We start from the raw sequence: 81,245 nt of genomic DNA, 5'->3' as shown, positions 1-81,245 counted from the left end.
CTCTTGCGCCAGCCCCGGCCAGCTGACAGGCGGACGCCCCCCGGGGCCCCCCCGCGGGTGGGGGGCGGCCCCGCGCAGCGCGGGGCAGCCCACGGTACTGGGTCAGCCGACCACCGGGAAGTCGCCCGCCTGGACACCTGACACAAACGCGCGCCAAGCCTCCGTGGTGAAGGCAAGGGCAGGGCCGTTGGGATCCTTGCTGTCGCGGACGGGGATGGTACTGGCGAGGCCGTCGGCTATCTCGATGCAGTTACCCTGGCCGTTGCTATACGTGCTTCTGCGCCACGTGATGGCACTGGAATCCCGCTTCACGGGGAATACTCCTCTGCAACCTTCTTCAACCATGCGATGGACTTCTCCGGCTGGACCGACGACGCCATAAGACGGTGGAACACATCCTCATGACGAGCGATTTCCTGCGGTCGCTCCGAGTAGATGCTGCTGGTGGTGGTCTCGGAGTAGGCCACGCTGCCGGGGATGTCATCGAAGGAGAGGACCGAGAACGAGGCGCCCATGGCCGCGTGTGCGCTAGCAGAGAACGGCAGGACCTGGATTGTGATGTTGGGCCGCCCATCCGCCATCACGGCAAGGTGGTGCAACTGCTCCGCCATGGTCGGACTGCCACCGACCGGCCGCCTTATGACCGCCTCCCCGATGATCGCCCATAGTTGTGGCGGTTCATGGCGATCGAGAATCAGCTGGCGCTCCATCCGCAATGCGACTCGCCGCTCGACTTCTTCGGCTGATTCGGTTGGATTCATGGCCCGGATAACGTGCCGCGCATACGACTCGGTCTGCAGAAGGCCTGGGACCAACTCGCACTCGTAGGTTGTGATCCTTGCGGCGTCCGACTCAAAGCCCACGTAGGCGCGGAACCAGTCCGGCAGGGCATCGCCGTATGCATGCCACCATCCCTGCTGACGGCTTTGGCGCGTAAGCCCGAGGAAGTGCTTCACCTCATCGGGTGAAGTAATGCCATAGTGCGCCAGGAGTTTCGCAGCATCGCGCTCCTGCAGTGGCACCAGGCCACTCTCAATGCGGCTCAGCTTCGAAGCGGACCAACCCAGCGCGGCGGCCACGTCCTTGGCGTTCAGGTCGCGCGATGCGCGCAACTTGCCAAGCTCGCCACCGAGCCTACGTCGCAGCACGGTCGGACTGCCCATGCGTCACACTCCCTGGCTGTTCGCTTCCTTGCATAGTTTGCCACCCCTCCCGGGGGCCCAGTCCCGGCCCATGATCATGCAATTGCATGGGTGAAGCAGTTGCATGCAAATGCCTCACTAGGGCAATCTACAGGGAGTAGTGATTCAGGTCTCCTAAGTGACCATGACTGACCTACCGCCGGGCATCCCTATGCCTCCGCCCGACTTCCGCATGGCTTCAAACTCCGCGTCTGGAAGGTGGATTCGCCATGTCCTGCCACTCCTCCACCACCTGGCTGCCGCGCAGCCGCCGCTCCCCCGGCAAGGGGCGCTCCCTCCTCGCCTCGCTCCTCGCCTCCACCCCCGCCGGTGAGTCGTACCGCGACTCCGGGCTCCTGATCGTCTCGGAGCTCGTCACCAACGCCCTCGTCCACGGGACGCCGCCCGGCCACCGCATCTACCTCGCCCTCGACCTCGACCCCGCCCGCCTCCGCATCGAGGTGCACGACGCCCGGCGGAACCGCGAACCGGTCCTGCGCGCCCTCACCCTCGACGGCGAGGCCGGACGCGGCCTCCACCTCGTCAAGTGCCTGTCGACCCGCACGGGTTGCTCCCCGCGCGAGCACACCGGCAAGATCGTCTGGTCGGAGGTGGCCGCGTGAGGGCCGATCACGACGTCCTCGTGGAGATCCCGGACCACCAGCCGCCCGCCGTCCACACCCTCAGCGACGACCTCCTGCGCCGGCTCTGGGACTCGGTCCGCTACCGCCCGATGTCCCGCTTCCAGCACTACGCCCTGGAGCGCCGCCTCACCGGCCCCTGTGCCCTGCGCGACATCATCCGCGACCTCGCCGACGAACCCGTCCTCGTCATCCCCGCCGGCGACCGCGAGATCCGCATCAGCTGGGCCAACCCCGCCCAGCAGCCCACGTGATCGGCCACGTCCGGCGCTGAGACCCGGCCGGCCCCCAGCCCGGACCGCCGCCTCAGCACCGACCCGTCCACTCCCCGCTCCACTTCGACGACGGCCGCGTCGCCGCCCACCGCGAGAAGTCGGCCGATCCGACTTCTCGCGCCCCTCCCCGCCGACGCGCCGCGTCAGACGTCAGGCCGACGCCCCGCCTACAGCCACCCCCTCCACGCGGCCCGCACCAGAAGTCGGCCGATCCGACTTCCCACTCCCTCCCCTCCACACCAACGCACCGCACCAGGAAGCCGCCCCCGCCTACAGCCACCCCCTCCGCGCGGCCTGCACCCCCGCCTGAAAACGGGTGGTGGCCCCGAGGTGCGCCAGCAGGGTGGAGACCCGCCGCACCACCGTGCGCCGCCCCAGCCCCAGCCGGCGGGCGATCGCGTCGTCCGTCGCGCCGCCGGCCATCAACGTCAGGATCCGCCGGTCGCGTTCGTCGATGCGCGGGTCGACGCCGGCCATGGAGGCGGGTACGGCCAGGCGCCACAGCGTCTCGAAGACCGCGCTCAGCGCGTTCAGCAGCCCGGACGGCCGGATCAGCAGCGAGACGACGCCCGGCCCGTCGTCGGCGCGCAGCGTGACGATGGCCAGATCGTCGTCCCCGATGGCGAGTTTGAGCGGCGGCTCGTCCAGTGTCCGCGCCTGCTCGCCCGCCTCGATCATCCGGGCCATGTTGGGCCCGGCCACCGGGTCCTGGAACGCGCACCCCTGGTAGATGGCGCGGTAGACGACGCCCGCGGCCATCCGGCGGCGCTGCAGCACCTCCTGGTCGAGGTAGTGGGCGCGGCTGCCGGAGTACGGCGGCACGTCGATGACCCGCACCTGGTGACGGGCGGCGAGTTGGAGGCGGTGGCTGGCGGCCAGCACCTCGGTCGGGTCGTCGACGACCTCCAGCGCGCCGTAGCTGCCGGTGTCGCGGCGGGCGAAGCGGTAGAGCCGTTCCAGTTCGGCGCCGGCCCGGCGGGCGGCGGCCTGGCGCAGCGCGTCGTGCTGCAACACGGCCTCGACCACCCGGGCGGGCGGCAGCGCCTCCCAGGCGTGGTCGCGGTCGTCGGCGCTGTCGGTGGTGTCGAAGGCCACCGCGACGCCCTCGTCGGCGAGGTCGCGGAGCACGGCGAGGACGGCCTCCTCGTCCAGGCCCGCCTCCCGTGCCAGTTCGGGTACGCGGGCGCGCGGTCGGCCGACCAGGCAGTGGTAGACGCGGCCGCGTTCGGAGTCCGGTTCCAGTACGTCGTGCACGACACCCCCCAATGTCACGGTGTGCTCCGCCCTCCGTACCCGCCCCGGGCGGAGCCGGGGGAGCCTACCCGCAGCGGCGGCGCACATGCGCCGGTGGCCCAGGTGCGCCACCGGGGGCTCTGGCGTCCGGGCGGGGCCCCTGGCAAGAGTTGACGGCGATCAGTCACACGACGGAAGACACGACGGAAGGCCGAGGACGCCCATGCCCCCTGCCCGGCTCCGGCGCGCCCGCGCGGTTCTCGCCGCCCTGGCCGCCTGCCTGCTCCCGCTCGCCGCACCCGCCGCACCCGCGTCCGCCTCGGCAACCGCCTCCGTACGGGCCGGGGCAGGGGCCGACGCGCCGCCCCCGCTGACCGACGGCTTCGGCCTCACGCAGGTCGGCGCCGCCACCGGCACCGCCACCAACTTCGTCATCACCGTCACCACCCCGCAGGTCGCCGGGCCGCACACCATCCGCATCCTGCTGCCCGCCGACTACGCGTCCCGGCCGGACAAGCGCTACCCGGTGCTGTACTTCCTGCACGGCGCCTCGGACAACCCGAGCGACCCGGCGCTGGCCTACCCCGCACTGACCGCCGCCCAGTCGATGATCACCGTCATCCCGGACGGCGGCCTGCGCGGCTGGTACGCCGACTGGCTCGACCAGGGCACCGCCGCCGGCGCGCAGAACTGGGAGACCTTCCACCTCACCCAGGTCCTCCCGTTCGTCGACGCCAACCTGCGCACCCGCACCGACCGCGCCCACCGGGCCGTCGGCGGGCTGTCCATGGGCGGTTTCGGCGCCCTGCACTACGCCCAGGACCGCCCCGACCTGTTCGGCCAGGTCCTCACCATGTCCGGCGCCAACGACCTGTCCACCGACGAGATGATCATCCGCGGTGCCGTGGTCGCCACCCTGGTCAACGCCGGCACCGTGCTCTGCGGCCCCAGCGACGGCCACCCCTGCGGCCTGGACTTCGGCCCCACCGTCTCCAGCGACGCGATCTTCGGCAGCCCGTACCCGGTGTTCAACGCCGACTGGCGCTGGAACGCCGCCGACCCCGTCGCACGCGCCGCCGTGCTCGACCACACCGGCATCGCCATCTACACCGGCAACGGCAACAACAGCCCCGGCGACATGGAGTTCTGGGCCGAGGGCACCGCCAAGCGCCTCAAGCAGCGCCTGGACGCGCTCGGCCTGCCGTACCGCTTCACCGACTACGGCGACGGCACCGGCTGGGGCGCCGACTGCCACGGCGGCCACACCGCGGGCTGCTGGGCGCAGGACCTCGTGGACTACGTCCCGCGCCTGGAGGCGGCCTTCGCCGCCGCCTCCTGACCTCTGGCCTCCTCTCCCCACCCTCTCCCCCGACGAAAGGACACCCCTTGCCCACCCTGCCCCTCGGACGCACCGCGCCCTGGCTGCGCCTGCTCGCGGCCCTCCTGGTGACCTGTTGCGCCGCCCTGGGCCTGGCCGCCGCCCCCGCCCGCGCCGCCGCGCCCGCGCCGTCCGCCGCGCTCGCCGCCTGCGCCTCGCCGCAGCAGTGCCTGACCATCAAGTCGCTCAGCAACGGGCGCCAACTCGACGTCCAGAACGGCAACATGGGCGACGGCGCCTACATCGTCACCAACTCCGCCCCCGGCTACCACCAGTCCTGGCGGCTGAACGTCGACCCCTCGGACTACACCTTCACCATCGTCAACAACGACACCGGCAAGTGCATCGACCTGGCCTTCCTCACCCCGGCCCTGCGCCAGCAGACCTGCGCCGGACAGGCCAGCCAGCGCTGGTTCCTCCAGCCCGCGCCCGGCGGCGGCGACGCGTTCATGATCCGCCACGCCGGCGACAACACCTGCCTGGACCTGCTGCTCGGCGGCAACTACGACGACGCCTGGACCGACCAGTACGCCTGCAACGGCACCGCCAACCAGCAGTGGGCCACCGGCTTCGCGCAGGCCGCCCGCAACCTGGCCGTCGACCACGCCGCCAAGCAGTGCCAGAAGAACATCTCCGCCTGCTCCTGGGCCACGAAGAGCGAGGCCCCCGCCGCACCGCTGCCGCGGGTGTGCGCCTCCGCGATCTGGTTCAACAACACCAGCAGCACCGTCCAGCAGTCCTTCGCGGTCACCGACACCAGCGGCTGGTCCAACACCATCGGCACCGAGCTGGGCAGCGACATCGGCGGCGGCGCCGAAGGAGTGTTCAAGGCCTCGGTCAAGACCGGCATCAGCTTCCAGAACGTCTGGAGCGGCTCGCGCAGCGTCAACAACTCCGTCACCGTCACCGTCCCGCAGCAGCAGTACGGCTGGGTGACGCTCGCCGAGCTCGCCCGCAAGGTCACCGGCACCTGGACCTTCGACGCCCAGGGCTTCCCGTGGACCGCCGACGACACCATCACCATCCCGGTCACCTCCGACCCCAACGGCGGCGCCACCCTCTACATCGCCAACACCAGCGCGACGTTCAACAGCTGCTCCTGACACCGCGCCCGCTCCACGGCCGCCGCCCGCGCACCGCGCCGGGCGGCGGCTTCGCGTTTCCGCCGACCGGACGGGAGGGCCGGACGCCCCCGGACGTGCGGCGCCGCTCCCCCGCCCGTGTCCCGGGCGGGGGCAGGAGGAGTACCGGGCGGGCGGCGGGTCAGGACTGCTCGATCTCCACGGAGGTGATCACCACGTCCTCGACCGGGCGCTCGTCCTCGGTCGGGGCGGCGGCGATCGCGTCGACCACGGCCTTGGAGGCGGCGTCGGCGACCTGGCCGAAGATGGTGTGCTTGCGGTTGAGGTGGGCGGGGGTGCCCACCGTGATGAAGAACTGCGAGCCATTGGTGCCCGGGCCGGCGTTGGCCATCGCGAGCAGGTACGGCTTGGTGAAGAACAGCTCCGGGTGGAACTCGTCCGCGAAGGCGTAGCCCGGGCCGCCGGTGCCGGTGCCGGTCGGGTCGCCGCCCTGGATCATGAAGCCCTTGATCACCCGGTGGAACAGCGTGCCGTCGTAGTACGGGCCCTGGCCCGGCTCGCCGGTGCGCGGGTCGGTGTACTCCCGGGTGCCCTCGGCGAGTTCGGCGAAGTTGCGGACCGTCTTCGGCGCGTGGAACGGGAACAGCTCCAGGCGGATCGGGCCCGCCGTGGTGTGCAGGGTGGCGAACCGGGCAGTGGCCACGGTGACTCCTCGGGGTACGGCTGACGGGTGGGTGGCGGGTGGTGCTGGTCGGTACGGTTCCCGTACGACCGGTACGGTGACCTGGGCCGTTCGGCACCCGCATCCTGGCACAGCGTCCGGCCTCGTGGCCGAACCGGGTGGGACGGTCCGCACGTCCTACCAGGCAGTAGGGCGTCAAGGGAAAGGCGGGTGGCCGTGATGGTCGGTGCGGTTCTGGTGGGGATTCTGGTCCTGGTGGTCGCGGGGTGCGGCTGCGTGGTGTGGGCCGATCGCGGCGGGCCGCGTTGGACCCGGGTGGCCGCCGCCCTCACCCTCGGTGCCGGCAACGCGCTGCGTAGCGCACAGCGCCGCCGGCGCCGTCAGGTGGGCAACAACGGCGGGGGCAGCTACATGGACGGTGGCGGGGGCGGCAACTGAGCCGTCGGCGTCCGGGCGGGACCCGGCGCCGGGCCGTTTTCGAGGCGGCGCGCCAGCCGCCGCGTCGGCCGGGGGCGGGGTGCCAGGGTGTCTGCGGGTTTGACAGGGCGGCCCGGCGCCGCCTTCACGGGGCGATCGGACGGCCCGGGCCCCTGAGCGCGACCGCGTCCCCTGCCGCCGCCCGGGTGGGCGGCGGCAGGGGACGCGAGGGGGTGTCAGCCCCCGGGTTCTGCTTCCGGATTCAGCTCCCGGGTTCTGCTCCCGGGTGTCAGCTCTCGGTGGAGCGGCGGCGGGCGGCCGCGACCAGCGCCGCGCCCGCGGCGAGGGCCGCGGCGGCGCCGCCGGCCTCCCAGCCGAGCCCGTCGGTGCCGGTGGCGGCGAGCGCGCCGGAACCGGTGGTGCCGGTGGTGCCGGTGGTGCCGCCGCCCGTACGGGTGCCGGTCCCGGTGCCGGTGGTGAGGCCGGCCGGCTGCACGGTCTGCGGCTGCTGCCCGGTGCCACCGGTGCCCGCGCCCGTCCCCGTACCGTTGCCCGCGCCGTTGCCCTGCTTGGCCGCCGCGGCCTGGTCCTCGGCCTGGGCCTTGGCCCAGCCGTCCTTGAGGAAGGCCAGGAGGTCCGCGTAGCTGCCCTCGTAGGCGGCCATGGCGGCCTTCTTCACCGCGGGGCCGCCGGTCTCGATGATCTGGGAGACCTTCAGCCGGTTGTCGCTGAAGCGCAGGTTCGGCAGCTCGACGGTCAGGAAGCGCCGCACGTCCTCGGCGTTGCCGTCCATGGCCTTCTGGGCGGCCGCGGCGGTGTGCGGGCCGGTCTCCTTGTCGGCGATGACGCGCAGCACCTCGACCCGGTCGTCCTCGAACTGGGCCTTGGCGAAGCCCTCGTTGAGGAAGGCGTCGACGGCCGCGTCGGTGCCGGCGTCCAGCGCCTTGCTGGCCGCCTCGCGCACGGCCGGGCCGCCCTGGTCCATGAGCTGGCTGAGCTTGACCCGGTTGTCGTCGCTGCGCAGCCTGGGCAGCTTGGTCGTCAGGAAGGTCCGCAGGTCGGCCGCGCCGCCCTTGAGGGCCTGCTCGGCGCCCTCGCGCACGCCGGGGCCGGTCTTGGGGTCGGCCACCAGGGCCTCGACCTTGGCGCGGTCCTCGTCCTCGGCCCGGGCGGCGTACTGGCCGGTCGCCAGGAAGTCGAGGACGTCCTGGTAGCTGCCGTTCAGCGCCACGGCGGCGGCGAGGCGCAGCGCGGGGCCGGCCCCTTCGGCACCGTCGGCGATCCGGGTGAGGCGCAGCAGGTTGTCGGGCTGCTGCTTCTCGGCGAGTTCGACCTCGAGGAAGTGGCGCAGCTCGGCGGCGCCGCCCTTGAGGGCCTTCTCGGCGGCCTCGCGGACCTTGGGGCCGGTGAGCGGGTCGGCGATGATGGCCGCGACCTTGGCGCGGTCCTCGTCCTCGGCGCGGGCGACGTACTGGCCGGTGGTCAGGAACGCGGTGATGTCCTCGTCGGTGCCGCGGAGGGCGGCCTTGGCGGCCGCCTTCACGGCCGGGCCGCCGACGGCGTAGATCTGGGAGACCCGGACCTGGTTGTCGATCCTGGTCTGCTCGTCGAACTCGACGTCCAGGAAGTGGCGCAGTTCGGCGGCGCCGCCCTTGAGGGCCTTCTCGGCCGCCTCGCGCACGCCGACGCCGCTCTTCGGGTCGGCGAGGATGCGCTTGACCTCGGCGCGGTCGCGCTGCTCCTGGCCGTCGGCCTGGGGCGCGGTGTCCTTGGCGGAGTCGGAGCCGGTGTCGGGGCCGGAGACGCCGGTCGGCTTGGGGGTGTCGGTGGCCGAGGCCGTGGTGGGGAAGAGGACGGCGGGGGCCAGAACGGCGGCCGCGACGACGGCGGACACCCGGGGCAGCTTCATCTTGCGCAAGACCTGCTTTGTACGAAGGATCATGAAACGCCAACAGCATAGATCTACTTTTACGACTGCCATACCAATTATTTGCTGAATCTCCCATTCCCCCCACCCGGCTACATATCGCACCGCGCCCCGCCCGTCCGGGGCCACCACTAGGGTGTGGCGGATGAGCTTCCACCTGGTCGTCGGACACGGGCCCGCCGGGGCCGCCACCGCCCGCCTGCTGGCCGAACAGGGCCACGAGGTCCGGGTCGCCACCCGTACCGGACGCCCCGCCGGGCCGGCCGCCGCCGGCGTCGAGCACCTCGCCCTGGACGCGAGCGACCCCGCGGCGCTGGCGCGGGCCGCCCGCGGTGCCGTCGCCGTCCACGGCTGCGCCGCGCCGCCGCTGCCGCAGTGGGCGCGGCTCTGGCCGGCGCTGAGCGCCTCGCTGTGCGCGGCGGCCGAGGAGAGCGGCGCGGTGCTGGTCATGCTCGGCAACCTGTACGGCTACGGGCCGGTGGCGGGGCCGATGACCGAGGACCTGCCGCTCGCCGCGACCGGCCCCAAGGGGCGGGTGCGGGCGGCGGCCTGGGAGCGGGCGCGGGCGCTGCACGAGGCCGGGCGGATCCGGGCGGTGGAGGTGCGGGCATCGGACTTCTTCGGCCCCGGCGTCACCGACGGCGGCCACCTGGCCGCGCGGGTGATGCCCAACCTGCTCAAGGGCCGCCCGGTCGCGACGCTCGGCGACCCGGACGCCCCGCACAGCTGGACCTACCTGCCGGACGTGGCCCGGGCGATGGCCGAACTCGCGGGCGAGGAGCGGGCCTGGGGCCGGGCCTGGCACGTGCCCACCGCCCCTCCCCTGTCGGTGCGCGCGATGGTCGAGCGGCTGGCCGCCGAGGCCGGCGGCGGCCCGGTCCCGGTGCGCCGCCTGCCCGCGGCGGCGCTGGCCGTGGCGGGGCTGCTCTCCCCGCTGCTGCGCGAACTGCGGGAGACGCGCTACCAGTTCGACCGGCCGTTCACGGTGGACTGCTCCGCCTACGAGGCCGCGTTCACGGTGCGCGCCACGCCACTGGAGGAGCAGCTGCGGGCCACGGTCGCCTGGTGGCGCGAGCGCGACGGCCGGTGACGGACGGGAACGCCGGTCACCGGCGGGGGCGGGCGCCTCGCCCCCATCGCTCCGTACCCGTCCTTCCTCGTCCGTTCACCGGACACGGAGACCCTGCTTCCGTAGGATTCCGTCCGTGGCCAAACGACGTGAGGTTGAGCGGGAAGTCCTGGGTTCCATAGGCGAGTTGGCGTCCTCCGGGTTACCCGCGGCCGCGCTGTTCCGCGAGCTGCACACCCTGCTGCTGAAACCGCTCGGCTTCGACGGCGGCTGCTGGCACGGCAACGACCCGGTCACCGGGTTCCCCACCTCCACCGTCGCCGACGGCCTGGACCCCGCCCAGTTCGAGCAGGCCGTGCACCTGGAGCTCCAGGGCGAGGACTCCACCACCTTCACCGCGATCCGCACCGCCGGCCACCGGGCGCAGACCGTCGACCGGGCCACCGACGGCCGCCCCGAACGCAGCGTCCGCTACCGGGAGTTGCTCAACCCCTGCGGATACGGCGACGAGCTGCGGATCAACTTCGATGTGGGCGGCGGCCGTTGGGGCTCCGCGGCGTTCATGCGCGAACGCGCCCGCGGCCGCTACGACCTGCCCGACCTGCGCCTGGCCGAACGCGTCGCCGCCCCGATCGGCGCCGCCCTGCGCGACACCCACCTCGCCGCCCTGCGCGGCGCCCGCCCCCTGCCGCCCGCCCCCGCCCCGGCCGTCGCCATCCTGGACCGGTACGGGCGGCTGCGCTCGGCGGACGCGGCGGCCCGCGACCTGATCGGACGGATGGCCGAACCCACCGCCCACACCGGCGGGGTGCCCAGCGGCTTCCTCACCGTCGCCCGCCAGGCCGCCCGCCGCGGCGGCCCCGCCGAGGTGCGGGTGTGCACCCCCGACGGCCAGTGGCTGTCCCTGCACGCCTCCCCGCTGGACGGCCGGCGCGGCGGCGTCGCCGTCGTCGCCTCCCCGGCCTCCCCCGTCCAGCGCCTGCCGCTGGCGATCCTCGCCCACGGCCTGTCCCCGCGCGAACAGCAGGTCGCCCTGCACGCGGTGCGCGGCGCCAGTACGAAGGACATCGCCGCGCTGCTCCACCTGACCGTGCCCACCGTCCAGCAGCACGTCACCGCCATCCTCCACAAGACCGGCGTCCGCTCCCGCCGCGAACTCGTCGCCCTCCTGATGGCCGACCACCTCCCCGCCCTCGGCCTGCCGCCGCGGTAGCGGGCGCACGGCACACGACGCACGACTCCGCTCCGGGCCGGCCGCCACCGCGCGCGCGTTGTCGCAGGTGGGGCCTAGGGTTCGGCCCGTGAACGTTCCCAAGGTCATCCCAATCGGCTACCAGCCCGACTACCGCACCCGCACCATCGGGAAGTGCGAGGGCGGCCAGTTCTACGCGACCGTCGTCGCGGCCTACCGCGAGGGCTGGAGCGGCGACGACTGGCAGCCGCAGAAGCGCTGGCACGCCGTCCTCCACCGCTTCGACGAGGCCGGCCGCCACCTGGGCTCGCGCATCGAGTTCACCGGCACGACGGCGGACGGCGAGCAGCAGGCGATCGCCGCGGCCCGGCGGCTGCTGGAGCAGTGGCTGGACGCCCTGCCGGGGCGGCACTACCAGGACATCGCCATCGCGCCCTTCGACGTCCGCTTCGAGGGCGCCCTGTTCGGCCTGGTCCTGGAGGTGGACGAGGAAGAGGAGGACGAGGAGGACGGCGTCTGGATGGAGCTCCACCCGGACGGCCTGGCCTTCTCCGCCCCCTGGAACGGCTGCTACGACACCTGAGCACCGACGGACCGCGCGGCCAGATCCTCGCTAGGCTCGGCGGTGCCGGGTCTCCGGGGCCTCCGGGGCCCGCGGGGGTGTCCTGCGGGAAGGCGGGGTGTGCGCATGCTCGGGTACGACGCGGACGGGTTCGTGCGGGACGGGGTGCCGCACCGGGTGGTGGCCGGGGCGGTGCACTACTTCCGGGTGCACCCGCGGCTGTGGGAGGACCGGCTGCGGCGGGTGCGGGCGCTGGGCGTGAACACGGTGGACACCTACGTCCCGTGGAACTTCCACGAACTGCCCGACGGGACGGTGGACTTCACCGGCTGGCGGGACGTGGCCCGGTTCGTGCGGCTGGCCGGCGGCCTGGGCCTGGACGTGATCCTGCGCCCCGGCCCGTACATCTGCGCGGAGTGGGAGTTCGGCGGGCTGCCCGCCCGGCTGCTGGCGGTGGACGGGCTGCGGCTGCGCTGCGCGGACCCGGCGTACCTGGCCGAGGTGGACGGCTGGTTCGACGCGCTGGCGCCCGAGTTGCTGCCGCTGCTGGCGAGCCGGGGCGGGCCGGTGGTGGCGGTGCAGGTGGAGAACGAGTACGGCAGCTACGGCGACGACGCCGCCTACCTCGCCCACCTGCGCGACGGCCTGGTGCGGCGCGGCGTGGACTGCCTGCTGTTCACCGCCGACGGCGCCCACGACACCATGCAGCAGGGCGGCGCCATCCCCGGCCACCTCGCCACCGCCACCTTCGGCTCCCGCGCGCCCGAGCGCCTCGCGGTGCTCCGCCGCCACCAGGGCGAAGGCCCGCTGACCGCCATGGAGTTCTGGATCGGCTGGTTCGACCAGTGGGGCCTGCCGCACCACGTCCGCGACCCCGAGGAGACCGCCGCCTCGCTCGACGAACTCCTCGCCACCGGCGCCTCCGTGAGCCTCTACATGGCGCACGGCGGCACCAGCTTCGGCCTGTGGTCCGGCGCCAACCACTCCGGCGCCCACCCGCTGGACGCCGGCTACGAGCCGACCGTCACCAGCTACGACTACGACGCGCCGATCGGCGAGGCCGGCGAACTGACCGAGAAGTTCCACGCCCTGCGCGAGGTCATCGGCCGCTACCTGCCCCTGCCGGACGGCGAACTGCCCGCCCCCGTACCCCGGGTGGCGCCGCGGCGGCTGGAGCGCGCGCACGGGCGGGCGCCCCTGGCCGAGGCCCTGGACGCGCTGTCGCGGCCGCGACGGCACGCCGCACCGCTGCCGATGGAACAGGTCGGGCAGGACCGCGGCCTGATCCACTACCGCACCCGCGTGCCCGGGCCGCGCCCCGAACTGCCGCTGCGCATCGACGGGTTGGCCGACCGGGCGCAGGTCTTCGCGGACGGCCGCCCGCTCGGGACGCTGGAGCGCAACTCCCCCGGCGCGACCCTGCCGCTGGCCACCGGGCCCGACGGCGTCGTGCTGGACATCCTGGTCGAGGCACTGGGCCGGGTGAACTACGGCCCGCAGATGGACGACCGCAAGGGCATCACCCGCGGCGTCTCGCACGGCCACCAGCGGCTCTTCGACTGGCAGATCCGCCCCCTGCCGCTGACCGACCTGTCCGCGCTGCGCTTCACCGACGACGCCGGGGTACGCGACGGGGAACCGGTCTTCCACCGCTTCACTGCCGAACTCCCCTCCCCCGCCGACGCGTTCGTCGCCCTGCCCCACTGGGGCCGCGGACTGCTCTGGCTCAACGGTTTCCTGCTCGGCCGCCACTGCGCCGCCGGCCCCCAGCGCACCCTCTACGCCCCCGCCCCGCTGTGGCGGGCCGGCGCCAACGAACTGGTCGTCCTGGAACTCGAACGCCACGGCGCAGCGGTGGAGTTGCGCGACGTACCGGACCTCGGCCCGGTCACACCGGCCCCCAGCTCCGAGTACTGACCGGCCCGGGCCCGCCGGCCACTCCCCGACGCGGGACGTCGGACCCGCCGACTTCCTGCTCCGCCGCGGCACGGCGGCGCGAGGCTTGCTATGGGCACCGACGACCATGGTGCCTCGGGGCTCGCCGGCTGCACGAAGCCCTGGCGGGGATCGATCCCGTCCTGCGCCCCGCGTAGGACCGGCGCGGTCACAGCACTCCGGCACCCGTCAGGCCCCCGGTCAGACCCCGATCAGGCGCAGCGAGGCCCACAGGGCCAGGACCGCGGCGGTGAGGGTGGCGGGGACGGCGAGCAGGCCGAGGCGGGTGAACTCGCGCAGGTCCACCGGTACGCCGCGGTCGCGGACGATGCCGCGCCACAGCAGGGTGGCCAGCGAGCCGGCGTAGCTGAGGTTGGGGCCGATGTTCACCCCGAGCAGGACCGCGAGGACGGCGCCGGGCCCGACGGGGGCGGCCAGTGGCACCAGGGCGAGGGTGGCGGGCAGGTTGTTGATGACGTTGGCGAGGACGGCGGCCAGGGCGGCGGTGGCGAGCAGGGCGGGCAGCGCGGTGCCGGACGGGACGAGGTGGGCGAGGCCGGCGGCCAGGCCGTTGTCGACGACCGCGCGCACCACGATGCCCAGGGCGAGGACGAACGCCAGGAACGGCAGGGCGGCCGAGCGCACCACCGTCGCGGGGGTGGCGTGGCCGCGGGCCAGGGCGCGGGCGGCCAGGACGGTGGCGCCGGCGGCCGCCGCCCAGGCCGGGTTGACGTCCAGCGCGGAGGTGAGGACGAACCCGGCGAGCGTGCAGCCGACGGTGGCCAGGGCGAAGACCGGCATGGCGGGGGCCGGTCCGGTCTCGGGGGTCTCGGCCGGGGCGGCGTCCAGGTCGGCGGCGAAGCAGCGGCGCAGCACCAGGTACTCGACGCCGACCGCCGCCAGCCAGGGCAGTGTCATGAGGGCGGCGAAGCGGCCGAAGCTCAGGCCGCTGGCGGTGAAGGCGAGCAGGTTGGTCAGGTTGGAGACGGGCAGCAGCAGCGAGGCCGTGTTCGACAGGTGGGCGCAGGCGTACAGGTGCGGTGCGGGCCGGGCGCCGAGGCGGGCGGCGGTGGCCAGGACGACGGGGGTGAGCAGGACGACGGTGGCGTCCAGGCTGAGCACGGCGGTGACGACCGAGGCGACGGTGAACACCTGGACCAGCAGGCGGCGCGGGCGTCCGGCGGCGCTGCGCGCCATCCAGGCCCCGCAGGCGCGGAACAGTCCCTCGTCGTCGCAGAGCTTGGCCAGGACCAGGACGGCGGCCAGGAAGCCGATCACCGGTCCGAGGCGGGCGGCCTCGGCGGTGGCGTGCTCCAGCGGGACGGCGCCGGTCGCCACCAGCAGGGCGGCGGCCGGCACGGCGACGACGGCCTCCGGCCAGCCCCAGGGGCGGGCGACGGCGCAGACCAGGACGAGCACCAGGAGTCCTGCGGACAGGGCTTCGGCGCAGGCGGTGTTCAGGGCGCGCTCCTCGGGGGGGGGGTGGTGCGGTCGGTGCTCGCGCTCGGTTCGCGGCCCGGCGCAGCATGCCACACCGGCGGCGCGCGGCCGCCGGGCGGGTCCGGGGGGGCGGGGGCGGCGGGCCCCCCCGCCCCCCCCCCCCCCCCCCCCCCCCGGGCGGGCCGGGCCCCCCCCCCGGCCCCCGGGGGGGGGCCCCCCCCCGGACCCGGGGGGGGGGGGGGGGGGGCGGGGGGGGGGGGGGGGGGCCGGGCCGGCGCCCCCCCCCCCCCGCGGGGGGGGGGGGGGCGGGGGGGGGGGGGGGGGGGGGGGGGGCCGCCCCCCCCCCCCCCCCCCGGCCCCGTACCCCCCGAGGTCAGGTCAGTCCCACCAGAAGGACCACTGGTGGGCGCCCACCAGCTGCTCGGCGTAGGCGGTGAGGGTGCCGGTGCCCTGGAAGACGAGGTCGGGGCAGAAGGCGGTGTGCTCGGCGGCCAGCGGGAGCGCCTCGGCGAGCGTGGCGGGCGGCACGGGGACGCTCAACTCCAGGGTGGCGAAGCCGACTTCGACCACCTGGGCACCGAATCGGCGTTCCCAGTCGGCGAGCACGGCGGCGATCCTGCCGGTGCCGGCGTGGTTCGCCGGGCCGCCCCAGCCGCAGACCGTCAGCGCCTCGGCGCCGCTGCCGGCCCGCACCAGGCCGAGGCGGACGTCCTTGACGGAGCCCAGCACCTCGGCCAGCTCCCGGGCCTCGGTGCCGGCGGCGCCGTCGGGCACGGTGGCGGCGGGGGCGAGGCCGGGCCAGGTGCGGCCGTAGGGAGCCAGGGCCTCGTCCAGGATCCCGGCGTCCTCGCTCACGTCCTCGCTCGCGTCCCCGTCCTCGTCCTCGTCGACCTGCCTCCACCAGCCGCGCAGCAGCGCCTGCGGGTCGTAGCGGGAGGACTCGGAGGCCTCGGCCGGGTACAGCTCGCCGGACAGCCAGGGCCGGTAGTCGTCGTCGTCGCGGTCCAGCGGGCTGAGCAGCAGCGGCCACAGGCCGGTCTGCGGGTGGGCGCGGTGCAGCTGCCGCCACAGCCCGGCGGGCGCCGGGTCGTCGCTGATCCACAGCAGCGGCTCCCGCCCGTCCTCCTCGGTGACCAGCCGGCCGGGCGGCAGGTCGACGGGCAGGGCGGCGAGGGCGGCGGCGAGGTCCGGGTGCTCGGTCATGCGGCCCACCGTAGGGGCGGGCACCGACAGCGCCCGGCGGCGGGCGCCCCGTCAGGACCAGGGCAGTGCGGCCCGGGTGCGCCAGTACGCCTCGGCGGGCTCGGCCATGGGCGCGAGGGCGGCGAGGTCCTCGGGGGTGGGGCGCAGGTGGGTGGCGGCGAGGTTGGAGGTGAGCTGGTCGGGGGTGGCGGCGCCGGAGAGGACGGTGTCGGCCCAGGGCTGGGCGGCGGCCGCGGCCAGGGCGAGGGCGTCGGCGGTCGCGCCGGTGTGCTGTGCGAGGGTGCGCAGGGCGGTGGTGTCGGGGCCGGTGGCGTTGCGGCCGGCCAGGCGGCCGTTGGCCATGGCCTCCTTGACGACGACGAGCCAGCCGGCCGCGTGGGCCTCGGCGAGGGCGGGGGCGGCGGAGGTCTCCAGCAGGTTCCAGGTGGCCTGGACGGCGGTGAACAGCGGGCGGCCGTCGGCGGTGACGGCGAGGGCCCGGCGGATGGTGTCGGCCTGGGCGGGGCCGCTGGTGGACAGGCCGACCCGCACGCCTTCGGCGGCGAGGGCGGCGAGGCGCCGGTGCAGGGCGGGGTCGGTGAGGGCGGGGCTGTCGGGGGTGACGGAGTGGACGAGGTAGACGTCCAAGTGGTCGCCGAGCAGGGCGCGGGTCTCGCGGATCTGGCGGTCGTAGACGGCCGTCGAGTGCTCCTTGACCTCGTGTGCGGCGACTCCGCTGGTCCGCCAGTCGGCGGTGTAGGTGTAGCCCCACTTGCTGCCGACCGTCACCTCGGCGGCGGCCCGGGGGTGTTCGGCGAGCCACTGGCCGAGGAACTCCTCGGCGCGGCCGTAGGAGCGGGCGGTGTCGAGGTAGCGGACGCCGGCGGCGTACGCGGCGTCGAGCAGGGTGTGGGTGCGGGCGCGCAGGGCGTCGACGGTGCGGTCGGCGGGCAGGTCGGTGTCGCGCCCGAGGTTGATGTAGCCGGGCCGGCCGACGGCCGCCGTGCCCAGGCCGAGGCGCGCGGGGTGCGGGCGCGCGGCGGGGGCGGGGGTTGCGGTGGCGGCGGGGTCGGTCGGCATGGCGGGCTCTCCTCGGGCGCGACGGTTCTCACCTGGGACTTTAGCCGCGTGGTGGTGCCGGGCCGTCAGCCGGCGGCGATGGTGGCGCGGATCCAGGGGGCGTAGGCGGGCACGTCGGTGTACAGGCCGGGGCCGCCCGCGCAGGGCACGCCGGGGGCGCCGGGGCCGGAGGTGGTGCCGACCAGTTCCCAGCGGCCGCCGCGGCCGCGCTGGATCTGGGGGCCGCCGGAGTCGCCGAAGCAGGCCATGGCCTGCGGGACGCGGCTGAGCGTGCACAGGCGGGTGGGGTCGGCGTAGCCGGGGGCGCAGTCGGCCGGTGCGCCGATGCGGCTGGGCAGTTCCTGGAGGCGGTCGGGGAAGACCATCTGCTGGTAGTCCTGGGTGTCGACGACGGTGCCGAAGCCGAGCAGCCGGGTGGGGGTGCCGGGGGTGCCGGGGTGGTCGGCGATGCGGATGGGCTGCCCGGCGGCGGGGCGGTCCAGGCGGACGAGGGCGAGGTCGTCGTGGTTGGGGCGGGTGGCGCCGTCGCCGAAGCCGAAGCCGGGGTGGACGACGACGCGCTCGACGTTCCGTACGCTGCCGCCGGTGTCGCGGTGGGCGCTGCCGATGCGCACGGTGCCCTTGAGGGTGACGCCGGTGTCCTCGGTGCCCACCACGCAGTGGGCGGCGGTCAGCACCCACTGGCGGTCGATCAGGGTGCCGCCGCAGGCGCCGTCGGCTAGCTGCTTCGCGCTCAGCGGGAGGGTGGCCATGAAGGGGTAACGCTCGGTGGAGTCACGGCCGTTGACGATCGCGGAGGCGCTGCCGCTCATGGCGGTGGCACCCAGCGCGGCGGCCAGGGCGGCGACGGCGGCGATCCGGGCGCCACGGCGGCGGGAGGCGGGCTCGCCGGCGGTCGTACGGGCGGCGGTGGTACGGGTGGCGGTGGTACGGGTGGCGGTGCGGACGGTCGTGCGGAACGACACGGGTGACGGCCTTTCGGTCGGTCGGCTGGTGCGGATACGACCAGTCAACTCGGCGCCCGCCCGCCGCAACACCCGGCCAGCGGGCCGCTCCGGCCTGGGGGTAGCCCCCGGACCCGCCGTCGGGCTACCGGGTGGCCCGCCCGTACTCCCCCGGCGACGGCGACGGCAGCGGGGGGACGACGCCGGTCGGGGCGACGCTCTGCTCCAGGCGCAGCACGAAGTTGACGTAGCCGAGCGGCTTGCCCGGCCAGTGGCGGTCGTTGCTGGTGAGCAACTGGCTGCGCAGGCCGTCGTGTTCGGTGACCGGTCCGGGGGTGGTGCGCAGGTTGGGCTGCCAGGTGCGGCCCAACGGGTGGTGTTCCAGGGACAGCGTCCAGCTCTCCTCGTCGACCGCGATCGTGGCGCCGACCCGCCCCGGCAGCACCCGCAGTCCGTACGCGCCGCGCACGACCGCCCGCTGGTCGAAGTCGGCGCTCGTGCCGACCACGGTGATCCGCCATGCGCCGTGGAACCTGAGCACGCCTGCCTCCTCGCGCCGCGGCGCCCGCTCCGGCAGCGGGCGCCCCGTCCACGTCTACGGTCCCGGTCCGCCGCCGGGCTCACCCCGGGGCGGGCGCGACCGCCGGCTTCTGCACGGGACGGTCGGCGGAGGGCGGGAGGGCGTGGACCGGTTCGCGTCGGCGGGTCCGGCTCGTACGGCGGGTCCGGCGCGCGGGCGGATTCCCTCATGCCCGTTTTATTCCGGTTCGCGGATAAGGAAAACGGTCGGCGACGGCGGGCGGACATGGGCCGGGGCCCGTACCGCCTGTGCGGTACGGGCCCCGGTTCCCTCTACGATTCGAGAATCGTGCGGCGGGAAATGTCAGAGAGCGACGGGGCGGATGTTCTCCGCCTGGAGGCCCTTCTGGCCCTGCGTGACGTCGTACTCGACCTTCTGGCCCTCGAGCAGCTCACGGAAGCCCGAGGCGTTGATGTTCGAGTAGTGGGCGAACACGTCCGGGCCGCCGTCTTCCTGCTGGATGAAGCCGAAGCCCTTTTCCCCGTTGAACCACTTCACGGTGCCGAAAGCCATGGGAAATTCTCCTTCTAAGGCGCTGTAGACCGCACTGCGCGGGCTACTCGTCGCCGCACTGATGACCCGCCGGGATCTCAGAAAAAAAATACGCCTGCGATGGGAATCAGCAGGCGCACACAGAGTTCATGGGAACCAAAACTGCAACTCCTACGACCGTAACAGGCCTCGGGCCGAAACGGGAATTCTCACGGCGCTCTTCTTCGGCGCACCGGTGACCTCCGGGTGCGCCGCCGGCCGTACGGGCCGGCCCGGCCCGGCCCCGGGCGCCGCACGGCGGGGCACCCCGGGCGGGGCCGCTCAGCGGCGGGCGGCCGCCAGGGAGCGGAGCTGGACGTGGACGGCGGCGGGCTCGGTGCCGGTGAGGGCGGCGATCTCGGCGGCGGACAGGTCGAGGACCAGGTGCAGCAGCAGGACGTCCTGCTGGGCGGCGGTGAGGTGGGCGACCGGGCCGAGCGGCCGGGGGCCGGCCAGGGCGCAGACGCGGCGGCGCACCGCCTGCCAGGCGCAGGCGGCCGGGCTGGCGGTGGCCAGGGCGTCGAGCCAGTGGCCGCCGAGCTCCTCGAAGGCGGCGCGGACGGCCAGGGGCGCGTCGGCGGGCGACAGGAGCAGTGCGGCGTAGTTCAGGTAGTGGCGCAGGTGGAGGTCGTGCAGCGCCCACAGGCCCAGGGCGGGCCCGGGGGCGGCCGGGCGGCGTGGTGGTGTCGGCATGGTGGTGTCCCGAGTTTCCCGAGGTGTCCCGAGGTTTCCCGCAGGTGGCGCGGGCGGGCGCCGGCCCGCGGGCGGATGCCGGCCCGCGACGGGGACGCGGGCGGGTGCCCGTCCGTGGGTGGCTGGGGCCCGCGGCCGGGACGCGGGTGGCGCGTCCCGGCCGCGGACCGGGTCACACGAGCACCGGCGGGTTGTCGTCGGTGCCTCCGCGGCCCGCCGCGCCGGAGTGGCCGGGGCCGTCGTCGCGGTCGGCGGCCAGGTTGGTGCGCAGGGTCATCCAGAGCCGGAACAGGATGTCCGTCGACGTCCCGGCACTGGAGGACTGCATGGCCCGGGTGAACTCGCTCTGGTACGTGCGCGAGTTGACCGGGAACGGGGTGCGGGCGTTGTTCGTCCGGTCCCAGGCCGCCGCCCACAGAGCGCGGCGGGCCTCCCGGACCCCGCAGACCTCCATGTAGGCGAGGAAGACGGGTTTGCGCAGCGGGGCCTCGCCCTTGAGGACCAGGGCCAGCGTGCTGGAGGGCAGGCGCCCTCCCCGGTCGCGGGCCCGGCGGTCCAGTTCCCGCAGGGAGGGCCAGTCGGCCTTGCGGCGCATCTCGTGCATCGCCCGGCGCAAGTCGGCGAAGGAGTCGACCTGTTGGGGGTCGACCCGCCTCGGTGCGCGCAGCCGCCGGCTCCCCGAGGGGCGGGGCACGTGGGCCCAGTAGTTGGCGTGGACCCACTTGCGCCGGGCCGTCTTGAGGTCGCCGCCGCATTCGCCGGTGACGGCCTCGACGACCTTCCAGCTCGGCAGGGAGCGTCCGCTGGCGGCCCGTTGCAGGGTGGTGGCGTGGTAGTTGGTCCGAACGGCGAGCTGACTGTACGTCAACCCGGCCTGCTCGCGCTGCTCCCGCAGCCAGGCGGCCAGTCGGCTCAGCGCCGGCTCGGTCGTCTCGATCGGGTTCTCTCGGCGTCCCATCGCAGGCAGGCGCTCTCCCCTAGGCCCGTCCCCTTTGCAGCCTGGAGGCCAACAGCCAGCCCCCGGTGGTCAGTTCGAGCGCCACTCCGGCGGACATGCCGGTCACCACCAGGGCGGCGGTGAGCGCGACCGTCAGGACGACCACGACGATCACCACGGCCACCTGGCCGGCGGTCACGGCCGTCACGGACGACTGTCCGGCCACGAACGGCCAGGGCAGGGCCGGGCGGCGCGCGGGCCTCGGGACGCCGTCCGCGCAGGGGATGGGGACGCGCTTGTTCCGCTTCCTCGTCATCGAGGGAACCCTCCTATATCACTGTCCACTCCAACGGGTGGGCACTTGTGCGGTTGGCGTCGCACGGGGTGCCCGTTGGATGACACTCTGTCAGGCATATGGGTGAATCCCAATCGGTTCGGCGAACATCGCGCGGATTGATGCGCGACAGTCCCGGCCCCTACCTGAAATCTTGCGAACGTCGTACCAGAAAGCCGCAGTTCAACGAATCGAAACCGGATTTTGATGCGCCTTTGTGCAGCGCGCCCTTGTAAGCCGTCCTGGCCGGGTGTGACGATTGACAGCGGCGTCACCCGGACCTGCGGGTCCGGAACCCGGGGGGCGCTGTTCACTCCAACATCTCGGGAACATCGGCAGCGGGCCGTGTTGGCGCATGGGCCCGCCCGAACAGCAGAGACCGCCCGGCCCCGGTGGCCCGAGGCGGTCTCTCTGCACTCCGGCGGTGGCGCGGGCTCCACTTGTGACGGGCCCCGCCACCGCCCCTCCCCCCGGCCCTCGCATCCCCCGCCGCCACCCGGGTCGGAGGGAAGCCCCTAGCGAACCCAGCTCTCGCAGCCGAGCAGGCGGGCCTCCCTCCGCAGGACGGCGAGCGCGGCCCGGAGCCCGTCCGCGGCCTCCTGGAACGCCCGGGTCGTCTCCGGGCCCAGCTCCGGCGAGGGCGCGGTGTCCGCACCGTTCGGGTAGTCGTTGCCGACCACCGAGGCGAACCGCGCCCAGGCGCCTCTGTAGAGGCTCACGCACCGGTCGAGCTCGTCGGCGCAGTCGAGCCACACCGTCCTTGCCAGCGTTCCCTTGGTGCGCCCCAGGAGGTGGTTCAGCTCGGTGTAGGCGGCGATCGACTCCCCGGTCAGAGCCTGCCGCTGGGCACCCGCGTGGCGGTGGGCCAGCACGTCGATGAACACCTTGTATGGATCCGTGTGTCCGTCCACGACGCCCTGCTCCCTCACTGCCCTCCGCCCGGCCGGCTGGTCGGCGCGGTGCGACCGTAACACCACCGCGGGCGCCGCCCTCCGACCAGCCTCGGACTGCCTCCGATCCGCGTGGCGGCCCTCCCGTTGCGGAGGCCTGTCCTCCTGAAATCATGGGCGTGGTACGGGAGTTCACCGTTTCGCCGTTCATCGGTTGTCTACCCGGGGCGCCGGGCGGGGTGTCCGCGGCCGTGGTGACCAGGGTGTCGACAGGACGTTGACCGCTTGTCTGCGGGAGTCCACGAGCGTGTTCCTGGTCCGGTCACGGACTCGGCGGCCGCCAGGTGGCACCGCCGGCAGACGACCCAGGAGGACTCGCATGTCCCGCATTCCCCATCGCACCCGTGCCGCCGCCGTCGCGGCCCTGGTGACGGCCGTCGCGCTGCCCCTCGCGGGTACGGCCACCGCCTCGGCGGCGGTGCCCGCCGGTGTCCGGAGCGTCCAGGGCGCGCCGAACTCGACGCTGGCGGCGGACGCGCCCACGACCTGGGCCGAGAAGAACGGCGGCTACGTCCAGATCAACTGGACCCCGCCGAACAACGTCGGCAAGTACGACTGGATCGGCCTCTACAAGCGCGACCCGAACGCCATCGGCATCGACAACTACGAGACCTGGCAGTGGGCCTACAACCACGGCACCTCGTACCTGACCAGCGTCCCGGCGGTCAGCGGCGACTACTGGACGGCCTACATCTCCTACGACTACGCCTCCAGCCAGTACCGCATCATCGAGTCCCACCGCTCCCACATCGACTGAGCCGGTGGCCCTGTCGACGAAGGCGGCGGCGCTGGCCCTCGCCCTGCTGGGCGCGCTGCCCGCCCAGGGCGCCGCGGCGGCCCAGTCCGCGCCGGGCACCTGGGCCGCCGCCGTCCACGTGAAGGAGACCCAGGTCGTCACGATCGGCTGGAACTACAACGGCAACCCGGTCGGGAAGTACGACTGGGTCGGGCTGTACAACTACGACCCGGACAAGTGCGGCGTGAACTCCTACGTCTCGGGCGCCTGGCAGTGGGCCTCGTACGGCACCTCGTACACCTTCACCCGGGAGCTCACCGACTCGCTGGTCGGCGCGTACTGGACCGGCTACGTCTCCTACGACTACGCCTCCGGCCAGTACCGGCTGATGTCCTCGCAGATGAACATCCTCGCCTGAGCGGTGGCCCGGCGCCCGCTCGCTCCCCTCTCACCTCAACACGTTCGATCCGCACGAAGGAGAAGACCATGAAGGTCTCCAGGAAGACCCTCGCCAGGGCCGGAGCCGCGCTCCTGCTCGCCGGGGTGACCCTGGCACCGGCCACGGCCCAGAGCCCGGCCGTGGCCTCGGCCACCGGAACCGTCGCCTTGACGCCCCCGGCCGCCCCGGGCGGCGCCGCCCACGCGCTGGCGCAGCAACTCGGGCTCCCCGAGCAGCAGGTGGCGCAGCGCCTCGCCGCGGAGGGCGGGCTGTCGAAGACCGCCCGGGCGTTCCGCGACAGCCAGGGCGCCAGGGCCGCGGGCGTGTGGCTCGACGTGATGGACGGCGAGGTCCACGCCAACGTGCTGGACGACGAGGGGGAGCGCGCGGCCCGGGCCGCCGGCATCATCCCGCAGCGCGCCGCCTACACCACCGCCGAACTCCGGGAGGTGCACGAGCGGCTCGACGCGGCCGCGGAGAAGAAGCTGACGCCGGGCGACAGCTCCTGGTCCCTGGACAGCCGGACCAACCGTGTCGTGCTGGACGTGCCGGCCGGCACGGACGCCGAGGCGATGCTGCGGACGGCCGGCATCACCGACGCCGACCGTGCGAAGGTCAGCGTCACCACCCACCAGGGGACCGCCTACGCCCGGACCGGCCTGGTCGGGGGCGACGGCCTGCGGGACGAGAACAACACCGGCACCTGCTCGGCCGGAATCATGATCAAACAGGCCGGTGTGACCTACCTGGTGACCGCCGGCCACTGCTGGCTGGGGCAGTCGAACCCGGCGGTCCGGCGCGACGACAGCTGGCCGGACAACCAGGGCAACACCCGGATCGGCCACATCGCCGACCGGCAGTTCCCCGCCTCGGACTACGCGCTGATCGCGATGGACAACCCGCGGGGCTGGACCCCCGGCGGGAGCGCGGTCAAGACGTCCAGCGGCTACAACGTCTACAACGACTACATCCGCAGCGCGGACAACCAGATCGTCGATGGCGGGACCATCTGCGCCTCGGGCGTGGCGAGCGGCTGGAGGTGCGGCACATTCGTCGACGGCATCTCCACCTACACCACAACGATAGGCAACGAGACCTATACCTCGACCCGCCAGGTCAAGGTCGCCGGAATGCAGTCGGATTACGGTGACAGCGGAGGTGCGGCCCTCTACGGCACCAGCGCCGTCGGCACCGTGACGGGCGGCTCGACCCCCGGCAGCGCGCCGAGGCCCTACACCTACATCCAGCCGCTCTCCACGATCGCGCGCGATCTCGGCGCCATCTCCACGGTCGACTGGCACCAGTGACCGCCCCACGGCACAGGTGAGGAACGCGAGCACCCTCGGTGCGGGAAGCCGGCCCGGCCGGCTTCCCGCACCCGCCTGTCGGGAACCGGGCCTGTCCCGTCCGAACAGCGGTCGGCGGCAAGGGCGCACGCCGGGGGCGCGCGCCATGACGCTGTGCAAGCAAAAGACCGCATTCCGGTAACAACCCGGAGGATGCCGGGACTACGGTGACGATCACACCGGAGTGCGGAACCCGCAGTACCTGAGGGGATTTGGGATGCCACATCGGCGTCTGGAGAACGGTCTCACGTCGAGCCCGGCGGTGATGTTCGGCGAAGCACTCCGCTTCGCGCGCGATTTGGCGGGCTACACGCAGGAAGGGCTGGGCAAACTCCTGCACTGCCACCGAACGGTGATCACCCGGTACGAGAGCGGCAAGCGCTCGATGCCGAGGGACACCGTCGAACGAGCCGACGAGCTGCTCGGCATGAGGGGCCTGCTGGTGAGGCTCTGGGAGCGGGTGGACTGGCATGCGGACATCGAGCACCCCGACTGGTTCCAGAAGTACGTCGAGCTGGAAGCGGAGGCCGTGGCCGCCCGGGTGCTCCAGTACATGCGGATCAACGGGCTGCTTCAGTGCGAGGAGTACGCCTACGAGATGTTTCGCCTCGGCGATGCCCGGAACAACCCGGAGTGGCTGGCCGAGCGGGTGGAGGCTCGGCTGAGTCGGCAGGACCGCTACCTGGTCGACAACGGGCCGTCAATGATCGTCGTCCTCCATGAGAGCGCGATCCGGAGCGTCATCGGTGGACCGGGCACCATGAGAAGGCAGATGGAGCACCTCCTCTCCGTCGGGGAACGGTCCAACATTCTGATCCAGGTAGCGCCGTTCTCCTGCAGGACGCGGAAGCTGCCGACCACATCGGTGGTGCTGCTGGAGCTGCCCGACGGGAAGGAGTGGGTCTACTCGGAGAGCCTGTACCGAGGGCACTTCAGCGACGCCCCTTCGATCGTGCAGGAGGCCCGCCGGGACTTCGACCTTGTCCGCGGGTCTGTACTCTCGGTCGACGACTCCCATGCCTTCATGACCGAAGTAACGGAGGAATACCGGTATGCGGAACGCCGAGCTGAGCGGGGCGCAGTGGTGCAAGAGCAGCTACAGCGGGGACAACGCGGGCGAGTGCATCGAGGTGGCCCCCGGATTTCCCGGTCTCGTCCCTGTGCGTGACTCCAAGGACCCCCACGGCCCGGCCCTCCTCTTCCCGGCCGCTGCCTGGGACTCCTTCATCACCGCGATCCGGGGGGACGAGTTCCCGGCCGAGAGCTGACCGGACATCAACGACAGGGGGCGGGGCGCCCGATAGCGCCCCGCCCCCTGCTATGCCGGGCCGGCTACTCGCGGTTGCTGCGGCCCAGCAGGGCGGCCGAGTCCGGGTCGCCGATGCGGGTGGCCACCGCGCCCTTGAGCACGGTCAGGGCCGCGGGCAGCGCCGCGACCGCCGCCGCCTTGAGCGAGCCGATCGATGTGAGGTCGAACTTGTCGGCCAGCAGCAGGCCGAGGAACGCCACGGCGTACGTGGCGACGGTGCGCTCGACCAGGTCGACGATGAGCTTCCGCATGGTCAGGACTCCTTCGCGGTGAAGGTGGTGGGGTGCGCGGTTGCGGAGCACCCGGTGGCGGCGCCGTTCTTCGGAGGGCATGCCGTCCTGCGGGACTGCGGTGGGGTGCCGGACGCCCCGGGGCGGGGCCGTCGGAGCCGTCGGGGTCGGAGGGGGTCGACGGGGCCGGAGGGTCGGAGGGCATGCGCCATCGGGGAGTTGCCGCCCCGGTGTACACGTTCAAGCCGCCGGATCCGACGACGCGCCCCGGTACCGATTTCCTTTCCGCGTCCGGCCCCGCGCCCGCCTCACCCCAGCGGGGCGCTCAGCTCCATCGCGCGCAGCGCCGCCGCCAGGGCGGGGGCGTCGCCGACGTCGAGGGCGGTGTCCGCCAGCTTGATCACGTGCTCGTCGCCGTGCGCCAGGGCCCGTTCGAAGACCTCCTCGGGGGTGAGGGTGCCCGGCGGAGTGCAGGCCGCCGGCTCGGTCGGCGCGTACATCGCGGTGACCGCCGCCGACGCCGTCCAGGCCGCCCGCAGGCCGGCCGGCCACAGGTCCGGCGGGAGCGCGGGCAGGGCGCGCAGCACGGCGTTGGGCGCGGTGGCGGCGTGGACGAGCATGGTCTCCTCGCCGTGCCCGTAGGCGGCGTAGCGGTGGGTCGCCGCCCGGACCAGTTCCGCGAGGCGGTCGGCCGCCTCCTGCGGCCGCGTGACCCCGACCGCCCACGCCGGCAGGGCGGTGACGCGGTCGAGCCGGGCGGGGAAGCCGCCGTCCTGGAGGGCGATGGGCGGCACCGCGTCGAGGGCGGCTGCCGCGCCGGACAGCACGCCGGGCAGCGTGGCGAGGGCGGCGACGGGCCGGTGGCGGGCGGCCCAGTAGCCGAGGCCGTGGGCGAGTTCGGCCAGCCGGGGCCCGGTGGCCTCGCCGCCGGACAGCAGGGTGCGCACGGCGTGCCCCACCCGGATCACCGGGTGTGTCGAGCCGCCGTACAGGCCGGGCAGCAGCCGGGGCCACCAGCGGGCGAGCACCTCGCGCCAGGGGTGGTCGGCGAGTTGGCGCTCGAAGTGGTCGATCCAGTCGGCCGCGCGGCTCGGATCGCCGAGCGCCGCACGCCAGTTGGCGGCCGTGACCGGCTCGACGCGCGGCGGGAAGTCCTCCAGCTTGCGCGCGTACTGGTCGAGCCAGCGGTGCACGGACCGTGCCTGTCCGTGGGCGGCGAGGGCCTCGACGGCCATCGGCGCGTGGTTGGTGAGCCGTCCGAGCCGCTCGGGCCCGGAGGCGTGCAGTCGTTGGAGCGCCTCGTCCAGAATGCCTGTCGTGTCCGTCGTATCCACGGCAAGGACCGTAGGCGGGACGCCACCGACGGCGTAACGGGCCGGAGACCTAGGCCCGGCGAAGGGCTCCGGCCTGCCCGTCCGGTCCGGCGGGCGCTGAGGCCCGCCGGGGGACGGACGGGCGGCGGCGCCTCAGGAGCAGTCCCAGTGGTGGTCCACCGGGCGGTCCGGGCAGGACCGGCACTCGAAGACGTACACCCCGCCCGCGTCCCCGATCATCAGCCCGGCGGGGCTGTGCGCCCCGCGGCCGCCGTCGGCGTCCCGGCGCTCCTCGCCGGTCTCGTCGTCCCGGTCCTCCAGCGGGAGCCAGGTGCGGTACGACTGACCGTCGTACTCCCAGCTGCTCACCGTCAGGAGGTGCTCCATCGTCCGCCCGCAGGTCGGGCAGTCCGGCCAGCAGGGCTCCTGGGTCCAGCCCGGGTACCCTCCGAGCTTGATCCCCGGCGCCTCGGCCAGGTGGTAGCCGTACCGCAGGCCGGTGCGGGCCCGCAGTTCCTCCATCCGCACGCTCAGTTCCGGGCCCAGGTCCTCCGGCATGTCCCAGCTCGGGTAGTCGACCACCGGCTCGGGGTGCAGGACGCACGGTGCCGGGATGCTGTCCTTCGGCGCGGTGCCCACGGTCGGCGGCACGGCGGCGAGGGCCGGGCCGACCTCCTCGGAGCTCCGCCAGCGCACCAGGGGCGTCGCGGTCGGGCAGCGGCCGATGATGAACGGGCACCAGAGCACCTGGAGCAGGTCCGTCCCGGCGGGGAAGGCGAGTTGGGGCACGTCCCGGCGGTGGATCTGGACGACGGGGACCAGCGGCACCGGCCCCTCCGCGGCGGGCCCGCCCCACTCCCCCGGGTGGCTGGTGCTCGGGCACAGCGGCCACGGCTCGTCGGCGGGCCACAGCGGCGGCCCGCCGACCGAGCTCTCGGCCGCGGACGGGCTGCCGGCGCGCGGGTGGAGGCGTACGGCGTCGCGGCGCAGCGGCACCAGTTCGGGGAACAGCTGCTCCAAGTCCACGGCGCGCTTCGGGGTGGTGCGGGTCATCGTCGTCTCCATCGGGCGGTGCTCGGGCGGGCACCGCGTACCCGCCGACGGCATCACCGTAGGACACGCCACCGACAGCGGCCTCGCCCGCCGTCCGGCCCGCCCGGCGACGGCGGGCCGGACGGGAGCACCTCCAACTCGGGCGGGCGGGGATGTCAATGCCGTGGACACCGACCATCCGGTCCCCGGCGTCCGTTTTTTGACGTACCGTCAGCTCGCACAGGTGCAGGTGTCCTCCGTAGACACGGCCGCCGGTACCGCGATCGTCGTCACGACCCCTGCCTTCGCCACGGCCCGCGCCGGGCCCCGCACCGCCGAGGAGACGTCATGAGCGAACCACGCCCCCGCACCGCCGAGCCACACCGCACCGAACCAGGCCCCGCCGGGCCGCGCGCCCGGCGCCGCACCCTCGCGGCCGGTCTCGCCCTCGCCGCCCTGACCACGGCCGCCGCGACCGTCCCCGCCCAGGCCGCCACCACCCAGGCGCTCGACCGCTACTACCAGCAGCGCCCCGACTGGCACAGCTGCGTCCAGGGCCCGGACGACCAGGTGGGCACCGACCTGGAGAAGGCCGGCGCCCGCTGCGCGGAGGTCACCGTGCCGCTCGACTACGGCGACCCCGGCGGACGCACCGTCACCCTCGCGCTCTCCCGGATCAAGGCCACCGACACCCGCCACCGGATCGGCACGCTGCTGCTGAACGACGGCGGCCCCGGCAGTCCGACGCTCGGCGCACCGACGAGGGTGCACGCCGCGTTGAAGGACACCGCCGCCCGCTTCGACATCGTCGGGCTGGACCAGCGTTTCGCCGGCCGCAGCGCCCCCCTCGACTGCGACTGGCCGATCGGCTACAACATCACCTCCGCCGGGACCACCCGGGCCTCCTTCGAGCGCCAGGTCGCCTTCCAGCGGGACCTCGCGGCCCGGTGCCGTTCGGCGGCCGGGGACCTGCTGCCGCACGCGAGCACCCGCGACGCGGCCCGGGACATGGACGTGGTGCGGGGCGCGCTCGGCGAGCGGCGGATCTCCTACCTCGGCCTCTCGTACGGCACCTACCTGGGCACGGTGTACTCCCAGATGTTCCCCGGCCGCTTCGACCGGGTGGTCCTGGACGGCGCGCTGGCCCCGGACCACGTCGGGCCGGAGCTGCTCCCCAACATGGTGCGGGCGAACGAGCGGGCGTTCGCCGACTGGGCGGACTGGGCGGCGCGGCGCAACGACACCTACGGGCTGGGCCGCACCCGCGAGGAGGTGGTCGCCGGGGTGCTGCGGACGGTCGGGGCGGCCTCGGCGCGCCCGCTCGTCCTCGGCACCGGCGCGGACGCCTTCGAGCTCGACGACACCCGGGTGCCGCTGCTGGTGTTCGGGAACCTCCAGGGCGACTCCGACCCGGAACGGGCGGGCCTCGCCGAGCTGATGGCGGTGCTCGCCGAGGCCGCGGCGGGCCGGCCGGTCACCCCCTCGGCCGAGACCACCGCCCTGCTGCGCTTCCTGTTCACCCCGCAGGGCTCGCAGGCCGGCAGCGTCTCCCAGGCCATCCTGTGCGCGGACGGTACGGCGCCGCGCGATCCCGAGGAGTACTGGCGCCGGATCGAACGCGACCGCGCCCGGTACCCGCTGTCCGGCCCGCTGCTCGACAACATCTCCCCGTGCGCCTTCCTGGACGCCCCGCGCGAGGCGCCCACCGAGGTGCGCCGCGACGCCCGGGCGCTGATCCTCTCCGCCACCGGCGACCCGCGCGCCCCCTACCGGGACGGCGTCGCGCTGCACGGGCTGCTGCCCAGCTCCCGGCTGCTGACCCTGCGGGGCGCCGACCAGCACGGGCTGTACGGGACGTACGGCAACGCGTGCGTGGACGACACGGTCAACGCCTACCTGGCGGGCGGGCGCCTGCCGGAGGCCGACGTGACCTGCACCAAGTAGCGGCAGCGTCCCGCCGCCGTCCGAACGCGGTCCGGGCGGCGGCGGACGGCGTGCGGTCGCGTTCGCGTTCGCGCTCGTGCCCGTACCCGTGCTCGCGCTCGGCAACGGCTCGGGCACGCTGGGGAGTTGAGTACGGGGGCGGATTGCGGGCCGCGGCGCGGGCGGGCCAGGGTGTGGGCGCGGACGCGCGCGACCCGAGAGGATCCCTGCCGGTGAAGAAGCTGCTGAAGGACGTGGCGACGAGCCTCGTGTACCTCGTCGTCATGCTGGTGAACCCGCTCCTCAACGGCGTGCAGTCGCTGCGGGCGCACCACTGGCCGACCGAGCGGCGCAAGCTCAGGCTGATCGGTTCACCGACGGCACGGGCGGCCCGGGCGGCGGAGCGGGAGCGGATCCGGGCGCTGGTCGAGGCGCTGGGGGCGGTGGAGGGGGTCGAGCACCTGCTGACCCAGGTGCTGGACCAGTCCACCCGCCCGTCCTCCTACGGCCTGGACCACCCCCGGGACACCCTGCTGGTCTGCCGCATCCACGCCCGCGCCTACTTCGTCGTCCGGGAGGACGTCCTCGACGTCCTGCGGCGGATCGAGGCGGCGAACGTGGCCGAGTGGCAGGCCAACGGGCAGGGGCCGGACCCGCACGGGAGCCTGGAGCACGCGCTGCGCTGGTACCGCGACGGCGGCGTCGACGCCAACGGCTGGCGGATGGACCCCCCTTGCCTGTCCAGCCCCGGTGCGAAGCTGACCTGGGACCGGCCCGGCATCCCGCCCCGGGACCCGATCCCGGCGGGCCCGTACCCCGACCGGCTCTTCGTGCTGGAGCAGACCCCGCCGGACGCGGACGCGGCACGGCTGCTGGACGAGGCCCGTGCGGACGGGCGGGGCGTGGTCCTGGAGCTGGCCTTCGGCGCGGACTGGGTCGACCACTGCCAGTACCACAAGGTGGCGCGCGGCGGCTTCGCGGGGCGCGGGCGGCTCTGAGCGGGGGGTGCCCGGTGGGGCCGGGGCGCCCGGACGGCCTCTCCGGGCCCGTCCGGGCGCCCTCACCCGCTCACCGGCTCACCCGTTCAGCCGCGTTTCAGCACTGGGGGCGGCGGCCGTGGTTGGCCCCGTGCTTGGCCCTGGCCTTCTTCTTGCGGCGGCGCTTCGACGACATGGCCACTCCTCTCGCAGCCGGGACTTCCGGTCTTCCACCGTTCCACACCCGGGCGGCCCCGGCCCGTCGAGCGCCCCGGCCCGTCGAGGACCCGGCCCGTCGAGCGGCCCCGCGGGTCTCAGGCGCCGTCGCCCGCCAGGGCCGCGCGCCAGGCGGGGCTGTCGACGTAGTGGTTGTCGAAGCGCTCGGACGAGGCCGCGATCGCCCCCGGCGCGGTCTCGCCGCGCATGACGCTGCCCAGCAGGCGCAGGTAGTCGAAGCGGTCCATGCCGGGCGCGAACACGCACAGCACGTCGGCCTCGGAGCCCGGGGCGGCGGCGAAGGCGTGCGGGGTGTGCGGGGGCACGGCCAGGAAGTCGCCCGCGCCCAGCACGGTGACCTCCTCGCCGACCAGCACCCGCAGCGAGCCGCCGATCACGAAGAACAGCTCCCAGGCCCGGGTGTGGAAGTGCGCGGGCGCCCCGGGGGCGCCGGCGGCGAAGGTGGAGCGGTAGACGGTGAAGCCGCCCTCGCCCGGGGCCGAGTCGGCGAGCAGCGTCATGGTGGAGCTCGGGTCGGCGCAGATCTCGGCCTCGGCGCAGCGGGTCAGCACGGGGGCGGCGGCGGTGGCGGCGGGGGCGGTGTTCTTCGTCGTCGTCATGTGACCAACCTATGGCCGGAAAGACCCACGATCAGGTGGCAATCAGCGACCGTTTCCATGGGTCAATTTCCTCCCGCCGACCCGCCTCCCCCGCATCCTCGGCCTCCCCCGTGCCGCCCGGGCGCCGTCAGTCGGGGAGGTTCCCGTTGCCGCCCAGGTTCGCCACCATCCGGCGCAGCACGTTGATCGTGGTCACGAACTCCTCGGTGCCGATGCCCTCGTGGGCGCGTTCACTGACCGCCAGGTTGCGCTCGCGGGCGCGCAGGCGGCCGGCCTCGCCCTCCTCGGTCAGGGTGAACGCCCCGTCGGCGTCCTCGGTCAGCCAGCCGCGGGCGATCAGGTCGTCGAAGACGGCGTCGAAGGCGGTGCCCTGGTCGTCGTACGGGGCGAGCCGCTCGGCCAGGGTCGTGCGGGTCCACCCGCCGGGCCGGCCGGCGGCGTGGTTGAGCGTCCACCAGTGCGGCTGGGTGAGGCCTTCCACCGCGAGCTGCACGCGCAGGCCGTCCACCACCAGGCGGCGGAAGAGCTCGCCGGTCCACGCCCCGATGGGCTGGGCGGCGATGATCTGCGGTTCGTAGGTCTTGATCGTCATGTCCGGTGCTCCTTCACCTGTCCGTCAGGACACGACCGACCGTAGGACCTCAAGCCGCCTTGAGGTCAAGGCAGTTCCAGGACCCGGGGCCCAGCGATGGTCAACTCCCTTCTAGGGTGGCCCACATGAAGACCGCACCGGCGCTCGCCGCCGCCCTCGCCCTGTCCGCGGCCGCCGTACTCGGCGCGGCCGCCCCCGCCTCCCCCGCGTCCTCGGCCTCCCCCGCCGCCGACCCGCTGGAGCGCTTCCACCGCCAGCCGCTCGCCTGGTCCCCCTGCCAGGAACCGCAGTTGGCCGGCGCCGAGTGCACGGCCCTGACCGTCCCGCTGGACTACCGCGAGCCGCGGGGCCGCACCCTCTCCCTGGCCGTCTCCCGGATCCGCTCCGCCGACCCCGCCAAACGCCGCGGGATACTCCAGACCAACCCCGGCGGGCCCGGCGAGCGCGGGCTGGACATGCCGGCCGCGCTGCGGGAGCAGCTGGCGCCCGGGACGGCGGCGGCCTACGACCTCGTCGGCATGGACCCGCGCGGGGTCGGCGCCGGCGGCCCCAACTGCGGCCTCACCCGCGGCACCTGGCTGCGCTCGACCGGCACCGGCCAGGCCGGCTTCGAGCAGGCCTGGCGCCTGGCCAAGGCCGACGCGGACGCCTGCTGGAGCAAGTACCCGGACCTGCTGCCCCACCTGACCACCCGCAACACCGCCCGGGACGTCGACGTGCTGCGCGCCGCGCTGGGCGAGCAGCGGACCTCCTTCTTCGGGCAGTCCTACGGCGCGATGCTGGGCGCGGTGTACGCGCAGCTGTTCCCCCGGCGCGTCGACCGGCTGGTGCTGGACAGCGCCCTCGACCCGGCGCGGTACGGCATCGGGGTGTTCCAGGACATGGGCGGCGCCAACGAGCGCGCCCTGGACGACTTCGCCGCCTGGGCCGCGCCGCGCGACGCCGCCCACCACCTGGGCGCCACCCCGGCGGCGGTGCGGTCCACCGTCGAGTGCCTGGTCCGCCGGGCCGAGGCGGCGCCGATCGCCGTCGACGGCTACCGGCTCGACGGCGCCCTGCTGCCGGTCCTGCTCGCGGTCTTCCAGAGCGACGACCGCGACAGCGCCGAATACGCGGACGCGCTGCGCCAGTTGCTGGACGCCGCCGACGGCCGGCCGGTACAGGCGGGCCCGGCCCTGCACCAGCTGCTGACCATGCTCCTCGCCCCGGGCCCGGAGGCCGGCGCCGGCCTGTCGTCCACGGTCGCCATCGTGTGTGACGACGTGGCGATGCCCCGCTCGGCCGCGTGGTACCGCGACGCCGTCGAACACTCCCGCGCCACCGAGCCGGTCTTCGGCCCGGTCTACAACGGCCCCGTCCCGTGCGCCTCCTGGCGCGGCGCCCCGCTGGAGCCGCCGGTCGAGGTCCGCAACACCGTCCCCGCCCTCCAACTCCACGCCACCGGCGACACCCACGCCCCCTACCAGGGCGCCCTCGCCCTCCACACCCGCCTGCCCGGCTCCCGCCTGGTCACCGTCCCCGGCCGCGTCCACACCCTCACCCTCAACGGCTACAGCCCGTGCGCGAACGCGGCGGTGGACACCTACCTGTCGACGGGGGCGCTGCCAGCAGCGGACACCGTCTGCTGAGCCAAGGCCTCTCGTAGGGCCTCCAGATGGCTCTGGAGCTCCCTGGTCCAATAGTCGCCGTTGCTCCTCAGAATCACCCGTTTCCTCTCCACCATGGCTTTCTGCAGATCGAAGTCCATGTCCATGTCGCCGTGGTCCACACAGGCCTTGTGGAAACGAACGAGATGCTCGATGGGCGCAGCGATGGCCATCGCTGTAATGAGGCTCAAGCGAGCTTCGCTCTGTCTGTCCTCACGGGAGAGCCACCGGAAGAGGTCGATGGGCCTTCCCTGCCGGGCGAGTTCGTTCTCGACCGTGACGCTCTCGCGGAACCGGGACATGGAGTTGAGCTCATGGGCAAGGCGCACGATGTAGTGCACGGGGTGGCCGAGGACGAACTGCCCGATGAGGCGGTCCGCGGCATCATCCTCGTCGGCATCGCGCAGGTAGGCGATAGTGGCGCAGATGCCCGCCAGATCACCCGTGCCACCGCTCTCCCAGGCCGCCAGTTCGGCCTCTGTGGCATGGGTGATCTGGTCGAGGGCCCCGGCTTCGCGCTCGCGCAGCCTAAGCACGGCCCCCGCCTGCCGGATCTGGTCCTCCAACTGCGCGATGCGCTCCAGCGCGGTGTCCCGCTCCTCCGTCAGTGCGCGGACCTCCTCCCGACTGCGAAAGACCACGTCCTCCAGCGCGTCCTCCGCCTCCTGGCGCCGCTTGCGCTCGTCGTGGAGTTCATGCTGGAGGTCGGCCAGCTCCTGGACTGCCTCGGCGCGGTGGAGGTCGAGGTCCTCACGGGCGGCGGCGAGTTCGAACTCGCGGGCCTGCAGCGGACTGCGCACACGCGCCGCCGCGTACATCAGCGCCCGGATCTCGGCGGCCTCGGCCTGCGAGACCTCCACTCCCTCGCACTCGGCCGCCAGGCGGTGCAGCCGGGTGACGGTCTCCAGGCGGGGCACCTCCCGGCCGTTGAGGAACTTCGACAGCCGGGTCCGGTCGACACCCAGCCGTTCGGCCAGTTCCTCCGAGGTGAGGCCGGTGCGCTCCCGCAGCTCGCGCAGGCGCTCCGCGCAGCGCCGCTCCGGCTCCGCCAGCCGTTCGTCGAGCGGGGCCAGCCCCCTCCGCACGGGCACCCCGTGCCGGTCTCCGTGTTGCGCCGTCGGCAAGTTGCGCTCTCCCACCGCAAGTTCCGGTTGCGACCTGACGCAACCACCGTGCAGACCATTGTGATGGGCGCTGTACCGAGAGTCGTCCCATCCACGGAGATCCCCATGCGCCGACAGCAGCGTTCCCGTCCCCCTCGCCCGTTCCTGGAGTTCCGCGTCGGCGGCTTCCGCCTGACCCTGCAGTCCCGGCCCCGCCACCCGGCCGTGCTGCTCCTCGGCGGCCCCGCGGTCAGCGCCCTGACCGCCGTCCTCGCCGTGCGCCGCTAGGACGTCAGGACGTGTCGCGTCAACGATCACGCGTGTGCCTCCAGGACCTGGTAGAACCGGGGCTGCCCGTGGCATCGGACCACGCGCGTCTGGAGGCATCGTGTCGGGACCGGCAGTCGGGCTGTGGCTCTTCGAACCTTGCGCCTTCGGGGACGTCCTGGCCGGAGTGGTCCCGTGGTTGGAGACCTTCTGCGAGCCGGTCAGGACCGAGGCCGGTGGCGATCTGGCCTTCCGGGTGCGGGAGGCTTCGCCCTTGGGGCTGCGGCACTTTGATCCGGTCGGCGTCGGCGGCTTCGTCCTGTCGGAGGACGAGTACGTGCCGGCGGACGACGAGGACTACTCGGCCTTCCTGACGCCCCCGGTGCAGGGGCTGGTCCTGTGCGCCGACTGCTCGGGGCAGGAGAACCATCTGCTCCTTGGCCACCTCGCCCTCGCCCTGGCCCGCCGTTTCGGCGCGCTGGTCGACTTCGACGGCGTCCTCGGCTTTCCCACTCCGCGTGATGGGACGCGCGGCGACGCGGACCTCGCCAGGGCGAGGGCACTGGTGGCGTCCCTACCGGGGAAGGTGGCAGAGGTCTCCTACGACACGGGCGGCGCCAACCGCTGGTTCCGGCATGTCGGTGACGTGGAGTTCCTGGCCGCCTGGCTTCGGCATCCGGACTTCCACCTGGTCAAATAGCAGGCCCGGCCCCTCTTGGACGTCGGATCAGGTCGTGGAGTCCCGCGGCCGCAGCACCGGTGACGCGATCAGCACGCCGGCCCGGTGGCGGTCGGCCGGCACCGCCGTGCTCCGGCAGCAACGTCGCTGTTCGCGCCCAGGCCGTTGCCGGGCCGGCTCTCCCCGCCCTGTGCCGCTAACCGGCGCCCTCGCGCAGGAGGGCCGCGAAGGCCTCGGCCGCCGGGGGCACCTGCCGGCCGCGCCGCGTGACTGTGTAGACCTGGCGGACCGGGGTGTCGTCGGGGTGCAGGGGGATGAGGGCGATGCCGGGGCGGGTGACGCGGGCGGCGAGGGAGGGGATGAGGGTGGCGCCCAACCCGGCGGCCACCAGGCCGAGTTTGGCGGTCCAGGCGGCGACGGTGTACTCGATGCGGGGCTGGAAGCCGCTGCGGACGCAGGCGGCGAGGAGGGTGGACTCGGCGTGGCGGCGGGCGGCGATCCAGGGTTCGTCGGCGAGTTCGGCCAGGCGCAGGCGGCGGCGCCTGGCGAGGCGGTGGCCGCGCGGGAGGGCGACGAGCACCGGGTCGTCCATGAGCGGCCGGAAGTCGAACTGCTCGCCGGTGTCGGCGGGTTCGGTGTACGAGGCGACCAGGGCGAGGTCGATCGCGCCCTCGGCGAGCAGGTCCAGCAGGTGCGCCGCCAGTCCCTCGGTGAGGCTGATCGCCACGTCCGGGTGCGCGGCGCGGAAGGCGGTGAGGGCGGCGGGGACGAGGGCGGCGTTGGCGCTGTCGAAGGCGCCGACCCGCAGGCGTCCGGCGGTGAGTTCGGTGAGGGCGACCAGGTCACGCCGGGTGCTGTCGAGCCGTTCCAGCATCGCCTCGGCGTGCGGCAGCAGCGCCCGGCCGTGCTCGGTGAGCCGCACCCCGCGTGCCAGCCGGTCGAACAGCGGTGTGCCCAACTCGGATTCCAGGGTGGCGATCTGGCGGGAGATCGCGGACTGGGTGAAGCCCAGCCGCTCGCCGGCGGCGGTGAAGGAGCCCAGGTGGGCGACGGTGCGGAAGACGTCCAGCCAAGCCATGTCCATTCCGCATGACTACCATGCGGGACATTCGCTTGTCGCCTGGCTCGTGGCTGCCTAGCGTGGCGGCCATGGAGAAGATCGCTTTTCTGGGACTGGGCCGGATGGGCCTGCCGATGGCCCGCCGAATCGCCGCCGCCGGTTACCCGTTGACCGTCTGGAACCGCTCCCCCGGCCGCGCCGGGGACCTCACCGAGGCCGGGGCCACCGAGGCCGCCACCCCGGCGGAGGCCGTGCGCGGCGCGGACGTCGTCGTCACCATGCTGTCCGACCCGGCGGCCGTCGCCGAGCTGGCCGGACGGTTCACGGCCGACCTCGCCCCGGGCACCCTGTGGATCGACATGTCCTCGATCGGCCCGCGCGCCACCGCCGCCCTGCGCGCCGAACTGCCGGACGGCGTCGCCCTGGTGGACGCCCCGGTGATGGGCAGCACGGGCCCTGCGGCCACCGGCGACCTGACGGTCTTCGCGGGCGGCGAGGACGCCGACCTGGACCGCGCCCAGCCGGTCCTGAAGCACCTGGGCCGGGTACGGCGCTGCGGCGGCCCGGGCGCGGGCGCGGCGCTGAAGGTGGTGGTGATCGGCGCGATCGTCGCCTCCGTCACCGTCCTGGGCGAAGTCCTGGCGGTGGCCGAGGAGTTGGGCGTGCCGCAGGAGCAGGCGCGGGAGGTGCTGTCGGCCGGGCCGCTCGCGGGGGTGGCGACCCGGGCGTTCGGCACGGGGTCGGACTTCCCGGTCCGCCTGGCCGCCAAGGACCTCGCCCTGGCGGGCGGCGGCCCGGTGCTGGCGGCGGCCCGCGAGGTGCTGCTGGCGCACCCGGAGATCGCCGAGCAGGACCTGTCGGCGGTGCCGGGGGCGCTGCGGCGCGGCCGGTAGGGCGAGGGCGGACGGCGGCCGGGCATCGACCGCCGCCCGGGTGCGCGGCGACGTGCGGCGGTGGCCGGAGCCACCGCCGCACGGCCCGCGTCACCACAAGCGCTTGATGCCGCGCATGAGTTTGGACCCCGAGCGGACGACGGCCTGTGTTCCCCTGTTCACCAGATCCTTCCCGCCTACCGAGAACTTCGCGATCTTGTCGATCGGCATGAAGGGCAGGAGGCTCTTCTCCCCGAACTTGAAGAGGGAAGCCCGGAACTCCTGGCTGGTCCACCCGTACCCGTAGCCGGTCAGCACGACGCTCACCCCGCTGGCGGCCACCGACGCCACGGTGAGGCCCGCCCAGGCGACCCGCCCGTAAGGGCCCGGGATGTACTTGGCCACTCCGGCCGCAATGCTCAGGTAATTGCTGACACTGTTGGCCAGCTTGGCATACTCACGGGCCGTGGCCCTGGAGTCGTCGCCGGAGTCGATGCCCGCCGAGATCGGCCCGATCGTGTCGTAGGCCGGGTTGTCGGCGGGATTGACGTTGTTCGCGGCGTTCTGCCGGGCCTGCTCCGCCGCCCTGGCCGCTTCCGCCGCCTGCTCCTGCTCGCGCTTGCGGGCCGCGATGTTCCCGGCCTCGTTGGCGGCCTGCCCTGCCTCCTCCGAGCTCTTGCCGGCCGCCAGCGCCGAGGCCCTGGCCTCGGCCGCCGACGCGGCGGCGTTGGCCGCCGAGGCCACCGCGCTGTGGGCCGACACGGCGGCCTGGTTCGCGGAGTAGTTGGCCTGCCGGCTCGCCAGCTTCGCCGTGACGGAGGCGGTATTGGCCTGCTGGGCGGAGGCCGCCGCAGCGGTGGCGGAAGCCGCGGCCTCGGCGGCCCGGTTGCGTGCTTCGTCCGCGTAGCCCTTGGCCTGCGAGGCCGACGCCCGGGCCCGGTCGGCCCACTGGCCGGCCTCCGCGGCGGCCGAGCGGGCCTGGGCCGCGACCGTGGACGCCTCGGCCGCGTCCTGATTCGCCTGCGCCGCGATCCGGGCGGCGCTCGCGATCAGCGCGCGGACCGCCGCCACGTGGGTGGCGGTGTCCTGGTCCTTCTGGGCCGCCCGGTACTGGCTCCGCGCGACGAAGTCGCTCTGCATCGAGTCCGGCCCGGCCATCGCGACCTGTCCGAGGGCCGCCACGGTGGGGCCGCCCTTGCCCATGACGGCGAGTACGGACACCCGGTCGTCCTCGGCCTTGGCCTGCCAGTAGGTGGTGGCCAGGAATTCGGTCAGGGCCTTCGAGGAGCCGTCGTTCAGGGCGGCGTTCCCGGCGTCGGTGACCGCCTTGCCCGCGTTGTTCATCAGCTTGAGGGTCCGGATCCGGTTGTCCTCGGCCTGGACGTCGTGGATGCCCTGGGTGAGGAAGGCCTCGATCTGTGCCGGACTGTCGGCGGCCAGCGCCCGCTGCGCCGCCTCCGCCAGGCCGGGGCCGCCGAGGGTGGAGAACACCAGGGTCTTCTCCCGGTCGTCCTGCCTCAGGGCCTTCGGGTACTGCGACACGGCCCAGCCGATCACGTCCTGGTCGGTGCCGGAGAGTGCGCCCTGGGCGGCCCGGCTGGTCCACGCGCCGCTGCTGGCCATCAGGTTGACGGCGGCCCGGCGGCCGGCGGCGGCCGCCGTCGCGGTGTCGACCGCCGGGTCGGCGGCCTTGGCGACGAGCTGCCGGGTGGCCTCGTCGACCGCTGCCGCCTGGGTCATGGCGGTCTCCCGCGACCGCTCCTCCTCCTGCTCGTCCTTGCGGAGCGTCGTGGCCTCCTCGACCCCGACCTTGGCGTCGGCCTCGAGCTCCTCCTGCTCGCTCTCCCGGGCGAGCACCTCGACCTTCTGCGCCACCGCCACGGCGTCGCCCGCCACCTTCGCGGCGGCCACGGCCGCGTTGGCGTGCTCGGTGGCCTTGTTCGCCCAGTCCTGGGCGTTGCCCGCCTGGTCGGCGGCCGCGTCCGCCGCCTTCGCGGCGTTCTCCGCGTGGGTGGCGGCCCCGTTGGCGGCCGCCTGCGCGTCCTTCGCGGCCGAAGCCGCGCGGGAGGCCAGCGAGTTGGCCCGCTTGGCGGCCGCGTCGGCGGAGGCGGAGGCGCTGCGGGCGAGTGCGGCCGCCTCCGACGCCCGCCGGGACTGCGCCGTGGCCTGGCCGGCGGACACCCCGGCCGAACTCGCCGCGTCCGCGGCGTCCGCCGCGTTGCGCGCAGCGCTGGCCGCGGAGCTCGCGGAGAGCCCGGCCTGCGCGCCCGAGACGGCCGCGCTCGCGGCGGCGTCCGCGGCACTGCGGGCGCCGGCTGCCGCGTCCCGGGCGGCCTGCGCCGCGTTGCGGGCCGCCTGGGCCTGGCCGGCGTCCTGGCGGGCTGCCGAGGCGGCCTGGTAGGCACGCGTGGCGGCCTGACTCGCGGCCGCCGCGGCACTGGCCGCGCCGCGGGCCGCGTTCGCCGCCGTCCGGGCCGCGGCCACCGCCGTGTTGGAGGCCTGGATCGCGGTCCGCGCGGCGTTGGCGGCGCCTTCCGCCGCCTCGGCCGCGCGGTTCGCGGCCCGACCGGCCTTCACCAGGTCGTTCTTGGCCGCCTCGGCTTCCACGGCGGCCTTCTGCGCGGCCTCCTTGGCCAGCCGGGAGGCCTCCTGCGCGCGCTCGCCCGCCGCCTTGGCCGCGTCGGTCTCGGCCTTGGCGCGCTTGCCGGCCTCCGTCGCGGCCTCGACCAGCTGGCTGATCGTCAGAGTCTCCTGGTCACGGGCGCGGGCCAGCTCCAGCCCGCTGTCCAGGAAGTCGGTGATGTCCTCGGCCGTCCCGGTCAGGGCCCGCTGCGCGAGCCTCTGCACCTCGGGGCCGCCGGTCGCCAGGACCTTGGTGACCTGGACCCGCTGGTCCTCCTCCCGGGCCCGGGCGAGGCCCTCGCCGAGGAAGTCCGTCAACGCCTTGGCGGAACCGTCGTCGAGCGCCTTCTGCGCCGCATCCTGGACGGCGCGGCCGCCCGTGCCGATGGCGGCCAGGGCGGCCGCGCGCCGGTCCTCCTGCAGCGGCGCCCGGAAGCCGGTCAGCACGAAGTCGTGCAGCTGCGCGTCCGTGCCGTTCAGCGCCTGCTGCGCCGCGGCCCGCACGCCAGCGTCGGCGAAGGCGAGCATCTTCAGGACCGCGAGGCGCTCGTCCTCGGTGGTCGCCCGCTGCAGGCCAGCGGCCAGGAAGTCGCTGATCTGGGCATCGCCGCCGACCAGCGCGGCGGCCGCCGCGTCCTTGACCGCCGACCCGCCGGCCGCCCACGCCTCGACCACCTGGGTGCGCGCGCCCGCGGGCAGCGGCGCCGGCCCGGGATCGGCGGGGACCGCCGCCGCCACCGTCGTGCCGAAGACCGCCATGGCCAGCGACAGCGCCGTCACCGCGGTCAGCCGGGCGCGTCGGAGACGCTTAGGCGGGAATGTGATCCCGGATAATTTATCGACCATTTCTCCTCAATTCCTTGAGTGCTTTTCGACTGGAATTCCAGGCATTTTCGGAACCGTCTACAACAACCTGTCGAACTGTCGCACAGGTCGTGAACCCACGGGTCCGATACCGAATTCACGAGCCATGCCACGGATCGAGCACGCTGGGACGTCGAGTGGAAGAAACAGCTGGTCAGAGGCACTTTGAGGGGGCCCCAAGGCCGGGCTACCGGTTTCCGAAGGGGATCGCCGCAGGCCGCTCGGTCCGCAATATTGGCTCGAACCCGACCCTTTTACTGAACTCGGCGACCGTGATACCAATAGGCCTCCGACCCGATGGCGAAGCGCCCTGCGCAGGCCCGGGTCGGCGCATCGTTTACTTCAATCACACCATTCCCTTGCCCGTGGAATTCCGAACGAGGAGGCCCCACCAGCATGAAGCCTTTGATTCGCTGCCTGACCGTCGGTGCCGTCGCCGGTGCCGTCGCCCTGACGGGTCTGACCACGGTCGGCGCCGCCCCTGTGCCCGCCGGAACCGTGAGCGCCGCCGGGGCCGGTACCACCACCGCCGGGGCCGTCACCGCGGACGACACCCCGCCGCCGGCCGTCGAGGACTTCGCGTACCCGGAGGCCGACAGGATCTTCAAGGAGCGCGGCATCAAGCTGAAGAGCGGCGACGGCCACATCCTGCTCGCCACCTGCGACAGCCGCCCCGGCCTGCTCGAAGTGAACGCCCGGGGCATGTCGACCACGGACCCGGTCGGCCACGGCCGGTTCTGCTTCCAGGTCACCGGCGCGACCGGCCGCCTGAGCCTCGAACTCCCCTCCGTCTACGGCGCCAAGGGCAACGACTACGCCGTACGCGTCGACATGCAGACGGGCACCGAGGCCAAGTCCTTCGACGTGCAGAAGAACAAGTGGACGCCGGTCGGGGAGACCGCCGACCCGCAGGAGCGCGTGTTCACCCTGCTGGAGATCACCGCCACAGCGTGACCCCCGGTCCGCGCTTCCCCGGCGCTACCGCCACCGCCACCGCCCGGCAGACGAAGGAAAGCCACCTCATGGTTCGCTCACGCCCACGATCCGCATGGACGGCCGGGACGGTCACCGCCGCCGCCCTCGCCGGCACCCTGTTGTCCGGCACGCCAGCCCCCGCCGTCAGCGGCGACACCGCACCCGCCGGCTCCTACGCCTTCACCGCCAAGCTGGACATCGGCAACGGCCAACGCGCCTGCACCGGCGCCCTGGTCGACCCGTACTGGATCGTCACCGCCGCCGCCTGCTTCGCCGACAACCCCGCCCAACCGACAACCGTCCCCGCCGGCCCGCCCGCGCTCAAAGCCACCGCCACCATCGGCCGCACCGACCTCACCACCACCACGACCGGCCAGGTCCGCGACATCGCCGAGCTCGTCCCCCGCACCGACCGCGACCTCGTCCTGGCCCGGCTCGCCACCCCCGTCACCGACATCACCCCGCTCGCCGTGGCCACCACCGCCCCCGCCACCGGTGAGGACCTGCTGGTGACGGGCTACGGCCGCACCAAGGCCGACTGGGTGCCCGACAAGCTCCACAGCGCCGCCTTCACCGTCGGCGCCGTCGACCCGACCGGTCTCGCCATCGCCGCCAAGGCCCCCGCGGACGCCGCCGTCTGCAAGGGCGACACCGGCGGCCCCGCCCTGCGCAAGGTCGGCGACCGCTACGAACTCGCCGCCCTCAACAGCCGCTCCTGGCAGAACGGTTGCCTCGGCGCCGCCCCGACCACCCGCACCGGCGCGTACGAGACCCGCGCCGACGACCTCGGGGGCTGGATCCAGCAGGCCGTCTCCGCCTGGTCCGCCGTGGTCGCCGCCCGTTCCGGGGGCCGCAACACGGTCTACAACCCGGACACCAGGACCGCCGAGACCTTCGCCCTGCGCAGCGACGGCGCCATGATCCACGCCTACAACACCAACGGCGAGGGCTGGTCCGGCTGGTACGTCCTCGGCGACGGCGCGCGGTTCACCGGTTCCCCGGCCGTCGTCCACAACCCGGTCACCAACACCCTCGACGTGTTCGCCACCGGCACCGACGGGTCCATCTACCGGGCAACGTGGAGCCGAGCCACCGGCTGGTCGGCCTGGACCATGACCGCCGACTGGAAGTTCCGCGGCTCCCCCACCACCGTCTACAACCCGGACACCCGGACCGCCGAGGTCTTCGCCCTGCGCGCCGACGGCGTCATGGCCCACCTCTACAACACCGAGGGGGCGGGCTGGCACGGCTGGTTCACCCTCAACCCCGGAGGCGCCTTCGTCGGCGTACCGGCCGTCCTGCACAACCCGGTCACCAACACCCTCGACGTGTTCGCCACCGGCACCGACGGGTCCATCTACCGGGCGACGTGGAACCGGGCCGACGGCTGGACACCGTGGATCATGACCGGCACCTGGAAGTTCCGCGGCGTCCCCACCACCGTGTACAACCCCGACACCAGGACCGCCGAGGTCTTCGCCCTGACCACCGACGGCACCATGGCCCACCTCTACAACACCAACGGCGAGGGCTGGTCCGGCTGGTACGTGATCGGCCCCAGCGACTGGAAGTTCGCCGGCACCCCCGCCATCCTCCACAACCCGGCCGCCAACACCCTCGACCTGTTCGCCACCGGCACCGACGCCTCCATGTACCGGGCGACGTGGAGCCGCGCCGGCGGCTGGTCGGCCTGGACCATGACCGGCAGCTGGAAGTTCGGCGGCTCCCCCGCCGCGGTCTACAACCCGGACACCCGGACCGCCGAGGTCTTCGGCCAGGGCACCGACGGCGTCATGGCCCATGCCACCAAGGCCGGCGACGGGGCCTGGTCCGGCTGGTCCGTCGTCGGCCAGATCCCCACGACGGGCTGACCGCACCGACTCGTACCGACTCGTACCGACCCCGGCGAACGCCCGGTACGGCGGCCCCGCCCGGCGGACCGTCGCCCGCTGACCCGAAGAGGAATCCCCATGCCCCGCAAGACCCCGTCCCGCTCCTGGCGGACCGGCGTACTGGCCGCGGCCACCGCCGCCGGCGTACTGGGCACCTGCACCCCGGCCGGCGCCGTGGTCGGCGACGCCGCGCCCGCCGGTTCCTACGCCTTCACCGCCAAGCTGGACATCGGCGACGGCAAGCGCTCCTGCACCGGCGCCCTGGTCGATCCGTTCTGGGTCGTCACCGCCGCCGCCTGCTTCGCCGACGACCCCGCCCGGCCGACGACCGTCCCGGCCGGCCCGCCCGCGCTCCGAACGACCGTCACCGTCGGCCGCACCAACCTTGCCACCACGGCGGGCCAGGTCCGGGACGTCGTCGACCTGGTCCCCCGCGCCGACCGCGACCTGGTCATGCTGCGCCTGGTCAACCCGGTCATCGACGTCGACCCGCTCGCCGTGGCCACCACCGCCCCCACCCCGGGCGAGGAGCTGCTGGTGACGGGCTACGGCCGCACCAAGGCCGACTGGGTGCCCGACCAGCTCCACAGCGCCGCCTTCACCGTCGGCGCCGTCGACCCGACCGGCCTCGCCATCGCCGCCAAATCCCCCGCCGACGCCGCCGTCTGCAAGGGCGACACCGGCGGCCCCGCCCTGCGCAAGGTCGGCGACCACTACGAACTCGCCGCCCTCAACAGCCGCTCCTGGCAGAACGGTTGCCTCGGCGCCGCCCCGACCACGCACACCGGCGCGTACGAGACCCGCACCGACGACCTCGGGAGCTGGATCCAGCAGACCGCCGCCCTCGACTGGACGACCCCGCTCGTCAACACCAACAGCGGCAAGTGCCTGGAGATCGACGACTCCCTCCTGACCGACGGCGCCCGCGCCCAGCAGTGGACCTGCCACGGCCTGCCGACCGCCCGCTGGACCTTCCACTGGGCCGACGACGCCTGGGAGGTGCGCAACGCCAACAGCGGCAAGGCCCTGGAGATCGAGAACTCCCTCCTGGCCGAGGGCGCCCCCGCCCAGCAGTGGACCTTCCACGGCCTCCCCACCCAGAAGTGGGACCTCGTCAAGGCCGCCGGCGGCTACGCCCTCAGGAACCGCAACAGCGGCAAGGCCCTGGAGATCGACGACTCGCTCACGACCGACGGCGCCCGCGCCCAGCAGTGGACCTTCTACGACCTCCCCACCCAGAAGTGGGCCTTCTCGTACTGACCCCCGGGAACGACCCGGAACCTGCGCCCAGAACCCGAGCCCGGAACCCGGAAGCGCCCCGGGCCCGGAACCGACCCGAAGAGGAATCCCCATGCCCCGCAAGACCCCGTCCCGCTCCTGGCGCACCGGCGTACTCGCCGCGGCCACGGCCGCCGGCGTGCTGGGCACCTGCGCGCCGGCCGGCGCCGTGGTCGGCGACGCCGCCGCCGACGGCTCCTACGCCTACACCGCCCGCCTGGCGATCGGCGACGGCCTGCGCACCTGCACCGGCGCCCTGGTGGACCGCAACTGGGTGCTCACCGCGGCCTCCTGCTTCGCCGACGACCCGGCGCAGCCGCAGGCCCCGGCCGCCGGTGCGCCGAAGTGGAAGACCACCGCCACCGTCGGCCGCACCGACCTGACCACCTCCGGCGGCAAGACGTCCGAGGTCTCCGAGCTGGTGCCGTACCAGGGCCGTGACCTGGTCATGGCCCGCCTCGCGACGCCCGTCGACGGCATCGCCCCGATCGCGGCCGCCTCCACCGCCCCCGCCGCCGGGCAGCCGCTGCGGGTGCCCGGGTACGGGCGCACCAAGGACGAGTGGGCGCCGCTGAAGCTGCACACCGGCGCGTTCTCGCTCGACACGGTGAGCGCGACGGGCCTCGGCGTCACCGGCACGGGCGGCGCGGCGGTCTGCAAGGGCGACACCGGCGCCCCGGTGGTCCGCGAGACGGGCGGCAGGGCCGAGCTGGTCGCCGTCGCCTCCCGCTCCTGGCAGGGCGGCTGCCTGGGCGCCCCCGCCGGCGAGACCCGCACCGGCGCGTACGGCGCCCGGGTCGACGACGTCTCCGGCTGGGTCCAGCAGGTGCGGGCCAGGTCCTGGGGCTGGAAGACCCGGGCCCTGGTGCGCGGCGACGCCGACCTGTACCTCACGACCCGTCTCTACGACGGTTCGTGGACGCCGTACGAGGACGTCCAGGCGGCGGCCGGGAACATCGGCGGTGTGCGCGCCGTCTCCTCGGTCGGCATCGACGGCGACACCCACGTCCTCGCGCTCGGCGGTGACGGGCACCTGCACTACGCCGTCCACAACCTGGACGGCGGCTGGGGCCAGAAGTTCGTCGACCTCAACACCACCGTCGCCGACCTCGGCGGCATCACCCAGGTCTCCATCGCCAACGTGGACGGCGCCCTGCACATCGTCGTCGTGGCGAACGGGCGGCTCCTGCACAGCAGCCGCCCCGCGAACGGCCGGTGGAGCGTCTTCGGGGTGGTCACCGACGAGACCGGGCCGCTCACCGGCATCACGTCGATCGCCACCGCCGGCGTCCGCGGCGGGGAGCTGCACATCGCCGCCGTGTCCGGGGGGAAGGTCTCCCACACCCGTCGCTTCGCCTCCGGGGCCTGGTCCTCCTGGACGTCGGTCGCCGGGGCCGCCGGGGCCACCGCGCCGGTGACCGGCGTCGCCGTCACCCCGCAGGACAGGGACCTCGACGTCGCCGTCGTCACGAGCGGCGGGCAGTACCACACCGTGCGCTACGCGAACGGAAGTTGGCGGCCGTTCGACTCCCTCGCCGGCGCCGCCGGGACCAGCGTCAGCGCCGCGCCCGTCGACACCGACGCCCGGTTCGCCGTCGCCACCGCCGACAACAGGGTGCTGCTGACCTCCCGTCACGGCGACGGCACCTGGACCGCTCCGGAGTACCTCGACCTCACCGCCGTGCCCGGCAACCACACCGGCACCTCGATCAGCGCCTCCCTCTGATCACGGCACCCGTCCGGCGGGTGTGCTCAGAGCAGCGCCAGCACCACCGCGAGGGCGGCGGCGGCCAGCCAGGCCGCCGCCGCCACGGCCATCGCCAGGCCCCACGGCCAGTGCTGGGACAGCATCAGCGCGCCGCCGAACCCGGTGGCGAGGAACAGTGAGATCGCGGTTCCCAGCGGGACCCGCCAGTCGCCCTCGCTCTGGAACGTCCCGGTCAGGCCGCGGACCAGCAGCGTCGTGCCCGCGCCGACCAGCAGCGCGACCCCGGTCATGGCGAGCCACGGGGTGCTCGGCGGCTCGGTGCGGCGGCCCTGGTAGGCGATGTCGGCGACCCGGCCGTGCCAGAGCCTCAGCTCGACCACGGAGCCGACGTCCACGGCGTCGTAGAACGACTCCCTGACCGGGTAGGTGTCGCTCGGCCCGTTCTCGCGCGCCACCGCGATCCCGTACGAGGTCGAGTCGTTGCCCGGGTCCGCCCACTTCCTCGTCACCCGGCCGCTCTCCGACCGCAGGCAGTCCTCCTGCGGCCCGGCGGCCCGGGCCCCGCAGGCGGGTGCGTCGAGGTAGGCGCCGCGGGCGTCGTACGCGGCGTCGAACCGGACGAAGCCGATCGCCACAACTGTCAGTCCCAGCAGGGCGAGCAGGCCGCGCAGCAGCAGCGCGCCGGCCGCCCGTCCGCGCCCGCCCCGCAGGCCGTCCGTCTTCCCCATGGGTCCCCTCCCGCCCGTCGGACCAGGTCATTGTGCCCTCGGGACGGCGCGGGGGCCATCGGTGTCTCCGCACCCCCGCGCGTCAACCCCGGCCGCGCGGGTTCGCCCGATCGGGGGGCGCGCGCCCGGTGCGCGCCCGGTGGGCCGTAGCGTCGTCACGGCGGACGGCGAGGGGCGGCCGCGCGGGGCCTTCGGGAGGGGTGACGGGAGTGCGGGTCGGGCGGGTGCTGGGACTGGTGGCGGCGGCGGTGCTGGTGACGGCGGGGTGCGGCGGCGAGCCGACGGAGAGGTCCCTGCCGCAACGGGGCGAGGAGCGGCCGACGGCGCTGGTGTACCGGGGGCCGGCCGCCTGCGACGGGTGCCCGGAGGCGGCGCGGGGGCTGCTGGAGCGGGCCGGGTTCGCGGTGCGGTTCATCGGGCCCCGGGAGCGGGTGCGGTTCGGCCCGGCGGCGCTGGCCGACGCGGCGGTGTACGTGCAGCCGGGCGGCACCAACGGGCAGGAGGTGGGCACCGCGTGGGACCTGCTGGCCCGCGAACCGGGCTTCTCCCCGGACCTGGTGCGCGCCTACGTGCGCGGCGGCGGCCGCTACCTGGGGCTGTGCATGGGCGGCTACCTGGCCGGCGACCCCGGCTTCGACCTCCTGCCCGGCGACTCCGGCGAGTACATCCGCTCCCCGGACGCCACCGTCACCGACGAACAGGACGGCCTGGTCGACGTCCTGTGGCGCGGCCGCCCGCAGCGAATGTACTTCCAGGACGGCCCGTACTTCGACGTCGACGGCCCGGGCACGGACGTCCTCGCCCGCTACCCCAACGGCCGCACCGCCGCCGCCGTCGCCCCGTACGGCCGGGGCCGGGTCGCGGTCAGCGGCCCGCACCCGGAGGCCCCGGCCGACTGGTACGGCGACTACGGGCTGCCCGACCACTCCGCCACCGGCCTCACCCTCGGCGAGGACCTGCTCCACACCCTGACCGCCCCCACCCCGACCTCCGGCCCCACGCCCACGCCCGCACCCTGAGCCTGACGCCGGACCGGCGGTGCGAAGCGGGTACCCGGTGGCCGCAACGGTCGGCCCCTGCCCCCCGGCAGTGCGCCGGGGGGCAGGGGCCGCGCGGGGACGGGCGGGCCGTCAGCCGTGCGAGAAGGTGATCCGCGGCAGCACCCGGTCCAGCCAGCGGGGGGTGTGCCAGGCGGCGTGCCCGGTCAGGCGCAGCAGGACGGGGAGCAGGACGAGGCGGACCAGGGCGGCGTCGAGGAGGACGGCGGTGCCGAGGACGATGCCCATCTCCTTGGGCGGGAGCGGGCCGGACAGGGCGAAGGTGAAGAACACCGCGACCATGACGCCGGCGGCGGCGAAGACGACCCGGCCGGAGTGGGCCAGGGCCCCGGTCATGGCGGCCTTGGGGTCGCCGGTGCGTTCGTAGTGCTCCTTGGCGGAGGCGAGGAGGAAGACGGTGTAGTCCATCGCGATGGCGAAGATCATCGCGAAGAAGAACACCGGTGCCCAGCCGTCCAGGAAGCCCTGCGGGGTGAAGCCCAGCAGGCCGGCTCCGTGGCCGTCCTGGAAGACCAGGCGGGCGACGCCGAAGGCGGCTCCGGTGGACAGCAGGCTGGCGGCGGTGCCGAGGGCGGCGATCAGCGGGGCGCGCAGGGCGGCGAGGAGCAGCAGGAAGCCGAGGGCCATGACGACGCCGATGACCAGCGGGGTCTTCTCGGTGAGCAGGTGCTGCAGGTCGAGGTTCTCGACGGCGGCGCCGCCGACCATGGTGTCGGCGGGCAGTTCGGCGCGCAGGGTGTGGACGGTGCCGGAGAGGTCGGGGCTGGAGGGGTCGACGGTGGGCACGGCCTGGATCATCGACCAGCCGGAGCCGTCGGCGGCGGCCTGGGCGGGCATGGCGGCGGCGATGCCGGGGGTGGTGGCGACCCGGGCGGCGACCTCGGCGGCGCGGTCGGTGGGGGTGAGGATCTGCAGGGTGCCGGGGGCGCCGGGGCCGAAGGCCTGCTGGACGGCGGTGTAGCCGGCGCGGGCGCTGGCGTCCTCGGGCAGGACGGTGATGGACGGCATCGCGGTGCGCAGTCCGATGACGGGGGCGGCGAGGGCGATCAGCGCGGCGAGGGCGAGGGCGCCGTAGCGCAGCGGGTGCTTCCAGAGGCGTTCGCCCCAGGCGGCGAAGCGCGGGGAGGCGGGTGGGGTGGACTTGGTCCAGGGCAGGGAGAGGGCGTCGACGCGGTGGCCGAGCCGGCCGAGGACGGCGGGCAGCAGGGTGAGGGTGGCGGCGAGGACGAACAGGACGGCGAGCATGATGCCGCCGGCCATCGAGCGGAACGCCGGGGAGGGGACGAGCATCACGGCGGAGAGGCTGACCAGGACGGTGGCGCCGGAGAGCAGGACGGCCTTGCCGGCGGTGTCCATGGTCTCGGCGACGGCGCGCACGGCTCCCTCGTCGGCGCGGCCGGCGGAACGGCCGTCGGCCCGGCGGGCGGCGCGGAAGCGCATGACGAGGAAGAGCGCGTAGTCGATCCCGAGGGCCAGGGCGAACATCATGGCGAAGTTCATCGCCCAGACGGACACCGGGAAGAGGTGGCTGATCAGGACGAGGGAGCCGGCCGAGGCGGCGAGGCCGGCCATGGTGAGCAGCAGGGGCAGTCCGGCGGCGACGAGGGAGCCGAAGGCGAGCACCAGGATGGCGAGGGTGACCGGCCAGGACATGACCTCGGACTTCATCATGGCGTCGTGGTTGGCCTTGTTGAAGTCGCTCCACAGGACGGAGGCGCCGGTGGCGTGGACGCTGACGCCGTCCGTGGACAGGGCGCCGAGCGGTCCCTTGAGGTCGTCGGCGGCGCGGACCATGTCGTCGGGCGAGGCGGCGGCGCCGGCGAGCAGGACGGCGGTGCGGCCGTCGGGGCTGATGGTGGCGCCGGGCTGGGGCGTGAGGACGGTGGACACCCGCGGGTCGGCGGCGGCGAGGTCGTGCGCCTCGGTGATCACCTTCTGGACGGCCGGGTCGGTGACGGGGCGGTCGGCGGCGACGACGATCTGGATCGCGGAGGAGGCGTTGCCGGCGAAGTGCCGCTCGGCGAGTTCGCGGACCTGGACGGACTGGGAGCCGTCGGCCTGCCAGCCGGCGCCGGACAGCGCGCTGGTGACCTTGGGGGCGAAGGCGCCGAGGCCGATGACGACGATCAGCCAGCCGACCAGGACGGCCTTGAAGTGCCGGGTGGACCACACCCCGAGGCGGCCGAGCGGCCCGGGTCGGCCGTTCTCGGGGGCGCCGCCGCTGCCGGGGGCGTCGGGGGGCGGGGCGGCGGGCCGTACGGCTTCGGCGGGGCGGTTCACGTGGTGCTCCGTTCTCGGGCGCCGGGGAGGTCCGGAGGCCCGAAAAAATACGGGTGGGGGTATCTCGACCAGCGACAACAGCACCCGTCCCGCCTTTCATTCCGCCCCGGCCGCCCCTACCCCGACGACCTCGCCCCCGGCCGCCCCGGCAACCCGGCCCGCCGGCCGCCCCCCGCCGGCTAGCCGATCACCGCGTCCACCTCGACCTCCACCAGCCAGCGCTCGTCGATGAAGCGCGACACCTCCACGAAGGTGGTGACCGGGCGGATCTGCGCGAAGCGCTCGCCGTGGGCGCGTGCGGCCTCCCGCCACTGGCTCATGTCGGTGAGCATGACGCGGGTCCGTACGACGTCCGTGAGGGTGGCGCCCGCCTCCCGCAGGGCGGCCTCGGCGATGTCCAGGCAGCGGACGGTCTGGGCGTAGACGTCGCCCTGGCCGACCGTCGTGCCCTGCTCACTGATCGGGGCGGTGCCCGCGACCGCGACATGGTTGCCCTTGCGCACGGCGCGGGAGAAGCCGATCCGCGGTTCGAGGGGCGAGCCGGAACTGACTGTCTGTCGAGTGCTCTCCATCGCACCATGGTGCCGCACTAGTGCACCCGTCGGGCCGTCTGCCCGCACGAACGCCCCCGCGCGCCGCCGGACCTGCCCCGGAGCACCCCACCGCACTAGTGCACCAGCCTCAAATAGCCCCACGACAAGGCTTGTTGACGCCGACGCGTACGGCGTACATTCGGCGGCATGGAACACCTGGACCACCCGACGGGCACCGATGCCCCCGCCACCGACGACCCTGCCGCCGACCGCCCCGGCACCGACGTCCTCGTCTCCGGCGCCGGGATCGCCGGCCCCGCCCTCGCCTACTGGCTGCGCCGCCACGGCTTCACCCCCACCGTCGTCGAGCGCGCCGCCGGCCCGCGCCCCGGCGGGCAGGCCGTCGACCTGCGCGGCGCCGGGCGCACCGTGATCGAGCGGATGGGGCTGATGGAGCGGGCCCGCGCGCTGCGCGTCGAGCAGCACGGCATCGCCCTGGTCGACCGGCGCGGGCGGGCCACCGCCCGGATACCCGCCGGGCTGTTCGACGGCGAGGGGATCGTCTCCGAGATCGAGATCCTCCGCGGCGACCTCGCCGACCTGCTGCGCGAGGCCACCGACGGCGTCGAGTACCTCTGGGACGACACCGTCACCGCGCTCGACCAGGACGCCGGGGGCGTCACCGTCACCTTCGAGAACGCCCCCGCCCGCCGCTTCGCCCTGGTCGTCGGCGCGGACGGGCTGCACTCCGCCGTCCGCCGCCTCGCCTTCCGCCCCGACGACGGCGACGGCGACGGCACCGACGGCACCGAAGGCGCCCACTACCGGCCGCTCGGCGGCTGCCACGCCTGGTTCACCGTCCACGACCCCGCCCTCGCCCGCGAGCTCGACGGCTGGTTCCTGATGTACAACGCCCCCGGCGGCCTGGTCGCCGGCGCCCGCCCCGGCCGGCTGCCCGGCGAGGTCAAGGCCTCCCTCGGCCTGCGCCGCGCACCCGCGGCCTACGACCGCCGCGACACCGCCGCCCAGCGGCGCCTGCTCGCCGAGCGCTTCGCCGGCGCCGGCTGGGAGGTGGACCGGCTGCTCGCCGGGATGCGCACCGCCGGGGACTTCGCCTTCGACACCTTCGGCCAGGTCCACCTCGACCACTACAGCCGCGGCCGCGTCGCCCTGCTCGGCGACGCCGGGTACAGCCCGAGCCCCCTGACCGGCCTCGGCACCAGCCTCGCCCTGGTCGGCGCCTACCTGCTGGCCGGTGAACTCGCCGCCGCCGCAGGCGACTTCCGCACCGCCTTCGCCCGCTACGAGGAGCTGATGCGCCCCTACGCCACCCGGGCCCAGGAGCTGCCGCCCGGCGGCCTGCGCGGCTACGCCCCGGACAGCGCCCTGGCGATCCGCCTGCGCGCCGCCTCCATGCGCTGGATGGGCCGCTGGCCGCTGCGCCCCGTGCTGGCCGCCCAGTTCGCCAAGGCCGGCGACATCGCCCTGCCCGACTACCCGCTGCCCGCCCGCACGCTGCCCGCCCGGACCGCCTGAGCCCCAGGCCGCACGCCCCCGCCCGACTACGCCGTGCGCGGCTGGTTGAAGCGCAGCATGTTGCCCGACGGGTCGCGGAAGGCGCAGTCGCGCACCCCGTAGGGCTGGTCCATCGGCTCCTGGAGGACCTCGGCGCCGGCCGCCCGGATGCGTTCGAAGGTGGCGTCGCAGTCGTCGGTGCGGAAGATGACGCCGCGCAGCAGGCCCTTGGCGAGGAGTTCGGCGGCGGCCCGGCGGTCGGCCTCGGAGGCGTGCGGGTCGGCCAGCGGGGGCTCCAGGACGATCTCCACGCCGGGCTGGTCGGGCGAGCCGACGGTGACCCAGCGCATGCCCTCGAAGCCGACGTCGTTGCGCACTTCGAAGCCGAGGACGTCGCGGTAGAAGGCGAGCGCCCGGTCGTGGTCGTCGACGGCGATGAAGCACTGCGCGAGTTCGATGCTCATGCCCGTCACGCTACGGGAGCACCGGGGCCGCCGTCGCTCCCGTTCCCCTTCGCCCCCTTGGCCTCCTTCGCCTCTTTGGCCTCCGCGCGCCGCACCGGGCGGGTGCCGATCTTGGCGACGCAGGCCGGGATCGCCGCGCCCTGCTCGTGGTCGCGGGCCCGGTAGGCGCTGGGGCTCTGCCCGACCAGCTCGGTGAAGCGGGTGCTGAAGGAGCCCAGCGAGGTGCAGCCCACCGCCATGCAGACCTCGGTCACGCTCAGGTCCCCGCGCCGCAGCAGCGCCTTGGCCCGCTCGATCCGGCGGGTCATGAGGTAGGTGTACGGGGTCTCGCCGTAGGCGGCGCGGAAGCTGCGCGAGAAGTGGCCGGAGGACATCAGCGCGGTGCGGGCCAGCGCCGGCACGTCCAGCGGCTGCGCGTACTCGCGGTCCATCCGGTCCCGGGCCCGGCGCAGCCGCACGAGGTCGTCGAGCGGCACGCGGCCCGCGGGCGGGGACGAGGTAGAAGACGGGGACGAGGACGGGGACGACACACCGGCCACCGTACCGACTGCCACCGACAGACGGCGTCCGGCCGATCCGTCCACCCCGTCCCCCGCCCGGCGCAGCCCGCTCGCGCCCGCCCCGCCGCGCCGACCACCCTGGAGCGGGGGCCGGACGGCGGAGAGGGCGACAGGGGTGGACGGCGAGGACGAGCAGCCCACCGCCCCGCGCGCGCCCGGCAACCGGGCGGTGGTGCTCGGTGTGCTGGCCGCGACCGTCGCCGTGCTGCTCGTCCAGGCGGTCAGCGGCACCAGTGCCCGTCTGGTGCTGCTGCTGGTGTTCCTGCCCGCGCTGCTGGCGGGCCTGGGCACCGTGGCCCAGACGGTGGCGGCCTCGGTGTGGGTGACCGCCGTGGTGGTGGCCCACTCGGTGCTGTTCCCGCCCGGGGACCTGCCGGCCCGCCTGGGCACCCTGCTGGGCGTGGTCGCCGCCGAGGCCGCCGTGATCGGCCTGTGCGCGCGGCGGGTGCGGCGCGAGCGGCAGCTGTCGCGGATGCGGCAGGTCGCCGTCGCCCTCCAGCGCCAGCTGCTGCGCCCGCTGCCCGTCACCACCCCGGACGTGCGCCTGGACGGGCTGTACCGGCCGCTGGAGCAGGACGCCATGGTCGGCGGCGACCTGTACGACGTCGCCGAGACCCCGCACGGCACCCGGGTGCTGGTCGGCGACGTCCAGGGCAAGGGCCTGCTCGCGATCGGGACGGGCTTCGCGGTGCTGAGCGCCTTCCGGGAGGCGGCCTTCCGCGAGCCGCGGCTGACCGCCGTCGCCGACGCCCTGGAGGCGGCGGTGGAGCGGCACAACGCCTACGCGGAGCAGAGCGGCGAGCAGGAACGGTTCGTCACGGCCACCGTGCTCTGCGTCCGCGCCCCGGACAGCACCGACGGGGGCACCGACGACGAGGGCACCGACGACGGGGGCCGCGCCACCGAGGTGCGGGCCGTCAACTGCGGCCACCTCTCCCCCTACCTGCTGCGCCCCGACGGCCGGGTGGAGCCCGTCCCCCTGGACGCCGGGCTCCCGCTCGGCCTCGCCGCCCTGGCCGCCACCGGCGAACCGCGCCCCGAGCGGCGCTTCACGCTGCCCGGGGACGGGGTGCTGGTGCTGCTCACCGACGGCATCACCGAGGCCCAGGACGCCTCCGGCGCGTTCTACCCGGTCGAACGGGGCCTGGCCGACCTCGCCGCCGTCCCCGCCGACGCCCTGCCCGAGGCCCTGGACCGGCGGGCCCGGCGCTGGAGCGGCGGGAGCAGCCGCGACGACGTCACCGTGCTCGCCCTGCGCCCCGCCCCGGAACCGCCGGCTCCGCCGGCCCGGTAGCCCGGTAGCCGCCCGGGGACGGACCGAACAGGGCCGTACGGGGCTGTACACGGCCGTTCGGGGCCGTTCGGGACCGTCCATGGGGCCGTCCGGCCCTTGACCCCCGGCTGCGGGCTCCACCTGCGGCGATCTAGGGTGCAGGCATGATCCCCACACCGATACCCAGCCCCGAGCCCACCCGGCTCGACGGTCCGACGGACGACTTCCTGACCGACCCCGCCCAGGCGCTGCGGGTGATGATGCAGGGCAACGCCCGGTTCGTGGCGGGCAACCCCGAGCACCCCAACCAGGACGCCGGGCGCCGCGCGGCGCTCGCCCCGGCGCAGCGGCCCTTCGCGGTGCTGTTCGGCTGCTCGGACTCCCGGCTGGCCGCCGAGATCATCTTCGACCAGGGCCTGGGCGACCTCTTCGTGGTGCGCACCGCCGGGCACGTCACCGGCGCGGAGGCGCTGGGCAGCATCGAGTACGGGGTGAGCGTGCTGGACTGCCCGCTGGTGGTGGTGCTGGGGCACGACTCCTGCGGTGCGGTGGCGGCGGCGCTGGACTCCCTGGAGCAGGGGCAGCTGCCGGGCGGTTTCGTCCGGGACGTGGTGGAGCGGGTGACCCCGAGCGTGCTGTCCGCCAGGGCGGCGGGCATCGAGGACCGGGACGGGATCGTGGACGAGCACATCCGCCAGACCGTGGACCTGCTGGTGGAGCGCTCGCAGGCGCTGGCGGCGCGGATCGCCGAGGGGAAGGTGGCCGTGGTGGGCCTGTCCTACCGGCTGCGCGACGGCCGGGCCCGGCTGGTCTCCGCCCGGGGGCCGGTGGGCTGACGGCGGGCCGCCGCGTCCCGCCCGTCGCCGGGGCGCGGACGCCGTCCTCGGGAAACCGGAGTCGCATCCTCCGGAACTCGATGTCCGATCACCGCCAGCGCCCCCGTCCGGGCGGCGGCAGAGTCGGTGACCGGCAACGGTTCCCCATTTCCCGAGGACGGCAGGCTCCCGTGCACAAGGTCATCGATCTCAAGGTCCTGTACTTCGGCACCCCCGTGGTGCTGATCGGCTCGCGCAACGAGGACGGCAGCGCCAACCTCATGCCGATGTCCTCGGCCTGGTGGCTGGGGCAGTCGTGCGTGCTCGGCCTGGGCGACAGCTCGCAGACCGCCGAGAACCTGCGGCGCGAGGGCGAGTGCGTGCTCAACCTGGCGTCCTCCGCGCAGGTGGACGCGGTGGACGCCCTCGCGCTGCTGACCGCCAAGCCGCGGATCGCCGAGTACCGGCTGCGGCAGGGCTACCGCCACGAGCGGCGCAAGTTCGAGGCCGCCGGGCTGACCGAGGTGCCCGGCGAGCTGGTGCGGGCGCCGCGCGCCGCCGAGTGCCCGGTGCAGCTGGAGTGCCGGGTGGAGTCGGCGACGGCGCTGGCGGGCGGCGGGCGCACCGCCTTCGAGGTGACGGTGGTGCGCGCCCACGTCGAGGAGAGCCTGCTGGTGCCCGGCAGCGACCACTACGTCGACCCGGTCGGCTGGGACCCGCTGATCATGAAGTTCTGCGAGTTCTTCGGCGACGGGCGGCGCCTGGCCCCCTCCCGCCTCGCCGAGGGCTGGCAGATGCCCGGGCGGCTGCCCGCCGCCGTGTGACGTGGCGTCCGCCCGGGGCCTCCGCTCGGGACGTCCGCCCGGGACGTCCGCTCACCGGTGGCGCTCAGGGCGCGACGGTCGCCCCGCAGGAGTCGCACACCCGCGTCGCGGGCAGCTCCAGGAAGCAGCTCGGACAGATCGCCGGCGGGCGCGGCGGCGCGGCGACGGCGGCCTTGCGCTCCACCGAGGCCCGCAGGCGCGGGGCCAGGGCGGGCGTGCCGCCGTCGGCGGGCAGGTCGGCGGCGAAGTGCCGGTAGCAGGCCAGGCGGGCGGCGGCCGCGTGCTGCTCGCGGTCCATCTCGGCGGCCACCGGCGGCTGTCCGGCCACCGCCAGCACCTCCTGGTAGCCGGGCCCGACCTTGCCGTCGGTGGCGTGCACCACCAGGGCCGTCAGCGGTGGGTCGCCGCGCCGGTGCGCCTCACGGATCACCAGGGCCAGCACCTTGCCTATCCAGTGCCGCTGGTTGATCCGGGTGCGCACCCCCGAGGCCTCCTGCACCGCCTCGGCCAGGTCCGGGTAGCTGATCACCGCGTGGTAGCGGCGCGCCACCTCCACCAGGGCCGGGTAGGCCGCCCTGGTCCACACGATGTGCGCCTGGCTGGCGCTGACCGCCGAACCGTCCGACGCCCGCCAGTACGTGTGCTGCTCCGTCATCCGCCCGCCCCTGTCCGTCTTGTCCGTTGTGTACGTGTCCGTCCCCCGCGGGCCCCCGCCGGGAGCGAGGCTACCCGGCCCCGGAGCGGCACCCTCGGGCGGGGCCTCGCCTCGGGCGGGGCTTGACTTCAAGTCCTGTTGAAGTCGTGGAATGGGTGCCGACCGCAGCCGTACGGGCAACCCCGCGGTCGATGCCCCGCCCGTACGGAAACCCGTACCGGGGCCGGGGCCGCCGCCTTCCCGATCGTGCCGACGGCGGCCCCGGCCTCCGGGCTCCCCCGCCCACCCCACCCGGCGCCGCGCCCCGCCTCCCGCGCCTCCCGCCTCGCATGGGCAGGCCGCGCCTGTGAGCCGGAACACGGTTGAGGTTGACCTTGGGTCAGGGTGGAGGCTCCTCTCATCGGGCCCGACGACGACGCGGGCCCCGCGATACGAGGGGGCAGCATGTCCACCACCCACCACTCCACCCACCACTCCGCCCACGGCCCGGACCGCCCGGAGCTGCGACGGGCGGTCGAGGAGATCGCCGGATCCGGTTTCCTCGGCGTGCAGGTGCGGGTGAACGACGCGCACGGCGAGTGGGTCGGCACCGCCGGGTCCCGCGAGCTGGGCCGCGAGGAGAGGCCGCCGGCCGACGGGCACTTCCGCGTCGGCAGCGTCACCAAGAGCTTCATCGCGACCTCGGTGCTGATGCTGGTGGCCGAGGGCCGGCTGGCCCTGGACGACCCGGCCGGCGACCACCTGCCCGGGTTCGGGCTGGACCGGCGGATCACGGTGCGGATGCTGCTCCAGCACACCAGCGGGATCTTCAACCACACCGGCGAGCTGGAGGAGGACGGGACGTTCGTGCCCGGGGTCCCGTGGCGGGGCCGGGAGTGGGTGGAGGACCGCTTCCGCACCTACCGGCCCGAGGAATTGGTGCGGCTGTCGCTGTCCCGGCCGGCGCGGTTCGCGCCGGGGGCGCGCTGGAGCTACGCCAACACCAACTACGTGCTGGCCCGGCTGGTGGTCGAGCGGGTCACCGGCCGGCCGTTCGCCGAGGAGCTGCGGCGGCTGGTCCTGGAGCCGCTGGGGCTGACCGGGACGGTGGCCCCGGGCGCCTCGCCGGAGGTGCCCGAGCCGCACGGCCGCAGCTACTACCGCTACGAGGACGCCGGGCGGGAGCGGACGGTCGACGTCACCCGGCACAACCCGTCCTGGGTCTCGGGCGGCGGCGACATGATCTCGACCACCCGGGACCTGCACGTGTACTTCTCCGCGCTGATGGGCGGCCGGCTGCTGCCGCCCGGCCTGCTGGCCGAGATGCGCGCGCCGGAGGCGACAGTCGGCTACGGGCTGGGGATCTTCGCCCAGGCCACGGACACGGGCACCGTCTTCCACCACAACGGCGCCACCATCGGCTCGGCCGCGCTGATGTACGGCTCGCCGGACGGCGGCACCACCCTGACCGCCGGGCTGACCTACGTGGACGACGCCGACGTGTCCGTCGCCGCGGCGTTCCAGAGCGCCCAGCGACGGCTCGTCGACGAGGTGTTCGGCACCGGGCCCGGCCCCACGGCATCCGGTCGTACGGCAGGCTGAACGGATGGCAAACGGAGTCACGATCGGGCAGGCGGCCGCGTACGTCGGCGTCACGGTGAAGACGGTGCGGCACTACCACCGGCAGGGGCTGGTCGAGGAGCCGCTGCGCGACGCCTCCGGCTACCGGCGGTACGGGTCGGGCGAATTGCTGCGGCTGGTGCAGGTCCGGACGCTGGCCGCCGCCGGGGTGCCGCTGGCGGAGGTCGGGCCGCTGCTCGACGCCGACGGCGAGCGGTTCGCCACCGCCCTCGCCGACGTGGAGCGGCGCCTGACCGAGCGGATCACGGAACTGACCGCGCGCCGCGACACCCTGCACCGGCTCGCCGACGGCGACCGGGCCCTGCTGCCCGACCGCGCCTGCGCGGTCCTGGAGCGGATGCCCGGGCTCGGCTTCGGCCCCGACTACGTGGCGGCGCAGCGCGAGGCCCTGGTGCTGGCGCGGGCGCTGGTGCCGGAGGGCTTCGACGGCCTCCTCGCCCAGCTCGAACTGCGCCTGGACGACCCGGGGTTCGTCGAGCTGACCAGACGCGGCCAGGAGGCCGAGGCCTGGGAGCCGGACGATCCGAGGGTCGAGGAGCTCGCCGCCGCCATGGCCGACCACTACCTCGCCAACCCCGCCCTGCTGGGCGACCCGGCCGGCCTGCGCGCCTGGGCCAGGGCCGCCACCCAGTACCGGCTGATCGACCGCCACCGCGACGACCAGGCCCCGGTCTCGGCCCGGCTGACCGCGCTCACCGAGGCCCGGCTGCGCGCCGCCGGCGTCCCGTCCCCGCACCGGTAGCGCCCCCGGCCGCCCGCGGGAAGCCGGGCCGACTTCCCGCGCGGCCCCCGCCGGTCACCAGCCCGGCCGGGGCTCCGGGGCGATGGTGATCAGCGGGTGGAAGTGGGCGAGTTCGGCGGGCTCGTCGACGGGGCCGCCCTCGGCCTCGATCCAGGCGTGGGCGCGGAACGGGGCGGTGCGCACGCCGGTGCGCCAGGTCGGCCAGGTGCCCCGGGTGCGGCACAACAGGGCTGTGGCGATGGAGCGTTGGAGGCAGCCCTGGCCGGCGCAGCGCATGCTGAGGGCGACCACGGCCTGCCGGGCGGCGAGGGCCTCGGCGCGGTCGGCGGGCCGGGCGCCGCGGCGCAGGGCGAGCATCACCCGGCGGATGCGGGCCGGGGGGAGCCGCTCGATCAGCCGGGCCGCGCCGATCGCCGCGAGGGCGGCGGGCCGGCGGCGCCAGGGCGGGCGGCCGGCGCGGGTGGCGTGGGCGTGCAGGCTCATCCGGCCGTGCCCGCTCCCGTGCCGGCCGGTCCGCCGGCGCCCGGTCCGGTGGTGACCAGTCCGGCGGTGCGCAGGGTCTCGTGCAGCCGGTCGACGTCGGCGCGCGCCCGGTCGGCGGTGACGGGGTGGCGGGCGCTGAGGTCGGCGGCGGTCTCCTCGGCGGTGCGGCCGTCCAGCAGGGAGCGCAGGACGAGCAGTGCGGTGCGGTTGAGCTGGTAGTAGCGGCCGGAGCGCTCGTCGAGCAGGACGGCGCCGTCGTCGGTCGGGGTGAGCGTCACGTCGGGGCGCAGCTGGGCGGGCATCAGGTCCCTCCGGTGGTGGTGGCGGTGCGGTGGCGGCTGCCGTGGGCGCGCAGCCAGTGTTCGCAGGCGAGGGTGGCGTCCAGGGCGGCGTAGGGGGTGCCGGTGGGGTAGAGCCCGAGGCAGGCCTGGCGCAGGGCGTCGGGGTCGATCAGGCCGGCGCGGGCCAGGGCGCTGTCCTCGGTGAGGGCGGCGAGTCGGGCGCGGTGGCGGGCGAGGCCCTGGTGGGCGTCGGGGGTGAAGTCGCCCTTGCCGGTGCGGCGCAGGAGGTCGGCGGGGACGTCCGGGGCGAGGGCGGTGGTGAGCAGGGGCTTGTAGGCGAAGGGGGTTCCGCGGGTGGCGGGGTCGGCGGCCAGGCAGGCGTCGAGGACCTGGTCGTCGAGGAAGGGTGTGCTGTACGGGGCGCCGGCGCGGGCGGTGGCGTCGACGAGTTGGCGCATGGCGGAGGCGCTGTGCCGGACCGTGCGCAGGACCTGGTGCTGGGCGTGCTGCGGGGCCAGGGGCGGTGCGTCCCGCAGGGCCTTGAGCTGGTCGCGGACCAGGGCGGCGGCGTGCGGGGTGGCCCAGGGCGGCAGCCGGGGTTCGGTTCCCCAGCCGAGGAGTTGGGTGGTGGGCGGCGCGGGGTGGGTGAGGCGGTCGGCTGCGTGGGCGAGCCAGGCGGGGTAGGGGCGGGGGTCGGCGAGGGCGCCGAGGGCGTCGGGCAGTTTCCAGCGCAGGCGGGCGCGGTGTCCGCGCAGGTGGCGGGCGGCGATGGCGGGGTGGCGCGGGGCGAGGGTGCGCAGGTAGGCGGGGAGGGCCTGGAGGACTTCGTCGCCGCCTTCGCCGCTGATGCGCAGTCGGGCGCCGTGGGCGGCGAGGAGGCGGGCGACGGCCTCGTCGCGGGCCCTGGTGCGGGTCCAGGCGAACGGTTCGTCGCCCTGGGGGCCGGGGGTGTCGGTGTCGGCGAACATCGCGGGGAGGTCCTCGGCGGGCAGGACGAGCCGGGTGCCGGGCAGGTGGCGGGCGGCGCGGTCGGCCCAGGGGGCGTCCTCGTGGTGGGGGTCGAGGGAGCCGATGGTGACGGTGAGCAGCTCGGCGGGGCCGGTGGCGGCGAGGAAGCACAGGGGGGTGGAGTCGAGGCCGCCGGACAGGTCGGCGGCGACGAGGCCGCCGTCGCGGGTGCGGGCGGCGACGGCGCGGTGCAGGGCGTGGCGCAGGGCCGTCGCGGCTTCGGGGCGGGGTCGTTCGGGGGCGGGCGGCTGCCAGTGGGCGAGGGTGCGGGCGGGGCGGGCGGGGGCGAGCAGGGCGGTGTGGTGCGGTGGTACGGGGGTGATGCCGGGCCACAGGGGCAGGGTGTCGGCGGGGTGCGGCAGGGGGTGGGCGAGGCGCAGGGCGAGGCGTTCGGTGGACGGGGCGAGGCCGGCCGCGGCGGCCAGGACGTCGGCCCGGTCGGCGAGGACGGGGACGCCGTGGACCTCGGCCAGGTGGAGGCGGTGGAGTCCGGACAGCGAGCCGCGGGCGGTGACGGTGCCGTGCACGGTGGCGATCAGGTGGTGGCTGCCGGCCGGGCCGTCGGTGTGGGTGAGGGCGAGGGCGTCGCGCGGGTCGCGGAGGTGTTCGGCGCGGCGGCGCAGTTGGTGGGTGTCGGTGTCGCTGGTGCCGAACACGGCCAGGGCGACCGGTCCGGCCTGGGCGGTGACCGCCTCGTCGGCCGGCCAGTGGCCGAGGATCCAGGGGCGGCCGCTGGGGTGGTGCAGGGCACGGCGCTCGGCCGTGCCCCACACCGCGGCCACCGCGGCTGCTGCGTCGGTGTCCGGCAGGACCACGAACCAGGTCCGCCGGTGGCCGTTCACGGTTCGGTCCTCAGGGGGCGAGGTAGTAGCCGTGGACGTCGGACTGGTTGCCGATGTCGAAGCCCCGGGTGAGGTCCGCGAAGTCGCCGAGTTCGATCATCACCGGGGGCTCGTACACGTCGTCGGTCATGGCAATGTCCTCTCTTGTGCGGGGAGTTGGACACGATCGCCGGCCGGCGGTGCTCCTACTCTTCCTCGTCGGTTCGCCGACGGACAAGCGGCGCCGGGGCCTTCGGCCGGAACCCGACGGCCCGGGCGGGAGTGGCCGCAGGCACTCGCGGGACTGCTGAGCACCCGGGCGAGCGGGTGGCGGGGGCGGCGGGCGGGAGGCCGGATTCGGCCAGCTCCGGACGAAATGGTGTAGACCTGTCCGCGGCCGGACGGGGCCTCGCCTACGGTCGTCCCATGGCTGACGCATGCTTCGGGCACCCGCGGCTCGCCGCGCTCTACGACCCGCTCGACCCCGACCGCGGCGACCTCGACGCCTACCTGGCGATGGCACGGGAGTTCGGGGCGCGCCGGGTGCTGGACATCGGCTGCGGCACGGGGGTGTTCGCGCTCCTGCTGGCCGGCCGCGGGTTCGAGGTGGTCGGCGTCGATCCCGCCCTGGCCTCCGTGGAGGTCGCGCGCGCCAAACCGGGCGGCGGGCGGGTGCGGTGGATCCACGGCGACGCGACGGACCTGCCGCCGCTGCGGGTTGATCTGGCGACGATGACGGCGAACGTCGCCCAGGCGATCGCCGGTCCGCGGGCCTGGCGGGGGACGCTGCGGGGGGCCTTCGCGGCGCTGCGGCCGGGCGGGCGGCTGGTCTTCGAGACCCGCGATCCGGGCGCCCGCGCCTGGGAGGAGTGGACGCGCGAGCGCTCCCACCGGGTGACGGAGGTCCCGGGCGCGGGTGCCGTCGAGAGCTGGGTCGACCTGGTCGGGGTGCGCGGGCCGCTGGTGACGTTCCGGTGGACGTACGTGTTCGCGGTGGACGGGCAGGTGCTGACGTCGGATTCGACGCTGCGCTTCCGGGAACGGGCGGAGGTGGAGCGGGACTTGGCCGCCCACGGCTACGTGCTGGAGGAGGTCCGCGACGCTCCCGACCGGCCCGGGCGGGAGTTCGTCTTCGTGGCCCGGCGCCCGTGACCCCCGCCGCTCCGTATCACCCGCCGCTCCGGGGCGCCGTGCGCGGGAAGTCGGCCGGGCCGACTTCCTGTGCGCGGGCTCGGCGGTTCAGGGGAGCAGGGTCTCCCCGTTCGTCCGGCCTTCCACGGCGGTGACGTAGGAGCGGGCGGCGTCGACGGCGAGGATGCCCGGGGCCGGGTCCCGGCCGAGGAGCTGCAGCGTCTCGGCGATCCAGCCGGGGCTGACGAGGTTGATCCGCAGGTCGCGGGGCAGTTCGGCGGCGGCGTTGCGGACGAAGCCCTCCAGCCCGGTGTTGATGACGGCGCCCAGCGATCCACCGACCATCGGGGTGGTGAACGTGCCGCCGGTGAGGGTGATGGAGCCGCCGTCGCGCAGGTGGTGCTGGGCGCGCCGGGCCAGGGCGATCTGGCCCAGCAGCTTGCCCTGCAGCCCGGCGAGGAACTCCTCGTCGGTCGCCGTGGCGAAGTCGACCATCGGGCCCGACACGGCGCAGCAGACGACCGCGTCGAGGTCGGGCAGGCCGGCGAAGAGCGCGTCCAGGGAGTCGGAGTCCTCCAGGTCGACCGTCACCGGGCCGCTGCGCGAGGCCCGTACGACCTGGTGCTCCTTCTCCAGGGCGGTGGCGACAGCGCTGCCGAGTGTGCCGGAGGCTCCGATCACGAGTACCTTCATGCCGTCGATGATCGCATCAAGTGGCCCTCTCAGGAGGACTTTTCGGCAAGGGCGTGGGCGACGAGGGCGTTCGCGTGGCCGTGGCCGATGTTGTGCTCGGTCTTGAGCCAGGCGACGAGCTCCATGTGCCTGGCGAGCGGGGAGGCGCGAATGAGGTCCTTCCACTCCTCGACCGGGCGGCCGTACTTCTTCTCGATGGAGGGGAAATAGGAGGCGGGGCCCTTTACGGCGGGGGCCTTCGCGGCGGTCTCCGCGGTCTTCACGGCGGTCTTCGCAGCGGTCTTCGCGGCGGGGGCGGCGGTCATGGGCGGTTCCTCTCGGGAGGGCGGGAAAGAAGAAGCGGTGCGGTCACGGAGGTAGACCGTGACCGCACCGCGAACTCATCGCCCCACCGGAGTGATTCGCGTCACACTCCGGCGGTGGCCCGGTGGCGGCGCCGGCCGGCGGGCGGGGTGGGGTCGGCGTCCCAGGCCGCGACGGGGTTGCCGAGCCAGCGGCCGCCGCCGGGGACGTTCTCGCCGCGCATGACCAGGGAGGCCGGGCCGACGGTGCTGCCGGCCCCGAGGGAGGCGTTGAGCAGCACGATGGAGTGCGGGCCGGTGGTGGAGCCGGCGGCGAGGTGGACGGGGCCCAGCCGCATGACGCGGTCGTGGAAGAGGTGGGTCTGCAGGACGGTGCCGCGGTTGACGCTGGCGCCGGCCTCGACGGTGACCAGGTCGGTCTCGGGCAGCCAGTGGGTCTCGCACCACACGCCGCGGCCGATGCGGGCGCCGAGGCTGCGCAGCCACACGTTCAGGTAGGGGGTGCCGGTGATGGTGTGGCCGCCGAAGGGCATGGCGAGTTCCTCGACGAAGGTGTCGTAGAGCTCGTTGCGCCACACGAAGGAGGACCACAGGGGGTGTTCGGCGACGCGGAAGCGTCCGACGAGCAGCCACTTGGCGGCGGTGGTGACGGCGCAGGCGACGACGGCGGCGGCGGTGAGCACGAGTCCGGCGGTGCCGAGGGCGACGGCCAGGCCGTAGTCGTCGCGCAGTTCCTGCAGGGTGGCGAGGACGAGGTCGCCGAGCAGGGCGGCGAGGACGATCGGCAGCAGCCGGCAGAGTTCGACGCCGGCGCGCGCCCACATCAGGCGCCGGGGCGGGTTGTAGGTGCGGGCGTCGGCGCCGGTGTCGGCGACGCGGGGCAGCGCGAAGGCGGGGCGGCCGAGCCAGGAGGAGCCTTCGGGGGCGTGGGCGGGGGTGTCGGACAGGACGCCGACGAGGGAGTTGTCGGGCAGGTGGCGGCCGGGGCCGACGATGCCGGAGTTGCCGACGAAGGAGCGGCGTCCGACGTGGGCGGGGCCGAGGCGGAGCCAGCCGCCGCGCAGCTCGTACGGGGCGACGAGGGTGTCGTCGGCGAGGAAGGCGCCGTCGTCGACGCGCATCAGGCCGGGCAGGGCGAGCACGGTGGAGGCTTCGACGCGCCGTCCGACGCGGGCGCCGAGCAGGCGCAGCCACACCGGGGTGAAGAGGCTGGCGTAGAAGGGGAAGAGGGTGCGCCGGGCGGTGTCGCTGAGGCGGCTGACGGCCCAGGCGCAGAAGGCGACGCGGCCGGTGGCGGGGTGGTGGCCGGGGCGCAGCGGGAGGGACAGCAGGCGCACGAGGAGCGCTATGAGGGTGGCGTAGCAGACGACGGTGAGGGCGGCCAGCGGGATGGTGGCGGGCAGGAGCTGGACGAGGGCGCCGAGCAGGGTGGCGTCGCTGTCGATCATCGGGTAGACGATGGCCAGGGCGGGCAGCGCGGCGAGGATCGGGACGAGGCCGAAGAGGGCGAAGGCGGCGCCGTAGGCGAGGTTCCAGCCGCGCGGGGCGGGGGCGGGGGCGGTGGGCCAGTCGGCGGGGGCGGTGGTGTCGGGGCGGGCCGGGGAGCCGGTCCAGTGGGCGCCGGGCGGGACGGCGGTGGTGGCGGTGACGCAGGAGCCGGGGGCGATCTCGGCGCCGGCGCCGATGCGGGCGCCGGGCATGAGGGTGGCGCGGTGGCCGATGCGGGCGCCGTCGCCGATGTCGATGCGGCCGAGGTGGAGGGTGTCGCCGTCGAGCCACCAGCCGGCGAGGTCGGCTTCGGGTTCGACGGAGGCGTGGGCGCCGATGCGGGCGAGGCCGGTGACGGGGGGCAGGGTGTGGAGCTGGACGCCGGGGCCGACGCGGCAGCCCAGGGCGCGGGCGTAGCGGGGGGCCCAGGGGGTGCCGGCGAGGGCGGCGGTGCCGAACATGGCGGTGTAGCGTTCGGCGGCCCACAGCCGCAGGTGGACGTGGCCGCCGCGGGGGTGGCTGCCGGGGCGGATGCGGGCGGTGAGCAGGCGGGCGCCGGCGGCGGCGAGCAGGGTGCGGCCGGGGGCGCTGTAGAGGAGGAGCAGGCCGGCGCCGACGGGCCACCAGGAGCTGTGGGGGGCCCAGGCGAGGTGGCTGCCGGTGAGGTTGTCGAGGGCCATCAGGAGGAGGATCCAGCGCAGTCCGGCGAGGGAGAACATGCCGAGGAGCAGGAGGGTCTGCCACAGGCCGGCGCTGCGGGGGGTGCGGCGCACGGTGCGGCCGCGGACGGCGGAGGAGGCGGCGTCGTCGAGGACGGTCTCCTCGGGGGCGGCGGCCGGGGCGAGGGTGTCGAGGTAGCCGGCGAGGTCGGCGAGGACGGGGTGGGCGTACAGGTCGGCGACGGAGACGCCGTTGTGCCGGGTGCGCAGTTCGGAGACGAGGCGGGCGGCGGTGAGGCTGGAGCCGCCGAGGGCGAAGAAGTCGTCGTCGGGGCCGGGGGCGGTGCCGAGCAGGCGCTCCCAGTGGGCGGCGAGCCGGCCGGCGGTGCCGTCCAGGGCCCGGGCGGCGGGGGCGGTGCCGGTGGTGGCGAGCGGCCAGGGCAGGGCGTTGCGGTCGACCTTGCCGGAGGTGCGGGTGGGCAGGGACTCGACGAGGGCGAGGACGGGCACCAGCGGGGCGGGCAGGCGCTCCAGCAGCCGGCGGCGGGCGGTGGCGAGGTCGGGGGTGGTGCCGGGCCGGGCGACGAGGTAGCCGACGAGCAGGTCGGCGCCGGCGGGGGTCCTGCGGACGGCAGCGGCGGCGGCGCGCACGTCGGGCAGGGCCTGGAGGGCGGCGTCGATCTCGCCGAGCTCGATGCGGCGGCCGCCGAGCTTGACCTGGTCGTCGGCGCGGCCGAGGAAGATCAGGCCTTCGGGTTCGTTGCGCACGAGGTCGCCGCTGCGGTAGACGCGGGGCGAGGCGAGGGCGGGGTGGGCGCTGAACTTCTCGGCGTCCTTGGCGGGGTCGAGGTAGCGGGCGGTGCCGACGCCGGTGATGAGCAGTTCGCCGGTCTCGTACCAGGGGACGGGGTGGCCGGCCTGGTCGACGACGGCGATCTCCCAGCCGTCGAGGGGGGCGCCGATGCGCACCGGCTGGCCGGGGAGCATGCGGGCGGCGGTGGCGACGACGGTGGTCTCGGTGGGGCCGTAGGTGTTCCAGAACTCGCGGCCGCCGGTGGCGAGGCGGTCGACGAGTTCGGCGGGGCAGGCCTCGCCGCCGACGATGATCAGGCGGACGGCGTCCAGGCACTCCTGCGGCCACAGGGCGAGCAGGGTGGGGACGGTGGAGACGGCGGTGATGCGCCGGCTGACGAGCCAGGGGCCGAGGTCGGTGCCGGCCTTGACGAGGGAGCGGGGGGCGGGCACCAGGCAGGCGCCGTGGCGCCAGGCGAGCCACATCTCCTCGCAGGAGGCGTCGAAGGCGACGGACAGGCCGGCCAGGACGCGGTCGCCGGGGGCGAGCGGCTGCTGCGGGAGGAAGAGGCGGGCCTCGGCGTCGACGAAGGCGGCGGCGCTGCGGTGGGTGACGGCGACGCCCTTGGGGCGGCCGGTGGTGCCGGAGGTGAAGATGATCCACGCGTCGTCGGCCGGGGCGGGCCAGGCCGGACGGCCCGAGGGGCGGGCGTCGGTGGGGGCGTGCAGGGCGCGGCCGGGGCCGAGGACGGCGCAGACGGCGGCGTCCTGCCAGATCATCTCGGCGCGCTCGTCGGGGTCGTCGGCGTCGACGGGCACGTAGGCGGCGCCGCAGCGCATGACGGCGAGGATCGCGATGTAGAGGTCGGCGGTGCCGGAGGGGATGCGGACCCCGACGCGGTCGCCGCGGCCGATGCCGTGGCCGGCCAGCTGCCCGGCGAGGGTCTCGACCTCGTGCAGCAGGGCGCGGTAGTCGAGGACGGTGTCGCCGGTGTCGAGAGCGGGCGCGCCGGGGTGCGCCTGCGCGGTGGCGGCGATGATGTCGAGCAGGCTGCGGGGGTGGGCGGGCTGGGCCGCCGGCCAACCCGCCACGGGGCCCGGGTTCGGGCGGTGCAGCGTGCCGGGGCCGGCCGTTTCGTGGCGTGCGTCCATGGATGGGTTCCTTGGCTCCGGGGTCCTGGGGGCGCGTACGGGTATCACGCGGGGTGACGCCTTTGTCACCTGCTGGGTGCGCCCACTCACCATGACTCCGCTGGGAGTCGGCTGGATGCAGTGAGGAATCGATCAAAGAAAATTCTCATCATCGATGCCACGCGAGGGCAGCAACGGTATGAATCGAATGCTATTTCGCTGGTTTCCGATCGTTTTCGCTGGTGAAGAGTAATCGCCGAATACCGGAGCGGTGCGACGGGAGCGAGAAGAGTGATGAACACCATGGCGACCGATTCGCTACCAGTAGTGAAGGGGCCGCTGCCGAATCGGGGGGTTCTGGTCGGATCACTGGCGTGTTCACGGTTTTCACATATTCCTGTGGGAGTCTTTCGCAGCCCACACCGCGGCTCCTTCCTGTGAGCGGGCTGGGCAGCGGCGCGCCCGACTGGGATTCGGCTGGGCGGGACCGTGACGGGCAGGGCGACAGGGAGAGCGGTACGGAGAGCAGCGGGGAGAGCGGCGGGGAGGTGCTCGTCTGGTACGTGGCGTACGGCTCGAACCTGCACGCCGCCCGCCTCGCCCGCTACCTGCGCGGCGGCCGCCCCGACGGCGGGGCGCAGACCCACCCCGGCAGCCGCGACCCGCGCCCGCCGCGCCGGGCGGTGGCCACCGTACTGCCGGGCGTGCTCTACTTCGCCGACCACTCGCTCACCTGGGGCGGCGGCTCGGCCTTCTACGACCCGGCCCTTCCCGGCGAAGTCCCCTGCCGGGCCTACCTGGTGACGGTCGGTCAGTTCAGTGACGTCGCCGCCCAGGAGATGCGCCGCTCCCCCGGCACCGACCTCGACCTCGCCCCGGTGCTCGCCGCCGGGCGCGCCGAACTGGGCCCGGGCCGCTACGAAACCCTGCTGCACGTCGGCGAGTCGGACGGCCACCCGCTGCTGACCTTCACCGCCGCCCGGGGCGTGGCCGGCGCCGAGCTCAACGCCCCCACCCCGCCCTACCTGCGCACCCTGGCGGCGGGCCTGGCCGAGTCCCACGGCTGGGGCCCCTGGCGCACGGCCGGCTACCTCGCCACCCGCCCGGGCGCGGCCGGGCACTGGACACCGGCGGCGGTGGCGGCGCTGCTGCTGTAGGCGCGGCCGTGGCCCGCGCACCGGACCCGGGCCCGGCCGCTGTCGGCGGGCGCCGCTACCGTGCCGCCATGACCTACCACCCCACCGCGCCCGCGGATGCCGACTGGGACCGCCAACTCGCCGACGCCTTCGCCGCCTTGCTCGGCCGCCCCCTCGCGGAGTACGACCCCGACGCGGTCTACGCCGCCTGCGTCACCGGCAACCTGCTGTACGAGACCGGCTTCCGGCGCGAGCACGCCTGGGTGCGCCCGGCGGCGCTGCGCGGCGAGGAGCCGTTCGTCTCCCGGCTCCACCTGTTCGACGAGGCCGAGGGGACGCCGGTCTTCGACCCGAGCCGCTCGGTATTCGAGTTCCGGCCGTCCGACGCCGGGGCGCATCTCCCCGAGGGCTTCGCCGCCGCCGTCGAGGCCGCCTGCTTCAGCCCCGGACTGCTGCGGGGCGCCGACCTCGCCCCGCTGCTGGAACGGTATGGCGTCGACCTCACCGACCCGGCCCTGGCCGGTACTTGGGAGGTCTACGCTCCCCTGCTCGTCTCCGACGGCACCCTCCTGGACGCCCTGTGCACGGCCTTCGCCACCGGCCGCACCCCCGGGGAGCTGATGCCCTTCACGGCGGAGCCCGAGGAGGAGTGGGAGGAGGAGCTTTCCGTGATCGGGAACCCCGAACTGCGCACCCACCTCGGCTACTTCTGCACCGACGGGGAGACGGGCCTGATGCCCGTGTCCGCCGACACCACGGCCTTCGGCCTGGACGACGAGGGCTGCGAACCGGTCGCGGGGTGGGAGGACGGGCACGGCCAGGTGGAGATCACCGTCATCCGGCTGAGCGACCACGTCGCCGGGCCGCGCCGCTGACCCCGGCCCGATGCTGCCGCCCGGCGAACTGCCGGGCGGCACAGCCGTGTTCGGGCGGTTTGGGTGCCCTGCGGCGCGGGTGTCAGGCGGTACGGGTCTCAGGCGTGCGGCGTCCAGAAGGCGGTGAGCCGGCCGACGCCGTGCTCGACGCCCTTCCAACTGCCCTGGAACTCCAGGACCGCGATGGCCGAGGTCGGGAAGCCGGAGCGGTTCATCCGCGCCAGCAGGTCCCCCTCGGCCTCGCCCGCCAGGGCGTCGGCCAGCGCGTGGACGCCGGGGTTGTGGCCGACCAGGACCAGGTCCCGCACCTCGTCGGACTGCTCGCTGAGGAGCGCGATCAGCTCCCCGAGGCTCGCCTCGTACACGCGCTCCTCGGCGACGGTCTTCGGCACCACCGGGAGCTCGGCGGTCGCGAGCCTCCAGGTCTCACGGGTCCGCACGGCGGTGGAGACCAGCGCGAGGTCGGGGGTGATGCCGGCGCCGGCGATCCAGCGTCCGGCCGCCGGCGCGTCCTCGCGGCCCCGCTCGGCGAGCGGGCGCTCGTGGTCGTCCACGTCGGGGTGCTCGGCCTTGGAGTGGCGCAGCACGACGATCCGGCGCGTCGATTCCTCGGACATGGACGTCTCCCTCGGTTCCCGGAACGGGCGGTTCACCCGGACCAAGATCGTAACAGTCCGTACTGACGGTCCATCGGGTGGAACGCGACGGGTGCGCCGCCCCGGGCGGGCGGCGCACCGCCCGGGCCCCGGCCTCCCCACCGGCCGTACCCGGCGGGCCGGTTGGGGAAGGGCCGGGCCCGGAGCCGCGCCGGTCAGTGGTGGTACATGCCGACCTCGTAGCCGCCACCGGGCTGGCGGATCATCACGTTGGCCCGGTTGAAGGCGTTGATCAGCGCGATCGCGCAGACCAGCGCCGCGAGCTGCTCCTCGTCGTAGTGCTTGGCGGCGTTCGCCCACGCCTCGTCGCTCACCCCGCCGGCCGCGTCGGCGAGCCGGGTGCCCTGCTCGGCGAGTTCCAGCGCGGCGCGCTCGGCCTCGGTGAAGACGGTGGCCTCGCGCCAGGCGGCGACCAGGTTGAGGCGCACCGGGTCCTCGCCGGCGTGCACGGCCTCCTTGAAGTGCATGTCGATGCAGGCGCCGCAGCCGTTGATCTGGCTGGCGCGCAGCCGCACCAACTCCTGGACGGTGTACGGCAGGGCCGACTCGGCGATGGGCTTATTGGCCGCGATGAGGTGCTTGAGGACCTTGCCGATGACGGGGCTGGCGAAGGGGTTGAGGCGGGGTTCCATGGCGTGCTCCTCGGTCGCTGTTCCGTTTGCTGCCCCTTGAGACAGGACGGCCCGCCGTTCTGTGACATCCCCCTGCCGCCCGGGCTCCGTGACCTGCGCCACACCACCCGCCGGTGGGCTCCGGCGGGCCTCGGATAGCCTGCTGGCCACGGTCGGGACAGGGGGTCCACATGACGGGTACGGCGGATGTGGCGGGCGTGGCCGGGTACCGTCCGCTGCTGTTCTCCATCGCGTACGGGATGACGGGTTCGGTCGGCGACGCCGAGGACCTCGTCCAGGACGCCTTCCTCGGCTTCACCCGCGCCGACCGGGCCGGCACCGCGATCGCCGACCCCAGGGCGTACCTGACCACGGCCGTCACCCGCCTGGGCATCAACCACCTCACCTCCGCCCGGGTGCGCCGCGAGGCCTACGTCGGCGAGTGGCTGCCCGAGCCCGTCGTCACCACCGCCGAGCGGCCCGGCCCGGCCGAGCACGCCGAGCTGGCGGACACCCTGTCGATGGCGTTCCTGGTGCTGATGGAGGCCCTCTCGCCGGTCGAGCGCGCGGTGTTCACGCTGCGCGAGGCCTTCGGGTACGGCTACCCGGAGGTCGCGGAGATGGTGGGGAAGAGCGAGGCGAACTGCCGTCAGATCCTCGCCCGCGCCAGGAAGCGCCTGGCGCCCGCGGCGCGCGAGGACGAGGCCGTCGCCCCGGCCCCGGCCCGCCGTGCGGAGGGCGAGGAGCTGGCCCGCCGCTTCTTCGAGGTCGCCGAGGGCGGCGACCTGGACGCCCTGCTCGGCATGCTCGCCCCCGACGTGGTGTTCCAGGGCGACGGCGGCGGCAAGGCCCGCGCACTCGCCCACTCCCTCACCGACCCGCGCCGCGTCGCCCAGCTGCTCGTCGGCGGCCTGCGCCGGGTCCGCCGCCTGGGCGCGCGCCTCGTCCCGGCCCGGGTCAACGGCCGCCCGGGCGCGGTGGTGTACGACGCGGAGCAGCGCGTGGCCGGCGTCATCGAGCTGGACATCGACGCCGACGGCGCGGTGCGGTCCGTCCACGCCGTGTCCAACCCCGACAAGCTCGCCCACCTCGGGCCGGTCTCGGGCCTGGGGCTGCTGCCGGCGCCGAAGTAGCCGGGCGACGCAACGGCCCGGGCCCCGGCAACCACCGCCCGGGCCCGGGCCGTTCGTCGTACGGGTGCGGCCGGAGGGCCGGCCGGAAGGTCAGAGCGCGGTGCAGACGGCGGTCGCGCGGATGGACTCGGTCCCGGTGCCGGTGTTGGTGCCGCGCACGACCCAGGAGTTGTCGGTCGCGTAGGAGTCGGTGACGAAGATCCGGAAGGCGCTGGTCTGGCCGCCGCCGCCGGTGGGCACCTCCCCGGACGGACAGCTGACGATGGCGACCCCGTTGTCCCCGGGGGCCACGTCGATCCAGTCGCCGACGACCTGGTCGTGCGCGGCCATCAGTGCGGGGCTGACGGCGGCCGGGCCGTGCGGGACGACGACGGTCGGCTTGACGTTGGGCTTGCCCACGGGCTTGCCCGCCGGCTCGCCGACGGGCTCTCCGACGGGCTTGTGGCTGGGCTTGCCGTCGGCGACGGCGGCCACGGTGCCCGTGGCCAGGACACCGGTGACGGCGACGGCGAGGGCGGTCAGGACGAGGGGCTTCATACGGGCCACGGGGGCTCCTGAGGGTTGCGGCTCGGGGTGCGTCGACGCGGGGCCGTTCCCCGCGTCGAGGCCGATCCGTACCCGAACCCCCGGCTCCGGCGCGGAGGCCCGCCGTACCGGCTACCCGGGCGGGGGAACACCGCTGCCCGACCGGGCTAGCCGGGGCCGGCATCCCCCGGTTCGATCAAGGAAGCCGTCCACGGGGGAAACACGGGCAACCGCCACCTCGGCACGTTCCGGCACTTCATCGCCGCGGCCCGCGTCATCGGCCGGCGCGACGCCCCGCGCCGCCTCGCGCTCGGCGCCGGGTCCGCCCTGGTCGCCGCGTGCTCCGCCGCCGCCTCGAACGGGGACAGGCTGGACGTCAGCCGCTCCGGCACCACCCTGCGCATCGCCGACACCGCGAACGGCCGCCCCACCACTCACGTCCGCACCCGCGCCCGAGCACCGCTCCTTACGCCGTCGGCCCAACTCGGGCGCTCCACACGGGCCGTGGCGCATCCGTGGCTCCCACGAACCGGGCGGCCTGCCACCCGAGCGGAGGAGCACCGCCGGCCGCGGGACACCGAACCCGGGCAGGCCCCGTGCCGGTAGTCCGGTTGCCCGGCCCGGGATGGTGGCTATCTTCTGAAAAGGAGATGAATATGCCAATTTGCCTCTTCCTGCCACCCATCCGCCGGGAGAGGCCTGACCCGCGCGACAAAGGGGCATCATGGCGAACAAGCCGAAGAAGAGGTTCATGAGGGAGGCCGTGCGCCTCGCGACGGAGTCGGTGGTGAACGGCTGGGGCGGGCCGTTCGGCGCGGTGGTCACCCGTGACGGCGAGATCATCGCCCGCGGCCAGAACCGGGTCCTGCTGACCGGCGACCCGACGGCACATGGCGAGGTCGAGGCCATCCGCAAGGCGATCCAGGTGCTCAACCCGGAGGCGCCGTCGATCGCGGTGAACCGTCAGAACGAGAGCACGCTGGAACTCATCCCGAGCGAGCCGTCGGACAAGGAGCCGTTCCGCGCCCGGATGCTCAAGGGCTGCGAGATCTACACCAGCGGCCAGCCGTGCCCGATGTGCATGAGCGCCATCTACTGGTCCCGGTGCGACGCCGTCTACTTCAGCCGGAACCTGGACGAAACCGCGGAGATCGGGTTCAGCGACGAGTACCAGTACAAGGACTTCGAGAAGCCCATCGAGAAGCGGAGCATCCACATGGAGCAGAGCTTCCGCAAACTCGGCAAGCCCGCGTACGACGCGTGGAGGGCCAGGCCCGACAAGCACCCCTACTGACCTGTCACCACCTCCGCGACAGCGCGGCGGGGCCGGGTGAACCAGCAGGCCAGCAGCAGGTTGGGCACCCAGCACAGCCAGGCGATGGCGGTGTAGGAGGTGCGGAAGTCCAGGTGCGCGGCCGTCGCGGCGACCAGCATCAGGCGCAGCGTGACGGCGGCGAAGGTGAGCGCGAAGCTGCGGATCATCCAGCTGCGGTGGTCGGCCACCCGGCCGTCGAGGATCGCCCGCAGCCCGGCGTTGCCGGTCACCAGCCAGGCCACGGCCAGGCCGACGAAGCCGAGCCTCGCGACCGCTCCCCCGTACGCGACGGGCGCCAGCAGCAGCGCGCCCACCCCGCCGACCAGGCAGCCGAGCAGGTAGACGACGCCGATCCGGCGGTGCAGGCGCGGCCGGCGCTCGCGCAGACGGGCGGAGAACTGCCAGGGCCCGACCGCGAGTGCGGTGATCGCGCCGAAGATGTGGATGTAGAGCGGGACTTCGTGGCTCAGGTAGGTGGCGCGCTGCTGCTCGAAGAACCCCGCGGGGTCGAAGCTGAAGTACTTGGCGGAGACCACGGCGATGAGAGTGGCGAGCACCGTCATGACGGCCCAACCGGCCCGTGTGATGCGCATGGACCGAGTGTCCGGCCTGGCGGCCCGGGCCGACATCCGGGTTGCCCCCGAGAGGAACCCCCAGAGAACCCCACCTCCCTTCCGGGGGTTGGCACTTGGCGCCCGATGTCAAGATCGTTCCCTCGAAAGTGTCATTCCGGAACGGAGTTCCTTGGAATCGATCGCGGCGCGGCTAGCGTGAGCGGTGATCACCACGAGAACTCCCCACGGACCGAAGGAATCCCATGTCCGACGCCTATGTCCTCGTCAAGGGCAACACCGCCGAGATCAGCCTGCCCGCCGGCGCCAAGGTCGCCGTCAAGGCCAAGACCAACTCGTCCAACGTCCAGAAGGTGCGGCTCACCAGCAAGGATGGCGTCGTCGACCTGGCGTTCAGCGGGACCGGCGAGCACAACGCCGTCATCGGCCAGGAGACCATCACCGGGCAGGCCGGCCTCACCGCCGTCTTCGAGTTCAGCGAGGGCGACGGCGTCTTCAAGCCGAGCAGGCTCAACTCCGGTGGCCCGTACGAGATCGGCGCCTACAACCTGATGGTGCTCGTCGCCGAGAACGGCGACGACGCCGACTACAACGACACCATCCTCGAGTTCAGCTGGTACACCCCGAAGTAGCCGCAGGGGCGGCAGGCACGCCTCTGGCCCGGCGCGGGATCCCGCGCCGGGCCGGAGGCGTGTCCGCGGGCGGCGCGGTCAGGCGGGCTGCCAGAGCTCGATGCGGTTGCCCTCGGGGTCGGTGACCCAGCCGAACCGGCCGACCCCGTCCATCTCCTGCGTCTCCCCGGCCACGTCGGCCCCCTTGGCGCGCAGCTGGGCGAGCATCGCCTCCAGGTCGCGGACGCGGAAGTTGAGCATGGTCTGCTGGCCGCGGGGCCCGAAGTAGTCGGTCCCGGACTCGAAGGTCGCGAACACCGTCGGCCCGGCTTCCTGCTGCCACAGGCCGTGCTCGTCGGCGTCCAGCCCCAGGCAGTCGCGGTACCAGGCGCCCAGCGCCGCCGGGTCGGCGGCCCGCAGGAAGTATCCACCGATGCCGAGCACTCGTTCCATGCCGTCATCCTGCCAGGCCGGCGGCCGCCACCCCGATCACCTCCAAGGAGGCGCCCACAACCGGGTGAAGCGGCGGCGAGCGTGAACCGTCCCGGGGTGGGGTCGGGCCTTCACCCGTGAAGGCCCGAACCCACGGTCGAGGGCGTCATACAGCACGATCCGGTTCGCGGAACGGTTGAGGATCCACAGCACGCGATGCCCACGTGGCGTCCCGGCTCCCCCCGGACACGTACGCGCCGAATACGGAGGTGTCGAGATCCTTGAGGGACTCCAGTACCAGCGTGGCAATCGCGAAGCGAGGATCACTGCGATCAGCGGCCTCGGGAACGGCGACGACCGCCATCTGGGCTGACACGCCGGCGAGGACGCCGTTGAGCGAGTCCTCGATCACGACGCATTCGTCGGGTGACGCGCCGAGGGCGGCGGCTGCGCGGAGATAGGCGCCCGGGTGGGGCTTGCCGTGTTCGTCGTCTTCGGCCGAGAACACGGCATCGAAGGATCGGTCAAGGCCGGTGCTCGCGAGCGCATGCCGAATCACCGACTCCGGCGAAGACGACACGACGGCCATCGCCCTCGATGCGCGCGCGCACGCCGCGACGGCGTGTTCGGCGCCGGGTTTCAGCGCCACTCCCTCCAACCTGCGGCACACGGCGGCCACGATCTGCTGCTCGACGTCGTCGGGGTCGGCTTGAATCGTGGCCCGATCGAACCAGTAGGCCACCATGTCCCGTTGCCGCAGCCCGCGCGTCGCCGCCTGCATCTCCGTTGTGAGGTGCAGGCCAAGCGGACCGAACACGTCACGCTTTGCCGCGTCCCAGACCGGCTCGGAGTCGATCAGAAGGCCGTCCAGGTCGAACAGGACAATCGGTTGCATCGGTTGCTCTTTCGTTGGCGATCACGCGAGGACGAGACGATTCGCTGCCCCGCCGTGCATGAGCGGATGGTGCCGTGGCCGATGACGAGGCCCATGAGCCGCCAGCCGGCCCGGCGGCGAGCGTGAACCGTCCCGGGGCGGGCTCGTCGGCCCACCCCCGGTCGGCCGGCCGCTTCATCCTCGATCGAACTCCTTCCACACTAGCCGGAACCGGCTCCAGTCCGAGTACGGAAGTTGATCTTCTGACAGGACATCACCGGCTTCCCGCCGGATGCTTGCCCGGTGAGCGTGGCGAGGACGCGCTGGCGGTGGGGAGCGAGCGCGTCCGTGGAAAGCGCGGGACGCCACACCGGGACGATCGAGCCCGATCGCGCGGGCCCTCGGCAGGGAGACTCCTGCGGGAGCGTTCGTCGCGGGCACCGGCCCGGAGGAATCACCGGCTTCCGGGCCGGCTTCACCTGCCTGTCCGGGCCGTCTCCGCTTCGGCGAGCTCAGCGAGTACCCGGTCCGCCGCCTCCCGAAGCCCCTCCACGCGCTCGCGCGCGGCCGGCTCCCACTCCTCCAGGAGACCCACCAACGGCTTCTTACGCCTGGGACAGTGGAACGCCGGCTCTCCGACGCGGCGCTGGTGCCGCATCAGCGGAACCGTATCGATGTCTGCGCGGCTTTAGGGGTTGATGAACGAGTGATCTGGCCCAACAGCGTCCGGGCGAACGTCAAGACCGGGCACGACCGGGAGGTGTTCGCCGTCTATCCGCACCGGTCGGCCTGCCCTCAGTCGGTCTGGGCGCAGCTGATCGCCGAGGCGCGGTCCGAGGTCTTCCTCGCCGGGTACACCAACTACTTCGTCTGGCTGGAGCAGCCCGCCCTCCTCCAGACCCTGCGGCGCAAGGCCGAGAGCGGCTGCCGCATCCGCTTCCTCCTCGGCGATCCCGAGTCCGGGACGACGCGCCGGCGCGAGCAGGTCGAGGACGTGGCCCTCACCGTGTCCACCCGGATCCGGGTCACGCTGGAGCACCTGGCCAAGCTCTCCGGCAGCCCGGGCGTCGAGGCGCGCTTCAGCTCCCCGGAGGACGGCCCGAACCACATCGGCCTGTCCGTCTTCCGCTTCGACGAACACGCCCTGGTCACCCCGCACCTGGCCCGCACCGTCGGCCACGACTCCCCGTTGATGCACCTGCGGCGCAGCGAGGAGAACGGCATGTTCGACCGCTTCGCCGAGCACATCGAGGAACTCTGGTCCCGGGGCAGCGCCATCCCCACCGACCCGGCCCGCGCATAGGAAGTCGGCCCCGCCGACTTCCTGCTCCACCGCTCAACCAGGAGGGCACCACCATGAACAGCGGCGGCCGGAACGGCTTCGGTGACGGCGCCGCCGATCCCTCTCCCGCAGCGCTCCACTCCGTGTCCGTCGCGGGAGTGGTCGTCCACGAGGACGGGCGCGTGCTGGCGATCCGGCGGGCCGACAACGGCACCTGGGAGCCGCCGGGCGGCGTCCTCGAACTCGCCGAGACCGTCGAGGACGGCCTGTGCCGCGAGATCCGAGAGGAGACCGGCATCGAGGTCGGCGTCGACCAACTCACCGGCGTCTACAAGAACATGAGCCGTGGCGTCGTCGCTCTGGTCTTCCGCTGCCACCCCACCGGCGGCGCCGAACGGCTCTCCTCCGAGTCCACCGCCATCGCCTGGCTGACTCCCGACGAGGTCACCGACCGCATGGCCGAGGTCTACGCCGTCCGCGTCCTCGATGCCCTGCACCCCGGCCCCGCCCGCGTCCGCTCCCACGACGGCCGGCACCTCACAACCGCCCCCGAACGCCTCGCGTGAGAAGTCGGCCCCGCCGACTTCCCGCTCCGCCGTCCATGGCTACGGGCCGCGCGCGCCCTTACGGACCCCTCTCGGCAGGCCGGTCGCCGACGGCGTCCCCGGCCTCATGTCCGTGCACGACTCCAAGGACCCCTCCGGCCGGGCCCTCCCCCGCTCCTGTGCGGGGCCGGGGACCGGTTCGATTCGCGGGAGGCGGGTCTTCTCCCCCACGGGCTCCAACTGCGGGCGGTCCGCCCGCAGTCGCGGCGTGACGGCCGGGGGCAGCGGGCGGCAGCGGCCGTCCGCGCCCAGGTGCGGCTCGGCTCCAGAGCCACCTCCGCCAGGCGGGCATGAAAGCCAGCCGGAAGACGTGGTGGCTGAGGGAGGGGTGGTTGCCGGTGAGCGTCTGCACGAAGGTCTCGGTGAAGTCGACGGCCGAGTCGTCGAATCCGAGCTTGCCGACGACAACGGCGGGCACGCCCCCGTCGGACAGCCGCTGGCTGTCGACGTTGCTCAGGTCCCGAAGCTTCGCCTCGATGGCCTGTCGTCCCTGGACCTGCTGGCCTTCGAAGGTGAGCAGCGCGTCCTCCGCGTAGAACCCCCGCCACGCCTGCGCGGGACTCGCCGCCCTCGTCGAAGTGGGCGCAGTAGCCCTCATGGCGGGTGAGCTCACAGGGAGGTCGTCGTCAGAGTGCGGTTTCGGCTGTTCCGGCACTGTTTGTTGGCTCTCGGAGGTCGGACCGCCCCGGGAGCGTCCGAGCCGTCCCTCGGGGTGATGCTGCCGGGGGGGGGGGGGGCCCCCCCGCCCCCCCGCCCCCCCCCCCCCCCCCCCCCCCCCCCCCCCCCCGGGCCCCCCCCCCCGCCCGCCGCCCCCCCCC

Annotated in this window: 82 protein-coding genes; 39 read left to right on the top strand and 43 right to left on the bottom strand. The window is 74.4% G+C overall.

All coding sequences use genetic code 11. The features are described from left to right. Positions 1-102: 102 nt before the first annotated feature. Positions 103-312, bottom strand: a complete 210-nt coding sequence (locus ACFY4B_RS19485; protein ID WP_387969241.1) for a DUF397 domain-containing protein — start codon at positions 310-312, stop codon at positions 103-105. Beyond that, a complete protein-coding gene (locus ACFY4B_RS19480) occupies positions 309-1,163 on the bottom strand; it encodes a helix-turn-helix domain-containing protein (protein ID WP_387969238.1) in 855 nt (284 codons plus the stop codon). The genes ACFY4B_RS19485 and ACFY4B_RS19480 overlap by 4 nt, the downstream gene beginning before the upstream one ends. 248 nt (positions 1,164-1,411) lie before the next feature. Between ACFY4B_RS19480 and ACFY4B_RS19475 the strand changes: the two genes are divergently transcribed. Then, on the top strand, positions 1,412-1,804 hold the full coding sequence (locus ACFY4B_RS19475; RefSeq protein ID WP_387969235.1) for an ATP-binding protein: 393 nt from the start codon (positions 1,412-1,414) through the stop codon (positions 1,802-1,804). Continuing rightward, on the top strand, positions 1,801-2,076 hold the full coding sequence (locus tag ACFY4B_RS19470) for a hypothetical protein (RefSeq protein WP_387969232.1): 276 nt from the start codon (positions 1,801-1,803) through the stop codon (positions 2,074-2,076). The genes ACFY4B_RS19475 and ACFY4B_RS19470 overlap by 4 nt, the downstream gene beginning before the upstream one ends. A 291-nt stretch (positions 2,077-2,367) precedes the next feature. Here ACFY4B_RS19470 and ACFY4B_RS19465 read toward each other — a convergent pair whose 3' ends face one another. Next, entirely contained in the window at positions 2,368-3,351 is a 984-nt protein-coding gene (locus ACFY4B_RS19465) for a helix-turn-helix transcriptional regulator (RefSeq protein WP_074001041.1), read from the bottom strand. Positions 3,352-3,553: 202 nt separating this feature from the next. On the opposite strand from ACFY4B_RS19465, the gene ACFY4B_RS19460 reads away from it, so the two are divergent. Both ACFY4B_RS19460 and ACFY4B_RS19455 read left to right on the top strand, forming a co-directional pair. Next, positions 3,554-4,669, top strand: a complete 1,116-nt coding sequence (locus tag ACFY4B_RS19460) for an alpha/beta hydrolase (RefSeq protein WP_387969229.1) — start codon at positions 3,554-3,556, stop codon at positions 4,667-4,669. 47 nt (positions 4,670-4,716) lie between these two features. Then, complete coding sequence (locus tag ACFY4B_RS19455) at positions 4,717-5,811, top strand: RICIN domain-containing protein (RefSeq protein WP_380781289.1); 1,095 nt, start codon at positions 4,717-4,719, stop codon at positions 5,809-5,811. 160 nt (positions 5,812-5,971) lie between these two features. Here ACFY4B_RS19455 and ACFY4B_RS19450 read toward each other — a convergent pair whose 3' ends face one another. Continuing rightward, positions 5,972-6,493: a peptidylprolyl isomerase gene (locus tag ACFY4B_RS19450; protein WP_049655493.1), complete on the bottom strand. Its 522-nt coding sequence runs from the start codon at positions 6,491-6,493 to the stop codon at positions 5,972-5,974. Positions 6,494-6,691: 198 nt separating this feature from the next. Between ACFY4B_RS19450 and ACFY4B_RS19445 the strand changes: the two genes are divergently transcribed. Next, complete coding sequence (locus ACFY4B_RS19445) at positions 6,692-6,910, top strand: hypothetical protein (protein ID WP_387969320.1); 219 nt, start codon at positions 6,692-6,694, stop codon at positions 6,908-6,910. Positions 6,911-7,178: 268 nt separating this feature from the next. On the opposite strand, the gene ACFY4B_RS19440 is transcribed toward ACFY4B_RS19445, so the two are convergent. Beyond that, the gene (locus ACFY4B_RS19440; RefSeq protein ID WP_387969318.1) at positions 7,179-8,798 is read right to left on the bottom strand and encodes an ALF repeat-containing protein; all 1,620 of its coding nucleotides are present in this window, start codon (positions 8,796-8,798) and stop codon (positions 7,179-7,181) included. A gap of 163 nt (positions 8,799-8,961) precedes the next feature. Between ACFY4B_RS19440 and ACFY4B_RS19435 the strand changes: the two genes are divergently transcribed. The 4 genes from ACFY4B_RS19435 to ACFY4B_RS19420 all read left to right on the top strand — a co-directional run bounded on the left by ACFY4B_RS19435 (position 8,962) and on the right by ACFY4B_RS19420 (position 13,556). Continuing rightward, positions 8,962-9,906: an NAD-dependent epimerase/dehydratase family protein gene (locus tag ACFY4B_RS19435; protein ID WP_387969225.1), complete on the top strand. Its 945-nt coding sequence runs from the start codon at positions 8,962-8,964 to the stop codon at positions 9,904-9,906. 115 nt (positions 9,907-10,021) lie between these two features. After that, entirely contained in the window at positions 10,022-11,098 is a 1,077-nt protein-coding gene (locus ACFY4B_RS19430) for a response regulator transcription factor (RefSeq protein ID WP_387969223.1), read from the top strand. Positions 11,099-11,186: 88 nt separating this feature from the next. Continuing rightward, positions 11,187-11,660 carry a hypothetical protein gene (locus ACFY4B_RS19425; RefSeq protein ID WP_117485163.1) on the top strand — a complete coding sequence of 158 codons (474 nt, stop codon included), beginning with the start codon at positions 11,187-11,189 and terminating at the stop codon, positions 11,658-11,660. A 105-nt stretch (positions 11,661-11,765) separates the two neighbouring features. After that, positions 11,766-13,556 (top strand): beta-galactosidase family protein, encoded by a 1,791-nt coding sequence (locus ACFY4B_RS19420; protein ID WP_387969219.1) that lies wholly within the window; start codon positions 11,766-11,768, stop codon positions 13,554-13,556. 219 nt (positions 13,557-13,775) lie between these two features. On the opposite strand, the gene ACFY4B_RS19415 is transcribed toward ACFY4B_RS19420, so the two are convergent. The 10 genes from ACFY4B_RS19415 to ACFY4B_RS19370 form a co-directional block, all read right to left on the bottom strand. Next, entirely contained in the window at positions 13,776-15,035 is a 1,260-nt protein-coding gene (locus tag ACFY4B_RS19415) for an SLC13 family permease (RefSeq protein WP_387969316.1), read from the bottom strand. A 357-nt stretch (positions 15,036-15,392) separates the two neighbouring features. After that, positions 15,393-16,217: a DUF4253 domain-containing protein gene (locus ACFY4B_RS19410; protein WP_387969216.1), complete on the bottom strand. Its 825-nt coding sequence runs from the start codon at positions 16,215-16,217 to the stop codon at positions 15,393-15,395. Between the two features lie 51 nt (positions 16,218-16,268). After that, the gene (locus ACFY4B_RS19405) at positions 16,269-17,276 is read right to left on the bottom strand and encodes an aldo/keto reductase (protein WP_387969213.1); all 1,008 of its coding nucleotides are present in this window, start codon (positions 17,274-17,276) and stop codon (positions 16,269-16,271) included. 65 nt (positions 17,277-17,341) lie between these two features. Further along, positions 17,342-18,241 carry a S1 family peptidase gene (locus ACFY4B_RS19400; protein ID WP_387969210.1) on the bottom strand — a complete coding sequence of 300 codons (900 nt, stop codon included), beginning with the start codon at positions 18,239-18,241 and terminating at the stop codon, positions 17,342-17,344. A gap of 124 nt (positions 18,242-18,365) precedes the next feature. After that, entirely contained in the window at positions 18,366-18,761 is a 396-nt protein-coding gene (locus ACFY4B_RS19395) for a hypothetical protein (RefSeq protein WP_387969207.1), read from the bottom strand. A 342-nt stretch (positions 18,762-19,103) separates the two neighbouring features. Further along, entirely contained in the window at positions 19,104-19,313 is a 210-nt protein-coding gene (locus ACFY4B_RS19390; protein ID WP_049660537.1) for a cold-shock protein, read from the bottom strand. A gap of 300 nt (positions 19,314-19,613) precedes the next feature. Continuing rightward, on the bottom strand, positions 19,614-20,024 hold the full coding sequence (locus tag ACFY4B_RS19385; RefSeq protein WP_387969205.1) for a sigma factor-like helix-turn-helix DNA-binding protein: 411 nt from the start codon (positions 20,022-20,024) through the stop codon (positions 19,614-19,616). A 172-nt stretch (positions 20,025-20,196) separates the two neighbouring features. After that, positions 20,197-20,982: a helix-turn-helix transcriptional regulator gene (locus ACFY4B_RS19380; protein WP_049657953.1), complete on the bottom strand. Its 786-nt coding sequence runs from the start codon at positions 20,980-20,982 to the stop codon at positions 20,197-20,199. Between the two features lie 19 nt (positions 20,983-21,001). Next, positions 21,002-21,277, bottom strand: a complete 276-nt coding sequence (locus tag ACFY4B_RS19375) for a hypothetical protein (RefSeq protein ID WP_387969202.1) — start codon at positions 21,275-21,277, stop codon at positions 21,002-21,004. A 533-nt stretch (positions 21,278-21,810) separates the two neighbouring features. Further along, positions 21,811-22,206, bottom strand: a complete 396-nt coding sequence (locus tag ACFY4B_RS19370; RefSeq protein WP_387969199.1) for a hypothetical protein — start codon at positions 22,204-22,206, stop codon at positions 21,811-21,813. A 358-nt stretch (positions 22,207-22,564) separates the two neighbouring features. On the opposite strand from ACFY4B_RS19370, the gene ACFY4B_RS19365 reads away from it, so the two are divergent. The 5 genes from ACFY4B_RS19365 to ACFY4B_RS19345 all read left to right on the top strand — a co-directional run bounded on the left by ACFY4B_RS19365 (position 22,565) and on the right by ACFY4B_RS19345 (position 26,034). Continuing rightward, positions 22,565-23,002: a hypothetical protein gene (locus tag ACFY4B_RS19365; protein WP_049657959.1), complete on the top strand. Its 438-nt coding sequence runs from the start codon at positions 22,565-22,567 to the stop codon at positions 23,000-23,002. Positions 23,003-23,006: 4 nt separating this feature from the next. Continuing rightward, positions 23,007-23,399: a hypothetical protein gene (locus tag ACFY4B_RS19360; protein WP_387969195.1), complete on the top strand. Its 393-nt coding sequence runs from the start codon at positions 23,007-23,009 to the stop codon at positions 23,397-23,399. Between the two features lie 68 nt (positions 23,400-23,467). Continuing rightward, positions 23,468-24,727, top strand: a complete 1,260-nt coding sequence (locus tag ACFY4B_RS19355) for a S1 family peptidase (protein ID WP_387969193.1) — start codon at positions 23,468-23,470, stop codon at positions 24,725-24,727. A gap of 223 nt (positions 24,728-24,950) precedes the next feature. Beyond that, complete coding sequence (locus ACFY4B_RS19350; protein WP_082346111.1) at positions 24,951-25,934, top strand: helix-turn-helix transcriptional regulator; 984 nt, start codon at positions 24,951-24,953, stop codon at positions 25,932-25,934. Continuing rightward, a complete protein-coding gene (locus ACFY4B_RS19345) occupies positions 25,897-26,034 on the top strand; it encodes a DUF397 domain-containing protein (RefSeq protein WP_387969190.1) in 138 nt (45 codons plus the stop codon). Before ACFY4B_RS19350 ends, ACFY4B_RS19345 begins: the two co-directional genes overlap by 38 nt. A gap of 64 nt (positions 26,035-26,098) precedes the next feature. Here the strand turns inward: ACFY4B_RS19345 and ACFY4B_RS19340 are convergent, their stop codons facing one another. From ACFY4B_RS19340 to ACFY4B_RS19330, 3 genes are all read right to left on the bottom strand, one after another. Next, positions 26,099-26,326 (bottom strand): holin, encoded by a 228-nt coding sequence (locus tag ACFY4B_RS19340; protein WP_049657972.1) that lies wholly within the window; start codon positions 26,324-26,326, stop codon positions 26,099-26,101. 287 nt (positions 26,327-26,613) lie between these two features. Then, entirely contained in the window at positions 26,614-27,639 is a 1,026-nt protein-coding gene (locus ACFY4B_RS19335) for a questin oxidase family protein (RefSeq protein ID WP_117485183.1), read from the bottom strand. Between the two features lie 132 nt (positions 27,640-27,771). Further along, positions 27,772-28,671, bottom strand: a complete 900-nt coding sequence (locus ACFY4B_RS19330; RefSeq protein WP_387969186.1) for a DUF1963 domain-containing protein — start codon at positions 28,669-28,671, stop codon at positions 27,772-27,774. Positions 28,672-28,998: 327 nt separating this feature from the next. Here ACFY4B_RS19330 and ACFY4B_RS19325 point away from each other — a divergent pair, with 327 nt between their 5' ends. Together ACFY4B_RS19325 and ACFY4B_RS19320 are read left to right on the top strand one after the other, a co-directional pair. After that, positions 28,999-30,594, top strand: coding sequence for an alpha/beta fold hydrolase (locus ACFY4B_RS19325; protein ID WP_387969183.1), 1,596 nt, complete (start codon positions 28,999-29,001; stop codon positions 30,592-30,594). A 212-nt stretch (positions 30,595-30,806) separates the two neighbouring features. Next, positions 30,807-31,571 (top strand): hypothetical protein, encoded by a 765-nt coding sequence (locus tag ACFY4B_RS19320; protein WP_387969181.1) that lies wholly within the window; start codon positions 30,807-30,809, stop codon positions 31,569-31,571. Between the two features lie 293 nt (positions 31,572-31,864). On the opposite strand, the gene ACFY4B_RS19315 is transcribed toward ACFY4B_RS19320, so the two are convergent. Together ACFY4B_RS19315 and ACFY4B_RS19310 are read right to left on the bottom strand one after the other, a co-directional pair. After that, positions 31,865-32,386, bottom strand: coding sequence for a cupin domain-containing protein (locus ACFY4B_RS19315; protein WP_387969178.1), 522 nt, complete (start codon positions 32,384-32,386; stop codon positions 31,865-31,867). A 127-nt stretch (positions 32,387-32,513) separates the two neighbouring features. Beyond that, a complete protein-coding gene (locus ACFY4B_RS19310) occupies positions 32,514-32,978 on the bottom strand; it encodes a MarR family winged helix-turn-helix transcriptional regulator (protein WP_387969176.1) in 465 nt (154 codons plus the stop codon). 125 nt (positions 32,979-33,103) lie between these two features. Here ACFY4B_RS19310 and ACFY4B_RS19305 point away from each other — a divergent pair, with 125 nt between their 5' ends. Continuing rightward, positions 33,104-34,606: an alpha/beta hydrolase gene (locus tag ACFY4B_RS19305; protein ID WP_387969173.1), complete on the top strand. Its 1,503-nt coding sequence runs from the start codon at positions 33,104-33,106 to the stop codon at positions 34,604-34,606. On the opposite strand, the gene ACFY4B_RS19300 is transcribed toward ACFY4B_RS19305, so the two are convergent. Beyond that, entirely contained in the window at positions 34,561-35,763 is a 1,203-nt protein-coding gene (locus ACFY4B_RS19300) for a helix-turn-helix domain-containing protein (protein WP_387969170.1), read from the bottom strand. The genes ACFY4B_RS19305 and ACFY4B_RS19300 overlap by 46 nt on opposite strands. A gap of 90 nt (positions 35,764-35,853) precedes the next feature. Here ACFY4B_RS19300 and ACFY4B_RS19295 point away from each other — a divergent pair, with 90 nt between their 5' ends. Further along, the gene (locus ACFY4B_RS19295; RefSeq protein ID WP_387969167.1) at positions 35,854-36,015 is read left to right on the top strand and encodes a hypothetical protein; all 162 of its coding nucleotides are present in this window, start codon (positions 35,854-35,856) and stop codon (positions 36,013-36,015) included. 100 nt (positions 36,016-36,115) lie between these two features. Then, a complete protein-coding gene (locus ACFY4B_RS19290) occupies positions 36,116-36,694 on the top strand; it encodes a DUF6368 family protein (RefSeq protein WP_387969164.1) in 579 nt (192 codons plus the stop codon). Between the two features lie 175 nt (positions 36,695-36,869). Here ACFY4B_RS19290 and ACFY4B_RS19285 read toward each other — a convergent pair whose 3' ends face one another. Then, positions 36,870-37,751: a LysR family transcriptional regulator gene (locus ACFY4B_RS19285; RefSeq protein WP_387969161.1), complete on the bottom strand. Its 882-nt coding sequence runs from the start codon at positions 37,749-37,751 to the stop codon at positions 36,870-36,872. 71 nt (positions 37,752-37,822) lie between these two features. Here ACFY4B_RS19285 and ACFY4B_RS19280 point away from each other — a divergent pair, with 71 nt between their 5' ends. Continuing rightward, positions 37,823-38,626 (top strand): NAD(P)-dependent oxidoreductase, encoded by an 804-nt coding sequence (locus tag ACFY4B_RS19280; RefSeq protein ID WP_387969158.1) that lies wholly within the window; start codon positions 37,823-37,825, stop codon positions 38,624-38,626. A gap of 90 nt (positions 38,627-38,716) precedes the next feature. Here the strand turns inward: ACFY4B_RS19280 and ACFY4B_RS19275 are convergent, their stop codons facing one another. Continuing rightward, positions 38,717-42,007, bottom strand: coding sequence for an ALF repeat-containing protein (locus ACFY4B_RS19275; RefSeq protein WP_387969155.1), 3,291 nt, complete (start codon positions 42,005-42,007; stop codon positions 38,717-38,719). A 480-nt stretch (positions 42,008-42,487) separates the two neighbouring features. Between ACFY4B_RS19275 and ACFY4B_RS19270 the strand changes: the two genes are divergently transcribed. The 4 genes from ACFY4B_RS19270 (at position 42,488) to ACFY4B_RS19255 (ending at position 47,962) form a co-directional block, all read left to right on the top strand. Continuing rightward, positions 42,488-43,045: a hypothetical protein gene (locus ACFY4B_RS19270; protein ID WP_234348716.1), complete on the top strand. Its 558-nt coding sequence runs from the start codon at positions 42,488-42,490 to the stop codon at positions 43,043-43,045. A gap of 68 nt (positions 43,046-43,113) precedes the next feature. Then, entirely contained in the window at positions 43,114-44,937 is a 1,824-nt protein-coding gene (locus ACFY4B_RS19265) for a trypsin-like serine protease (RefSeq protein ID WP_387969152.1), read from the top strand. Between the two features lie 99 nt (positions 44,938-45,036). Further along, positions 45,037-46,218 carry an RICIN domain-containing protein gene (locus ACFY4B_RS19260; RefSeq protein ID WP_387969149.1) on the top strand — a complete coding sequence of 394 codons (1,182 nt, stop codon included), beginning with the start codon at positions 45,037-45,039 and terminating at the stop codon, positions 46,216-46,218. Positions 46,219-46,309: 91 nt separating this feature from the next. After that, positions 46,310-47,962, top strand: coding sequence for a trypsin-like serine protease (locus ACFY4B_RS19255; RefSeq protein WP_387969146.1), 1,653 nt, complete (start codon positions 46,310-46,312; stop codon positions 47,960-47,962). A 26-nt stretch (positions 47,963-47,988) separates the two neighbouring features. On the opposite strand, the gene ACFY4B_RS19250 is transcribed toward ACFY4B_RS19255, so the two are convergent. Next, positions 47,989-48,672, bottom strand: a complete 684-nt coding sequence (locus tag ACFY4B_RS19250; protein ID WP_387969143.1) for a hypothetical protein — start codon at positions 48,670-48,672, stop codon at positions 47,989-47,991. 200 nt (positions 48,673-48,872) lie between these two features. On the opposite strand from ACFY4B_RS19250, the gene ACFY4B_RS19245 reads away from it, so the two are divergent. After that, positions 48,873-49,691 (top strand): hypothetical protein, encoded by an 819-nt coding sequence (locus tag ACFY4B_RS19245; RefSeq protein WP_387969140.1) that lies wholly within the window; start codon positions 48,873-48,875, stop codon positions 49,689-49,691. 111 nt (positions 49,692-49,802) lie between these two features. Here the strand turns inward: ACFY4B_RS19245 and ACFY4B_RS19240 are convergent, their stop codons facing one another. Next, positions 49,803-52,010 carry an MMPL family transporter gene (locus ACFY4B_RS19240; RefSeq protein ID WP_387969138.1) on the bottom strand — a complete coding sequence of 736 codons (2,208 nt, stop codon included), beginning with the start codon at positions 52,008-52,010 and terminating at the stop codon, positions 49,803-49,805. A gap of 179 nt (positions 52,011-52,189) precedes the next feature. Next, positions 52,190-52,582: a RidA family protein gene (locus ACFY4B_RS19235; protein WP_074001088.1), complete on the bottom strand. Its 393-nt coding sequence runs from the start codon at positions 52,580-52,582 to the stop codon at positions 52,190-52,192. A 168-nt stretch (positions 52,583-52,750) separates the two neighbouring features. Here ACFY4B_RS19235 and ACFY4B_RS19230 point away from each other — a divergent pair, with 168 nt between their 5' ends. Beyond that, a complete protein-coding gene (locus tag ACFY4B_RS19230) occupies positions 52,751-54,079 on the top strand; it encodes an FAD-dependent monooxygenase (RefSeq protein WP_387969135.1) in 1,329 nt (442 codons plus the stop codon). A 26-nt stretch (positions 54,080-54,105) separates the two neighbouring features. On the opposite strand, the gene ACFY4B_RS19225 is transcribed toward ACFY4B_RS19230, so the two are convergent. Together ACFY4B_RS19225 and ACFY4B_RS19220 are read right to left on the bottom strand one after the other, a co-directional pair. After that, the gene (locus ACFY4B_RS19225) at positions 54,106-54,522 is read right to left on the bottom strand and encodes a VOC family protein (RefSeq protein WP_049654179.1); all 417 of its coding nucleotides are present in this window, start codon (positions 54,520-54,522) and stop codon (positions 54,106-54,108) included. 5 nt (positions 54,523-54,527) lie between these two features. Next, on the bottom strand, positions 54,528-54,998 hold the full coding sequence (locus ACFY4B_RS19220) for a helix-turn-helix transcriptional regulator (protein ID WP_387969132.1): 471 nt from the start codon (positions 54,996-54,998) through the stop codon (positions 54,528-54,530). A 199-nt stretch (positions 54,999-55,197) separates the two neighbouring features. Between ACFY4B_RS19220 and ACFY4B_RS19215 the strand changes: the two genes are divergently transcribed. The 3 genes from ACFY4B_RS19215 to ACFY4B_RS19205 all read left to right on the top strand — a co-directional run bounded on the left by ACFY4B_RS19215 (position 55,198) and on the right by ACFY4B_RS19205 (position 57,994). Next, on the top strand, positions 55,198-56,376 hold the full coding sequence (locus ACFY4B_RS19215; protein ID WP_387969129.1) for a PP2C family protein-serine/threonine phosphatase: 1,179 nt from the start codon (positions 55,198-55,200) through the stop codon (positions 56,374-56,376). Positions 56,377-56,612: 236 nt separating this feature from the next. Beyond that, the gene (locus tag ACFY4B_RS19210; RefSeq protein ID WP_049654174.1) at positions 56,613-57,191 is read left to right on the top strand and encodes a carbonic anhydrase; all 579 of its coding nucleotides are present in this window, start codon (positions 56,613-56,615) and stop codon (positions 57,189-57,191) included. Between the two features lie 170 nt (positions 57,192-57,361). Then, complete coding sequence (locus tag ACFY4B_RS19205; RefSeq protein ID WP_387820988.1) at positions 57,362-57,994, top strand: flavin reductase family protein; 633 nt, start codon at positions 57,362-57,364, stop codon at positions 57,992-57,994. A 64-nt stretch (positions 57,995-58,058) separates the two neighbouring features. Here the strand turns inward: ACFY4B_RS19205 and ACFY4B_RS19200 are convergent, their stop codons facing one another. Next, positions 58,059-58,649, bottom strand: coding sequence for a hypothetical protein (locus ACFY4B_RS19200; protein ID WP_234348478.1), 591 nt, complete (start codon positions 58,647-58,649; stop codon positions 58,059-58,061). Positions 58,650-59,093: 444 nt separating this feature from the next. Between ACFY4B_RS19200 and ACFY4B_RS19195 the strand changes: the two genes are divergently transcribed. Together ACFY4B_RS19195 and ACFY4B_RS19190 are read left to right on the top strand one after the other, a co-directional pair. Then, positions 59,094-60,230 (top strand): serine hydrolase domain-containing protein, encoded by a 1,137-nt coding sequence (locus tag ACFY4B_RS19195; protein WP_387820984.1) that lies wholly within the window; start codon positions 59,094-59,096, stop codon positions 60,228-60,230. Positions 60,231-60,234: 4 nt separating this feature from the next. Then, positions 60,235-61,011 (top strand): MerR family transcriptional regulator, encoded by a 777-nt coding sequence (locus ACFY4B_RS19190; protein ID WP_074001095.1) that lies wholly within the window; start codon positions 60,235-60,237, stop codon positions 61,009-61,011. 54 nt (positions 61,012-61,065) lie between these two features. On the opposite strand, the gene ACFY4B_RS19185 is transcribed toward ACFY4B_RS19190, so the two are convergent. From ACFY4B_RS19185 to ACFY4B_RS19170, 4 genes are read right to left on the bottom strand one after another with little or no spacing between them, the layout of a single operon-like run. Further along, positions 61,066-61,494 carry a lasso peptide biosynthesis B2 protein gene (locus ACFY4B_RS19185; RefSeq protein ID WP_387969124.1) on the bottom strand — a complete coding sequence of 143 codons (429 nt, stop codon included), beginning with the start codon at positions 61,492-61,494 and terminating at the stop codon, positions 61,066-61,068. After that, complete coding sequence (locus ACFY4B_RS19180; RefSeq protein WP_387969122.1) at positions 61,491-61,796, bottom strand: lasso peptide biosynthesis PqqD family chaperone; 306 nt, start codon at positions 61,794-61,796, stop codon at positions 61,491-61,493. The genes ACFY4B_RS19185 and ACFY4B_RS19180 overlap by 4 nt, the downstream gene beginning before the upstream one ends. Then, positions 61,796-63,625, bottom strand: a complete 1,830-nt coding sequence (locus ACFY4B_RS19175; protein ID WP_387969119.1) for an asparagine synthase-related protein — start codon at positions 63,623-63,625, stop codon at positions 61,796-61,798. Before ACFY4B_RS19175 ends, ACFY4B_RS19180 begins: the two co-directional genes overlap by 1 nt. 10 nt (positions 63,626-63,635) lie before the next feature. Continuing rightward, the gene (locus ACFY4B_RS19170) at positions 63,636-63,755 is read right to left on the bottom strand and encodes a lasso RiPP family leader peptide-containing protein (RefSeq protein WP_107086612.1); all 120 of its coding nucleotides are present in this window, start codon (positions 63,753-63,755) and stop codon (positions 63,636-63,638) included. A gap of 275 nt (positions 63,756-64,030) precedes the next feature. Here ACFY4B_RS19170 and ACFY4B_RS19165 point away from each other — a divergent pair, with 275 nt between their 5' ends. Then, positions 64,031-64,756, top strand: a complete 726-nt coding sequence (locus ACFY4B_RS19165) for a class I SAM-dependent methyltransferase (RefSeq protein ID WP_387969116.1) — start codon at positions 64,031-64,033, stop codon at positions 64,754-64,756. A gap of 87 nt (positions 64,757-64,843) precedes the next feature. Here ACFY4B_RS19165 and ACFY4B_RS19160 read toward each other — a convergent pair whose 3' ends face one another. The 3 genes from ACFY4B_RS19160 to ACFY4B_RS19150 form a co-directional block, all read right to left on the bottom strand. Next, a complete protein-coding gene (locus ACFY4B_RS19160; protein WP_049658590.1) occupies positions 64,844-65,428 on the bottom strand; it encodes a short chain dehydrogenase in 585 nt (194 codons plus the stop codon). A gap of 29 nt (positions 65,429-65,457) precedes the next feature. Then, positions 65,458-65,691 carry a DUF4287 domain-containing protein gene (locus tag ACFY4B_RS19155; RefSeq protein ID WP_387821642.1) on the bottom strand — a complete coding sequence of 78 codons (234 nt, stop codon included), beginning with the start codon at positions 65,689-65,691 and terminating at the stop codon, positions 65,458-65,460. 143 nt (positions 65,692-65,834) lie between these two features. Beyond that, positions 65,835-69,821 carry a Pls/PosA family non-ribosomal peptide synthetase gene (locus ACFY4B_RS19150; protein ID WP_387969113.1) on the bottom strand — a complete coding sequence of 1,329 codons (3,987 nt, stop codon included), beginning with the start codon at positions 69,819-69,821 and terminating at the stop codon, positions 65,835-65,837. A gap of 416 nt (positions 69,822-70,237) precedes the next feature. Between ACFY4B_RS19150 and ACFY4B_RS19145 the strand changes: the two genes are divergently transcribed. Beyond that, positions 70,238-70,957 carry a histone deacetylase gene (locus tag ACFY4B_RS19145; RefSeq protein ID WP_387969111.1) on the top strand — a complete coding sequence of 240 codons (720 nt, stop codon included), beginning with the start codon at positions 70,238-70,240 and terminating at the stop codon, positions 70,955-70,957. 68 nt (positions 70,958-71,025) lie between these two features. Beyond that, on the top strand, positions 71,026-71,811 hold the full coding sequence (locus ACFY4B_RS19140; RefSeq protein WP_387969109.1) for a hypothetical protein: 786 nt from the start codon (positions 71,026-71,028) through the stop codon (positions 71,809-71,811). Positions 71,812-71,909: 98 nt separating this feature from the next. Here the strand turns inward: ACFY4B_RS19140 and ACFY4B_RS19135 are convergent, their stop codons facing one another. Together ACFY4B_RS19135 and ACFY4B_RS19130 are read right to left on the bottom strand one after the other, a co-directional pair. Then, positions 71,910-72,428, bottom strand: coding sequence for a SixA phosphatase family protein (locus tag ACFY4B_RS19135; RefSeq protein WP_387969106.1), 519 nt, complete (start codon positions 72,426-72,428; stop codon positions 71,910-71,912). 194 nt (positions 72,429-72,622) lie between these two features. Next, positions 72,623-73,099 (bottom strand): carboxymuconolactone decarboxylase family protein, encoded by a 477-nt coding sequence (locus tag ACFY4B_RS19130; protein ID WP_117485235.1) that lies wholly within the window; start codon positions 73,097-73,099, stop codon positions 72,623-72,625. A 170-nt stretch (positions 73,100-73,269) separates the two neighbouring features. On the opposite strand from ACFY4B_RS19130, the gene sigJ reads away from it, so the two are divergent. After that, positions 73,270-74,211, top strand: coding sequence for an RNA polymerase sigma factor SigJ (gene sigJ / locus ACFY4B_RS19125; RefSeq protein WP_387969103.1), 942 nt, complete (start codon positions 73,270-73,272; stop codon positions 74,209-74,211). Positions 74,212-74,301: 90 nt separating this feature from the next. Here sigJ and ACFY4B_RS19120 read toward each other — a convergent pair whose 3' ends face one another. Continuing rightward, entirely contained in the window at positions 74,302-74,757 is a 456-nt protein-coding gene (locus ACFY4B_RS19120) for a hypothetical protein (protein WP_143204473.1), read from the bottom strand. A gap of 703 nt (positions 74,758-75,460) precedes the next feature. Here ACFY4B_RS19120 and ACFY4B_RS19115 point away from each other — a divergent pair. After that, entirely contained in the window at positions 75,461-76,030 is a 570-nt protein-coding gene (locus ACFY4B_RS19115; RefSeq protein ID WP_387969100.1) for a nucleoside deaminase, read from the top strand. Here the strand turns inward: ACFY4B_RS19115 and ACFY4B_RS19110 are convergent. After that, positions 76,024-76,644: a DUF2306 domain-containing protein gene (locus ACFY4B_RS19110; RefSeq protein WP_387969098.1), complete on the bottom strand. Its 621-nt coding sequence runs from the start codon at positions 76,642-76,644 to the stop codon at positions 76,024-76,026. The two genes, ACFY4B_RS19115 and ACFY4B_RS19110, sit on opposite strands and share 7 nt — an antisense overlap. 224 nt (positions 76,645-76,868) lie before the next feature. Between ACFY4B_RS19110 and ACFY4B_RS19105 the strand changes: the two genes are divergently transcribed. Beyond that, complete coding sequence (locus ACFY4B_RS19105; RefSeq protein ID WP_387969095.1) at positions 76,869-77,255, top strand: fucose-binding lectin II; 387 nt, start codon at positions 76,869-76,871, stop codon at positions 77,253-77,255. 78 nt (positions 77,256-77,333) lie between these two features. On the opposite strand, the gene ACFY4B_RS19100 is transcribed toward ACFY4B_RS19105, so the two are convergent. Both ACFY4B_RS19100 and ACFY4B_RS19095 read right to left on the bottom strand, forming a co-directional pair. Further along, positions 77,334-77,687 carry a VOC family protein gene (locus ACFY4B_RS19100; protein ID WP_049650880.1) on the bottom strand — a complete coding sequence of 118 codons (354 nt, stop codon included), beginning with the start codon at positions 77,685-77,687 and terminating at the stop codon, positions 77,334-77,336. A 145-nt stretch (positions 77,688-77,832) separates the two neighbouring features. Continuing rightward, entirely contained in the window at positions 77,833-78,561 is a 729-nt protein-coding gene (locus ACFY4B_RS19095; protein WP_387969092.1) for an HAD family hydrolase, read from the bottom strand. Between the two features lie 685 nt (positions 78,562-79,246). On the opposite strand from ACFY4B_RS19095, the gene ACFY4B_RS19090 reads away from it, so the two are divergent. Both ACFY4B_RS19090 and ACFY4B_RS19085 read left to right on the top strand, forming a co-directional pair. After that, a complete protein-coding gene (locus tag ACFY4B_RS19090) occupies positions 79,247-79,843 on the top strand; it encodes a DUF5919 domain-containing protein (RefSeq protein ID WP_387969090.1) in 597 nt (198 codons plus the stop codon). Positions 79,844-79,896: 53 nt separating this feature from the next. Beyond that, positions 79,897-80,388 carry an NUDIX hydrolase gene (locus ACFY4B_RS19085; RefSeq protein WP_387969087.1) on the top strand — a complete coding sequence of 164 codons (492 nt, stop codon included), beginning with the start codon at positions 79,897-79,899 and terminating at the stop codon, positions 80,386-80,388. 58 nt (positions 80,389-80,446) lie between these two features. On the opposite strand, the gene ACFY4B_RS19080 is transcribed toward ACFY4B_RS19085, so the two are convergent. Next, positions 80,447-81,025 (bottom strand): ketosteroid isomerase family protein, encoded by a 579-nt coding sequence (locus ACFY4B_RS19080; protein WP_387969084.1) that lies wholly within the window; start codon positions 81,023-81,025, stop codon positions 80,447-80,449. Between the last annotated feature and the right edge of the window lie 220 nt (positions 81,026-81,245).

Origin of the sequence: Kitasatospora sp. NPDC001261, from assembly GCF_042896795.1 — a bacterium.
Taxonomy (GTDB): domain Bacteria; phylum Actinomycetota; class Actinomycetes; order Streptomycetales; family Streptomycetaceae; genus Kitasatospora.
Note: the sequence above shows the minus strand (reverse complement) of the source record. Positions and strands in the feature narration are given on the sequence as shown.

What these genes read in the sequence shown, in the direction of transcription:
- ACFY4B_RS19480 (WP_387969238.1), bottom strand. Translation starts at nt 1,163, where the DNA reads ATGGGCAGTCCGACCGTGCTGCGACGTAGGCTCGGTGGCGAGCTTGGC.
- ACFY4B_RS19475 (WP_387969235.1), top strand. Translation starts at nt 1,412, where the DNA reads ATGTCCTGCCACTCCTCCACCACCTGGCTGCCGCGCAGCCGCCGCTCC.
- ACFY4B_RS19460 (WP_387969229.1), top strand. Translation starts at nt 3,554, where the DNA reads ATGCCCCCTGCCCGGCTCCGGCGCGCCCGCGCGGTTCTCGCCGCCCTG.
- ACFY4B_RS19445 (WP_387969320.1), top strand. Translation starts at nt 6,692, where the DNA reads ATGGTCGGTGCGGTTCTGGTGGGGATTCTGGTCCTGGTGGTCGCGGGG.
- ACFY4B_RS19440 (WP_387969318.1), bottom strand. Translation starts at nt 8,798, where the DNA reads ATGAAGCTGCCCCGGGTGTCCGCCGTCGTCGCGGCCGCCGTTCTGGCC.
- ACFY4B_RS19435 (WP_387969225.1), top strand. Translation starts at nt 8,962, where the DNA reads ATGAGCTTCCACCTGGTCGTCGGACACGGGCCCGCCGGGGCCGCCACC.
- ACFY4B_RS19420 (WP_387969219.1), top strand. Translation starts at nt 11,766, where the DNA reads ATGCTCGGGTACGACGCGGACGGGTTCGTGCGGGACGGGGTGCCGCAC.
- ACFY4B_RS19410 (WP_387969216.1), bottom strand. Translation starts at nt 16,217, where the DNA reads ATGACCGAGCACCCGGACCTCGCCGCCGCCCTCGCCGCCCTGCCCGTC.
- ACFY4B_RS19405 (WP_387969213.1), bottom strand. Translation starts at nt 17,276, where the DNA reads ATGCCGACCGACCCCGCCGCCACCGCAACCCCCGCCCCCGCCGCGCGC.
- ACFY4B_RS19390 (WP_049660537.1), bottom strand. Translation starts at nt 19,313, where the DNA reads ATGGCTTTCGGCACCGTGAAGTGGTTCAACGGGGAAAAGGGCTTCGGC.
- ACFY4B_RS19385 (WP_387969205.1), bottom strand. Translation starts at nt 20,024, where the DNA reads ATGCCGACACCACCACGCCGCCCGGCCGCCCCCGGGCCCGCCCTGGGC.
- ACFY4B_RS19380 (WP_049657953.1), bottom strand. Translation starts at nt 20,982, where the DNA reads ATGGGACGCCGAGAGAACCCGATCGAGACGACCGAGCCGGCGCTGAGC.
- ACFY4B_RS19375 (WP_387969202.1), bottom strand. Translation starts at nt 21,277, where the DNA reads ATGACGAGGAAGCGGAACAAGCGCGTCCCCATCCCCTGCGCGGACGGC.
- ACFY4B_RS19365 (WP_049657959.1), top strand. Translation starts at nt 22,565, where the DNA reads ATGTCCCGCATTCCCCATCGCACCCGTGCCGCCGCCGTCGCGGCCCTG.
- ACFY4B_RS19355 (WP_387969193.1), top strand. Translation starts at nt 23,468, where the DNA reads ATGAAGGTCTCCAGGAAGACCCTCGCCAGGGCCGGAGCCGCGCTCCTG.
- ACFY4B_RS19340 (WP_049657972.1), bottom strand. Translation starts at nt 26,326, where the DNA reads ATGCGGAAGCTCATCGTCGACCTGGTCGAGCGCACCGTCGCCACGTAC.
- ACFY4B_RS19330 (WP_387969186.1), bottom strand. Translation starts at nt 28,671, where the DNA reads ATGACCCGCACCACCCCGAAGCGCGCCGTGGACTTGGAGCAGCTGTTC.
- ACFY4B_RS19325 (WP_387969183.1), top strand. Translation starts at nt 28,999, where the DNA reads ATGAGCGAACCACGCCCCCGCACCGCCGAGCCACACCGCACCGAACCA.
- ACFY4B_RS19315 (WP_387969178.1), bottom strand. Translation starts at nt 32,386, where the DNA reads ATGACGACGACGAAGAACACCGCCCCCGCCGCCACCGCCGCCGCCCCC.
- ACFY4B_RS19310 (WP_387969176.1), bottom strand. Translation starts at nt 32,978, where the DNA reads ATGACGATCAAGACCTACGAACCGCAGATCATCGCCGCCCAGCCCATC.
- ACFY4B_RS19305 (WP_387969173.1), top strand. Translation starts at nt 33,104, where the DNA reads ATGAAGACCGCACCGGCGCTCGCCGCCGCCCTCGCCCTGTCCGCGGCC.
- ACFY4B_RS19295 (WP_387969167.1), top strand. Translation starts at nt 35,854, where the DNA reads ATGCGCCGACAGCAGCGTTCCCGTCCCCCTCGCCCGTTCCTGGAGTTC.
- ACFY4B_RS19285 (WP_387969161.1), bottom strand. Translation starts at nt 37,751, where the DNA reads ATGGCTTGGCTGGACGTCTTCCGCACCGTCGCCCACCTGGGCTCCTTC.
- ACFY4B_RS19280 (WP_387969158.1), top strand. Translation starts at nt 37,823, where the DNA reads ATGGAGAAGATCGCTTTTCTGGGACTGGGCCGGATGGGCCTGCCGATG.
- ACFY4B_RS19270 (WP_234348716.1), top strand. Translation starts at nt 42,488, where the DNA reads ATGAAGCCTTTGATTCGCTGCCTGACCGTCGGTGCCGTCGCCGGTGCC.
- ACFY4B_RS19265 (WP_387969152.1), top strand. Translation starts at nt 43,114, where the DNA reads ATGGTTCGCTCACGCCCACGATCCGCATGGACGGCCGGGACGGTCACC.
- ACFY4B_RS19260 (WP_387969149.1), top strand. Translation starts at nt 45,037, where the DNA reads ATGCCCCGCAAGACCCCGTCCCGCTCCTGGCGGACCGGCGTACTGGCC.
- ACFY4B_RS19255 (WP_387969146.1), top strand. Translation starts at nt 46,310, where the DNA reads ATGCCCCGCAAGACCCCGTCCCGCTCCTGGCGCACCGGCGTACTCGCC.
- ACFY4B_RS19250 (WP_387969143.1), bottom strand. Translation starts at nt 48,672, where the DNA reads ATGGGGAAGACGGACGGCCTGCGGGGCGGGCGCGGACGGGCGGCCGGC.
- ACFY4B_RS19235 (WP_074001088.1), bottom strand. Translation starts at nt 52,582, where the DNA reads ATGGAGAGCACTCGACAGACAGTCAGTTCCGGCTCGCCCCTCGAACCG.
- ACFY4B_RS19230 (WP_387969135.1), top strand. Translation starts at nt 52,751, where the DNA reads ATGGAACACCTGGACCACCCGACGGGCACCGATGCCCCCGCCACCGAC.
- ACFY4B_RS19225 (WP_049654179.1), bottom strand. Translation starts at nt 54,522, where the DNA reads ATGAGCATCGAACTCGCGCAGTGCTTCATCGCCGTCGACGACCACGAC.
- ACFY4B_RS19210 (WP_049654174.1), top strand. Translation starts at nt 56,613, where the DNA reads ATGATGCAGGGCAACGCCCGGTTCGTGGCGGGCAACCCCGAGCACCCC.
- ACFY4B_RS19200 (WP_234348478.1), bottom strand. Translation starts at nt 58,649, where the DNA reads ATGACGGAGCAGCACACGTACTGGCGGGCGTCGGACGGTTCGGCGGTC.
- ACFY4B_RS19195 (WP_387820984.1), top strand. Translation starts at nt 59,094, where the DNA reads ATGTCCACCACCCACCACTCCACCCACCACTCCGCCCACGGCCCGGAC.
- ACFY4B_RS19190 (WP_074001095.1), top strand. Translation starts at nt 60,235, where the DNA reads ATGGCAAACGGAGTCACGATCGGGCAGGCGGCCGCGTACGTCGGCGTC.
- ACFY4B_RS19185 (WP_387969124.1), bottom strand. Translation starts at nt 61,494, where the DNA reads ATGAGCCTGCACGCCCACGCCACCCGCGCCGGCCGCCCGCCCTGGCGC.
- ACFY4B_RS19180 (WP_387969122.1), bottom strand. Translation starts at nt 61,796, where the DNA reads ATGCCCGCCCAGCTGCGCCCCGACGTGACGCTCACCCCGACCGACGAC.
- ACFY4B_RS19170 (WP_107086612.1), bottom strand. Translation starts at nt 63,755, where the DNA reads ATGACCGACGACGTGTACGAGCCCCCGGTGATGATCGAACTCGGCGAC.
- ACFY4B_RS19165 (WP_387969116.1), top strand. Translation starts at nt 64,031, where the DNA reads ATGGCTGACGCATGCTTCGGGCACCCGCGGCTCGCCGCGCTCTACGAC.
- ACFY4B_RS19160 (WP_049658590.1), bottom strand. Translation starts at nt 65,428, where the DNA reads ATGAAGGTACTCGTGATCGGAGCCTCCGGCACACTCGGCAGCGCTGTC.
- ACFY4B_RS19150 (WP_387969113.1), bottom strand. Translation starts at nt 69,821, where the DNA reads ATGGACGCACGCCACGAAACGGCCGGCCCCGGCACGCTGCACCGCCCG.
- ACFY4B_RS19140 (WP_387969109.1), top strand. Translation starts at nt 71,026, where the DNA reads ATGACCTACCACCCCACCGCGCCCGCGGATGCCGACTGGGACCGCCAA.
- ACFY4B_RS19135 (WP_387969106.1), bottom strand. Translation starts at nt 72,428, where the DNA reads ATGTCCGAGGAATCGACGCGCCGGATCGTCGTGCTGCGCCACTCCAAG.
- ACFY4B_RS19130 (WP_117485235.1), bottom strand. Translation starts at nt 73,099, where the DNA reads ATGGAACCCCGCCTCAACCCCTTCGCCAGCCCCGTCATCGGCAAGGTC.
- sigJ (WP_387969103.1), top strand. Translation starts at nt 73,270, where the DNA reads ATGACGGGTACGGCGGATGTGGCGGGCGTGGCCGGGTACCGTCCGCTG.
- ACFY4B_RS19115 (WP_387969100.1), top strand. Translation starts at nt 75,461, where the DNA reads ATGGCGAACAAGCCGAAGAAGAGGTTCATGAGGGAGGCCGTGCGCCTC.
- ACFY4B_RS19110 (WP_387969098.1), bottom strand. Translation starts at nt 76,644, where the DNA reads ATGCGCATCACACGGGCCGGTTGGGCCGTCATGACGGTGCTCGCCACT.
- ACFY4B_RS19105 (WP_387969095.1), top strand. Translation starts at nt 76,869, where the DNA reads ATGTCCGACGCCTATGTCCTCGTCAAGGGCAACACCGCCGAGATCAGC.
- ACFY4B_RS19100 (WP_049650880.1), bottom strand. Translation starts at nt 77,687, where the DNA reads ATGGAACGAGTGCTCGGCATCGGTGGATACTTCCTGCGGGCCGCCGAC.
- ACFY4B_RS19095 (WP_387969092.1), bottom strand. Translation starts at nt 78,561, where the DNA reads ATGCAACCGATTGTCCTGTTCGACCTGGACGGCCTTCTGATCGACTCC.
- ACFY4B_RS19085 (WP_387969087.1), top strand. Translation starts at nt 79,897, where the DNA reads ATGAACAGCGGCGGCCGGAACGGCTTCGGTGACGGCGCCGCCGATCCC.
- ACFY4B_RS19080 (WP_387969084.1), bottom strand. Translation starts at nt 81,025, where the DNA reads ATGAGGGCTACTGCGCCCACTTCGACGAGGGCGGCGAGTCCCGCGCAG.